This window comes from Paraliomyxa miuraensis (assembly GCF_026337845.1).
GTDB lineage: Bacteria > Myxococcota_A > Polyangia > Nannocystales > Nannocystaceae > Paraliomyxa > Paraliomyxa miuraensis.
In genome coordinates, this window is record NZ_JAOVZF010000162.1 from 1 (window position 1) to 115,019 (window position 115,019).

The 115,019-nt window shown below is 69.4% G+C and carries 96 protein-coding genes and 3 tRNA genes (1 of these 99 running past the window's edge); 50 read left to right on the forward strand and 49 right to left on the reverse strand.

Annotated features, from left to right (window positions below):
* The first annotated feature begins 62 nt into the window (after positions 1 to 62).
* A complete protein-coding gene (locus OEB96_RS37665) occupies positions 63 to 839 on the forward strand; it encodes an enoyl-CoA hydratase-related protein (protein WP_266221728.1) in 777 nt (258 codons plus the stop codon).
* Between the two features lie 25 nt (positions 840 to 864).
* Here the strand turns inward: OEB96_RS37665 and OEB96_RS37670 are convergent, their stop codons facing one another.
* Positions 865 to 1,878, reverse strand: a complete 1,014-nt coding sequence (locus OEB96_RS37670; RefSeq protein ID WP_266221729.1) for a tetratricopeptide repeat protein — start codon at positions 1,876 to 1,878, stop codon at positions 865 to 867.
* A gap of 168 nt (positions 1,879 to 2,046) precedes the next feature.
* Here OEB96_RS37670 and OEB96_RS37675 point away from each other — a divergent pair, with 168 nt between their 5' ends.
* On the forward strand, positions 2,047 to 2,478 hold the full coding sequence (locus OEB96_RS37675; RefSeq protein ID WP_266221730.1) for a ribonuclease III domain-containing protein: 432 nt from the start codon (positions 2,047 to 2,049) through the stop codon (positions 2,476 to 2,478).
* A gap of 15 nt (positions 2,479 to 2,493) precedes the next feature.
* Here the strand turns inward: OEB96_RS37675 and OEB96_RS37680 are convergent, their stop codons facing one another.
* A complete protein-coding gene (locus OEB96_RS37680; RefSeq protein WP_266221731.1) occupies positions 2,494 to 3,420 on the reverse strand; it encodes an acyl-CoA desaturase in 927 nt (308 codons plus the stop codon).
* 215 nt (positions 3,421 to 3,635) lie between these two features.
* Between OEB96_RS37680 and OEB96_RS37685 the strand changes: the two genes are divergently transcribed.
* Together OEB96_RS37685 and OEB96_RS37690 are read left to right on the forward strand one after the other, a co-directional pair.
* A complete protein-coding gene (locus OEB96_RS37685; protein WP_266221732.1) occupies positions 3,636 to 4,523 on the forward strand; it encodes an ion transporter in 888 nt (295 codons plus the stop codon).
* A gap of 29 nt (positions 4,524 to 4,552) precedes the next feature.
* Positions 4,553 to 5,317: a DUF1295 domain-containing protein gene (locus tag OEB96_RS37690; RefSeq protein WP_266221733.1), complete on the forward strand. Its 765-nt coding sequence runs from the start codon at positions 4,553 to 4,555 to the stop codon at positions 5,315 to 5,317.
* Between the two features lie 676 nt (positions 5,318 to 5,993).
* Here the strand turns inward: OEB96_RS37690 and OEB96_RS37695 are convergent.
* Positions 5,994 to 8,078: an MYXO-CTERM sorting domain-containing protein gene (locus tag OEB96_RS37695; RefSeq protein ID WP_266221734.1), complete on the reverse strand. Its 2,085-nt coding sequence runs from the start codon at positions 8,076 to 8,078 to the stop codon at positions 5,994 to 5,996.
* A 299-nt stretch (positions 8,079 to 8,377) separates the two neighbouring features.
* A complete protein-coding gene (locus OEB96_RS37700) occupies positions 8,378 to 8,902 on the reverse strand; it encodes an NUDIX hydrolase (protein WP_266221735.1) in 525 nt (174 codons plus the stop codon).
* 547 nt (positions 8,903 to 9,449) lie between these two features.
* Between OEB96_RS37700 and OEB96_RS37705 the strand changes: the two genes are divergently transcribed.
* A complete protein-coding gene (locus tag OEB96_RS37705; RefSeq protein ID WP_266221736.1) occupies positions 9,450 to 10,547 on the forward strand; it encodes an aspartate/ornithine carbamoyltransferase family protein in 1,098 nt (365 codons plus the stop codon).
* Positions 10,548 to 10,560: 13 nt separating this feature from the next.
* Here OEB96_RS37705 and OEB96_RS37710 read toward each other — a convergent pair whose 3' ends face one another.
* Positions 10,561 to 13,608: a serine/threonine-protein kinase gene (locus OEB96_RS37710; protein ID WP_266221737.1), complete on the reverse strand. Its 3,048-nt coding sequence runs from the start codon at positions 13,606 to 13,608 to the stop codon at positions 10,561 to 10,563.
* A gap of 101 nt (positions 13,609 to 13,709) precedes the next feature.
* Between OEB96_RS37710 and OEB96_RS37715 the strand changes: the two genes are divergently transcribed.
* From OEB96_RS37715 to OEB96_RS37725, 3 genes are read left to right on the forward strand one after another with little or no spacing between them, the layout of a single operon-like run.
* Complete coding sequence (locus tag OEB96_RS37715) at positions 13,710 to 14,558, forward strand: DMT family transporter (protein WP_266221738.1); 849 nt, start codon at positions 13,710 to 13,712, stop codon at positions 14,556 to 14,558.
* Positions 14,559 to 14,616: 58 nt separating this feature from the next.
* On the forward strand, positions 14,617 to 15,726 hold the full coding sequence (locus OEB96_RS37720) for a S1C family serine protease (RefSeq protein WP_266221739.1): 1,110 nt from the start codon (positions 14,617 to 14,619) through the stop codon (positions 15,724 to 15,726).
* Positions 15,727 to 15,744: 18 nt separating this feature from the next.
* Positions 15,745 to 16,209 carry a hypothetical protein gene (locus OEB96_RS37725; RefSeq protein ID WP_266221740.1) on the forward strand — a complete coding sequence of 155 codons (465 nt, stop codon included), beginning with the start codon at positions 15,745 to 15,747 and terminating at the stop codon, positions 16,207 to 16,209.
* A 57-nt stretch (positions 16,210 to 16,266) separates the two neighbouring features.
* Here the strand turns inward: OEB96_RS37725 and OEB96_RS37730 are convergent, their stop codons facing one another.
* The 8 genes from OEB96_RS37730 to OEB96_RS37765 form a co-directional block, all read right to left on the reverse strand.
* Positions 16,267 to 17,007: a hypothetical protein gene (locus tag OEB96_RS37730; RefSeq protein ID WP_266221741.1), complete on the reverse strand. Its 741-nt coding sequence runs from the start codon at positions 17,005 to 17,007 to the stop codon at positions 16,267 to 16,269.
* A 214-nt stretch (positions 17,008 to 17,221) separates the two neighbouring features.
* The gene (locus OEB96_RS37735; protein ID WP_266221742.1) at positions 17,222 to 18,238 is read right to left on the reverse strand and encodes a hypothetical protein; all 1,017 of its coding nucleotides are present in this window, start codon (positions 18,236 to 18,238) and stop codon (positions 17,222 to 17,224) included.
* A 37-nt stretch (positions 18,239 to 18,275) separates the two neighbouring features.
* Positions 18,276 to 19,859: a family 43 glycosylhydrolase gene (locus OEB96_RS37740; RefSeq protein WP_266221743.1), complete on the reverse strand. Its 1,584-nt coding sequence runs from the start codon at positions 19,857 to 19,859 to the stop codon at positions 18,276 to 18,278.
* Between the two features lie 46 nt (positions 19,860 to 19,905).
* Positions 19,906 to 22,191, reverse strand: coding sequence for a response regulator (locus tag OEB96_RS37745; protein WP_266221744.1), 2,286 nt, complete (start codon positions 22,189 to 22,191; stop codon positions 19,906 to 19,908).
* 222 nt (positions 22,192 to 22,413) lie between these two features.
* Entirely contained in the window at positions 22,414 to 22,884 is a 471-nt protein-coding gene (locus OEB96_RS37750) for a CBS domain-containing protein (protein WP_266221745.1), read from the reverse strand.
* A 133-nt stretch (positions 22,885 to 23,017) separates the two neighbouring features.
* Positions 23,018 to 24,475: a hypothetical protein gene (locus tag OEB96_RS37755; protein ID WP_266221746.1), complete on the reverse strand. Its 1,458-nt coding sequence runs from the start codon at positions 24,473 to 24,475 to the stop codon at positions 23,018 to 23,020.
* A gap of 90 nt (positions 24,476 to 24,565) precedes the next feature.
* Positions 24,566 to 25,420: a hypothetical protein gene (locus OEB96_RS37760; protein WP_266221747.1), complete on the reverse strand. Its 855-nt coding sequence runs from the start codon at positions 25,418 to 25,420 to the stop codon at positions 24,566 to 24,568.
* A gap of 53 nt (positions 25,421 to 25,473) precedes the next feature.
* Positions 25,474 to 28,062 carry a heavy metal translocating P-type ATPase gene (locus OEB96_RS37765; RefSeq protein WP_266221748.1) on the reverse strand — a complete coding sequence of 863 codons (2,589 nt, stop codon included), beginning with the start codon at positions 28,060 to 28,062 and terminating at the stop codon, positions 25,474 to 25,476.
* A 216-nt stretch (positions 28,063 to 28,278) separates the two neighbouring features.
* Between OEB96_RS37765 and OEB96_RS37770 the strand changes: the two genes are divergently transcribed.
* From OEB96_RS37770 to OEB96_RS37780, 3 genes are read left to right on the forward strand one after another with little or no spacing between them, the layout of a single operon-like run.
* Entirely contained in the window at positions 28,279 to 29,619 is a 1,341-nt protein-coding gene (locus OEB96_RS37770) for a multicopper oxidase family protein (RefSeq protein ID WP_266221749.1), read from the forward strand.
* Between the two features lie 5 nt (positions 29,620 to 29,624).
* Entirely contained in the window at positions 29,625 to 29,948 is a 324-nt protein-coding gene (locus tag OEB96_RS37775; protein WP_266221750.1) for a hypothetical protein, read from the forward strand.
* Positions 29,945 to 31,324, forward strand: a complete 1,380-nt coding sequence (locus OEB96_RS37780) for a TolC family protein (RefSeq protein ID WP_266221751.1) — start codon at positions 29,945 to 29,947, stop codon at positions 31,322 to 31,324. Before OEB96_RS37775 ends, OEB96_RS37780 begins: the two co-directional genes overlap by 4 nt.
* A 34-nt stretch (positions 31,325 to 31,358) precedes the next feature.
* On the opposite strand, the gene OEB96_RS37785 is transcribed toward OEB96_RS37780, so the two are convergent.
* The 6 genes from OEB96_RS37785 to OEB96_RS37810 form a co-directional block, all read right to left on the reverse strand.
* Positions 31,359 to 32,414 carry a potassium channel family protein gene (locus OEB96_RS37785; RefSeq protein ID WP_266221752.1) on the reverse strand — a complete coding sequence of 352 codons (1,056 nt, stop codon included), beginning with the start codon at positions 32,412 to 32,414 and terminating at the stop codon, positions 31,359 to 31,361.
* A complete protein-coding gene (locus OEB96_RS37790; RefSeq protein ID WP_266221753.1) occupies positions 32,411 to 33,031 on the reverse strand; it encodes a thermonuclease family protein in 621 nt (206 codons plus the stop codon). The genes OEB96_RS37785 and OEB96_RS37790 overlap by 4 nt, the downstream gene beginning before the upstream one ends.
* A 138-nt stretch (positions 33,032 to 33,169) precedes the next feature.
* Positions 33,170 to 34,609, reverse strand: coding sequence for a hypothetical protein (locus OEB96_RS37795; RefSeq protein ID WP_266221754.1), 1,440 nt, complete (start codon positions 34,607 to 34,609; stop codon positions 33,170 to 33,172).
* Positions 34,610 to 34,641: 32 nt separating this feature from the next.
* A complete protein-coding gene (locus tag OEB96_RS37800) occupies positions 34,642 to 35,682 on the reverse strand; it encodes an MlaD family protein (protein ID WP_266221755.1) in 1,041 nt (346 codons plus the stop codon).
* Between the two features lie 2 nt (positions 35,683 to 35,684).
* Entirely contained in the window at positions 35,685 to 36,467 is a 783-nt protein-coding gene (locus OEB96_RS37805) for an ABC transporter ATP-binding protein (RefSeq protein WP_266221756.1), read from the reverse strand.
* 21 nt (positions 36,468 to 36,488) lie between these two features.
* Complete coding sequence (locus OEB96_RS37810; protein WP_266221757.1) at positions 36,489 to 37,943, reverse strand: monooxygenase; 1,455 nt, start codon at positions 37,941 to 37,943, stop codon at positions 36,489 to 36,491.
* Positions 37,944 to 38,049: 106 nt separating this feature from the next.
* On the opposite strand from OEB96_RS37810, the gene OEB96_RS37815 reads away from it, so the two are divergent.
* Positions 38,050 to 38,250 carry a hypothetical protein gene (locus OEB96_RS37815; RefSeq protein ID WP_266221758.1) on the forward strand — a complete coding sequence of 67 codons (201 nt, stop codon included), beginning with the start codon at positions 38,050 to 38,052 and terminating at the stop codon, positions 38,248 to 38,250.
* Between the two features lie 448 nt (positions 38,251 to 38,698).
* Here the strand turns inward: OEB96_RS37815 and OEB96_RS37820 are convergent, their stop codons facing one another.
* The 4 genes from OEB96_RS37820 to OEB96_RS37835 form a co-directional block, all read right to left on the reverse strand.
* Entirely contained in the window at positions 38,699 to 39,328 is a 630-nt protein-coding gene (locus tag OEB96_RS37820; protein ID WP_266221759.1) for a DsbA family oxidoreductase, read from the reverse strand.
* A 95-nt stretch (positions 39,329 to 39,423) separates the two neighbouring features.
* Positions 39,424 to 41,520, reverse strand: coding sequence for a dipeptidyl-peptidase 3 family protein (locus OEB96_RS37825; RefSeq protein WP_266221760.1), 2,097 nt, complete (start codon positions 41,518 to 41,520; stop codon positions 39,424 to 39,426).
* A gap of 126 nt (positions 41,521 to 41,646) precedes the next feature.
* A complete protein-coding gene (locus tag OEB96_RS37830; RefSeq protein ID WP_266221761.1) occupies positions 41,647 to 43,152 on the reverse strand; it encodes a L,D-transpeptidase in 1,506 nt (501 codons plus the stop codon).
* Between the two features lie 440 nt (positions 43,153 to 43,592).
* Positions 43,593 to 44,615 (reverse strand): hypothetical protein, encoded by a 1,023-nt coding sequence (locus OEB96_RS37835; RefSeq protein ID WP_266221762.1) that lies wholly within the window; start codon positions 44,613 to 44,615, stop codon positions 43,593 to 43,595.
* 147 nt (positions 44,616 to 44,762) lie between these two features.
* Here OEB96_RS37835 and OEB96_RS37840 point away from each other — a divergent pair, with 147 nt between their 5' ends.
* The 4 genes from OEB96_RS37840 to OEB96_RS37855 all read left to right on the forward strand — a co-directional run bounded on the left by OEB96_RS37840 (position 44,763) and on the right by OEB96_RS37855 (position 49,703).
* Positions 44,763 to 46,256: an amidase gene (locus OEB96_RS37840; protein WP_266221763.1), complete on the forward strand. Its 1,494-nt coding sequence runs from the start codon at positions 44,763 to 44,765 to the stop codon at positions 46,254 to 46,256.
* Between the two features lie 3 nt (positions 46,257 to 46,259).
* On the forward strand, positions 46,260 to 46,655 hold the full coding sequence (locus tag OEB96_RS37845; RefSeq protein ID WP_266221764.1) for a TraR/DksA family transcriptional regulator: 396 nt from the start codon (positions 46,260 to 46,262) through the stop codon (positions 46,653 to 46,655).
* A 295-nt stretch (positions 46,656 to 46,950) separates the two neighbouring features.
* A complete protein-coding gene (locus tag OEB96_RS37850; protein WP_266221765.1) occupies positions 46,951 to 48,291 on the forward strand; it encodes an Ig-like domain-containing protein in 1,341 nt (446 codons plus the stop codon).
* A 71-nt stretch (positions 48,292 to 48,362) separates the two neighbouring features.
* Positions 48,363 to 49,703, forward strand: a complete 1,341-nt coding sequence (locus OEB96_RS37855) for a serpin family protein (protein ID WP_266221766.1) — start codon at positions 48,363 to 48,365, stop codon at positions 49,701 to 49,703.
* A gap of 42 nt (positions 49,704 to 49,745) precedes the next feature.
* On the opposite strand, the gene OEB96_RS37860 is transcribed toward OEB96_RS37855, so the two are convergent.
* The 6 genes from OEB96_RS37860 to OEB96_RS37885 form a co-directional block, all read right to left on the reverse strand.
* Positions 49,746 to 50,540, reverse strand: coding sequence for a crotonase/enoyl-CoA hydratase family protein (locus OEB96_RS37860; protein ID WP_266221767.1), 795 nt, complete (start codon positions 50,538 to 50,540; stop codon positions 49,746 to 49,748).
* A 76-nt stretch (positions 50,541 to 50,616) separates the two neighbouring features.
* Positions 50,617 to 51,822, reverse strand: a complete 1,206-nt coding sequence (locus OEB96_RS37865; protein WP_266221768.1) for a FecR domain-containing protein — start codon at positions 51,820 to 51,822, stop codon at positions 50,617 to 50,619.
* Positions 51,815 to 52,384, reverse strand: coding sequence for an RNA polymerase sigma factor (locus tag OEB96_RS37870; RefSeq protein WP_266221769.1), 570 nt, complete (start codon positions 52,382 to 52,384; stop codon positions 51,815 to 51,817). The genes OEB96_RS37865 and OEB96_RS37870 overlap by 8 nt, the downstream gene beginning before the upstream one ends.
* A complete protein-coding gene (locus OEB96_RS37875; RefSeq protein WP_266221770.1) occupies positions 52,381 to 53,631 on the reverse strand; it encodes a hypothetical protein in 1,251 nt (416 codons plus the stop codon). The genes OEB96_RS37870 and OEB96_RS37875 overlap by 4 nt, the downstream gene beginning before the upstream one ends.
* A gap of 181 nt (positions 53,632 to 53,812) precedes the next feature.
* Positions 53,813 to 55,054 carry an outer membrane beta-barrel protein gene (locus OEB96_RS37880; RefSeq protein WP_266221771.1) on the reverse strand — a complete coding sequence of 414 codons (1,242 nt, stop codon included), beginning with the start codon at positions 55,052 to 55,054 and terminating at the stop codon, positions 53,813 to 53,815.
* A 4-nt stretch (positions 55,055 to 55,058) separates the two neighbouring features.
* A complete protein-coding gene (locus tag OEB96_RS37885) occupies positions 55,059 to 56,939 on the reverse strand; it encodes a M1 family metallopeptidase (protein WP_266221772.1) in 1,881 nt (626 codons plus the stop codon).
* A gap of 423 nt (positions 56,940 to 57,362) precedes the next feature.
* Here OEB96_RS37885 and OEB96_RS37890 point away from each other — a divergent pair, with 423 nt between their 5' ends.
* The 8 genes from OEB96_RS37890 (at position 57,363) to OEB96_RS37925 (ending at position 65,847) form a co-directional block, all read left to right on the forward strand.
* Complete coding sequence (locus OEB96_RS37890) at positions 57,363 to 58,142, forward strand: hypothetical protein (protein WP_266221773.1); 780 nt, start codon at positions 57,363 to 57,365, stop codon at positions 58,140 to 58,142.
* A gap of 151 nt (positions 58,143 to 58,293) precedes the next feature.
* Positions 58,294 to 59,928 (forward strand): serine/threonine-protein kinase, encoded by a 1,635-nt coding sequence (locus OEB96_RS37895; RefSeq protein ID WP_266221774.1) that lies wholly within the window; start codon positions 58,294 to 58,296, stop codon positions 59,926 to 59,928.
* A gap of 18 nt (positions 59,929 to 59,946) precedes the next feature.
* Positions 59,947 to 62,511: a glycogen/starch/alpha-glucan phosphorylase gene (locus tag OEB96_RS37900; RefSeq protein ID WP_266221775.1), complete on the forward strand. Its 2,565-nt coding sequence runs from the start codon at positions 59,947 to 59,949 to the stop codon at positions 62,509 to 62,511.
* A gap of 53 nt (positions 62,512 to 62,564) precedes the next feature.
* Positions 62,565 to 62,999, forward strand: coding sequence for a hypothetical protein (locus tag OEB96_RS37905; protein WP_266221776.1), 435 nt, complete (start codon positions 62,565 to 62,567; stop codon positions 62,997 to 62,999).
* 55 nt (positions 63,000 to 63,054) lie between these two features.
* On the forward strand, positions 63,055 to 63,693 hold the full coding sequence (locus OEB96_RS37910) for an acyltransferase (RefSeq protein ID WP_266221777.1): 639 nt from the start codon (positions 63,055 to 63,057) through the stop codon (positions 63,691 to 63,693).
* A gap of 55 nt (positions 63,694 to 63,748) precedes the next feature.
* Positions 63,749 to 63,970, forward strand: a complete 222-nt coding sequence (locus OEB96_RS37915; protein WP_266221778.1) for an acyl carrier protein — start codon at positions 63,749 to 63,751, stop codon at positions 63,968 to 63,970.
* A gap of 25 nt (positions 63,971 to 63,995) precedes the next feature.
* The gene (locus OEB96_RS37920) at positions 63,996 to 65,048 is read left to right on the forward strand and encodes a ketoacyl-ACP synthase III (protein WP_266221779.1); all 1,053 of its coding nucleotides are present in this window, start codon (positions 63,996 to 63,998) and stop codon (positions 65,046 to 65,048) included.
* A 67-nt stretch (positions 65,049 to 65,115) separates the two neighbouring features.
* Positions 65,116 to 65,847 (forward strand): hypothetical protein, encoded by a 732-nt coding sequence (locus tag OEB96_RS37925; protein ID WP_266221780.1) that lies wholly within the window; start codon positions 65,116 to 65,118, stop codon positions 65,845 to 65,847.
* A gap of 37 nt (positions 65,848 to 65,884) precedes the next feature.
* Here OEB96_RS37925 and OEB96_RS37930 read toward each other — a convergent pair whose 3' ends face one another.
* Positions 65,885 to 67,441 carry a right-handed parallel beta-helix repeat-containing protein gene (locus OEB96_RS37930; RefSeq protein WP_266221781.1) on the reverse strand — a complete coding sequence of 519 codons (1,557 nt, stop codon included), beginning with the start codon at positions 67,439 to 67,441 and terminating at the stop codon, positions 65,885 to 65,887.
* A 118-nt stretch (positions 67,442 to 67,559) separates the two neighbouring features.
* Here OEB96_RS37930 and OEB96_RS37935 point away from each other — a divergent pair, with 118 nt between their 5' ends.
* The 4 genes from OEB96_RS37935 (at position 67,560) to OEB96_RS37950 (ending at position 71,266) form a co-directional block, all read left to right on the forward strand.
* Positions 67,560 to 68,369: a hypothetical protein gene (locus OEB96_RS37935; RefSeq protein WP_266221782.1), complete on the forward strand. Its 810-nt coding sequence runs from the start codon at positions 67,560 to 67,562 to the stop codon at positions 68,367 to 68,369.
* Positions 68,370 to 68,448: 79 nt separating this feature from the next.
* Positions 68,449 to 68,820 carry a response regulator gene (locus tag OEB96_RS37940; RefSeq protein ID WP_266221783.1) on the forward strand — a complete coding sequence of 124 codons (372 nt, stop codon included), beginning with the start codon at positions 68,449 to 68,451 and terminating at the stop codon, positions 68,818 to 68,820.
* The gene (locus tag OEB96_RS37945) at positions 68,817 to 69,110 is read left to right on the forward strand and encodes an Hpt domain-containing protein (RefSeq protein ID WP_266221784.1); all 294 of its coding nucleotides are present in this window, start codon (positions 68,817 to 68,819) and stop codon (positions 69,108 to 69,110) included. The genes OEB96_RS37940 and OEB96_RS37945 overlap by 4 nt, the downstream gene beginning before the upstream one ends.
* 11 nt (positions 69,111 to 69,121) lie before the next feature.
* Entirely contained in the window at positions 69,122 to 71,266 is a 2,145-nt protein-coding gene (locus OEB96_RS37950; RefSeq protein WP_266221785.1) for a hybrid sensor histidine kinase/response regulator, read from the forward strand.
* Positions 71,267 to 71,273: 7 nt separating this feature from the next.
* Here OEB96_RS37950 and lpdA read toward each other — a convergent pair whose 3' ends face one another.
* The 4 genes from lpdA to OEB96_RS37970 all read right to left on the reverse strand — a co-directional run bounded on the left by lpdA (position 71,274) and on the right by OEB96_RS37970 (position 76,086).
* The gene (gene lpdA, locus OEB96_RS37955; RefSeq protein ID WP_266221786.1) at positions 71,274 to 72,689 is read right to left on the reverse strand and encodes a dihydrolipoyl dehydrogenase; all 1,416 of its coding nucleotides are present in this window, start codon (positions 72,687 to 72,689) and stop codon (positions 71,274 to 71,276) included.
* A gap of 9 nt (positions 72,690 to 72,698) precedes the next feature.
* Complete coding sequence (locus tag OEB96_RS37960) at positions 72,699 to 74,057, reverse strand: dihydrolipoamide acetyltransferase family protein (protein WP_266221787.1); 1,359 nt, start codon at positions 74,055 to 74,057, stop codon at positions 72,699 to 72,701.
* A gap of 107 nt (positions 74,058 to 74,164) precedes the next feature.
* Entirely contained in the window at positions 74,165 to 75,139 is a 975-nt protein-coding gene (locus OEB96_RS37965) for a transketolase C-terminal domain-containing protein (protein WP_266221788.1), read from the reverse strand.
* Entirely contained in the window at positions 75,136 to 76,086 is a 951-nt protein-coding gene (locus OEB96_RS37970) for a thiamine pyrophosphate-dependent enzyme (RefSeq protein ID WP_266221789.1), read from the reverse strand. The genes OEB96_RS37965 and OEB96_RS37970 overlap by 4 nt, the downstream gene beginning before the upstream one ends.
* A gap of 342 nt (positions 76,087 to 76,428) precedes the next feature.
* Between OEB96_RS37970 and OEB96_RS37975 the strand changes: the two genes are divergently transcribed.
* Entirely contained in the window at positions 76,429 to 77,196 is a 768-nt protein-coding gene (locus OEB96_RS37975) for a DUF4178 domain-containing protein (protein ID WP_266221790.1), read from the forward strand.
* A gap of 77 nt (positions 77,197 to 77,273) precedes the next feature.
* Complete coding sequence (locus OEB96_RS37980; RefSeq protein WP_407674733.1) at positions 77,274 to 77,447, forward strand: ClpX C4-type zinc finger protein; 174 nt, start codon at positions 77,274 to 77,276, stop codon at positions 77,445 to 77,447.
* Positions 77,448 to 77,469: 22 nt separating this feature from the next.
* Here the strand turns inward: OEB96_RS37980 and OEB96_RS37985 are convergent.
* From OEB96_RS37985 to OEB96_RS38005, 5 genes are all read right to left on the reverse strand, one after another.
* Positions 77,470 to 77,548 (reverse strand) — tRNA-Ala (locus OEB96_RS37985).
* Positions 77,549 to 77,567: 19 nt separating this feature from the next.
* Positions 77,568 to 77,638 (reverse strand) — tRNA-Gly (locus tag OEB96_RS37990).
* Between the two features lie 48 nt (positions 77,639 to 77,686).
* Positions 77,687 to 77,760 (reverse strand) — tRNA-Gly (locus OEB96_RS37995).
* 483 nt (positions 77,761 to 78,243) lie between these two features.
* Positions 78,244 to 79,392, reverse strand: coding sequence for a hypothetical protein (locus tag OEB96_RS38000; protein WP_266221791.1), 1,149 nt, complete (start codon positions 79,390 to 79,392; stop codon positions 78,244 to 78,246).
* Positions 79,393 to 79,495: 103 nt separating this feature from the next.
* Entirely contained in the window at positions 79,496 to 80,560 is a 1,065-nt protein-coding gene (locus OEB96_RS38005; protein ID WP_266221792.1) for a hypothetical protein, read from the reverse strand.
* A gap of 177 nt (positions 80,561 to 80,737) precedes the next feature.
* Here OEB96_RS38005 and OEB96_RS38010 point away from each other — a divergent pair, with 177 nt between their 5' ends.
* Complete coding sequence (locus OEB96_RS38010) at positions 80,738 to 81,172, forward strand: VOC family protein (RefSeq protein ID WP_266221793.1); 435 nt, start codon at positions 80,738 to 80,740, stop codon at positions 81,170 to 81,172.
* Positions 81,173 to 81,303: 131 nt separating this feature from the next.
* Here OEB96_RS38010 and OEB96_RS38015 read toward each other — a convergent pair whose 3' ends face one another.
* Positions 81,304 to 81,903, reverse strand: a complete 600-nt coding sequence (locus OEB96_RS38015; RefSeq protein WP_266221794.1) for an RNA polymerase sigma factor — start codon at positions 81,901 to 81,903, stop codon at positions 81,304 to 81,306.
* A 338-nt stretch (positions 81,904 to 82,241) separates the two neighbouring features.
* On the opposite strand from OEB96_RS38015, the gene OEB96_RS38020 reads away from it, so the two are divergent.
* The 3 genes from OEB96_RS38020 to OEB96_RS38030 all read left to right on the forward strand — a co-directional run bounded on the left by OEB96_RS38020 (position 82,242) and on the right by OEB96_RS38030 (position 86,446).
* Positions 82,242 to 82,916, forward strand: a complete 675-nt coding sequence (locus OEB96_RS38020) for an RNA polymerase sigma factor (RefSeq protein ID WP_266221795.1) — start codon at positions 82,242 to 82,244, stop codon at positions 82,914 to 82,916.
* Positions 82,913 to 83,722: a hypothetical protein gene (locus tag OEB96_RS38025; RefSeq protein WP_266221796.1), complete on the forward strand. Its 810-nt coding sequence runs from the start codon at positions 82,913 to 82,915 to the stop codon at positions 83,720 to 83,722. The genes OEB96_RS38020 and OEB96_RS38025 overlap by 4 nt, the downstream gene beginning before the upstream one ends.
* Before the next feature lie 204 nt (positions 83,723 to 83,926).
* On the forward strand, positions 83,927 to 86,446 hold the full coding sequence (locus tag OEB96_RS38030; protein ID WP_266221797.1) for a serine/threonine-protein kinase: 2,520 nt from the start codon (positions 83,927 to 83,929) through the stop codon (positions 86,444 to 86,446).
* Here OEB96_RS38030 and OEB96_RS38035 read toward each other — a convergent pair.
* Together OEB96_RS38035 and OEB96_RS38040 are read right to left on the reverse strand one after the other, a co-directional pair.
* Complete coding sequence (locus OEB96_RS38035; RefSeq protein ID WP_266221798.1) at positions 86,420 to 87,247, reverse strand: hypothetical protein; 828 nt, start codon at positions 87,245 to 87,247, stop codon at positions 86,420 to 86,422. The two genes, OEB96_RS38030 and OEB96_RS38035, sit on opposite strands and share 27 nt — an antisense overlap.
* 88 nt (positions 87,248 to 87,335) lie before the next feature.
* The gene (locus tag OEB96_RS38040; protein ID WP_266221799.1) at positions 87,336 to 90,080 is read right to left on the reverse strand and encodes a CHAT domain-containing protein; all 2,745 of its coding nucleotides are present in this window, start codon (positions 90,078 to 90,080) and stop codon (positions 87,336 to 87,338) included.
* A gap of 145 nt (positions 90,081 to 90,225) precedes the next feature.
* On the opposite strand from OEB96_RS38040, the gene OEB96_RS38045 reads away from it, so the two are divergent.
* The 4 genes from OEB96_RS38045 to OEB96_RS38060 all read left to right on the forward strand — a co-directional run bounded on the left by OEB96_RS38045 (position 90,226) and on the right by OEB96_RS38060 (position 92,563).
* Positions 90,226 to 90,384, forward strand: coding sequence for a hypothetical protein (locus OEB96_RS38045; RefSeq protein ID WP_266221800.1), 159 nt, complete (start codon positions 90,226 to 90,228; stop codon positions 90,382 to 90,384).
* 147 nt (positions 90,385 to 90,531) lie between these two features.
* A complete protein-coding gene (locus tag OEB96_RS38050; protein WP_266221801.1) occupies positions 90,532 to 91,062 on the forward strand; it encodes a hypothetical protein in 531 nt (176 codons plus the stop codon).
* 75 nt (positions 91,063 to 91,137) lie between these two features.
* Positions 91,138 to 91,662, forward strand: a complete 525-nt coding sequence (locus OEB96_RS38055; RefSeq protein WP_266221802.1) for a hypothetical protein — start codon at positions 91,138 to 91,140, stop codon at positions 91,660 to 91,662.
* 346 nt (positions 91,663 to 92,008) lie between these two features.
* Positions 92,009 to 92,563 (forward strand): hypothetical protein, encoded by a 555-nt coding sequence (locus tag OEB96_RS38060; protein WP_266221803.1) that lies wholly within the window; start codon positions 92,009 to 92,011, stop codon positions 92,561 to 92,563.
* A 96-nt stretch (positions 92,564 to 92,659) separates the two neighbouring features.
* Here OEB96_RS38060 and OEB96_RS38065 read toward each other — a convergent pair whose 3' ends face one another.
* Complete coding sequence (locus OEB96_RS38065) at positions 92,660 to 92,920, reverse strand: hypothetical protein (protein ID WP_266221804.1); 261 nt, start codon at positions 92,918 to 92,920, stop codon at positions 92,660 to 92,662.
* A 534-nt stretch (positions 92,921 to 93,454) separates the two neighbouring features.
* Between OEB96_RS38065 and OEB96_RS38070 the strand changes: the two genes are divergently transcribed.
* Positions 93,455 to 96,073, forward strand: coding sequence for a CHAT domain-containing protein (locus OEB96_RS38070; protein ID WP_266221805.1), 2,619 nt, complete (start codon positions 93,455 to 93,457; stop codon positions 96,071 to 96,073).
* A gap of 32 nt (positions 96,074 to 96,105) precedes the next feature.
* Here OEB96_RS38070 and OEB96_RS38075 read toward each other — a convergent pair whose 3' ends face one another.
* From OEB96_RS38075 to OEB96_RS38085, 3 genes are all read right to left on the reverse strand, one after another.
* The gene (locus tag OEB96_RS38075; RefSeq protein ID WP_266221806.1) at positions 96,106 to 96,651 is read right to left on the reverse strand and encodes a universal stress protein; all 546 of its coding nucleotides are present in this window, start codon (positions 96,649 to 96,651) and stop codon (positions 96,106 to 96,108) included.
* A gap of 201 nt (positions 96,652 to 96,852) precedes the next feature.
* On the reverse strand, positions 96,853 to 97,698 hold the full coding sequence (locus OEB96_RS38080; protein WP_266221807.1) for a class I SAM-dependent methyltransferase: 846 nt from the start codon (positions 97,696 to 97,698) through the stop codon (positions 96,853 to 96,855).
* A gap of 36 nt (positions 97,699 to 97,734) precedes the next feature.
* The gene (locus OEB96_RS38085; protein ID WP_266221808.1) at positions 97,735 to 98,454 is read right to left on the reverse strand and encodes an MBL fold metallo-hydrolase; all 720 of its coding nucleotides are present in this window, start codon (positions 98,452 to 98,454) and stop codon (positions 97,735 to 97,737) included.
* Between the two features lie 475 nt (positions 98,455 to 98,929).
* Between OEB96_RS38085 and OEB96_RS38090 the strand changes: the two genes are divergently transcribed.
* Together OEB96_RS38090 and OEB96_RS38095 are read left to right on the forward strand one after the other, a co-directional pair.
* The gene (locus OEB96_RS38090; protein ID WP_266221809.1) at positions 98,930 to 99,217 is read left to right on the forward strand and encodes a hypothetical protein; all 288 of its coding nucleotides are present in this window, start codon (positions 98,930 to 98,932) and stop codon (positions 99,215 to 99,217) included.
* A gap of 76 nt (positions 99,218 to 99,293) precedes the next feature.
* Positions 99,294 to 99,698 carry a hypothetical protein gene (locus tag OEB96_RS38095; RefSeq protein WP_266221810.1) on the forward strand — a complete coding sequence of 135 codons (405 nt, stop codon included), beginning with the start codon at positions 99,294 to 99,296 and terminating at the stop codon, positions 99,696 to 99,698.
* A gap of 14 nt (positions 99,699 to 99,712) precedes the next feature.
* Here the strand turns inward: OEB96_RS38095 and OEB96_RS38100 are convergent, their stop codons facing one another.
* Positions 99,713 to 100,111 carry a hypothetical protein gene (locus OEB96_RS38100; protein ID WP_266221811.1) on the reverse strand — a complete coding sequence of 133 codons (399 nt, stop codon included), beginning with the start codon at positions 100,109 to 100,111 and terminating at the stop codon, positions 99,713 to 99,715.
* A gap of 170 nt (positions 100,112 to 100,281) precedes the next feature.
* Positions 100,282 to 101,334, reverse strand: a complete 1,053-nt coding sequence (locus tag OEB96_RS38105; RefSeq protein WP_266221812.1) for a hypothetical protein — start codon at positions 101,332 to 101,334, stop codon at positions 100,282 to 100,284.
* A 301-nt stretch (positions 101,335 to 101,635) separates the two neighbouring features.
* Here OEB96_RS38105 and OEB96_RS38110 point away from each other — a divergent pair, with 301 nt between their 5' ends.
* The 9 genes from OEB96_RS38110 to OEB96_RS38150 all read left to right on the forward strand — a co-directional run bounded on the left by OEB96_RS38110 (position 101,636) and on the right by OEB96_RS38150 (position 114,895).
* On the forward strand, positions 101,636 to 102,847 hold the full coding sequence (locus OEB96_RS38110; protein ID WP_266221813.1) for a serine/threonine-protein kinase: 1,212 nt from the start codon (positions 101,636 to 101,638) through the stop codon (positions 102,845 to 102,847).
* A 75-nt stretch (positions 102,848 to 102,922) separates the two neighbouring features.
* A complete protein-coding gene (locus OEB96_RS38115) occupies positions 102,923 to 103,360 on the forward strand; it encodes a type VI secretion system amidase effector protein Tae4 (protein ID WP_266221814.1) in 438 nt (145 codons plus the stop codon).
* A 79-nt stretch (positions 103,361 to 103,439) separates the two neighbouring features.
* Complete coding sequence (locus OEB96_RS38120; protein WP_266221815.1) at positions 103,440 to 104,897, forward strand: efflux RND transporter periplasmic adaptor subunit; 1,458 nt, start codon at positions 103,440 to 103,442, stop codon at positions 104,895 to 104,897.
* Positions 104,894 to 108,013 (forward strand): efflux RND transporter permease subunit, encoded by a 3,120-nt coding sequence (locus OEB96_RS38125; RefSeq protein WP_266221816.1) that lies wholly within the window; start codon positions 104,894 to 104,896, stop codon positions 108,011 to 108,013. The genes OEB96_RS38120 and OEB96_RS38125 overlap by 4 nt, the downstream gene beginning before the upstream one ends.
* A gap of 61 nt (positions 108,014 to 108,074) precedes the next feature.
* The gene (locus tag OEB96_RS38130) at positions 108,075 to 109,154 is read left to right on the forward strand and encodes a glycosyltransferase family protein (RefSeq protein ID WP_266221817.1); all 1,080 of its coding nucleotides are present in this window, start codon (positions 108,075 to 108,077) and stop codon (positions 109,152 to 109,154) included.
* 19 nt (positions 109,155 to 109,173) lie between these two features.
* Positions 109,174 to 111,135: a hypothetical protein gene (locus tag OEB96_RS38135; protein ID WP_266221818.1), complete on the forward strand. Its 1,962-nt coding sequence runs from the start codon at positions 109,174 to 109,176 to the stop codon at positions 111,133 to 111,135.
* Between the two features lie 155 nt (positions 111,136 to 111,290).
* The gene (locus OEB96_RS38140; RefSeq protein ID WP_266221819.1) at positions 111,291 to 113,243 is read left to right on the forward strand and encodes a hypothetical protein; all 1,953 of its coding nucleotides are present in this window, start codon (positions 111,291 to 111,293) and stop codon (positions 113,241 to 113,243) included.
* A 1-nt stretch (position 113,244) separates the two neighbouring features.
* Positions 113,245 to 114,090 carry a hypothetical protein gene (locus tag OEB96_RS38145; protein WP_266221820.1) on the forward strand — a complete coding sequence of 282 codons (846 nt, stop codon included), beginning with the start codon at positions 113,245 to 113,247 and terminating at the stop codon, positions 114,088 to 114,090.
* 139 nt (positions 114,091 to 114,229) lie between these two features.
* Complete coding sequence (locus OEB96_RS38150; RefSeq protein ID WP_266221821.1) at positions 114,230 to 114,895, forward strand: hypothetical protein; 666 nt, start codon at positions 114,230 to 114,232, stop codon at positions 114,893 to 114,895.
* Between the two features lie 8 nt (positions 114,896 to 114,903).
* Here the strand turns inward: OEB96_RS38150 and OEB96_RS38155 are convergent, their stop codons facing one another.
* Positions 114,904 to 115,019, reverse strand: the end of a protein-coding gene (locus OEB96_RS38155; protein WP_266221822.1) for an endonuclease/exonuclease/phosphatase family protein. The gene runs 1,126 nt beyond the window's last position; 116 of the gene's 1,242 nt are visible here — the last part of the coding sequence; its start codon lies beyond the right edge, outside the window; the stop codon is at positions 114,904 to 114,906.

Genomic DNA, 115,019 nt, shown 5'->3' on the forward strand with positions numbered 1-115,019 from the left:
GCGTGCTACATGATCCAGGTGTCTCGGGGTCCCTGGGCCATGATGGTGAACATGCCTGGGCCATGGTCGCGAACAACGACACCGTCGTGACCCTCGATCGCCCCGATGCCCGCAATGCCTACAGCGAGGCCATGGTCGAGAGCCTCGTGCGGGCGTTCGACGCGGCCGAGGCCGACGACGAGGTGCGCTGCATCGTGCTCACCGGGGCGGGGTCCTCGTTCCACGCCGGTGGTGATCTCAAGCGCATGCGCGACCAGAGCGGGATGTTCGAGGGCGGCCCCGTGGCGCTGCGCCGTCAGTACGTCGAGGGCATCCAGCGCGTGCCCCGACGGCTGGCCGCCTGCGACAAGCCGGTGATCGCGGCCATCAACGGCGCGGCGATCGGAGCCGGCCTCGACCTCGCCTGCATGTGTGATCTGCGGGTGGCCGCGCGGGGAGTCAAGCTCGGCTCGACCTTCGTCAAGGTCGGCCTGGTCCCCGGCGATGGCGGGGCCTACTTCCTCGCCCGCACCATCGGCTTTGCCCGCGCGCTCGAGCTGGTGCTCACCGGTCGCCTCGTCGACGCCGACGAGGCTCTCACCATCGGCCTGGTGCACGCCGTGGTCGAGCCCCCAGCGCTCATCGACGAGGCCAAGGCTCGCGCCCGTCTCGTCGCCGCCAACGCCCCGCTCGCCGTGCGCCTGACCAAGCGCGCCGCGTATCGCAGCTGGGACCTCGACATGGACACCGCGCTCGAGCTCGCGGCCAGCTTCCAGGGCATGGTGCAGAACACCGACGATCACCGCGAGGCCGTCGAGGCGATCCTGGGCAAGCGCTCCCCGAGCTTCCGGGGGCGCTGACCGTGGCGTTCGGCGGCCGTGCGGCTCACACCTCGCCGAGCTTCCTGAGCCACGCGCGAACCTCCGTGTAGAGCTCGCGCGTGGACGGCCCGCCGGCTGCGAAGGCATCGCGAGCCAGCCGGGCCAGGTCGAGCGTGCGCTCCTCGTCGCGACCGAGCTCGTGCAGGGTCTTGGCCATCACGAAGCGCACGCGCGCCAGCTCGGCCGAGGTTGCTCCGTGAGAGCGAAGCTTGGCGTGCGCCCGCTCCAGGATCTCCAGCGCATCGTCGGTCTCGCCCAGCGCCAGCAGACACTGCCCGAGGTGCGAGAGCACGTGCCCCATCTCCCGCGGCTGTCGGGCCTGGGCCTCGTAGATCGCCAGGGCCCGTCGGTGATGGCCGAGTGCCTCCTTGTGATCGTCGGCCTCCTGCAGGGCCTCTCCCAGCGAGTCGAGGATCGACGCCACCGCGGGGTGGTCCTTGCCGAACTTGAGCTCGCGGACCTGAAGGTTGCGCCGAAAGGTCGAGATCGCGGCGTCGTGGTCGCCGTGCTTGGAGTACACCTTGCCCAGGTCGTCGAGCGTGCTCGAGATGTCGTCGTGGCCAGCGCTCGGGCCCAGCGGTGAGGCATCCATGGGGATGGGCTTGGTGTCCGCGGGTCGAAGCGCCATGTCGTCCCGCGCCTTGGAATCGCGATAGTCGTAGCGGAAGTCGAGCGTGGCCGACTGACCAACGCGGATCCGGTCGCCCTCGCGGAGGCCCTCGGCGTGGATCCGTCGTCCGTTGATGTACGTGCCGTTGGTGGAGTCGAGATCGACCAGCTTGGCGCTGCCGTCGGGTTCACGAACGATCTTGGCGTGCCGACGCGACACCCCGTCGTCGGGCAGCCGAACCTGTGCGTTGTCGTGGCGTCCGATCAGGCTCATGCCCATCGGCACCTCGAACACGGTGCCCACCAGCTCGCCCGTGAGCACGGTGAGGAATGCGGGCCCCTTGCGGGGTCCTTCCGGACGCGCCTTGGTCCGCTGGATCGTCGTCTTTTCGTCGTAGCCGCCCTTCACCGTGTCCCCATGTCCGCGCCGACGCTGCGCCGCCGTGTCGTCTCCGCCTCGGCCGCGTGCCGCTGCTCGACCCAGCGGTCTTGGCAGGATACGGCACGGGGGGCACGATCGGGCAGCGGGGGACACCCTACACGCTCGCGCCTCGTGCGCAGGGTAGCATCGCCACGAATGACGGACCTGCGAGCACGCTCGATCCGAACCCTGGCATGGCTTGGCGACGTGGAATTCGAGCGAGAGGTCCGCTATCGGCTCGCTTCGCGGGGTGACTATCCCACCGATCGGCTCGACGCGATGAAGACGGGGGTGGTGAGGGCCGAGGCGCAGGCTCGACTGCTCGAGCAGGTCCTGCCGGCGTTGCACCCAGAGGAACTCGAGATCGTTCGACGCGGCCGCAACGCGGCACCGCCCGCGGCGGCTCGTGGAGGCCGGCGACGGACGCAGGAGTACCGAGCCGCCACCGCCTTCGAGGTGCTGGTGGCCACGTGGTGCTTGCACGGCGACTCGGGCCGCGCCCGCCTGCACGAGGTGCTCGATGGACCCCTCACCGTCGCGATCGACGACGCCGTGGAGGCGCACGCCCGGCGACCACGACGGGGATAGCTGCGGGTCCAGGGACTACGCCGCGCGCTGCTGCGACGGCAGGAGGTCGGCGTCGGGCTGCTTGGCGGGGCCTTGCTCGTACACGCGTGGCGACGGCTCCCGGATCTCCCAGACCAGCCCGACCGCGGCGAGGGCTCGCAGCGCGTAGTAGGCCAGGTCCACCTCCCACCAGAAGAACCCCTGCCGACACGACGACATGTGGTGGTGATGGTTGTTGTGCCAGCCCTCGCCCAGGGTGATGAGCGCGAGCAGCCAGTTGTTGCGGCTGTCGTCGGTGGTGGCGTAGCGACGCTTGCCCCACACATGGGCCAGCGAGTTGATGGTGAACGTGCCGTGCCACAAGACCACGGTGCTGAACAGGAACCCGATGAGCAGCCCCCACCAGCCCAGGGTGAAGAAGCACGCCGCCGCCATCACCATGGGCGGCAGCAGCCACAGCTTCTCCAGCACCACCAGCTCGGGGTAGCGCGCGAGGTCCTTGACCCGGCTCCAGTCGACCTCGTCGTTGCGGTCGTAGACCCAGCCCACGTGCGAGTGCCAAAAACCCCAGCGCACCGGCGAGTGCACGTCACGCTCGCCGTCGGAGTACTTGTGGTGGTCGCGGTGGTGCGCCGCCCACCACAGCACCCCCCGCTGCGCGCTGCTCATCGCCAGGAACGCCAGCAGGAACTGCATCACCCGGCCGGTCTTGAACGTGCGGTGCGAGAAGTAGCGGTGGTAGCCGCCGGTCACGCCGAACATGCGAACCACGTAGAGCACCAGCGCACAGATCCACGCCGAGGCGGGCGCCCCCATCACCAGGCCGGCCACGGCACCTGCGATTCCGAACACGTGGACCAGCAGGAACGGGGTGCAGCCCGCCCAGTCGTAGTCTCGCCAGGTCCGCGCGTGTCGACCGCTTCCGCGGACGGGAGGAGCGGGTGGAATCTCCAGCAGTCGCATGGCAGCCAGCATGGCTCGCAACGGCGTTCGGGAGGGTCACCGCTCGGTCGCCCTCCGTCATGGTTGTGTCACCAGGCTCCTCGCCTGGCCGTTCTTGGCGATCCTGGCGAGCGCAGCGGGTGCGTCGCCCGACGGCGCGGGGCGTGCAGCTGGATGCACGCCCGCTGGCCCGTGGGGTGGACGAGCGGGGCCTTTGTTATCCTGCGCCGCCGGCCATGGCGTCTCCGTCCGCGTCTCCACCGCCCGCAACGCCCGGTCTCGATGCCGGAGCGCTTCGCGATCGGATCTACATCGTCATCTTCGAGGCCGAGACCCCTGGCGGAAAGCTGTTCGACGTTGCACTCCTGTGGCTGATCGTCGCCAGCGTCGTCACGGTGGCGCTCGAGAGCGTGGAGTCGGTGGCCGTGCGCCACGGAACCACCCTGCGGGTGCTCGAGTGGTTCTACACCGCGCTGTTCAGCGTGGAGTACGGGCTGCGCATCTACTCGGCGCGTCGGCGGCTGCGCTACGTCGTGTCGTTCTTCGGGATCATCGACCTGCTGGCGCTGTTGCCCACCTACCTGAGCCTGTTCCTCCCCGGGATGCACACGTTGCTGGTGATCCGGGCGCTGCGGCTGCTGCGGGTGTTCCGGGTGCTCAAGGTCGTGCGCATGATGGGCGAGGCCCACAGCCTGCTGGCGGCCATTCGCATCAGCCTGCCCAAGATCTCCGTGTTCGTGGGCGCGGTGGTGATCATCGCGCTCGTCGTGGGTGCGGCCATGTACCTCATCGAGGGCATCGAGGCGGGCTTCACCAGCATCCCGCGCGGGATGTACTGGGCCATCGTCACCATGACCACGGTGGGCTACGGCGACATCGCGCCCAAGACCGACCTCGGGCAGTTCCTCGCCGCGTGCCTGATGGTGCTGGGCTACGGGATCCTCGCGGTGCCGACCGGAATCGTCTCGGCCGAGATCGTCAGCCACCACCCGGTGCCTCCGCCCGGGGCGAGCGAGGCGGTCCCCGAGGACGATGAAGATCGTGCGATGTGCCACGCCTGCGGGGCCATGGACCACCCCACGGGCGCGAACTTCTGCTACGTGTGCGGCTCGGCGGTGGACTGACGCCCTCCGCTCGCACCAAGGATCCCTCGATGTCCGAGCCCGAGATCTACCACGCCCTCCTGATGACCATGTTCGCCGTTGCGGGCGTGGTGTTTGCCGTGCTCGGCCTGGTGAGCGCACCCTACGGTCGCCACGCGCGTGGTGGGTGGGGCCCGGGTATTTCCGAGCGGCTGGGCTGGGTGCTGATGGAAGCTCCCGCGCCGCTGTTGTTCGCGTGGGTCTACCTGCAGGGCTCGCGCGCGCTCGAGCCGGTGCCCTTGCTCATGCTCGCGCTGTGGCAGGCGCACTACGTCCACCGCACGTTCGTGTACCCCCTGACGATGCGCAGCCGCCCGGATCGCCGCATGCCCGTGCTGGTGATGCTGATGGCGCTGTGCTTCAACGGCCTCAACGCCTACCTCAACGCGCGCTGGCTGACCGAGCTCGGTCCCGGCTACGGGCTGGCGTGGCTGCTGAGCTTTCGCTTCCTGTACGGCACGATGCTGTTCTGCACGGGCTTCGTCATCAACCGGTGGGCCGACGCGAAGCTCCGCTCGCTTCGCAAGCCGGGCGAGAGCGGCTACTCGATCCCCACCGGGGGCCTCTACGAGGAGATTTCGTGTCCCAACTACTTCGGCGAGCTGCTGCAGTGGGTGGGCTGGTCCATCCTCACCTGGTCGCCCGCCGGCCTCGCCTTTGCCGCGTTCACGGCCGCCAACCTCGTGCCGCGCGCCGTCTCGCACCACCGCTGGTACCAGCGCACGTTCCCGGACTACCCGCGCCGTCGCAAGGCGGTGCTCCCGTTCGTGCTGTAGGCGGCTCGGCCGGCCTCGCGACATCGATGTCAGGGGGTGACGTCGGTGCGGGGGGTGATCCGGACTTTCGCGTCATGCTCCAGGGCGCGATTGCGACCCATACGCCCGAGTGACGAAATTTCTCCAACGATTTCGGGCTGGGACATCGTGGCACGACGGCTGCAACCTAGGGAAACGTCCGGCAACGGACACCCTTCGACCCTAGCGTTCCCAAATCCCCTCTTGGCTTACGGCACTACGCTTGGCGACGTCTCGACTGTCACTTACTTCCTTCGACCGTCTCGGCGCCGCGTCCTTGGCTTGATACGACTGTCTTGGCTTGAACGATCGACTTGACTGACTGACTGACTGTCTTGGCTTGAAACGCTAGCTCGGCTCGTCCACCCGCTGAACCGTTCCTCGCATCCGTACCCTCGTCCCGCCGGCTTGCTCCCCCGTTGGTCGGCGAACATCGATGACCTCCCGCGGCTGGATCGCCTTGCTCGAAAATTCGTAGATCCTTGATCCTTGGCTTGACTCTTGTGCTTGGTGATTCTCGACCTCGTCGAGACTGGTGGGTGCTCTGAATCGTCCCGGAATCGGTGCCCGGGACGGCTCCTGGTCCGTAAACCTCTGAAAGCCCGGGCTCCTCGCGGAGCCCGGGCTTTCACTTTCTTGGGCGCTTCCCTCGTGATCATCAGGCTCGGCGACGGCGACGGCGCAGCGCGCCCAGGCCGAACAGAGCGAGCACCGACCACACGGCACCGCGGCCCGAGCCCTCGGAATCGGTCGTGCAGCTGCAGCCCTCCGGATCGACCGCCGAGCCGCCCGAGTCGGTGTCGGTATCGCCCTCGGTCCCGCCCGAGGAGTCGTTGGCCGTCGTGATCACGGGGCCGGTGACGTCCACGGAGGTGTCGATCCCCGTCCCCCCGCCGGAGGTATCGGCCCCGCCGGTGCTGTCGCCTCCGGTGCTGTCGCCTCCGGTGCTGTCGCCTCCGGTGCTGTCCGTGCCCGACTCGACGATGCAGTCCGCTGCACAGCCATCGCCATCGTCGGTGTTGCCGTCGTCGCACTCCTCGCCGGCCGTCTCATTGAGCAGCCCGTCGCCGCACTCGGCCGCGGTGCAGTCGTCGTCGCAGGCGGCCGACTCGCCCATGTCGTCGCAGTCCTCGCCAGCGGCGGCGTTGATCACCCCATCGCCACAGCCCGCCGTCGTGCAGTCGGCGTTGCAGGTGGCCGACTCGCCCATGTCGTCGCAGCCCTCGCCGGCGGTGGCGTTGGTCACCCCGTCGCCACACATGGCCGCGGTGCAATCGTCGTCGCAGGTGGCCGACTCGCCGGCGTCGTCGCACTCCTCACCGGCGGTCACGTTGGCCACTCCGTCGCCGCACATCGCGTTGGTGCAGTCGGCGTCGCAGGTGGCCGACTCGCCGGCGTCGTCGCACTGCTCGCCGGCGGTCACGTTGAGCACCCCGTCGCCGCAGCTGACCGCGGTGCAGTCGATGTTGCAGGTGGCCGAGCGGCCCCCATCGTCGCAGTTCTCACCCGCGGTCGCATTGGCCACGCCGTCGCCGCAGGTCGCCGGGGTGCAGTCGACGTCACAGGTGGCGGACTCGCCTCCGTCGTCGCACTGCTCGCCGGCAAGCGCGTTGAGGACCCCGTCGCCGCACGAGGGGAACGTACAGTCGACATCACAGGTGGCAGACGCTCCGGCGTCGTCGCACTGCTCGCCGGCGGCCGCATTGAGCACCCCGTCGCCGCACTGCGCCAGGGTGCAGTCGGCGTCGCAGGTCGCGGATGCACCGGCGTCGTCGCACTGCTCGCCGGCGGCCATGTTGGTCACCCCGTCGCCGCACGAGGGGAACGTGCAGTCGGCATCGCAGGTCGCGGTCTCGCCTCCGTCGTCGCAGGCCTCGCCGGCCGTCGCATTGACCAACGAGTCGCCGCACATGGCAAAGGTGCAGTCGGCGTCGCAGACGGCGGACTCACCCCCGTCGTCACACTGCTCGGAGCCGGCCGCCACGCCGTCGCCACACGTGTTGCACAGCGCCCCACACTCCGTCACGCTCTCGCCGGCGCAGATCCCATCCCACGCGGTGTTGCAGCAGAAGGGATCGATGGCGCATACCGCTGCCTCACACGCGGGATCATTGCAGCCCGGGGTGCCATCGGGGCTCGCGGCACAGCAATCGTTGCCGATGGTGGCGATCATGAGATCGTCGATCGAGAACGACCCGCCGGTCGTGGTGCCTCCGTTGCTCAGCCCGAAGTGGATCGACTCGATCCGCTCCGGCGCACTGACGCCCCAGTAGTTGCCCTGGATGGGCAGCGCGATGTTGTCCGTGGTGCCGTCACCGTAGGTGATGAAGGCGAAGTACGGGGTCGCCATGCTGTGGCTCTCGATGAACACCAGCACGCCGCCGACCCCGGTGGCGTCGCCGACGCTGGTGGTCTGGAACGACAGCAGGAACGAGCCGTTGCAGCCGGCGCAGTAGCGAGGATCGGCGGGGCCGTTGAAGACGAGGTTGTTGTTGATGTGGCCGGTGGTCGTGTAGTCGGTCTCGCCGAGCACCCCGCTCATCACGACATCGCTCTGGCTGAAGACATACCCGGGGTTGCTGTAGTCGTCCGTGACGGACGCCGTCGCGGCCGCCTGGAACGAGACCAGGTCGGCGTAGAACGTGGGCGTGGCCGCCCGTGCGTCGCTCGCTGCGAGCAAGGCGATCGCCCCGAAGGGCACCGTCAACGAAAGGGTGGTTGGGATCCTGATGGTACGTCTCATGCCGTGGTTCCTATGCGATGCACGCCATCATCGATGGGCGATGCTGGTGGGCCGTGCCCGATCGAATGCCGTCCGTGGCAGTTCTCGACCGAGCAACGAGTGAGGGGAAGGCACCAAAGCCGTGCCTTGCCCCTTTGGATTGGAGTAGGCAACCACTCTAGAGGTCGGGACCACTCGGGGTCCACCCCGAGGACCGCGTTCATACGGCCTTGTTCGGGCCGCGATCACGAGGGCTCGTCTTCGACCCTGCTCGCGTCACGACGAGGGTGCGTGGCGAGGACTCGCGTTCGCGAGCTCGCTCAGCTCTCGCGCTCGGCTTCGCGCTCGCGCAGGTACTCTTCGAGGTGCGGCACGATCGGACGCCGTCGGATCTGCTCGGGTGTTTCGAACCCGGCCCACACCACCTCGCGGTTGTCCACGTTGAAGCGCGGTGGCTGGTCGACCTCGACCTCCACGATGGTCACGCGGTCCTGCCGGTTCTCGAACGGGTGCGTGCGGTCGTAGGCCACGCGAAGGCGATCGAGCGGCACCCGCAGCCGCACCTCTTCGATCAGCTCGCGCTGGGCGGCGACCACCGCGGCCTCGGTGGGGCGCACGTAGCCGCCGGGCAGCGTGTAGTGACGGCGATACGAGTTCTTGACCAGCAGCAGCTTGCCGTCGTGCCACACCGCGACGAGCGCCCCGTGGGTACTGGGATTCCTTACGCCCCAGTACGCACGCAGCATGCGGTGCGCCACCTTGTAGGCGGTGCGAAAGCCGAGATCGACCACGGCACCCAGGGCGCTGCTGGGACTCGGCGCTGAGCTCGAGCTGGAATCGGTCATCGCGGCCGATCCATCAAGCCACATCGGGGCGCGATCCGCCAAGCAACTCACCCAAAACGCGCTGGAGCGGCGCCAGGGACCGCTTGCCCCCGCCATGGGCCACGCGGCATCAGCGGGCTGCGGGCCGTCGAGCCGCCGCCACCAGGGCCTGGCGATCGATCTCGTGTGGAAAATCAAGCTGTCCGCCGCGCCCCGGATGCGGAGTTTGGGTTGGAGGGAGGGCGCGGCGGACAGCTCGAAGCGCGTTTGGAAGGAAGACCCCGATGGGGAGCTCGGGGCCGCCGTGGTGACTGGTCTACAAGCGTCGTGCCAAGCGATCGACGACGTGGTCTTCGGGGTTTGGTCGACGTGGCAGTGGCTACGGCCGTAGCCGGTGGCGGCGACTGTGGCCACCGGGCGCGACCCGCGACGGCACGAGCACGTGACGGCACGCGCAGCGAATGCACGAGCCGACCCCGAGCGCGCGGTTCCGAATCATGTACATTCCGCCGGACGTGCACTTGCTCGCGTGCCCGGGCGGCGCAGGTCGACCAGCTGAGGTGCTCCGATGACCAAGGGGATGAGCTACGAAGAGTTCAAGTCGAGCCTGCGCGACTCGGCGGCCCGCAAGCAGGTGCTGCGTTCGAGGGGGCGACCGTTCCACGTGCTGCTGAGCCAGCAGTTCGGGCGGTCCGACATCGAGTCGCTGTGTGACACCGCAACCGCGATCCGCCGGCTCGATCGCCATCGCGAGGGGCGAGGCTTTTTGCGGGGCGTGCTGTCGGGCCAGCGGATCATGCACCTGTTCTCGCAGCCCAGCACCCGTACCGCGCAGTCGTTCCTGGCCGCCGCCGACAAGCTCGGCGCCAACAGCCGCACGGTCACCGACCTCAGCACGTCGTCGTTCGCCAAGGGCGAGTCGGTCGAGGACGCGGTTCGGACGCTGTCGAGCTTCTTCGACGCGATCGTGGTGCGCCACCACGAGGACGAGTTCGCCACCCGGGCGGCGTGGGCCCTGCTGCGCAGCCATCGGCCGATCCCGGTGATCTCGGCGGGCAGCGGGCGCAGCCAGCACGTGACGCAGTCGCTGCTCGACGTCTATACCCTGCGCTACTCGTTTGCCGAGCGCGGAGGCATCGACGGCAAGACGGTGCTCATCATCGGAGACATCTCGCGCAACCGTGCCGCGCGCTCGCTGGCCTACTTGATGACCAAGTTCGATCAGCCGCGGGTGTACTTCGTGTCGCCTCGCGAGTTCGTGCCCGAGCGCGATCTGGTGCAGTACATCGAGAAGCACGGCATCGAGGTGCGGATCCACGAGACGATCGAGTCCATGCTGCGCGAGCACGGGCGCCAGATCGACGCGATCTACGTGACGCGGCTGCAGCAGGAGTGGGACACGGGCGGGGCGCCGACCGAGCTGGGCAGCAGCGACCCCTACATCCTCAAGACGCAGTACCGCGAGCTCATTCGCCCCGATTGCGTGGTGATGCACCCCCTGCCGCGGGTCAACGAGCTGCCCGACCAGTGGGAGGAGCACCCGGGCTTCGTGGTGTGGCGGCAGGTTCGCAACGGGATGTGGATCCGCGCGGCGATCTTCGCCATGGTGCACGGCGCCGACGAGGAGATCCGGGCACGGGCCCGGCGGCTCGAGCTGATCCCGTGAGTCGAGCCGCAGGTCACGGCCGCCGGGCGAGCGCGTCGAGCCACGTGCCGATCTCGCGGCGTCGTGGATCGTCGTCGGGCAAGCCCAGGCGGGCGCTCTGGGCCAGCTCGGTGGCTCGTGCGTGGGCGTCGGGGCCTGCGGGCTCGTTGGCCACCAGCGCACGGGCGAGCGCGAAGCGGGCGCGGGCCAGGGCCTCGGGGGAGACCTGCGGGGTGATCAGCAGGGGCAGCGCGGCCTCCAGGGGCTCGCGGGCCGCGGCGGGCTCGCCCTTCGCGAGCAAGACCTCGCCGAGGTCGAGCAGCGTCTCGCCGCGGCGAGGATCGAGCGCGGCACCGCCCGAGCGATAGAGCTCGATTGCCTCCGACAGCAAGGACAGGGCCCGTGCGTGGTCACCCTCGCGGTGGAGCAGGCGAGCATGCGCCCGGGCGGCGTCGGCCGAGAGCAGCGCGGCTTCGGGAGGCAATGCGCGCCGAAGGGCGTCGGCTTGCTCGAGCACCTCGCGAGCCCTCGAGGTGTCGTCGGCCTCGAGCAGGGTCTCGCCCAGGCGAGTGAGCACGTCGACGTGGTCGGGGTGCTCGCGGCCGTGGGTCCGCTCGACCAGGTCGGCGGCGCGACGGAGAGCGGCGGCGGCAGCCATCGGATTGCCGCCGTGGCGCAGGGCCTGCGCCAGGTTGCCCAGCAACCCGACGAGCTCGTCGTTGGTGCCGCCCGTCGACTCGAGGATCCGAAGCGCTCGCTCGAAGTGCTCGCGTGCCTCGTCGGGTTCGCCCAGGTCGTCGCGCAGCGCCCCCAGGTTGCTCAGGGCCGAGGCCACGCGCGGGTGATCGGGGCCCATCGCACGCTCGTAGATCCGCAGCGCATCCTCGTAGTGGGGCAGTGCGCGGGCGAGCCGACCCGACGCATGGAAGGCTGCGCCCAGGCCACGGTGGGCCGAACCCACATCGGGATGATTGGGTCCCAGCCGCGCCTCGAGGATGGTCAGCTCCTTGGTGAAGTGCAGCTCGGCCTCGTCGGGCTCGCCCAGCATCATGAGGGCCAGGCCCAGGGTGCGGTGCGCATCGGCGAGGTCGCCCGTGTGCGGGTGGGTCTCCATGCGAGAGATGGCCTCGGTGAGCGTGGCGCGGGCTCGCTCGAGGTGACCTGCGTTGCGGTACGCGTTGCCCTCGGCCAGCAGCAGGGACGTGGCCAGGCGATCGTCGTCGTTTCGCCCTCGCAGCCAGGCCCTGCCCTGGGCCGCCCATAGCTCGGCCTCGGTGGTGCGGGCCAGCTCGGCTCCCACCACGAGGACCAGGTTGGTGCAGGCGCGGACGACCAGGGGAGCATCGCGGGCCTCCACTCCATCGGCCTGTGCCGCACCAAGCCAGCGCTCGGCGTCGGCGAGGTTGCGCTCCTGAATCGCGATCGAGCCCCGCAGCAGCAGGGCTTCACCGTGCACGGCCACCGCGTCCACCCCGGCGGCCGAGCGCTCGACTCGACCGATCGATTCCAACGCGTCGTCGATCCGACCGGCGCGGGACAGCGTGGTGGCGCGGGCCAGCTCTTCGCGCAGGCGCTCGAGCTCCGCGGCCCGGGTGGGGTCGACGGGGCGCTCGCGGGCGCGCAGCTGTTCCACGTCGGCACACGTCCTGGGATCGGACAGGTCGTCCACCATCGAGGCCGCGGCGCGCACCGTCGCCACGCTCACGTCGAGCGAGAGCACCTCGATGGTGGTCTCGAGCTCGGCCCGGTGGCGGCGCAGGCAGGCCATGCGTAGATCGAGGGCCTCGGTCGATTGCTCGCCGCGAACGTTGGTGGCCTCGCAAGCGTCGACGTAGCCCTCGGCCCAGGCGCGTGCCTCGTCGTCGAGCACGGTCGTGACTCGCTCGGCCGCATCGGCCGCGTAGCTCACCGACGTGGCCAGCATCGCGCTGCGCAGGCGGTCGTGCGCTTGCTTGCCCCATAGCTCGTCGATCAGCGCCTGCGCGCGTGGGCAGCGAGGGTCGGGAGCGGGGGCCGTGACCAGGCGCAGCCCGATGGCAGAGGCACCCACGACCGCGCCCACGCCCGCCCACGCCCAGCGTCTTCGCGCCTGACCCGGGTCGTGGCCGAGGGCCTGCAGCAGCTCGGCCATGGAGGGGAAGCGCTGGGCCGGATCGGGGTTCATGCCGCGCTCGACCACGCGAAACAGCCAGCTCGGTACGTTGGCGTCGGGGGCGGCCTCGATCGTCCCCAGCTCCTTGGCGTGGAGCAGCGCTCGGGGCTCGCGCGCCAGGAACGGACGGCGGCCGAACAGGCCCTCGTAGAGCGCCAGGCAGAACGCATATTGATCGGCCCGGGCGTCCACCGGCTCGCCGCGCAGCTGCTCGGGAGGCATGTAGGCCGGTGTTCCCACGAGCTCGCCGTCCTCGGTGAGCTCCACGCTGGTGTCGATGGGCCGAGCCGAGCCCGGCAGATCGTCGTCTCGATCGCAGGCCCGGGCGAGCCCGAAGTCGGTCACGAGCACGCGCCCCTTGTTGCCCATCATCACGTTGGCGGGCTTGAAGTCGCGGTGCACGATCCCCGCCCGGTGGGCGGCCTGCAGGCCCTCGCCGGCCTGGCGAAATACCTCGACCACCGCTTGCCACGTGTGAGCGTGGCGCTCGAGCCAGCGACCGAGGTGTTCGCCATCGACGTACTCCATCGCGATGTAGACCAGCTCGCCCACCTGCTCGACGTCGTACACCGGCAGCACGTTGGGGTGGCTGAGCTGGGCCATCGTGCGGGCCTCCCGAAGGATGCGCGTCGCGGCGCGATGCTGGCCCTCTTGTTGGTCGCCGGGTCGGGCCTCGGGTCGGGCCTCGGGCCGGCTCTCGTGACGGTCGAGCCGGATCATCTTGACCGCGACCTCGCGGCGCAGCCGGGGATCATAGGCGCGGTGAACGACTCCCATGCCGCCCGCCCCGACCTGCTCGAGCACCACGTAGCGCTTGACGTTGGTGTGTGGTGGCGACTGCACCGGCTCGGCCGGAGCCGTCGATGCATCCTCGCGCCCCCCGATGTCGTGGGTGGCGTCGTCGTCATCGTCGCCGAGGCCCGTGGTCACCCTCATCGATGATACGCCCGTGGGAGGGCGGCGGTGAGCCAGGCGCCCGGCAATCCGTCGCCGGAGGCGTACGCCTGGACTTCGCTGTTACCCTTCGCTCCTTGGGCTACGCCTATCTGCTCGGGGCCGCGTTCTTCTTCAGCTTGATGACGGTGTGCGTCAAGCTGGCGGGCTCGCGGCTGCCAGCCGAGGAGATCATCCTCGCGCGCTCGGTGCTGGGCCTGGTGCTCAGCATCTGGGTGGTGCGGCGGGCCGGCCTGCCCCTGCGGGGCAACGCGCGGGGGCTGCTGCTGCTGCGCGGCGTGCTGGGCTCGTGCGGCCTCTATTGCTTCTTCCACGCGGTGACCGTGCTGCCGCTCTCCGAGGTCACCACCATCCACTACGTCAATCCCATCCTCACCGCGCTCTTGGCCGCGGTGGTGCTGCAAGAGCGGGTGGGCTGGGGCCTGGCGGCAGCGCTCGCGGTGAGCCTGTCCGGCGTGGTGGTGGTGGCGCGGCCGCAGATGTTGTTTGGTGGCGCGCAGGTGCTCGACTCGGTCGCGGTGGGCATTGCGCTCGCGGGGGCGTGCTTCTCGGCCGGGGCCTACGTCACGGTGCGAAGGCTGCGGGCCACCGACGATCCGCTGGTGGTGGTGCTGTGGTTCCCGATCGTGGCCGCCCCGGTGTTCCTGCCGCTGGCGCTGCGCGTGTGGGTGTGGCCCCGGCCGCTCGAGTGGCTGGTGCTGCTCGGGGTGGGCGTGAGCACGCAGATCGCCCAGGTGTTCCTCACGCGGGGCCTGCACCTCTTGCCCGCGGGGCGCGGGACCACGGTGGGCTACGTGCAGATCGCGTTCGCGATGGTGTGGAGCGTGCTCTTGTTCGGCGAGCGGGTGGACGCGGTGGAGCTCGGCGGGGCGGCGCTGGTGGTGCTGGGGATCGTGGTCCTGGTGGTGACGCGACCGCGAGAGTAGGGCCGGCGCGCTGCCCATTTCGCTGGCGCTTCACGACGGGTGTGTCAGCTCGACTCGCATGAGCCCGCTCGCTTCGCGCTGGAGCACCCTGGGTACGGCGGCATGCTTGCTGCTCGGCTGTGCATGCCCCCTGGCCAGGGCGGCGCATCCGCCCGCGCTCGCCTCTGGGCCCGAACCCAGGGCCGCGCGGAGCGTCTCGGAGGTCTATCCCCGGGTCATCGACTCGGTCGCCCTCGTCGTGGTCTCCGATCGCGGCCGCGAGCCGCGGAGTGGACGACTGGCCGGCTCGTCCGCCGTGGGCTCCGGGGTGCTGATCTCCGCGGACGGAAGGGTCATGACGGCCGCCCACCTGGTGCACACCGCCGATGTCATCGAGGTCTACTTCTCCGGAGGCGAGCCGGTCACGGCCACGGTCATCAGCTCCGATCCGATGGCCGACGTGGCGCTGCTGCGCCTGGCGCGGGTTCCCGCCGAGGCTCGTCCGGCACGGCTGGCCGACTCGGACCAGGTCGCGGTGGGGGACGAGGTGTTCGTGGTGGGGGCCCCGCTGGGGATCAGCCATACCCTCACCGTGGGACACCTCGGCGCTCGACGGGCGCCGGAGGCGGTGAGCGGGCTCTCGACCGCCGAGCTGTTCCAGACCGATGCCGTGATCAACCCCGGCAACTCGGGCGGGCCCATGTTCGACATGCGGGGGGAGGTGATCGGCATCGTCTCTCACGTGCTCTCGCAGTCGGGCGGGTTCGAGGGCCTGGGCTTTGCCGTCACCGCCAACGCGGCTCGCGAGCTGCTGCTCGAGCGCGATCCGTTCTGGAGCGGCGTGGCGTCGGTCGTGCTCGAAGGGCGCATGGCCGAGATCTTCAACCTGCCGCAGGCTCAGGGGCTGCTGGTCCAGCGGGTGGCTCGGGGATCGCCGGTGGAGCGCCTGGGCCTGCGCGGCGGCGATCTGCGGGCCACCATTGGCCAGCGGGAATTGCTGGTGGGCGGGGACGTCATCTTGGCGGTGCAGGGCATCGAGGTGGAGCGTGGGTCGATGGCCCGGATCCGCGAGCGGCTCTCCCGCCTCGAGCCCGGTGAGCCGATCGTGCTGCGGATCCTTCGCCGCGGCGAGGTGCTGGAACTTCGGCAGCGGCAAGTCGACACCCAGGCCGGCGGTGGTAGCTCGTGATGGGAGTGATTCATGCGCATGGTTCGAACAGGTGTGCTTGCACTGGGCTTGCTCGGCGGGTGCCTCAGGGCGCAGGGCACGGCGGAGATGCCGGAGCCGCCCGAGCCGACGCCCACGCTGGAGGTGGGCCCTCGGGGCGAGGTGCAGCCCATCGTTCACGCCACCGGTCATGCGACCGGTGACGCGAGCGACGACGCTGCCGCCGAAGCGGACGACTTTGGGCCCGACAAGGAGACGATCACCGTCACCATCCGCAACGAGTGCCACCGCGTCGTACGGCTCTACCTCGGCCACGAGCCGCAGCCGGGGATCAGCACCTTCATCACCATGAACGGCGGCTCGCAGTCCAGCATGCCGATGATGCCGGGCGACGAGCTCTGGATCCTCGACGATGCGGAGGAGCCGGTGGCCAGGGCGAGGGTCGAGCGCGGCAGTCGAGAGTTCGCGGTCGATGCCTCGTGCGTGGAGCTGCAGGCCCGCTGATCGGGGCGGTGCGGGGCGGTGCGGGGCGGTGCGGGGCGGTGCGTCGGGTCCGGCGGCTCAGCGTCGCAGCCGCCGCCCGATCTCGCTCGCCGCGTAAGCGGGGGCGCGCATCCACTGCAACGTACCGCGAGGCCTCAGCCCCATGGCGGACGAGCCGGGGTCGAAGCGGAGCTCGTCGTCGATGTGCAAGCGCTCGCGGAGGTCGACGGCGACGATCGGGACCCACTGCTCCGTGCCGTCCGGCCGCAGCTCCAGCCGCAGCACCGCGTTGCCCTGGTCCACCGCGAGCTCCAGCCGCTGGCGGCGGTTGGTCCCGATGGGGGAGGCTTGCGCCGGCACCAGCCGCAGGTACACCTTGCCGATCCCCTTGAGGGTGTACGGCAGGATCGCGTAGTAGCGATCGCCCAGGAAGTCCTCGACGTTGGTGCGGAACGGGGCGACGAGCAATTCCGGCAGCGACGGGGCGGTGACGAACGTCAGGTCCTGATCGCCGGGCAGCATCTTCGGCGTGACGTCGTCCTGTGCACGGAACCGGACCGCCGCGCCCAGGATGTCGGGCGCATGCTGGCCCCGCGGCCACGACCAGAACGCTCCGGACAGGCGCACCAGCGCGGTCCCGGCGAGCCGCTGTGCGAGCTGCCCGAGGATGCCGTCCTGTGCGATCGCCTTCACATGGGCCGCGTAGATCATCCCGTCGGGATGGAAGAGCCGATTCCCGCGGATCAAGCTGCCGAGCAAGGTGAAGGGGGCGACGGCGGTGACCCCGATCGAACGTCCGATGAATTCCTGGATGTCCATGATTTCCGATTCCCTCCTTCGCCAAGGATGGGACGGCGCGGTTCTCCACGAGCGCGGCGTCGGCTGCGGGGCCGTCCATTCGGTTCCGTCGTCGCGTTCGTGGGCTCTCGCGTCGCGACGCTCGTGGCACCGGGTCGGCTGGCGCCTCATGGTGCCGGGTGCGAGCACGAGGCCGCAGTGCGGCCGCCGCGGGCGCCACGAGCTCGTCGAGCCCTCACCCCTCGGGCAGCGCACACACGTCGGCCGGGGTCAGCCAGTCGAAGATGTTGGTCCACAGCTGGGTGATCTCCGGCAGCGCCGACCACTCCGAGTCGTACTCGATCCACTCGTCGCCCCACACGAACACCTTGCCCGCGCCGCGCTCCTGCGCCTGGGCGGCGGGCACCATGCCCGGCAGGCGAGCCACCACGTCGCTCTGGCCCGGGATCGTGGCCACCACCTCGAACCCGCCGAGGAACGTGACGGAGGTGAGGCCCATCGTGGTGGGATGCGGCAGGAAGTCGGTGACCGGGCCGCTGAGCAGCGCGCCCTGGTACGCGAGGCCCATCGGGCCGAGGATCCCGTTGGGCCACTGCTGGGCGCTGACGGGGCTCGCGGTGTGGCCGGTCATCGCCATCAGGCCGCCACCCGCGTTCACCCAGGTGTCGAAGGCCGCGGCCTCGGCCGGCGTGTACTCGCGCGTGAGCTGGTCGAGGATCACCACGTCGTAGTCGTCGAGCATGCTGGCATCGACGATCGGGGGGTTGATCCGCACTGCGCTGGTCCCCCGATCGATGAGCCACTGCTCGAACTGAGAGGCCGCCAGCGAGCCCGGCGTGCCCACGAGCGCGATCGCGAGGCAGTCGCAGATCCCGTCGCCCCCCTCGTCGATGTCGTCGATGAAGCCGTTGCAGTCGTCGTCGATCCCGTCGCAGGTCTGCTCGGTCGGGGACACCGGAGTGCAGGGCTCGCCGGTGGTGTTGCCCATGCCCACGTCGAAGTAGGGCCCATCGTCGACCGTGCCGTCGACCGCCATCGTGGTGCCCGTGGCGGTGGTGCTCGAGGAGGAGGCGTTGGTGGTCCCGGGGCCCGTGCCCCCGCTGGTGGTCGAGCCGTCGCCGGTGTCGAGCGGCCCCAGCGTGGTGGGAGGCTGCACGTCGTCGTCGTTGCTCTCGGCCGGGGTGCACGCGCTGGCGAGCAGCAGCGCGAGCACGGGCGGCATGGCGATCGACGGAGCATGCGAGGTCGGCATGCTCCGATGATAAGCGATCCGCCCTCGGCGCGAGCACTCACGGCCCGGGCCAGGGCTGCCAGGTGCGGCTGGGGCTGCCGTCGTGGATCTGGGGCCAGCCGTCGACCCACTCGATGCGATCGACCAGACCGTTGCGTCCGGCCCCCTGCAGGTGGGTGCCGTTGCCGGCGTTGGTCCATGCGTGGAAGAAGAAGTAGTGCGCGCCGCCGAGCTCGAGCACGGTGCCGTGGCCCGGTCCCACCCAGCGCTCGTTGTTGCCGAGGATCGGCGCGCCGTGCTTCTCGTAGGGGCCGAGCAGCGCGGCCGAGCGTGCGACTCCGGTGCGATAGCGGTGGTCGTAGACGTTGCCGCTGTAGAACAGGTACCACCAGCCATCGTGGTGCAGGAACCACTGCGCCTCGATGACGCCCCCTTCCCAGGTCCCGGGGGCGTTGACCAACAGCTGGACCTCCGCGCTGCCGGGCGCGAACGACAGACCATCGGGCACGAGCTGTCGCGCCAGGAGCGGCGTGGGCTGACCGACCGAGTTGCCGTCGATCTTGTAGACGAGGAACGGCGTGCCGGCCTCGTCCTCCACGTAGGTGGCGTCGATCACCCCCTGGGGGTGCTGGACCAGCGGCCCCGGGCTCTCGACCCATGGCCCGAGCACGTCGTCGGCGGTGGCGGCCCCGATGCACAGCACGTTGCTCGCATTCACCGTGGTGAAGTACGCCACGAAGCGCCCGTCCACGCGGTGCAGCTCGGGGGCCCAGTTGCGAAAGCCGTTGGCCGCCCAGGTGGGCTTGCCCGCGGGCAGCACCGCGGCTCCCGAGTCCTGCCACAGCACCAGATCGCGAGACTGTCGGATGGGGAACGTACCCCCCGTGCAGACCATGGAGTAGACCGGGCCGTCGGGGCCGTCGACCGCGATCACGCCCGGGTCGGGGCAGTCGAACGGCACCACGGGGTTGAGGTAGGGCGGCTTGGGGCCGGGCAGGCCGGAGTCGATGGGCGGGGCCATGAGGTGCTCGGGGCCGATCACCTCCTCGGGCAAGCCCTCGCTCGACCACAGCAGGCGCAGCGAGGCCTCGATGTCGATCTCGAAGTACTCCACGAGGATCGGCACCTCGACGCCCGCGACCAGCTCGACCATGCCCTCGGTGCGGGTCACGTAGTGCGCGTTCCAGTCGTCGATCACCAGCGCTCCGTCGATCCACACGCGCACGCCGTCGTCGGACTCGGTGGCGATGGTGTAGGTGCCCGTGCTCGGGGCGGTGAGCGTGCCGCTGAAGCGGGCCGAGAAGCGATCGAGCCCGAGGTCGGGGTGGGGAGCCTCGAGCCCCCATACGTGGTCGAGGCCGGGCTCGTTCCGCGAGAGCACGAGGTCGTGGTAGCGGTCGAAGTACTCGCCCCAAAGGCCCGGCTCGGGTGGCGGAGGGGGATCCCCGGTGGTCTCGTCGGCGGCCTCGGTGGTGGTCGTGTCGGTTGCGCCGTCGCTCGTGGTGGAGGTGCCATCGACCATCGGACCCTCGGTGGTCGAGGTGGACCCCGGGCCATCGGTGGCCATTGGCCGCGGGTCGGGGTCGGAGGGGCAGCCCACGAGCACGCCGCACACGGGAAGGAGCATCGAGAGGGGACGCACGTCGAGCACCCTAGCAGGTTCGCGAGGGCGGCAGGACGTGCGCGGCCTACGAGGCCGGCACCATGCGAAGGGGCTCTCGGTCCTCGGGCTCGCCCGCGGGGTCCCAGCTCGGTAGCTGTCGCAGCACCCGCAGCAGCTCGCGTCGACGCACGGGCTTGCTGACGTAGTCGTCCATCCCCGCCTCGAGGCAGCGCGCGCGGTCGGTCTCCATCGCGTGCGCGGTCATGGCCACGATCGGCAGCCGCGTGTCCCCGTTGCCCTCGCGCTGCCGCAGCCGGGCCGTGGCCTCCAGCCCGTCCATCACCGGCATCTGCACGTCCATCAGCACCAGATCGTAGTGGCGAGACGTCTCGACCATGTCGAGCGCCTCCTTGCCGTTGCACGCAACGTCGACCCGGCATCCGAGCTGCTCGAGCATGCGCTGCGCGACCTTCTGGTTGACCTGGTTGTCCTCCACCACCAGCACCCGGGCCCGGCTCGACCCCTGCGGGCGTACCTGGGCATGGAATCGGGAGTAGCTCGTCGGCACGGCCTGGGTCGCGCCGCGGTTGGGCGCATCCCGGCGCGCCCACGCGCTGGCCAGCGTGTCCATGAGGTCCGACTGGTGCACGGGCTTGACCAGGTAGGCCGCACACTCGGCCTCGTCGACGACCTTGGTCCCCACGCGGTGGGTCACCGAGCTGAGCATCACCAGCACCGTCTGGCGCAGGGCCTGGTCGGTCTTGATGCGCCGCGCCAGCTCCAGGCCGTCCATCGCGGGCATGTGGTAGTCGAGGATCGCGAGCTGGTAGGGCCGACCCTCGAGGCTCGCTTCGCGCATGCAATCGAGGGCCTCGGGGCCCGAGGCGCAGGCGGTGGCCGACAGACCCCATCGCGCCAGCTGCTCGGTCAGGATCCGGCGGTTGATCGCGTGGTCGTCCACCACCAGCAGCCGCACCCCCGTCAGATCGCCGGGGACCGGGGCCCGGGCGGGCGCTGCTTCGTCGAGGGGCAGCGGGATCGAGAGCCAGAACGTCGAGCCATGCTGCGGCCGGCTCTCCACGCCGAGCTCGCCCTCCATCAAGGTCACCAGCTCCTTGACGATGGCCAGGCCCAGCCCGGTTCCGCCGTGGCTGCGCGTGGTCGAGGTGTCGACCTGCTGGAAGTGCTCGAAGATCGAGGTCTGCCGGTCCTCGGGGATTCCGATGCCGGTGTCCTGCACCTCGATGCGGAACGAGCTGCGGCCCTCCCGTTGCTCGTGCTCCACCGAGACCAGCACGTGGCCGCTGTCGGTGAACTTCACGGCGTTGCTCACGAGGTTGAGCAGGATCTGACGGATCCGCCCATGGTCGCCCTTCACGGCCGACGGCGTGTCGGGCAGGTACCGGGAGATCAGCGCCACGTCCTTGGCATCGGCGGCCACCGCCTGCTGATCCAGCACGTCTTCCACCATCGTGCGTAGATCGAACGGCACTTGCTCCAGGCCCATCTGGCCGGCCTCGATCTTGGAGAAGTCCAGGATGTCGTTGAGCAGGTCGAGCAGGGCCACCCCCGAGGTGTGGGCGATCTCGGCGTAGTCGCGCTGGGCATCCTCGAGCCTGGTGTCGAGCAGCAGTCCCAGCATCCCCAGCACCCCGTTCATCGGGGTGCGGATCTCGTGGCTCATGTTGGCCAGGAACCTGGCCTTGGCCTCGGCCGCGGCCTCGGCTTGCATGCGCGCCTCCTCGGCCCGCGCGAGCGCCTCGTTGGCACGCGCCAGCGCTCGGGTTCGGATCGCGTCGAACGCATGCGTGGCCGCGGTGAGGAGCACTGCGGTGACGATGATGGTGAGCGTGAACGCGTGGATGGCCTTGGGAGAGCCCTGGGACCACGGGATCAGCCCCAGCGCGCACGAAGAGATCACCCCGCACCAGATCCACCCGCTGCGTGCTCCCAGGGCCAGGGTGAGCAGCACCGGGATCAGGATCAGGGCCACGGTGCTCGGGCCCACCAAGGTGCCCTCGTAGACGATGCCGGCGACCATGAACACCGCGAACGAAGTCCCCAGCATGTGGGCGACGAGGAACGACGACACGCCGCGGCGGAGCATCGCGAGCATCAGGATCACCGCCGCCGTGAAGCAGAACGTGAGGAGGCCCGTGAGGTCTTCGAGCGCGAGCAGGATGGCCGACGAGCTCGTGGTGCACGCCATCAACAGCAGGGCGGCGGCGAACGTGCGTGTGCGCAGCAGCTCGGCCTCGTCGTGCTCGAGCTGGTCCGGGCGGACGACACGATCGATCAGCCGCACGTACCACGCGGGTAGCCACTCGAGCCCCTCGCCGCGCGAAGGCTGCGCTGCGCTAGCGTCATCCATCCTGGAACACCGAAGATGATCGCACCATTGGCCGAGGTCCACCACGGTCGCTCGCTCGATTCGTCGTGCGCTGCATCCGTGGGTGTGAACATGACAGGGGATCCCCGAGAACCGACCATTCGTTGTGCGAGGGCATCACCCATGAGCGTGTGGGCACGGTGGCCCGCTCCGCAAGGCCGCGACCGCGCGCAGGTGCACGCAATCCGTGCACCTTCCGCTCCGTCACTTGCGTCGTTCTCGCTCCATCCGCTGCTGTCGTATGACGAGCGCGGCCACCGAGGCGAGCTGACTGGCGAACAGCTCGAGGAGATCATCGAGCGCGAGCAGTCCCACGAGCAATCCGGCCTCGTCGACGACCGGGACTCGTCGCACGCCCTGCACGCGCATCACCTCCAGGGCGTCGTCGATCGTGTCGCACTCGCGCACGGTGACCAGGGGGCGCGTGACGAGGTCGGCGGCGACGAGGTCGGGCAGGCGGTCGGACGCCTGCGCCATCGCTTCGAGCACGAGGTCGCGGTCGGTGAGGATCCCGGTCGGCAGGCTCGCGCCGCTGGAGCGCTCGACGATCACCACGTCGCCCACGTGGTGGGTCCGCATCAGTCCTGCGATCTCGAGCACGGTGTCGTCGCCAGCCGCGATCACCACCTCCCGCGTACACACGGCACCCACGTTCATCTTCAGCATGCCTGGCATCGCGGCGCTCGCGTGCAGCTCGTGTGCCATCGAGCTGCATGCGAGCGGAGCCGAGGAGTGACCGCGGCCAGGCGACGCCGCGCTTGGGTACACGACCCCACCTGCGGGGGATCCCACCCTGCGTGTAAGCCCGCTATGGAGGGCAGGTGACGCCGATGATGCGGAGGTCGTCGACGTTCCACTGCGAGACGGTGTAGACGCCGGTGCTGCCGATGTTGAAGCCGATGCGGACCTGCATGTTCGCGTTGGCGTAGGCGGAGAGGTCGTACGTGACGTTGGTCCACGCCGCGTCCTGGATGCCCGGCGAGCCGCCCGTTTGCCACACGACCTGCCAGCCGACCCCGTTCCACACCTCGACCCGGTTCTGCATGTAGCGCGTGTAGTCGCTGTTGAGCCAGCGCCAGAAGTCGAGCTCCACGAACGTGAAGCCGGCCGTGTTGATGACCGGGCTGGTCAGGTAATAGAAGGGATGGGTCGCAGCCGTGGCGGCGTTGCCTCCGAGCACCACGCCCGCCACCCCGTTGTCCGCGGTGGGGCTGTGGTCGTTGGCGGGATCGGGGTTGCCGTAGCTGTGGCCCGCCGAGGCCGCGGTCGGCCCGATCGCCCACTCCGTGCCCAGCGTCCAGCCGGCGGAGTTGTCGGAGAAGTCGTCCTCGAACAGCACCCCGCCGCCCGGACAGAACGTGCAGTCGGACAGGCACTGCTGCCCGGTGAGGCCGTCGTCGCAGGTCTCGTCGCCGTCGACGATGTTGTTGCCGCACGTGCCACAGCCCGCGGTGTCGAACGCACACGCCATGTCGTTGCAGCCCAGCGTGCCGCTGTCGAAGCCGTAGGTGAGGCAGGTGTTGCCGGCCAGATCTCCGGTGTCGCACTCCTCGTCGCCGTCGATGATGCCGTTGCCACACGTGCCGCAGCCGGAGGTGTCGTAGGTGAGACAGTTGGGCGTGCAGGCGAGGGTGCCGCTGTCGAAGCCCTGGCTGATGCAGGTCTGGCCGAACAGCACGATGTCGTCGCAGACCTCGTCACCGTCGACGATCACGTTGCCGCAGGTCCCGCAGTCGTCGGTGTCGAGCATGCAGTTGTTGGAGCAGTGGAGCGAGCCGCTGTCGAAGCCCTCCGACTGGCAGGTCGACTTGCCGAAGTCGTTGCCGTCGCACTGCTCCTTGCCCTCTTGGGTGCCGTTGTTGCACTGGTAGAAGGTGCACTCGTCGGTGTCGAATCCGCCGCAGTCGGCCGTGCAGGTCAGCACGCCCCGGTCGAAGCCCTGCGACACGCAGTCCTCGTCGCCGAGATCGGTGCCATCACAGACCTCGTCGCCCTCGAGCAGGTCGTTGCCGCACTCCTGGACGGGGCCGGCGGAGCTCTCACTCCCGCTCGAGTCCACGCCTGCCGAGCTCCCGCTGCTGTCCGAGCCGGAGAGGCTGGTGGTATCGGGCTCCCCGGTGGTGGTGGTGAAGGTGGTGATCGAGCCGGTGGTCGAGTCTCCACCGGACGTCGTGGTCGTGGGGTCGAGCGGCGTGTCGTCGGGGCAGCCGGTGACGAGGAGACCAGATCCGATCAAGGAGCAGAACAAGGCACGCGAGTGCAGCATTGGAATGCAATAGCAGGACTCGACGATTTGAGGAACGGCAATCGCACCGCCGGCGAGCGTGGAGCACGCGAACCGAAGACGGTCGTCGCCTCAGCCCTCGTCGGGATCGACGTACCGATCGACGAGCATGGCGTGCAGACTCCCCGACAGATCGGCCGCTCCGACGAACGGCAGATCGACCTGGCCCGAGAGGCCCGCGGAGAAGCGGTCGTCGTAGAAGGCCCCGGCGTACTCGAGCGGCAGATCGAATGCGCCGAACGGCGTGTCCAGGGCCAACAACACCGTGCCCCGCACCAGGCCTGCGGGGTAGACGACGATCTCGATCGCATAGCTCGCCTCGAAGTTCTGGCCGAGCACCGAGATCGTGCAGCCGCCGTCCTCCACGGGGGCGTCGCGGCCGTCCAGGCCGACCGTGAAGTCCAGGGGACCCTCGCAGCGCAGCGCGAGCGGGCCTCCAGTCGGAAGCTGGGCTTCGACTATGATCGTCACGTCGCCCTTGTAGACGCCGGTCCACCACGCCTGCACCCGCACCCCACCGACGGTGGTCTGGAGCCGGTCGCCGTTGGGCAGCCGCACCACCGCGCTGAGTTCATGGAGCCCCGCCGGGAGCTCGACGTCCCCCTCGAGCCGGTCGAGCAGGGGGTCGCCCTCGCTGGTGACCCATCCGACGTCGTCCACCGGGAGCGCCGTGCCGTCGGGGCCCCACACCTGCGCCAGCAGGTGGACGGGCTCTCCCAGGGGATGGATCGAGGGGGACGAGGGCTCGTGGACCTCGAGCACGGCGACGTCCCAGACGGGATGGGCGTCATCCGCACCATCGTCGGGGGAGTCGTCCTCGACGATGATGTAGGGATCACACGGCGAACAGCCTCCGCTCCCGCTCGCCATCCCGAGGAGGACCAGCACGGCGGGGACGAGGGGGCGGCGACGAAGTCGTCGGGACATCGTTGGAGGCTATCACGCGGCCGCGGTGGCGGTACGGGCCGCGGCGGGAGTCCCTAGCCGCCCGATGCTTCGTACCCGGCGTCCTGCACCGCGGCGACCATCTGTGTCACGGAGACCGCACCCGCTTCGTGCTGCACGCGGGCCTGGCCCGACGCGAGATCCACCTGCACCTGCGACACTCCGGACAGCCCCTGCAGCGCCCGCGAGACGTGCTTGACGCAGTTGTTGCAGGTCATGCCTCGAACCTCCAAAGTGGTCTCTTCGGTGCTCATGATCGGTACCTCGGGTTCCTCGGGTGGAGCGGGCTCGCTCGGGGCGGAGGACGGGGCCTGCGTGGCCTTCGTGGGCATGGGCGGCTCGAATCGTCGCAGCCGCAGCGCGTTGCCCACGACGAACAGGCTCGACATGGCCATCGCTCCCGCGGCCAGCTGGGGGGACAGTAGCACCCCCCATGCCGGCCACAGCACCCCGGCCGCGATGGGGATCAGGCTCGCGTTGTAGGCGAACGCCCAAAACAGGTTCTGTCGGATGTTGCGCAGGGTGGCCCGGGACAGGGCGATCGCGTTGGGTACGGCCCGCAGGTCGCCCGACATCGCGACCACGTCGGCGCTCTCGATCGCGATGTCGGTGCCCGTGCCCACCGCGATGCCCACGTCGGCCTCGGCCAGGGCAGGGGCATCGTTGATCCCGTCGCCCACGAAGGCCACCGTGCGCCCCCCGGTGCGCAGGCGTCGGACTGCGTCCGTCTTGCCCTCGGGCAGCACCTCCGCGATCACCTCGTCGATGCCGAGGCGGTCGGCCACCGCCAGGGCGGTGGAGCGGGTGTCGCCCGTCACCATGGCCACGCGGATCCCCGCCTCGTGCAGGGCCTTCACCACCGGGGCTGCGGACTCCTCGATCGGGTCGGCCACCGCCAGCACGGCGACCGCTTGGCCATCGATCGCCAGCATCAAGGGCGTCTTGGCGGCCTCGGCCCACGCGCGGGCGCTGGGCCCGAGCGCCGTGGCATCGATGCCCAGCCGCTTCATGAAGCGCTCCGCGCCGATCGCCACGCGCTGGCCGTCGACCATCGCCTCGACCCCATGGCCCGGGGTGGCGCGCAGCTCGGTCGCGCGCGGGATGGGCAAGCCTCGCACCGTCGCGGCCCGCACGACGGCCCGCCCCAGCGGGTGCTCCGTGTCGGCCTCGACCGCCGCCGCGATCGCCAGCACGCGATCCTCGGCCAGGTCGGTCACCACCTGCAGGTCGGTCAGCTCGGGGCGCCCCTGGGTGAGGGTGCCGGTCTTGTCGAACGCCACCAGACCCACGCCATGGAGGGTCTGCAGTGCGTCGCCTCGGCGGAACAGCAGGCCCAGCTCGGCGGCGCGCCCGGTGCCCGTCATGATCGAGGTGGGCGTGGCCAGACCCATGGCGCAGGGGCAGGCGATGATGAGCACCGCGACCGCCTCGACCAGCGCGAACGTCAGACGCGGCTGCGGACCCCACACCCACCATGCGCCGAACGTGAGCGCGGACAGGAGCATCACCACCGGCACGAACCACGCGGTCACCCGGTCCACCAGGCCCTGGATCGGCAGCTTGCTGCCCTGGGCGGCCTGGACCAGCTCGATGATGCGGGCCAGTACGGTGCGCGCCCCCACCTCGGTCGCGCGCAGCGTGAACCCACCGGTCTGGTTGATGGTGCCGCCGACCACCCTGGCGCCGGGCTCCTTGTGCACGGGGACGGGCTCACCGGTGATCATCGACTCGTCCACGTACGACGAGCCCTCCACCACCTCGCCGTCGACGGGGAGGCGCTCGCCGGGGCGTACGATCACCAGGTCGCCCGGCTCGACCTCGTCGTGAGGGATCTCGACGATTGCACCGTCTCGGCGGACCCGCGCCGTCTTGGGCTGAAGGCCCATCAGGCGGCGGATGGCCTCGGACGTGCGGCCCTTGGCGCGCGCCTCGAGCCAGCGCCCGAGCAGCACGAGGGTGATGATGGTGGCCGAGGCCTCGTAGTACACGTGCACCGCGTCGGGAGGCAGCAGCCCCGGCGCGAACGTGGCGATGAGCGAGTAGCCGTAGGCCGCCCAGGTGCCCACGGCCACCAGCGCGTTCATGTCGGGGGCCAGGCGCAGCAGCGACGCGAAGCCCTTGCGATGGAAGCGGAGCCCCGGGCCAAGCTGCACCACGGTGGCGAGCGCGAAGTAGAGGTAGAAGAGGCTGCTGCGATCGAGCACCCGGGCGATCGCGTGGTGCAGCGGAGGAAGCAGGTGGCTGCCCATCTCGAGCACGAACAGCGGCAGGGTGAGGGCGGCCGACAACAGCAGCGAGCGGCGCAAGCCAGCGAGCTCCCTGGCGTGGCGGGCTTGCTCCGCGTCCTCGGCCGCCGCGGTCGGTTGCACACGGTGCGCCGCATACCCGACGCGCTCGACCGCGGCGGCGAGCTGCTCGAGCGTGGCCTCGGCATCGTGATGCACGCGCGCTCGCGCGGTGGCGAGGTTGACGTTGGCCTCGCGCACCCCGGGGACCGCCGCGAGCGCCTTCTCGGTCCTCGAGACGCACGACGCACACGTCATGCCCTCGATGGCCAACTCGGTGGTGGTCTCGGTGGTGGGTTCGGTGGTGGGTTCGATGGTGGTCTCGGGGATGCCTGGCATGAGTGACCTGCTGTGGGCGGGCTGACTCGCAGACGTCGGGCTCATTACGGGCAGCGGCTATGGGGGTGTAATCGGCGGTCTCCTGGTGCGTCGGCCATCGAGCGCGGGGTCAAGCTACCTTCCCGCCCCGTTCGGCGCCGCTGCGCAATTTGCGCAGCGCTCCCGAATCCACTCGCCTTGGGGTATCACCCGCCCCTCGACCTGAAGGACCGACGCATGAGCAGCTCATCCCTCACCCGACGCAGCGCCTTGCTCGCCGGGGCCGGCCTGGCCGGCGCCGCGATGCTCCAAAGCCGCGAGGCCACGGCCGCCCCCTCGGGACGCGGCTGGGATCGCAGCTACAGCGGTGGCCCCGATCGGGCTGCCTCTCCGCCCGCCGAGCCCGATCGCGACTACCGACCCACCATGACTCCCGGTGGCGCCACGGCGCCCTGGAAGGTCGTCGATGGCGTGAAGGTCTACCACCTCGTCGCCGAGGAGGTGGAGCACGAGTTCGCTCCGGACATGAAGGCGCGGTGCTGGGGCTACAACGGTCGCGTGCACGGGCCGACGATCGAGGCCGTCGAGGGCGACCGCGTGCGCGTGTACGTGACCAACCGGCTCTCGGCTCCCACCACCGTGCACTGGCACGGCATCTTCTTGCCCAACGGCATGGACGGCGTGGGCGGGCTCAACCAGCGGGCGATCGCCCCGGGCGAGACGTTCCGTTACGAGTGGACCTTCCGCCAGTCGGGCACCTTCATGTACCACTCGCACCACGACGAGATGACCCAGATGGCGATGGGCCTGATGGGGATGATCGTGGTCCACCCCCGCAAGGAGCCCGCCGACGAGCAGGTCGATCGCGACTTCGTGATCATGCTCGGCGAGTGGAAGGTGGTGCCGGGCGCGAGCAAGCCCGATCCCAACGAGATGACCGACTTCAACCTGCTCACCATGAACGCCAAGGCGTTTCCGGGCACCGTGCCCCTGGTGTGCAAGACCGGTGATCGCGTGCGCATTCGGCTGGGCAACCTCAGCGCCATGGATCATCACCCGATCCACCTGCACGGCTACTACTTCAAGGTGGTGGCCACCGACGGCGGCCGGCTGCCTCGCTCGGCGCAGTGGCCCGAGACCACCGTGCTGGTCCCCACCGGGAGCACGCGAACGGTGGAGTTCGTGGCCGATGCCCCGGGCGACTGGGCCATGCACTGCCACATGACGCACCACGTGATGAATCAGATGGGACACGAGATCCCCAACATGATCGGGGTGGACATGGGCCAGACCGAGAAGAAGGCCCGCCACGTGGTGCCCGGCTACATGGCCATGGGCAAGGACGGCATGGGCGACATGGCGCAGATGGGCATGGCCATTCCCGACAACAGCATCCCCATGGTCGGGGCTCGCGGGCCGTTCGACTACATCACCATGGGCGGCATGTTCACGATCGTGAAGGTCCGCGACGAGCTGCCCGCCGACGGCAGCGATCCGGGCTGGTACGTCAACCCGCCGGGCACGGTGGCCGACACCGCCACCACGGACGAGCTGCGTCGGGACGGGATCGTGGTGTGACCGACATGAGGACGAAGATGACGGCGAAGATCTCGATCATCGTTGGATTGCTCGCGCTGAGCGGCTGTCGCAACCCCGGGTTGCCTCCCGAGGCCCCCGAGCACGACGCGACCAATCCCGAGGCGGGGGTCGTGAAGGCCAAGTCTCCGGCCGATCCGTTCGCGTCCGCCTTCGAGGGCGTGAAGCTCGACGGCGGAGGTCACCACCACCACCACGGGCACGGCAAGGCCGAGGCCGAGCCCGAGCCCGCCAAGACGGAGCCGGCCGAGGCCGAGCCCGCCAACGAGTCCAGTGCCTCCGTGGGTCGGGGGCAAGGAGGTCGATCGTGAGCACCACCAAGACCAAGGCGATCGCGCGCTCGTCGATGGCGCTGGCGCTGGGGCTGCTGACGGCGTGTGCCACCACCAGCCCCGCCGGTCCCCGTGGCGAGGCGAGCGAGCTGCTGGCCCAGCGTGCGGGTGTGGAGGACGCGATCAGCCCCGAGCAGGACGAACAGAGCCGCACGCGCGTGCGACAGCGCGTCCGGGCGTTGCTCGCCGAGCCGCTCTCCGCCGAGCGTGCCGTGCAGGTGGCGATGCTCAACAACCGCGAGCTGCAGGCCACGCTCGAGGAGCTGGGCGTGGCCCAGGCCGAGCTGGTCGAGGCGGGCTTGCTCGAGAACCCGGTGATCGCGGGCGACCTGGTGTTCTCCACCCGCGGCAACGGCCTGGGCGGCGGGCTGTCGCTGTCGCAGAGCCTGCTGAGCGTGTTCCTCATCCCCGCCAAGCGCCGCGTCGCCAAGGCGCGCCTGCAGCATGCGATCGTCACCGTGGCCCACGAGGCACTGGTGCTCGTGCGTGACGTGAAGGTGGCCCACGCCGAGGTCTGGGCTGCCGCGGCGACCGTGCAGCTCCATCGCACTCGGGTACAGGCGGCCGAGGTTGCCGACGAGCTCGCGGCCAAGCAGCTCGAGGCCGGCAACCTGCCGCCGCTCGATCGAGCGTTCCACGGCGCGGCGCTCGACGAGGCGCGGCTCGAGCTGGCGGAGGCCGAGGTCGAGCTCGTGGCTGCTCGCGAGGCGCTGTCGCGGCTGTTGGGCCTGTGGGGCAGCGACGTCGCGTGGACCGTGGCCGATGCGCCCGTCGAGCTGCCGCCCGCCGAGCCCGAGCCGTCCGCGCTCGAGGCCCGAGCGGTGAGCGAGCGGCTCGATCTCTCGGCGGCTCGCTTCGAGGTGGAAGCGATGGAGCGGGCGGTGCAGCTGCGGCGGCGCGGGGTGATCCCACAGCTCGAGGCCGGGGTGGAGTCCCGCAACGAGGTCGGCGACGACGAGGGCCACGAGTGGGTGCTGGGGCCGTCGCTGGCCGTCGAGCTGCCGATCTTCGACCCCGGCCACGCCGATCTCGCTCGCCTGCGGGCCGAGCTGCGGCGGGCGCAGCACCTGCTGCAGCACCGGGCCATCGTGGTGCGCTCGGAGGTGCGCGAGCATCGGGCGGCGCTGGCCATGGCGCGGCGATCGGTGAGCTACATGCACGAGCAGGCGCTGCCGCGGCAGGCCCAAATCGGCGATCTCGCGCTCCAGCAGTACAACGCGATGCTCATCGGGACCTATGAGCTGCTGCAGTTGCGGGCCGAGGCCCTCGCGGTGCAAGAAGATGCAGTGGAGGCACTGCGTGACTATTGGGTCACACGGGCCCAGCTCGAGCTGGCGCTGGGCGGTGAGCTCTGAGCCCTGTGAGCCCCACGATGTGAGTGAGCCGGGCTCACAACCGCAGCGCTTGCGGCCGGTTGGGGGCGATGCACACGATCCGATCCCCGTCGCCCAGGGGGGTGTCAGCGTCGGGGTTGAGCACCACCTTGCCGCCCTTGTGCTCCACGCCCAGCGGGGCGCAGCGGCGCTCCTCGAGCACGTTGCGGGCGTCGCCGTAGGTGGCCTCCTTGGACAGCGTCACGTCGACGAAGTAGATGTTCTGGCCCGACAGCACATTGGTGGCCTCACCGATGACCTTCTGCAGCCCGGGGTCGAGCAGCTCGTGGACCACCAGGTTGGTGGCCAGGGCGGTCAGGCACACCACCGCATCACAGCCCGCCTTGTAGAGCAGCTCGATGCGCTCGGGATCGATGCACTCGGCCACGGTGAAGATCGACGGGTGCAGGTGCTCGAGCGTCAGCGCGGCCGCCAAGTTCGAGTTGTCGCTCCCCGGGTCGTTGGGATCCTGCGACAGGATGATCGCGAAGCGGGCCTCGCGAAAGCTGGCGCGCTCGAGCGTGCTCTCCTTCGACACATCGCCTCGCACGAAGCGCACGCCGAGCTCCGAGAAGCGCTCGGGCAGCTCCTCGAGGAACGCGTCGATCACCACCACCGCCGAGTCCTTGGTCTTCGGATCGTGTCGCAGCTCGGTCAGCACCGCGTCCACGCGAGCCGCGCTCGGGTAGTGGATGATGAGGATGTGATCGCTAAGCACGGTCTCGCTCATGCCCTTGAGCTCCTTGGAGCGTTCCTCGATGAGGAAGGTGGCCAGGGTCGACAGCAGGTAGCCCAGGATGCTGATCCCGAACATCATGGTCGGGAAGCCGATGACGTAGCGGCCTCCGATGGTGGTGGGGAAGAAGTCACCGTAGCCCACCGTGGTCATGGTCACGATCGACCACCACAGCGCGTCGCCCCAGCCGAGGTCGGGCTTCTCGGCGAGCTCGAAGTACATGAAGCCCGAGGTCGAGAACGCCACCAGCAGCACGGTGAGCAGCGCGACCTTGAGGAACTGGTTGCGCTTGGTGACCACCAGGCGGCGGACCAGCGTCATCAGCAGGCGGATCATGGCTCTTCCGCCTCCGCGTCACGGGCGGTCTTCCACGTGTCCTGCCAGCCCTGCACGCGGGCCACCGCCTTGTAGTTGCCCCACAGCCCCGCCTTCTTGGTGCGGGCCTCGGCCTCGGCTCCGAGGTAGGCGCCCTCGCGCGAGAATGGATAGCGGGTGTACGTGACCAGGTGGCCGCGCTGCACCAGCAGCTGCCCGAGGTCTTGCCCGTCGGCCTCGATGTAGGTGAGCAGCCGCCCCGAGCGATCGAACGCCAGCTCGTCGAACACGACGCGCAGCTCCTTGTCGGCGATCGTGCGCTCGATGGTGGCCACGGCCGCCTGACCCAGGCCTGCCACTCCGGGCTCGTTGATGGTGGTCGAGAAGCCCTTGACGCCGAGCAGGCGCACCACGAACGTCCCGCTTCCGTCGGCCCGGATCGAGATCTCGTCGGCATCGATCACCCGCACCAGCTCGACCCGGGTGCCGCTGTCGATCTGGACGCTGTGATCCTGCTGGAGCTGCCCGCGGCGCTGCTGCACGTTGGTCACGAAGAAGTACGTGCAGGCGGCCAGGGCCAGCACCACCGACCAATAGACGTGGTTGGAGGAGATCTCGAGTGTACGGCGTCGGGGCAACGGCTGAGCTCTTCGTGCGGTGGGGGTAGGCTGACAAACACCAGCGGTGCGCTGCAACCCCGCCCGGTGCGACGTTGGCCTCACTTCCCGCCAGGAGGCGCCCAGGCGCACCTCGGGACGCGAATTCCAGCGCCGCGATCACCCTCCCGCCGCCCACAGCTGCGCGAATTCTCCGGAATCCACCCCCACCCGCACGTCATCTCCGATCCCAGCCTGCTCGATCACCTCGATCCTCGCCGCCTGCCCAACCTCGCCCCGCAGCAGTTCCACGACCCGCGCGGCTCGCTTGGTCGAGAGCTCCACCTGGGGATCGACCACCACCTTCACCACCATCGCCCCGCTGCGCACGGGCCCTTCCAGCTCTGGCGAACCCACGATCCAGCGGATCGCATTGTTGGAATCCTGCGGAAGCGGATCCCCCGACGTGAAGTACACCGTGGCCCGCCGCAGGTACTCCGCGCGCCCCTCGTACCGCATGCCCTCGATCTCCTTGGGCAGTCGCCCCACCACCCCGCGGTGCTCCACCTCGGGCATCGGCGCATCGGGCCTGGTGAGGTCGACGTGGGGAATGCCCCCGCCGGGCGCCCGAAAGGCCGACGCGAGCACGGCCACGTAGAGCTGCTCCCCGTCGATCGCGAGCCCGATCCCATTGGCGAGCCCACCCGTGCTGGTGACCTGCGGCGCCAGCATGGCCGCTCTGCCATCTCGCGTGTCGACGCGATACACCGTCGTGTCGATCTCCACGACGTAGAGCCACGGCCCGTCGAGGATCAGACTCGACCCGAGCCCCCAGCGCTCGGTGACCAGCTCGAGCGGACCTCCGGTCTTGGGCCAGCGCAGCACCGCTCTTGCGATGTCGTCCCCCCAGTAGAGGTGCGAGTCGCTCAGCGCCAGCTCGGCGCCGAAGTGCCCGGTGCGCGCAATGGGCTCGACGTCGCCACCCTGCTTGGGCTGCCGCCAGATCCTCTCGCCACCGTGGGCATAGACGTGGGTCTGGTCGATGACCAGCTCGGCGTCGTCTCCCGCCACGAAGCCTTCCGGAGCGCTCGCGTCCCCGGCGGCGTCCTTGGCCAGCGAGTGGACCCCACCGTCGAACCAGTACACACGAGCATCGTCGACCGCGAGCGAGCGCGGGTTGCCGCTGCGACCGATCCGCTCTGCCGAACCCCCGTCCTTGCGCATGCGAAACAGCCCACCCCCCAGCGCGCCGAAGTAGAGCAGCTCGCCATCGACGACGATCGATGGAATCCCGAGCGCCTCGACCTCGACCAACACCTCCGGGCTGCCGCCCTGCTTGGCGGCCCGCATCAGCTTGGGCCCATCGCCGAAGTACACGTAGGCGTCGTCGACGGTGATGCCCGTGGGCAGGTCGACGCCGGTCGCGATGATCGTGGCCTCGACCGTTGGCGAGGGCGGGGGGATCGACTCGACCCGCGCCGACGGCTGGCCGTCGCTGCGATTGCTGGCCGCCTCGCACGCCAGTCCCACCACGAGGACGACGAGGCCGTTGCGCAGCAGGTCCTTGCCCAGGGGGCGACGAGGCCCGTCGACCGTGCCGTTCTCCACCACTACGGGCATCCCTGCGAGTCGTTGCGGGAGGCCCCCGCGGCCTACTCGACCCCTCCGAGCACCTTGTCGGCCTCGCGCTTGCTGCCGAAGTAGACCTTCATGCCTTCCTTCTGCAAGAACTGCCGAATCGTCGCCCCGTCGAGCGCCATCGCCCGCCGCGCCAGCTTGGCCAGGTCGGCCACCAGCGGCTCCACCGACTTGCTCAGCCCCTCGAGATCCTTCGACAGCGTCTTGAGGCTGGCCATCGCCACGGTCGCATCGTCGATGATCCTGCCGATTTTCTTGGCCCGATCGTCATCGACGATCTTGGCGACCTCCTCGAGCTTGGCCAGCGCCGACTCGGTGCGGTCGAGCAGCTGCGGCAGGCGCTCGTCGAGGGTGGCGCTCATGTCGTCGGCCCGCGCCAGCAGCCGGTCCACTCGCGGATCGTCGGTGAGCTCGCGGGTGTTCTTCACGATCGCCCGAATGTCCTCCTCGTTCTCGGTGGCGATCCGCCGCACCGTGGCCGAGGTGGTCTTCACGTCGTCGATGATCTGGTCGATCTCCGCCCGCGTGATGATCGGCGGCTTGCCGTCCTTGCCGTCGATGCTGTCCATCATGTCGCCCAGGCGCTCGGCCAGCGGCCCCAGCACCCCCGCGATCGAGTCCTCGCCGCCGAGCAGCGGCTGCAGGGCATTGAGCACCTGGTCGACCTCGAAGTGGGTCTCCACGTTCGAGATCACCCCGTCCGCCTCGAGCACGGGGCTCTCGCGCTCCCCCGGGGCCAGCTGCAGGTACTTCTCGCCCAGCAGGCTCTTGGCGCGCACGATCGCGACGGCATCGGTGTGCAGCACCACGTCGGGGTCGACCCGCAGCGAGAGCACCGCGATGTCGTGGTCGACGCCGATCTTCTCGATGCGCCCGACCTCGACCCCGGCGATCTTGACCGCGTTGTTGGCCACCAGCCCCGCCGCGTGCTCGAGCCGCACCTCGTAGCGCACGCCGCTTGCACCCCCCAGGGCCCCGATGCTCTGCGCCAGCCAGATGAGCAGAGCGAGCGTGCCCAGCACGAAGATCCCCAGCCCGATGTGGGTTCGATTCATCGTCAGACGACCTGGATCGGACCTTCGGTGGCCCGGTCGAAGAATTGACGCAAGGCGGGATGAGCGTTGCGCTCGAGCTCCGCCTTGGGACCGTAGGCCACGAGCTTGCCCCCCGCCAGCATCCCGATGATGTCGGCGATGGTCCGCGCCTCCGCCGTGTCGTGGGAGATGACGATGAAGGAGATGCCCAGGGTGCGGTGCATCTCCATGATGAGCTCGTCGAGCGTGGCCGACATCACCGGGTCGAGGCCCGAGCTCGGCTCGTCGCACAGCACGATCTCGGGCTCGAGCGCGATGGCCCGGGCGAACGCCACCCGCTTGCGCATGCCCCCGCTGAGCTCCGAAGGGAACTTGTGCTCCACTCGGGGCAGGCCCACCCGCGCCAGCTTGTCGGCCACCTTGGCGCGGATCTCCTCCTCGCGCATCTTGGTGTGCATGCGCATGGGGAACGCCACGTTGTCGCCGACGTTCATGTCGTCGAACAGCGCGCCGTCCTGGAACAGCATGCCGAACCTGCGCCGCACCTCGAACAGGCGCTTGCGATCGCGGCTGCGCCGCTCGTCGAGCGCCGCGATGTCGTGCTCGCCCACGAACACCCGCCCCGAGTCGGGGCGCAGCAGGCCCACGAGGATGCGCAGGAGCACCGACTTGCCCGTGCCCGAGGGGCCGAGCAAGACGGTGATGGTGCCCTTCTTGACGGTGAGGCTGACGTCGTCGAGGACCTTGTGCGCGCCAAACGCCTTGCAGACGTGCTCGAGCACGATCGCGTCGTCGGGACCTGGCACCGTCTACGACGATACCGCAGCCTACGGCACCAGGTACAACCCCATCAGGCACATCTCGTTGTGGGTGCCCCAGCCGGGCAGCACGGGCTCGTCGGCGCCGACGGTGTCGAAGTCGCAGGTCACCCGCAGCACCTCGTCGGGCTGCAGCGCACGCGGTTGCTGGAAGAAGTACTGCAGCTGCCAGTGGAAGTCCCAGTTGCGTACCTCGGCCGCGCACTCCGAGCCGGAAGGGCCGTCGATGTGCATGTCGATGGAGCGACCGTACTCGTGCATGTGGGGGAACACGCCGTAGAGGTCGACCCCGGGCAGCCCAAACCATCCGAGCATCTCCCCCACCGGCATCTCCCACGTGAACTCCACCGAGGGCTCGCCGGGCGGCAGCTCGATCGGGTCGCCCTCGAAGATCGATCCGAGGAAGGGATCGGGCAGGATCATGAAGCCCTCGCGCTCGACCTCCTCCTCGAGGCGCAGCGCGACCGTGCTCTGGTCGGACATGCCGATGGTGGTGGGGTTGGCCAGGTTGTAGTGCATCTGGATCACCAGCTGCTCGCCCTGCCGCACGCGCAAGCCGGTGCCCTCGGGGAACCTCACGATGCCCTGACCGGGCGCCCACACCACCGGGATCCCGCTGACCTCCACGCCGTCGCCGGCCTCGCCGAAGCACGGCCAGCCGTCGCGGGTGGGCGACTCGTCGTCGAGCGCCTGCATCACGTCGGCGTTGGTCATGCCGCCGCCCACGGGCAGGTCGGGATCGACGGGCATCACCAGCACGTGGTGCACGATCGCCTCGTTGCCGGGCAGCACGTCGTAGCCGGTGAGGAAGCGATCACCCTCGAGCATGGGGTCGACCAGGAAGCAGCGGTACTCGTCGAACTCGGCCAGATCGCCACCCTGGATCTCCGGGACGAAGTTGGGAGTGCCGATCTCGGTGACGCCCGTCAGCTGCTCGGGCTCGGGGAGCGAGAGATCGTCGCGCGGCTGCCCCTCGGGGGTGCCCGCGGCGAGCCAGGCGGCGATCCGATCGATCTCGTCCGGGGGCATCCACTTGGAGTGCTGGAACTCGCCGCAGCTGCCGTCGTCGGTCACCAGCCACGGGGGCATGGTGCGGTCCTGCATCGCGTTCACCGAGACCGGGGCCCACGCGCTGGCGCTCTCGTAGTCGTCGAGCCGCATGGGGCCGATGCCACCCTCGCGGTGGCAGCCCACGCAGCGCTCGTAGAGGATCGGCGCCACGTCGTCCCAGAAGGTCGGCGTGGCCTCGGTGCCGGTCTCGTCGAGCACCGCGTCGGTCTCGGTGCCCGTGGAGTCGACTCCGCCAGTCGCACTGGCTTCGGTGGTCCCCGAGTCGGCACCATCGTCGGTGGCGGGCTGGTCCTCGCGACAGGCCTGGGCGGCCAGGGACGAGAGGACGCACAGGGTCCAGGTGCTCAGTCGAAGGTGCTTGGTGCTCGTGCGGAGAAGCTTGGTGCGTCGCATGGTCATTGGGGGCCGCAAGCGCGCGGCAGCCGTTGGAACACCGTCACGGTCCGCGAGTGTCACCGCCCGACTGCGGTCCAGCCTTCGCCGTGATGGTTGCCACCCGATGTCTCGGAAGCGCTCGGCCCCGTTGAGCTCGCGCACGAGCGCGCCGAGCCTCGAAAAAAATCGAAAATCGTCGCTTGACGATCGCGACTGGGCCGTCTATCCCTCCTTGGTACGCTTCAAGGGAGAAGCACGCGCCATGACCCTCGACATCATGCAAGACAAGCTCGGCGGGCAGTACTTCGCTCGCACCGCATGTTGATGGTCGACCCGCGCGTGCACCCGTAGCGTTCACACCAATCGGGCCCAAATCAGGCCCAATCATGATTGGCACGCTGGCGAGCCTCCAGGGGCAATCCTGGGCTCCCGTGCACCCGCCGGGGCGACCTGACCCCGTGAGCGGCTGAATTCGACGAATCCAGCCACTCACGAGGTCCGCGGACGCCGACCGGACCTTGGTCCGGCGCGAGCGTTCCGACCTGCGGTCCTGCGGACGTCGTCGTCCCGACCCCTTCGCTCGACGTGCCCGCTGCCCTGGCGCAGCGGTCGCGCGTCGCGTTCGTGGGTCGCTGGCGGCGGCGCGGCTTCACCATTGCCGTCGCGGGGTGTCTGGGAGCGATACGGGTCCCTCGTTCGCATCATGGCCCAGCATCCGGGATGTCCTGCGACGACAGGGGTGAAGCCGCGCCGCCGCCTCGAGGGCGGCTTGCTCAGTGGCGTTGCCGCACGTCGGCCACGTCGCACGCGTCATCGGAGCTCGAGCTGAACAGCCCCGAGCCCAGGAACAGATCGAGGCGGCGCGGCGGCAGCAGCCCCAGCATCTTGGTCCCGGTGGCGGAGATCATCACCGGGATCCGCTCGAACCTCGCCTGTCGCCACTCGTGGGTCCAGCGGGCCGCGGTGGCGGTGGCCTCGGTGGTGCCACGCAGCGGGGGAAGCCCGGCGTGCTCGACCTGCTCGGCCACCACGCTGGGATCGGCGATGTTCTTGCCCTCGCGCCACAGCGCGCGAAACAGCAGCAAGCGCAGCGTTCGGGCCCCGCGCGGATCGATCGTGGTCGCCTCGGCCACCGCCTTGATCGCCAGCGCGCTGTTGGGTCGAAACTCCGGGCGGCCGATCACCACGTCGGGAGCTCGCCGGGCAATGGTCTCGAGCTCCTGTGCCAGCTCGTCGAGCTGCGCCTTCGTGGCCCGCTCCGGCTCGAGCGGCAGATCCGGGGCATGCTCCACCAGCCGCCACTCGACGTGCCGAACGAGGTTGCGCATGAACAGCCGATCTTCGAGCGCATAGCAGAACGGGCAGCTCAGGTCCCCGTAGACGATCATCGGCTGGGCCTTCATTGCGGATGATGATAGCCCGATTCGCGAGCGGGAGCGGCGCCAGCGCGCCGCCTCCGGTTCAGGAATCGATCGCGCGCCGATCTACGCGCCCGATCTCAGTTCACGACCGGCAGCCGCCGGTAGACTTCGCCGTACTCCAGCATCTGCATCACGAAGTTGTCGGGATACTCGACCCGCACGTCCACGAGCTCCTCGCCCTCCATCACCGGCACCAGCCTCGGATTGATGAAGCCGGCGTAGGGCGCGATCTTCAGCGCCTCGTAGCGCCGCAGCACCTGCTCGTGCAGGGCGCGGTCGACCTTCACCCCGTAGCCCTCCACCAGGGCCTTGCCCGCCGCGTAGTCGCCCTCGGACTTGATGCGCTGGACCTCGCGCAGCAGCTGGCCGAACAGCTCGCGCAGCTTGGCGTAGTCGCGCACCACGAAGTAGGTCTTGCCGTCGCGGTCGACCTGCTCGATCACCTTGTCGGCCTTGCCCTTCTCGTAGACCCACTTGGCCACCATCTGCCGGTTGCGCATGTGGGCCTCCTCGAGATCCTCGCCGAGCTCGAGGCGGGCGAGCTGGACCATCAGGCCGCTGCGGATGTAGTCGTCGTAGGCGGCCATCCCCACCTCGAGGCTCGGCATCACGCCGATCTCGATGAGCTTGGGGTCGAGCAGGTAGTAGAGCGCCACCAGATCGGCGCGGCCCTCCTCGAGGGTGGAGGCGTAGTTCTTGAGCGTCTCCTTGGGGGTGCCCACGCCGGGCTTGATCGCGCCCGAGGCATGGCCGATGACCTCGTGCATGTCGGTGTGCAGGGCGTCGGCGAGCTCGCCGTGCGCGCGGGCGCGGCCGATCTCCTCGGGCGAGCCCGCGAACTCCTCGAGCACGCCGGTCTGCTTGCTCGACTCGTCGTAGGCGGCCACGATGTTGCCCAGGTTGACCGACTTGCTGCCGTGCTCGGCCCGGATCCAGTTGGCGTTGGGCAGGTTGATCCCGATTGGGGTGCTGGGCGAGGCATCGCCGGACTCCACCACCACCGTGATCACCTTGGCCGAGATGCCCTTGACGTCCTTCTTCTTGTAGGGCTGGGGGATCGTGCTCTGGTCCTCGAACCACTGCGCCTGCTTGCTGATGGCGTCGATGCGCTTGCTGGCCTCCATGTCGCGGATCGACACCACCGACTCGAACGCGCCGCGGTAGCCCAGGGGGTCGCCGTAGACCTCGATGAAGCCGTTGACCACGTCGACGGTGGAGTCGGTGTCGGCCACCCAGGCGATCGAGTACTCGTCGAACGTGCGCAGGTCGCCGGTCTCGTAGAAGGCCACGAGCTTCTCGAGCGCAGCCCGCTGCTCCGGGCCCTCGGCCACCTCGATCGCGCGGCGCAGCCAGGTCACGATCTCGGCGATGGCCGGGCCGTACATGCCATCGACCTTCCACACGCGCTCGACCAGCTTGCCGGTCTTGGGGTCCTTGGCGAGCTGCGAGTTCAGGCCGTGGGAGATCGGGTGGGGGTCCTTCTTGTCGGTGCGCTTGGCGTAGAAGCCCTCGACCTGCTTCTGGGTCACGCCCGGGCCGTAGTAGTTGGTGGCCGAGGCGGCGACGAGGTCCTTGCTGGGATCGAGATCCACGCGCTTGGCGTCGAGCTTGGGGTCGAAGAGGATCGGCTCGAGGCCCGTCACCAGCTGATCGACCGTCTGTCCCGTGGTCAGGGGCAGCTCGTCCGCGTCGGAGCCGCGCACGAGCGTGCCGAGGTACTCCCGGGGGAACTCCGGGAGGATCTTCTTCATCGAGTAGTGGTGGTGGATCCCGTTCGAGAACCACACGCGCTTGGCGTAGACGAGGAACGCGTCCCAGTCGGCCCCGCTGCGCTCACCCCCGTAGGTGCGGACGATCCCCTCGAGGGTGTGCCGCACCAGCAGGTTGTGGCGGTAGTTCTGGTCCCAGATGATGTCTCGACCGCTGAGCGCGGCCTCGTAGAGGTAGTAGGCGAGCTTCTTCTTCTCGAGGGGCAGGTCCTCGAAGCCGGGGATGCGGTAGCGGAGCACCCGCAGGTCGGCGAACTGATCGACCTGCACCTGGAACTCCCCGCGGGACGCCTGGGTGACGGGATTGGACTCGTCCTCCGGGGTCGTGGTCGGCGTGGTCACCGGGGCTTGCGCCGGCGCGGTGTCGGGGCGGGGGCACGCGGCGGTCCCGAGAGCGGCGAGCACGACGAGGAGACGGGGAAGCCTTCGCATGGCGCGAACCATGACGCAGGCCCTGCGCGGATCACAACCATCGCGTGAGTGCGGATGCCCGCGTGAGGTCGCGCGGGCATCCGGCGGTCGCGCAGCCGATCAGCCCTCCACGTAGACCACCGGGCCGCGCCGGTCGGCGACCACCTCGCGCCCCTCGTGGACGCGCACGCGGGTGCCGAGGTCGCCCTCGTCCTCGAACACCTCCATCCAGCCCTTGCTGGCGTGGGGTCCGGTGAGCGAGTAGACGTGGGCGGCGTCGCGGGGGCTGAGGTTGACGCAGCCGTGGCTGATCTTGAAGCCGAAGCGGTCGTGCCAGTAGGCCGAGTGCAGGGCGATGCCCTCGTGGAAGTACTGCACGTAGGGGACGGCCTCGACCGCGTAGGCCTCGGAGGCGCCAGGCGAGCTGGTCATGCTGCCGAACGCCTCCTTCTTGTTGATGCGGAACACCCCGCGGGGAGTGGGGCCCTTGAGGCCGCTGGAGATCAGGGTGGTGAAGATCGGCGTCTGGCCGCGGACCACGGTGAGCACCTGCTGGTCGAGGTCGACGTCGATCCACAGCTCGTCGGCGGTGACCTCGTCGTCGGCGAGCGGCTCCACGGGTTGCAGGCGGCGGATGTCGCGGGCGCGGACGAACCCGCCCCCGGTGAGCTCGAACCAGGTGCCCGACGCGGTTCGAAGCGGCTCGGGGCGCACGAAGATCTCGAGGTGGTAGTCGAGGGTGGCGATGCTCTTGGCCTCGGGGTCGGCAGCAGCGTGGATCGCCGTCCTTGGCCAGTCGACGGTCCAGGCCAGCTGCTCGCCCTCGGGTACGGGCTCGGCCACCAGGTCGCGGCCCTCGAAGCGGCTGGGACGCATGCGGTCGAGGTCGCGCTCGAGCATGATCCGCCCGCGCTTGTCGGTCAGCACGATCTGCCCGCCCTCGCGGCGGCGGCTGGTGAACGCATAGTCGCGCCCCAGCTCGTAGACCATGGTGGGCTGGTCGCCGCGCAGGTAGCTGCGCATCGACTTCCAGCGCCGCGCCGGCTGATCCAGGCGGTTGCGCGCGAAGTAGAACGGCAGCACGCCCTGACGAGCGACCGGCATCATGCGGGGGGCCTGGGTGGCCGGGCGGGTCCGAGACAGGCACACGAAGCCGCCGTTGCCCACGTCGGCCCAGCCACCGACGCTGCAGCCGCGACCTTGCACCCGCTCGAACACCTCGAACGCTTCTCCGCTGGCGATGCGAGCCCGGATGGGCGCGCGGTGGTCGGGCGCGATGCGAACGGTGAGGTGCTGCTTGGCGGTGCGCAGCTCGAGCGGCTCGCGGTCGGACGGCAGGGGCTCGTCTTCCGGCTCCAGCTCGGGCTCGAACTCGACGTCGATGTCCAGCGCGGGCTGGGAGGGCGCGACGGTGGCGGGAGGGTCGAGGCGGGAGGTGGCGACGGCGGGGGCCGATGCGTCGCTCACGACCAGGCGCATGGCGGAGACACGCTCGGCATCGACTCGCTCGTCTTGGGTGACGTCGAGCAGCGCGGGCGCGGGCTCGGACTCGGTCGTCGTGGGCGGTGCGCTGGCGTGATCGCAGGCCGGCATCAGCAGGGCCAGCAGCCCGACGGCGGGAAGCACCCCGGAGATCCAAGGCGAACGGATGCGACGACCCTGCACTGAGATGGCAGCGCTCATGACCCTCGATGATTCCTTTGCTCGCGCGATGGCGATGGGCCGCGTCGTCACGTCCTCCTCTCTCCATCGGGAGGACGTTGGCCCGCGCGGCGCCTCTTCGACGTAGCTTGGGTCGAACGATTCGTTTTTCAAGTTGACTACGCGACGAAGATGTCGTTGACGGTCGCGGACCACGTGGGTCGGTGGGGGGCAACGATCGTTGCCAGCATACGACGGGTCGGCATTCGGGCGAAGGAAGCGGCAGATCGGCCGTTGGCGCGTACGGCCGTTCGGTAGTGGCGTGGGTCGTGGCCACCCTCGCCGTGACCTTCCCAAGGTCGCGTGCTCGCTTCCGATGGTCGGGTTGCGACCGCGTGGAAGACCTCCGCGGATCGCGTGGATCTTCAGCTCGGGTCTTCGACCGGATCGGCCACATCCGATGGTGGTGCATCGCCGACCGACGGCCCGACCGAAGGCCCGACCGAAGGCGTGGTCTCGCTGCTCGGCGGTGGGGCATCCTGGGGCGGCAGCGCGGGGCCGATTGCCTCACCGGAGCTCGGCGGGACGTCGGCGGGCGGGGCGTCGCTCGGCGGCGAGGTCTCTCCGGTTGGCGCGGCTTCGATCGGCGGCGGCTCGGTGGACTCGGGCGTGGCCTCGACGGGTGGCGCATCGGTGGGCTCGGGCCCAACCACCTCGTCGAGCGGATTGCTCGCGGGCTCGGCCGGCGCTGGCTCGCGCCGCTCGTGCGCTCGGCGGTCGCGTGCGCGCCCTCCACCGCCGAAGGCCACGGTGAAGCCGACCTGCGGGCCCCAGCGGAACGAGCACAGATCGAGCCGCACCGGGTTCACCATCGGATCCGCCGGCTGATAGGTGAGCGCGTCGCTGCAGCGATCGGTGGGGAACAGCCCCGAGAAGCCCACGCCCACGCTCACGAACAATGGACCCACCACGTTGAAGTAGGCGCCGGGTCCGGCCACCCACTGCCCGTAGGTCCCGGCCCCGTGGTTGAAGATGGCCGGCCCCACGCCGCCGTAGACGAAGGGGGAGAACCGCCGGTTGCGGAAGAACACGTACTGCAGCGTGGGTGTGATCTCGACCATGTTGGTCGGCCACTGGGTCTCGATGCCGGGGTAGCGGGCCTTGAACGCCTCGCGGTAGATGAAGATGGTGTCGGACACGCTCACGCCCACCGACAGCCCGTTGACGATGAAGTAGTTGAAGCCCAGGCCGAAGCTCAGGCTGGCCACGTCTTCGTTGAACAGCCCCCAGGGGGACAGGCCAAAGGTCGGGCGCGACACCCCTCGGCCCCAGGGGCGACCGTCCCGTGGCTCGGCGCTCTTCGCCTCGGCCGGCCACCCCAGCCCCACCGCGGACGCGAGCGCCACGCCGAGGGTCGCGGCGATGCGCAGGTGAGCGGGACCGTTCATCCGAGCCATCGTCGGCCGGTCACCGCCGAGAATCAACTCGGGCGGGTGATCTTTGTGACGCATGCCTCGTTGGGTGAGGTCGTGGCCGCCTGCGGCCACGCCGGGGCGGTGCGGGCGCCTGCGCTCGGGTCCATGTAGGATCCCGGCATGGACGATCTGCTCGACCGATCGGCGATGGCCCTGGCGGGGATGATCCGTCGTCGTGAAGTCTCGCCCGTGGAGCTGCTCGAGGCCCACATCGCGCAGATCGAAGCGGTCAACCCGGCCCTCAACGCGGTGATCGCCACCCGCTACGAGGCTGCCCGGGCCGAGGCTCGTGTGGCCGAGCAACGGGTGATGGCCGCCGCGGAGCCGCAGGCGCTGCCGTCCCTGCTCGGCCTGCCGTACACGACCAAGGAGTACATCATGGCGGAGGGCATGCCGCTGACGGCCGGGGTGTGGTCGCGTCGCCACGTTCGGGCCGATCGCGATGCGACCACCGTTCGACGGCTGCGCGAGGCGGGGGCCATCCTCGTGGGCATCACCAACGTTCCCGAGGGTGGGCTGTGGCTCGAGACCTACAACGACGTGTACGGGCGCACGGTCAACCCCTGGTCGCTCGAGCACACGTCGGGGGGCAGCAGCGGCGGCGAGGGGGCGATCGTGGCGACGGCGGGGGTGGCGTTCGGCCTGGGTGCCGACGTGGGCGGCTCGATCCGGATCCCCGCGGCGTTCTGCGGCACGGTGGGGCACAAGCCCACGGGGCGACTGGTGCCCAACACGGGCTTCTGGCCGCCGGCTGGCGACGGCAACCTCTCGGGCTATCTGGTGTGCGGTCCGCTGACGCGCAAGGTGGAGGACGTGATGCCGATCCTTCGCGCGCTCGCGGGACCCGATGGGCACGATGTGGTGGTGGAGCCGTGGTCGCTCGGCGATCCGGCCGAGGTCGAGCTTCGCGACGTGACCGTGTATCCGGTGCAGAGCAGCGGCTTGGTACGAGTCAGCGAGGAGAACCGTCGAGCCGTGCACGACGCCGCGGCGGCGCTGCGAGCCCGTGGCGCCCGCGTGGAGCTGCTCGACGCTCCGCGCATGAAGAAGGCGTTCCCGATCTGGGCTGCGATGATGGCGACCGGGGGAGGGCCCCACTACGCCGACGTGCTGGGTGATGGCGCGCCGATCTCACCCGCGCGCGAGCTGGTGCGACTGGCGTTGGGGCGATCGCATCACACCTTGCCTGCGCTGGTGATCGCAGGGCTCGAGGAGCTGATGGCCCGCGTCCCCAGCCGGGTGGATGCGGCGGTGGCCGAGGGGCACGCGCTGCGGGCCGAGCTCGAGGAGGTGCTGGGTCCGCGCGGGGTGCTGCTGCACCCGCCGTACTCCCGGCCCGCGCCGCGGCACTACCGACCGATGCTCACGCCGTTCGACTTCGTGTGCACGGGGCTGTTCAACGTGCTCGAGCTGCCGTCGACGGTGGTGCCCACCGGGTTCTCGCGCGAGGGGCTGCCGCTGGCGGTGCAGGTGATCGGGCGTCGCGGGCACGATCACCTGACGGTCGCAGTGGCCGCGGCGCTCGAGGAGGACTTCGGCGGCTGGCGCCGCGCCCGACCGTGCTGGCGCGTGCCCGAGCGCTTCGTGGGGCCCGATTCGCTGATATCCTCGTGACCGATGGACGCGCGCACGAACGAGCGGTACCGCAAGCGGCTCCTCGAGCTGCGGGAGGAGCTGCGGCGCGAAGGGGCCGTGGAGATCGAGCCCTTGCGCGAGGGTCTCGAGCCCACCGAGAAGATCGACGAGGATGCCGCGCCGCTCACCGAGATGAATCAGGTGATCGCCTCCAACCGCAATCGGCTGCGGACCCGACGGCTGCAGCAGATCGCCGAGGCGCTCGAGCGGCTCGACGAGGAACCCGACGAGTTCGGCCTGTGCGAGTCGTGCGACGAGCCGATCCCCCCGCGACGCATGGAGCTGCAGCCATGGGTGCACCTGTGCATCACGTGTCAGTCGGAGCAGGAGGAGCAGGATGCTCCGGGCTCGCGCAAGCACTTGACCGACTATCGCTAGCCCGCCGGGTCGAGCCCGACGGCTGGAGCCCGACGGGAAGAGCCCCACACCAGCGCGCGCGAGCGCGAGCGAGCCGTGCTCGAGCTCGGGGATCTCGGTTCGAGTGAGAGATCACTCGCATGCGCGAGCGAGCATCGAGCCCTTCGTGTTCGTCAGCCCACGCTCGTGACGCGCCATGGAGTGGTCCAAGACCCCCAAGGCGCTGCATTCCTCGGCATGATGCGAGAAATCGCTGGCCCTGACTGGCCGAACCGTTGGAGGATGTCGCGGGGCGATGTTGGAGAGCATGGAACGCATGACGTCGAGCAGGACCTGGTGGATCGCGGCCTTTGCGCTGGGGGTGACGACGACCTCGACCGCCCGCGCGGAAGAGCCCGAGGTGACCGATCATCCACGCGGGACCTACGTCTGGGTCGACCAGGCCGATGGCCTGGTCGACGACGTGGATCCCCAGGAAGGCGGGGCGCCGCACATCCTGTTCCTGCAGCGCTGCGCGGGTGGGCTGACGATCTCACCGGGCAACGGGGGCTCGATCGCCAACCAGTCGCAGATCGTGGGCGGCACGATCAACTTCCCGCCCTTCCCCTACGGCGACACGGCGTGGAACGACGTCGTCACTCGCACGCGCAACATCTTCGCGCCCTTCAACATCACGGTCACCGACGTCGATCCGGGCAACGTCTCCCACGACGAGGCGGTGGTGTGCGGCGACGGAGCGATGGCCGGCTTCGCGGGGGCGGGCGGCGTGGCGCCGTTCACCTGCGGGGTGATCAACAACCCGATCACCTTCACGTTTGCCGACACCCTGGGCAACAACCCGCAGCTCATCGCGGAGGTCATCGGCCAGGAAGCGGCGCACGCCTGGGGCCTCGATCACGAGTACCTGTGCCAGGACCCGATGACGTACCTGTCGGGGTGCGGGGCCAAGACGTTCCAGGACGTGGATGCTCCGTGCGGGGAGTTCAGCCAGCGCGCCTGCCAGTGCGGGGGCAACACGCAGAACTCCTACGAGATCATCATGAGCATCTTCGGCGCGTCGGTGCCCGACACCCAGTCGCCGACGGCCGCGATCATCTATCCCAACGACGGCGACGTGTTCCCGCCGGGCTCCGACTTCGACATCACGGTCAGCGTCAACGACGACGTGCAGGTCACCGATGTCACGCTCTTCGTGGATGGTGCGGCACAGGGCATGGATGCGAGCGATCCGTTCGGTCCGTGGCCGGTCTCCAACATCCCCGAGAACACCTACGAGTTCTACATCGAGGCGAGGGACGCGGCGGGCAACGTCACGGTGAGCCCGGTGGTGACCATCTACGTGACCAACGGCGAGCCTCCGCCCTCCGGCACGACCACCAGTGCGGGTGGCTCGGATGGCGGTGGCTCGGACGGTGGCGGTGGCTCGGACGGCGGGCTCGAGGGTGGCTCGGGGGATGCGGGCGATGCGAGTGCCGATGGCGGTGACCCCGGCGCGGGTGCGCTGCCGCCCGGATACGGCACCGGCTTCGGGCCGCTCGAGAACGGCGGCTGCGAGTGCCGGTCGGCCCCTGGCGGCAGCGGTGGCATGGGCGCGGGCCTGATGCTGCTGGGCCTGCTGGGCCTGCGCCGGCTCGGCCGACGTCGCCGTGCCCGGTGACGAGGCGAGACGGGCGATGGCAAAACGATGACAGATCGTGGGGGTTCGTCGGCCCGTTTCCGGCGACCACCATGTCGCCGTCCTCGCTTCGCCTGCTACCGCTGCTGCTGGCCGCCTGTACCGGCGGCTCGAGCCCTTCCGAGTCCCCCGCGGGGTCCACCCCCATCGCTCCGGCCAAGGGCGAGCCCACGGTGCCCGTGCCGACCACGACCCCAGCCGAGCCGTCGCCGCTGGTGATGACGCCGGCCTCCGAAGCGCTGGTGGCCGAGGTCGCCACCGGCTTCAACGCGTTCGGGCTCGAGCTCTACCGCGAGGCCGCGGCCGGGGCCGGCAACCAGATCCTCTCGCCCGCGAGCGTGGCCGTGGCCCTGGCCATGACCCAGGCCGGCGCTCAGGGCACCACGTCGACCGAGCTCGAGCAGGCGCTGCACTACGACCGCCCCGCCAGCGAGGTCCAGCGCGCGTTGGCGACGATGCAGCAGGGCTGGAGTGCCGCGCACGAGAGCACCGAGCTCCGCGTCGCCAACCGCCTGTTCGGCGAGGCCTCGTTCTCGTTCGAGCCCGCGTTCGTCGAGCTCACCCGTCGGGTCTTCGGAGCGCCGCTCGAGGCGGTCGACTTCAAGGGGGGAGCACCGGCCGCCCGTGCGCGGATCAACGACTGGGTCGAGGAGCGAACCCACGATCGGATCCAGGAGCTGTTGCCCGCGGGCTCGGTCGACGAGACCACGCGCCTGGTGCTGACCAATGCGCTCTACTTCAAGGCGCAGTGGCTGCACCCGTTCGAGGCGCACGCCACCGCGCCCGCGCCGTTCTCGACCCCGAGCGGCCAGGTCCGGGCGCCCACGATGGTCCTCACCGAGCACCTGCGTCACGCCTCGGTACCCGCCGACGGCGTGGAGCTGGTCGAGCTGCCCTACGCGGACGGGCGCTTCGCGATGACGGTGGTGCTGCCCACCGCCACCGACGGACTGGCCGCGGTCGAAGGCAGGCTCGATGCCGCGCGATTGCAGGCCTGGCACGCGGCGCTCGGCCAGGGCGATGGTGGGCGGCTCGTGCAGGTGTCGCTGCCCAAGCTCGAGCTGCGCCCGTCCGAGTCGCTGGCCCTGAAGGATGCGCTCGGCAAGCTGGGCATCACCGAGGCGTTCACGCCCCGGGCCGACTTCTCCGGCATCACCCGCTCCGAGCCCGGCTCGATGATCTCCGAGGTCTACCACAAGGGCTTCATCGCGGTGGACGAGAACGGCACCGAGGCGGCGGCCGCCACCGCGGTGGTGATGGCCGAGGGAGCCGCCGCGCCGGGTGGCTTGCCCCACGCGTTCGTGGTCGATCACCCGTTCATGTTCTTCGTGCGCGACACCCGGTCGGGCATGGTGATGTTCATGGGGCGCGTGGTCGACCCGACCGCGAGCTGATGGCACGCCCACCTCGTGGCAACCGTGGCAACAGTGGCTTCATCACTCGGGATCGCGGAAGAGCGGCGCGCGCTTCTGCATCCCTGCCATGACCGCCTCGAGCTGGTTGGGCTTGCCCAGCACCGTGCGCTGGACCGCCTCCTCGAGGCTCAGGCCCTCCTCGGTGGTCGTGACGCGGGTGACCTCGAGCAGGCGCTTGGCGGCACGGATCGCGTCGGGCGAGCGGGTGGCGATCTCGCGGGCGGTGTATCGTGCCGCCGCGAGCGGGTCGGCCTCGACCCGGGTGGCCAGGCCCAGGGCCACCGCTTCGTGGCCCGAGACCTTGCGCCCGGTGAAGGTGAGCTCCTTGGCCACGTCGAGCCGCACCAGGTGCCGCAAGGTCTGGGTTCCGGTCATGTCGGGAATCAGGCCCCACTGGATCTCCCGGACCGAGAGGCTGGCGTCGGGGGTCACGTAGCGAAGATCGGCGGCCAGGGCCAGCTGCAGGCCTCCGCCGTACACGTGACCGTGCAGCGCGGCCACCACGGGCACGGGCAGCTCGTGCCACACCCAGGCGGCTTGCTGGGCGAAGTTGGCGGGCGAGCCCTCCTCGCGCCGGAGCATCGACTCGAAGTCGCTGCCCTCGCGCATGAACGACGCGAAGTCGAGGCCCGCACAGAACGAGGGCCCCTCGCCGTGCAGCACCACCGCGCGTAGCGAGCGATCGTCGGCGAGCCTGCGGCCCGCGTCGATCAATGCCTCGAACATGCGCCGATCGAGGCCGTTGTGCTTCTCGGCCCGGACCATGCAGACCTCGGCCACCCCTCCGGAGAGCTCCACGCGAACGCGATCGTCCATGCTCGAGTGGTTAGCACGGCGAGCGCCCGCGTGGCAGGCAGGGCAGTCGGTCGATGGGGGCTCGTGCGGGTCGTTTCTACTGGTCGTTCTGCTGGTTTGGGCACGCCAGACGCTCTTGGGCCGCCTTCACGGCCCGTGCATAGCGGCCCTGCGGCCAGCGCTCGGCGTGTCGCGCCCAGTGCTCGCAGGCGGCCTGGCGATCGCCGAGGTGGCGCTCGATGATCTCGCCGAGCTCGTAGCTCAGCACCTGGGCGGTGCGTGCATCCCAGTGTCGGGTACGCTCGGCTCGGCGCAGCACCTCGGCCGCGTCGCCATAGCGGCCCTGGGCACGGAGGCGGCCGACCTCGTCGATGAGCGCGGTGGCGTCGTCGGCCGTGGCGACTGCGTCGTCATCGTCTTCGGCTGCGCGAGGCTCGGCGCGGGCGGAGCGTCGTCGCGGCGGGTGGACGTCGCGGTCGGGCTCGCCAGCGTGGTCCGCCTCGCTCGCGGCGTCTCGTTCGGTCGTGACCACGGTCGCGGTCGCGGTCGCAGCGACCGCGGGTGTCCGCGACCCGCCTGGCGCGAGGCTCTCGGCGTCCTCGTTTGGCGCGGGCGAGAGCATGGCCACCGCGTCTCCCCATGCATGGCGCTGACCCGGAGCGATCTCGGTGACGACACCCTCGAGGTCGATGAAGCGGATCCTTCCCTCGAACAGATCGACGTGTCCTCCGAGCGGACCCTGCTCGATGGTGAAGCGGGTGCCGAGCACCTCGATGACGCCGTGGGAGACGGGAATGCGGGTCGGGGGCGCTCCCTCCACCACCCGGGTCACGTCGAACATCGCGGTGCCCTCGACCAGGCGCACGTCGCCGGGGCTCTCGTGGTCGGCTCGATCGTGTCGGAGTCGCACGCGATCCCAGGTGTGCACCGCGAGGTGAGGCGCCGACAGCAGGCACGTGCCGCGGAGCTCGACCTCCGGGCCCCGGTCGACGTGGCGGCAGCTCTCGCCCTGCACCGAGAACGATCCGCCGAACACGGTGGGCGTCGAGCTCGCCGTCTGCGAGGAGATCGGCGGGGGTTGACGCAGTCGCACGCCCACCACCATCAGCACCAGGGCCGCTCCCGCTGCGAAGGTGAGGGCGGGGAGCCAACGAAAGCGGAATCCCGAGGTGGCCTCGCGTCGAAGCGCCTCGCGACGCAGGCGAGCGCCGACGCGATCGCGGGCGTGGCGGGGCATGCCGCGCTCGGCCAGCACCTCGTCGAGCTCGCGGAGGCTCGGGGCGAGCCGTGGTCGCTCAGACATGGTCGACCTCCCAGCCGGCCTCGCGGATGCGGGCCTCCGCGCGCTTGACCAGCTTGCACACGTAGCCCTTGGTGTGGCCGAGGATCTCGCCGATCTCCACCAGCGTCTTGCCGTCGACGTGGACCATGCAGAACGCCAGGCGCTCCTTGGGGGGCAGCTCGTCGAGCACGGCCCACGCCTGGCCCAGACCCTCGCGCGCGGCCGTGAGGCGCTCGGGATCGATGGGGGGCCGCGCCTTCTCGCCCAGCAGCCAGCGCACGGGGGCGGAGGCCCGCAGCCGCTCGCGACGCAGGCGATTGAGGCAGCGGTTGCTGGTCACGCGATAGAACCAACCCTCGAGGCCGTCGCCCTCCTCGAGCCGCTCGACCACGTCGAACAGCCGCAGGAACACCTCCTGCGTGACGTCCTCGGCCCACGCCGAGTCGCCTCGGCCGTAGCGCAGCGCCAGGCGATACACCAGGCCCTGGTAGCGGCGGTAGAGCTCGTCGACGCGCAGCGCCTCGGCGGAGGCCGGGAGCTCGCCGAGGTCCTCGAGCGCGATGACTCCGCTGTCGCGGTTCACTCGATCCTCCATCCGTGGGTGATGCCCACGCCGATGCCGATCCTCCACAGCGGGCGGCTCCACCGGATCGTGCGCGTGCGATAGGGCCCGCCCTCGTGGGTCCATGCCTGCGAGGAGACCCCCGGGATCACGCCCAGCTGCACCCGCGTGCGACCGCGACGCACGGCCACTCCGCAGGACAGCGGCAGCTCGGCCGCCAGCGCCACGTCGCCTGCGGTGCGCCGATCGGTCTGGTACGTGTGGAGATCGGAGCCCACGAGCGCGGCCACCTCGAACGAGCCGCGTCGTCCGATGGGAACCTGCCAGTCGGGTCCGACCACGAGGCGGGAGTCGAGCACCTGGATGCCCGTCCCGCGCGAGGGGATCATCGAGACCGAGAGCCTCCCTCCGATGCCGCGGAGCTTGCCCATGCGCCAGCCCGCCTGCACCAGCGGATCGAGCTGCCGGCCACGGCTGGCCACCCCGGCGCTGGCCATCAGGCGCAGCTCGGCGCGCGGAGGGCCGTGCATGGCCACGGGGTCGCCCGGGTCCTCGGCGGTGGCGAGCAGGGGCGGAGGCGCCGGCTCGCCGGGGGGAGGGCCGCCGAGGTCGTTCACATCGAGCTCGGTTCCATCGGCCGGCGGAGGTCGCATGGCTTCCAACAGCGCACGCGCGGCGCGACGCGAGGCCTCGGGCGAGCCGTCGCCGAGCTCGAGCACCAGCACGGGCGGCCCGCAGTCGGCCTCGGCCGGGCCCACGCTCACCTCGGCCAGGTGGCCTCGTGGATCCACGCAGGCCAGGGTGTCGCCCGGGATCGGATGGGCGGTGAGGGTCACGCCCGCCGCTTCGGTGACCACGGCCACTGCTTCGAGCAGCGCATCACCTTGCGCGCCGGCACCCACTCGTACCGCCAGGCCCAGCCGCGAGCCGGGGAGGACGTCGTTGGCTTCGTACGTTTGCTCGACCCCGAGCACCGCGTGGTGCAGCACCTCGAGGCGCTGCACGGCATCGGGGCCGGTCTCGATCGCATAGCTGCGCCGCGCATCGGGTCGGCCCTGGGCCTGGGCCTCGACCACGAACCCCTCGCCCGCAGCGCGCACCCGAACCACGCCGTGGGCCTGCGCTGGATCGGCCGCGACGTCATAGCCCTCCTCGAGCAGCCGGCGGACCAGCCAGCCGCGCAGGGCGGTCATGCGGGCGTGCGGATCGGTCTCCACGAACGGATCGGGATGGACCTCCACCGCGATGGTGGGTCGTGCAGCGAGCATGAGAGTGAGCGCGAGCGCGGACACGACGACACGGCAGCGGCGCGAAGGGAGCCCTCGTGCGGGCGGGTTCCGCTGGGACTGTCACCCGCGAGGGGGACGAAGGTTTCCGGCCTCCATCGTTCCCACGAGATTACGGCAGATCGGGCATGCGCAGACTCCGCATTCCCGGCGCCACGGCGACCTAGAATGGTCGCTCGAACTTGGCCAGCAGGTTCAGCATCAGGTTGTGCTGTTCGTTGGCCAGGGCCAGCGCGTCGCCGCGAAAGAAGAACCCATCCGAGGCCAACGAGCGGTCGTAGCGGTACTCGAGACGAAGCTGTAGCAGGTCGCGGAAGTAGAGCGACGGCCCCGCCGTGGCCGATGCCAGCAGCTGCGGCACGCCGAAGCTCCGACCGTCGCGATCCCACCAGACCTCGGGGTGCCCCACCAGCACCAGCGAGGCCTGGCGTCCCTCCCAGGCAAACCCGCGCACCCACACGCCGCCGCCCATCCACAGCGAGTCCGCCGCGAGGTCCCCAAAGCCCTCGCGACCCACGTCGAACACCGCGGCCACGCCCACCGGGCGGCCGTCCCAGATCACCTGGGTGTCTCCGTGCACCATCCAGGTGTCGGGCGCCAGCTCCTCCTGCTCGGGCCCAAAGAACACCTGCCCGACGGCAGACACGTCACCCCGCGACCAGTAGAGCCCCACCAAGCCCGACGGCGAGCGGTTGACGTCGCCGATCGTCTGCCAGCCGTTGACCACCCACGCCTCCACCGAGAACCCGGCCGCGAGCGGCTGGGCCAGCCGTGCGCCCATCAGGTAGTAGGGCACCGCGTTGGAGGACCAGGCCGGACTGAACGTCCAGTTGTCCTTGGACCAAAAGGCGCCCACCCCGATGGGGGCGGACATCAGGCCCGCGTCGAGCTCGGTGCCGCTGGCGAAGCGATACCCGCCGTTGGCGAGCGCGATGTGCTTCCATACCTCGGGCCCCGCGTAGGCGCTCGCGGGCCGGCCGGGGGTCGGCTCCCCGGCATAGAGCGCGTCGACGGCCGCGCCCGCGTGCAGGGCCAGCTCGAAGCGCCATGGCTCCTGCTCGCTGGCTTCGTGACGCACGTATGCCGCCACCACGGGCAGCGTGATCTCCCCGGTTCGCGGGTGGGTCACCGCGCCCGCGTAGATGTGGTTGCCGGGGAAGTTGGAGTTGAACAGATACGCCACGTCGACGAACGCGCCCGCGACCCACGTGGGCGTGCGTGGCACCTGGCCCTCGCGCGTCGCCTCGCGAGGATCGGGCGCGGGCACGGGCTCGGCGGCGGGGCTGGGATCGGAGAATCCCCCAAAGCCCTCGGCGGGCGCAGGCTCGGTCGAGGCGGTCGCGGTCGGGGCGGTCGCGGTCGCGGTCGCGGCGGCCATGGTCAGCGCAATGAGATCGATCGGCATGAGCTCAACCTCGCAGCAGCGTGTCCAGGCTGTGCTGAGTGATCGGATGATACCCAGCCCGTGACCGCTCGTAGATCCGCAGCGCGTCGCCTCGGCGCCCCGCGGCCAGCAGCGCCTCGTAGAGCGGCACCAGGAACTTGCGGCGGCCGACCGTCGTCAGGAATTGCTCGAGCCGCTCGTCCACCGCCGCGTGACCCCGCAGGATCGAGAGCTCGAGCCACTGCGCCAGGATCTCGTAGTTGGTGGAGGCCGTCAGCGCGAACGTGGCATCGAGCTCGGTCAGGGTCCGAGCCGGCAGCTCCGCGGGCAGCCCCCGCAAGAAGTGCAGCCACTGGTGCGGCGTCCAGTCCCGGGTGGGCAGCGAGCGCACCGAGGTCTTGCCGCTCGCGAGCGCGTCGATCACCGCATCGACGCGCTCGAACGCGTCCGAGCGGGGCTGCGGCGCCCCCTCGGGCACCCCGGGCTCGTGGATCCACACCTGGGGTCGCGCCACCTGCCGTGATGGGAGGGGGACGGCCACCTTCACCAACTCGCGGTCGAGGAACGCCTCGAGCTCCTGGCTGCTCACGCTCGTGAACGCGTGCGAGTCGAACCACTTGCGCACGAACGGATCGAAGGCCTCGCGCCCGTAGCTCTCCTCGAGCTCGCGCAGGAACAGCGCGCCCTTCTCGTAGGCTACGTCCGACAGCGCCTCGTCGGGATCGCGCCCGCGCAGCGCCACGTGCAGCCGCGAGTCACCGGGCTCGTCGAGCCCTTCGATCTCGTCCTGCAGATCCTGGCGTCCGAGCAGCGCCTCCATCTCCGAGCGCCCGCGTCCGTACAGCGCCTCCACGATGCGCCGCTCGATGTATACGGTGAAGCCCTCGTTGAGCCAGGTGTCCTCCCACGTGGCGTTGGTCACCAGGTTGCCCGACCACGAGTGCGCCAGCTCGTGGGCCACCAGCGACACCAGCGAGCGATCGCCGGCCAGGATGGTGGGCGTGGCGAACGTCAGCCGCGGGTTCTCCATGCCGCCGAACGGAAACGCCGGCGGCAGCACCAGCACGTCGTAGCGCTCCCAGCGATAGGGGCCGAACAGCGACTCGGCCACCTCCATCATCCGCTCGACGTCGGCGAATTCGCGAGCCGCCCGCGGGAGCACCGAGGGCTCGGCCCACACGCCGCTGCGCTCGCCCAGCGATTGCTGCTCCACGCGGCCCACCGCCAACGCCACCAGATAGGCGGGGATCGGCTGCGGCATCTCGAAGCGATGCTCGCCGGGCCCGAGCTGCGGGGACTCCACGCGTCGTGCCGACATCAGGGCCACGCGATCCTCGGCCTGCGCGGTGACGGGCAACAACACCGTGGCGTCGTAGGTCACCCGCACGCCGGGCGAGTCCTGGCACGGGATCCACGAGCGCGCGTGGATCGCTTGCGACTGACTATAGAGGAAGGGGTCGGTGCCATCGGCCGTCTGCCGCGGCTCGAGCCACTGTAGACCCGAGGCCTGCGGCGACGTGCGGTATGCGATGCGCACCAGCTCGGCCTGGGGCGGCAGCTCGATCCGCAGCGGCTGTCCGAGGATCGGGTCGCGCTCCCCTCGTGCCCATGCGGCCTCCGTCCATGCAGCGCCTTCGATGCGCGCGAGCGCGGGCGAGGACTCCTCGAGGTTCGCCGGTCGGGGAGCGGTCTGCACCGCCTCGATGTCCAGATCCCGGGTGTCGAGCCACAGCGGAGCGGAGGGGTCCCTGCGCTCCACCCACAGGGTGGCATGTCCCACCAGACGTCGGTCCTCGAACGACACCGTCCACTGAAGGCCCATGTGCCGGACCACGACCTCATCTGGGCGCGCGTAGGAGTGGGGATCGGATCCTGGCTCGACGTGGGAGAGATCTCCACCGTTCATGGCAGTGAGGGGTGGTATGGAGGAATGTGGGGTGGTGGTCGGTCCCACTGGGTGCGAGTGACAGGACAGCAGCAACCCTGGGAGGAGCACCGTGGACCAACGGAAAACAGCCACGATTCGGTCCCCTACCGGACTTGTCGGGCGTTGGTCAACGGTGCGCGGAAAGATGTGAGACCAACTGGGGTTTTCTTACCCCATTCGATCTCCCACGATCTTGGTTTAGTTTTGTGAGTTCGATGTGGCCCACGCCGGATCGAAGAGATCCCCACACCGGCCAGGAAGAGCCCAATTGAGCGCGTTTGCCGATTTTCTTGCGTACTTTCGCGCAACGGGCCCCACGAATTTCTTCAGTCGGGATTCGCTTTTTACTTGATCGAAAAAACGTAATCCGGCTTAATGGCAAATGTCGAAGCGAGGTCGCCCATGTCCTTCACCGCCCGAACCCTTGCCGCTGCCGCTCTGACCTTCACCACCGCCTTCGGTTCGGGCTGCGACCTCATCGAGGCGTTCCAGAACGAGGCCAACGGCGGCACCACGCTGGTGCAACTGATGGTCACCCATCACGCCACGCCGCGGGATGGGGTGTTCCCCGAGCTGCTCCTCGGCGAGGCGACCACCTTCGACACCGATGAGGGCTGGACGGTCAGTCTGCGGGCGGCCTACGTCACCACCGCCGGCGCGGTCCTTCACGAGTGCGGCGGCGAGAGCTACGCCTTCGATCCCTTCTGGGGTCCGCTGCCCGAGGACATCAACGAGGAGGATCTCGACCTGCTCTCCTTCGCTTCGGTCGAGGTCGAGGCCGGCTCGTTCTGCGGCATGAGCATCGAGTACGGCCCCTACGTGGGCGACGCCGAGACCACCGCCCGCTACGCGATGGGCGAGGACGCGGCCAAGGTTCGCAACGCGACCTTCTACTTCGAGGGCGTGGCGCGCAAGGGCGACATCGCCATCGACTTCGAGCTCACCGGCCACGACACCATCTCGGTCGACCTCGACCTCGGCACGGTCATGAACGGCGGCCCGCTTCGCGTCACCGCGGACGAGGCGTTCCCCATCGACCTCACCCTGTCCAAGACCTACGACCGCCTCTTCGACGGCATCGACTTCGAGTCGGTCGAGAGCGCCGACCTCACCGCCAACATCGAGGCCGTGCTCGAGCTCGAGACCCGCATCGCCTTCGGCACCCGCGTCGAGGCTCGCTAGGCTCGTTTCGGCCCCCCGCAGCCGCTGCGGGCAAACGGTGCAGCGAGGTGGCCCCCCAAGGGGGGCCGTTTTCAATTGGTTCGCGCGACTGCGTTCTCGTGGGCCGGTGGAGCTTTCGACCGGCCCGGGGGATGCGAGTAAGATGGGGCCGGTGCCGAATTGCGCCCACTGTGGAGCCTTCGTCTCCTCGGGCTCCCGGCAGTGCTCGGGCTGCGGTGTGACCCTCAGCGGCCGCGAGCATGCCACCTTGCCGGGTCCGGGCTACTCCACGGCTCCCCCGGCTCAGGACGCGATGATCGGGCGCTCGATCATCGATCAGTTCGTGGTCACGGCCAAGCTGGGCGAAGGGGGCATGGGGGGCGTGTACCTGGCCGATCAGCCCACGGTGGGTCGTACCGCGGTCATCAAGGTGATCCATCCATGGCTCTCGAAGGATCCCATGATCGCGACCCGCTTCGAAACCGAAGCCAAGGCCGCCGCGCGCCTGCAAAATCCCCACATCGTCGCGATCTACAACTACGGCAAGCTCCCCGACGGCACCCTGTTCCTGGCCATGGAGCACATCCGTGGCTCCACCATCGCCCAGACCCTGCAGAGCCAGGGGCGCTTGGAGGCCTCGCGTGCGGTGAACATCGCGACGCAGTGCTGCGAGGCCCTCGCGGAGGCGCATCGGCACGGGGTCGTGCACCGCGACGTCAAGCCATCGAACATCATGCTGCAAGAGCGGCACCAGGGGCCGGGCCTGGTGAAGATGCTCGACTTCGGCGTGGCCACCATCGACGATCGCGAGGTTGCGACCGGACGCATGCCCCCGGGGACCCCGTGCTACATGTCACCCGAGCAGCTGGCCGGCGAGGCCGTCGACGGACGCAGCGACATCTACTCGCTCGCGGTGGTGATCTACGAGATGGTGGTGGGGCAACCGCCGTTCTTGGCGGCAAACCCCGAGGAGTACGCGCGCTTGCATCGCGAGGTGCCACCACCGGCTCCCAGCGCCCTCGCGCCCGACTATGGGATCCCTCCGGCGCTCGAGGCCTGTCTCATGCGGGCGCTGGCCAAGCAGCCACACGCTCGTCCACAGACCGCGGAGCGCTTCGGCGACGAGCTGTGGAGCGCCGTCATGTCCGCGGCCACCGCCGAGAGCGCAGCGCAGGCGTTCAGCTTGCCCCCGCGGCGCCGCAGGGGCCGGGTGGTGCGGCGGCTGGCGGCGGCGCTCGTGGTCGGGGTGGCCCTGGCCGGGATGACCCTGGCGGTGGATCGCTGGCGAAGTGGTGACCCTGCTCCCGTCGCGGCTGCGAGCAGACCCGCGTCGAGTGCCCCCGCGGCCAGCGAGCCCGATCCGGTCGAGGTGGCGCTCATGCGGATGAGCGTGGGTGAGCTCGAGTCGGAGCTCGAGCGGATCGCGGTGCTTCGCGGGCGCAGCCCTCAGGCGGTCAACGTGGCGATGACCACGTACCACGAGCGCCTTCGCGGCACCCCACCGGGCCGCAATCGCAACGAGCAGCGCCGGTCCGTGCTCACCGAGCTCATCCTGGGCTGGGCGCGCGCGCCGGCTGCCGCCGAGCCCGTGACCACCAGCATCGCCGCGCTCGAGGCCGTGTTCCTGCGCATGGACAGTCCGCTCGACGTGCAGGAGCGCCGTCGCATGCTGCACCAGCTGAAGAACGGGGAGGGCATCGGTACCGATGTCACCCGCGCCCAGCTGCTCACGTGGATCGAGCAGCACGGGTTCGACTATCAGACCGGGGAGCCCGGGGCCGAGCTGGTCCTCGAGGACGAACCCTAGACCACCACGAAGACCACGATGAACGACGCCGATTCCAACCCGAGTACCGAGCAGTCCTCCACCCAGGCCAGTGAGGGCCACGCGCGCACGAAGATCGTCGTCGAGGACGATCGCACCGGCATGCACCCGGACACGGTGCGGCGGGCCGTGCTCGACCACCTGCTCTACACCTGCATGAAGGCCCCTGGCTCCGCCACCATGCTCGACGTGTACCAGGCGGTCGCCCACGCCGTGCGCGATCGCCTGGTGCAGCGCTGGATCCGTACCCAGCGCCAGTACACCGACAACGACGTCAAGCGGGTCTACTACCTCTCGGCCGAGTTCCTCATGGGGCGCTTCCTCGGCCACAACCTCCTCAGCCTCGACCTGTTCGACATGGCCCAGCGGCTGCTGCAGAGCTACGGGGTCGACCTGAACGCCGTGCTCGAGCAGGAGCACGATCCGGGCCTGGGCAACGGCGGCCTCGGCCGCCTCGCGGCGTGCTTCCTCGACTCCATGGCCACCATGGGGCTGCCCGGCTATGGCTACGGCATCCGCTACGAGTACGGGATCTTCATGCAGGAGGTGAGCGACGGCTATCAGGTCGAGCGCGGCGACGCGTGGCTCTCGCAGGGGACCCCGTGGGAGATGCCCCGCCACGAGTACACGGTCACCGTGCCCATGTACGGCCGCGTGGAGGAGCGGATGGACGAGGACGGCGTGCTGCGGGTCAAGTGGGTCGACACCGAGAGGGTGCTGGGCGTGCCCTACGACACCCCCGTGGCCGGCTACGGCAACAACACCGTCAACACCCTGCGGCTGTGGGCGGCGCGCGCCACCAAGGAGTTCAACTTCTCGGTGTTCAACGACGGTGACTACCGCCGCGCCGTCGAGGACAAGTCGATCAGCGAGACGATCTCCAAGGTGCTCTACCCCAACGACGACTCGCTCGAGGGGCGCGAGCTGCGGCTCAAGCAGCAGTACTTCTTCGTGTGCTGCTCGATCCAGGACATCATGCGGCGCTATCGCAAGGCCCACGACACCTTCGATGCGTTCCCCGACAAGGTCGCCATCCAGCTCAACGACACCCACCCCGCGATCACGGTGGCGGAGCTGATGCGCGTGCTCCTCGACGTGGAGGGGCTGAGCTGGGACCGGGCGTGGGCGATCACCCACAAGACGGTGGCCTACACCAACCACACGCTGCTGCCCGAGGCGCTCGAGACCTGGCCGGTGTCGATGTTCGAGCGGCTGCTGCCGCGGCACCTGGGCATCATCTACGAGATCAACCGCCGCTTCCTGCGACAGGTGCAGATCCACTCGCCCGGCGACGACGGTCGGCTCGAGCGCATGTCGATCGTGGCCGGTGGAGACGACCACAAGAAGCTCCGCATGGCCCACCTCGCGGTGGTGGGCTCGCACAGCGTCAACGGCGTGGCCCAGCTCCACAGCGAGCTGGTGCGCAAGCAGCTCTTGCCCGACTTCGCCGAGATGTGGCCGGAGAAGTTCAACAACAAGACCAATGGGGTGACGCCGCGGCGCTGGATCATGCAGGCGAACCCCCGGCTCACCGAGGTGATCACGCGGCGCCTGGGGCCCGGCTGGATCACGGACCTCGATCAGCTCGAGGCGCTCGCCTCGCTCCGCGACGACCCCGACTTCCTGCACGTGGTGCAGAAGATCAAGCGCCAGAACAAGCAGGACCTCTCCCGGCTGGTGCTCGATCGCACCGGGGTGGAGGTCGATGCCGACTCGTTGTTCGACGTGCACGTCAAGCGTCTGCACGAGTACAAGCGGCAGCTGCTCAACTGTCTGCACATCGTGGCGCTCTACCAGTCGCTCAAGGCCGACCCGAGCCAGTCGCGGGTGCCCCGGACCTTCATCTTCGGGGGCAAGGCGGCGCCGGGCTACGCGATGGCCAAGCTGCACATCAAGCTCATCAACGACGTGGCCGACACGATCAACGCCGACCCGGCCATGCGAGGGCGGCTGCGCGTGGTGTTCCTGCCCAACTACGGGGTCTCGATGGCGCAGACCATCATCCCCGGCACCGACGTGAGCGAGCAGATCTCGATGGCCGGCAAGGAGGCCTCGGGCACCGGCAACATGAAGTTCGCCATGAACGGGGCGCTCACCGTGGGCACCCTCGACGGCGCCAACATCGAGATCCGCGATGCGGTGGGCGAGGACAACTTCTTCTTGTTCGGCCTCGATGCGCCGCAGGTGGCCGAGGTCAAGCGGCAGGGCTACTACCCCGCGCACTACATCGAGCGAAGCGACCGGCTGCGCGGAGCGCTCGAGATGGTGTCCTCGGGCTTCTTCAGCCCCGACGACAAGGCGCGCTTCGAAACGGTGATCCACTCGCTGTGGAACGACGACCCCTACCTCGTGTGCGCGGACTTCGAGAGCTACTGGGAATGCCACGAGCGGGTCGACGCGGCCTACCAGGACGAGGATGCCTGGACCCAGAAGGTGGTCAGCAACCTGGCTCACATGGGGCGGTTCTCGAGCGACCGAACCATCGGGGAGTACGCTCGCGAGATCTGGGGCATCGAGCCGCTGCGGATCTCGATGGAAGGTCGCAACCCGATCGAGATCGACTGACCGCGTCGATCCACGGCCGAACGGAAGGGACGAAGGCGATCGTGTCGGAAATCGTGCTCACCTCCACCCTCGGCGCCGAGCACAAGGACGAGCTCGAGCGCCTGTTGTTCTTCAACCGCAACCAGGCGCGCCTGTCCCGGGCCGTCGCGCTCATTGCCCAGCGCTACGGTCCTCCGCGCGTGACCGAGGTCGGCGGGCACCTGCGGGTCGAGCTCGAGTCCTTCGTTCCCCAGGCGCTGTTCGCCGTGCACCAGACTCCGGCGGGTGTCGTTCCGGTGGGGACGGTGATCTACACCCGCGAGGAGGACGCGTTCGTGGTGCTGTTCGTGGCCGTCCACGAGGACTTCACGGCCAAGGGGCCCATGGCGGGCCACCGCTTGATGATCCGCATGACCGACGAGCTGCGCGCGGTGGGTCGGCGGGTCAAGGGGGTGCGCGCGCTCGTGATGTTCCTCGGGCGGACCACGCCCTTGCGGCTGGCGATCTGAGTTCCCCGAGGAGGGTCCCGTCCGGCGCGATGAATGGGTAGACTCGGATCCCGTGGTGAAGGACAGCGCTCGCAAGCTCATCAACTACGCGCGATCCCGCCTGTGGGATCAGACCCAGTGGCCGGACCCCGACGTCATCTTCGAGCGCAACGGCTACCTGGGCGTGGCGGCGTTCATCCGCCAGACCTGGGATCCGCGGCTCACCAAGGAGCTGCTGGCGCGCTACGGCGCCAAGATCCACCCCGACTGCTGGCCGATCGGACCCAACATCACGCTGCACGAGTGCCCCAACGGGTTCGACAACCTCACGGTGGGCTCGCACGCGTACATCGGCCGGGAGGTCTTCTTCGACCTCACCGACCAGATCATCATCGAGGACAGCGTCTCGATCGCGATGCGGGTGATCTTGCTGTCCCACATGAACATGGGCCACGACTACCCCAACAAGCCGCTGGCGCGGCTCTACCCGGTGAGGAACAAGCCCACGATCCTGCGACGGGGCTGCTCGATCGGGGCAGGATCGGTGATCGCGTGCGGGGTGGAGGTGGGGGAGGACTCCGTGATCAATGCCGGGGTCATGGTCGACCGCGACGTGCCTCCCCGCACGGTGGTCAATTGCACGCGCCCGCGCCCCAACGTGCGGATCCCGGACAGCCTGTTCCGCCCCAAGCCGCCGGTCGAGCCCCAGGAGTAGGCGAGCTCGCCATCCGTGCTTGTGTCCGTCGTGGCCCCGCGGTAAGCATCATCTCGTGACCAAGGAAGAGTTCGTCAAGGAAATGGCCGAGGCGATCATGGTATCGCCCGAGGAGCTTGGCCCGAAGGTCGAGCTGTCGAAGTTCGAGGCCTGGGATTCCACCTCGGTGCTGCAGCTCATCGCGGTGCTCGAAGACGCGGGCATCGTGATCGATCCCAACAAGATCCCGGACTGCAAGACGGTGCAGGACGTGCTCGATCTCGCCGGCCTGAAGTAGCGACCTCGCGCCAGGAGCCGGATCGATGAGACTCGCTGGGATCTCGGCGTGCGTGCCGAAGAACAAGGTGGAGACCTCCGCCGCCTACGACAACTTCAAGCAGTTCGACGTCGATCGCATCATCGGCAACACGGGCGTGAAGGAGAAGCGCGAGGCGGAGCCGGGGGTGACCACCACCGATCTGTGCATCGCGGCGGCGGGTCCCTTGCTCGACCAGCTCGGCTGGGAGCGCGAGTCGGTCGACGCGGTGGTGCTCGTGACCTCGTCGCCCGACTACGTCATGCCGGCCAGCGCCCACGTGGCGCATCGCGAGCTGGGGCTGTCGGAGCGCTGCCTGGTGTTCGACGTGAACCTGGGGTGCTCGGGCTTCACCCACGGCATGATGATCGTGGAGAGCTTCATCGCCTCGGGCCTGGTGAAGCGGGGGCTCTTGCTGTGCGGCGACATGACCTCGGGCACCATTCGGCCGCGGCTGCGCGAGTGCGACCAGCGCCCGGACCTCGCCAACGCGATCCTCTTTGGCGACGCGGGCACGGCCACCGCGCTGTCGGCCGAGGGCGACGACGTGCGGGCCAGGAGCTTTGCGGCCGACGGCAGCGGGATCAAGCACATCATCGTGCCGGGAGGGGCCGCGCGCGAGCCCTGGGCCCCCGCGCTGTTCGAGCGCCGCATGAACGAGTACGACGAGGAGCGGCGGCCGATCGATCTGGTGCTGCGCGGGCCCGAGATCCTCACCTTCACCATGAAGAAGGTGCCGCCGCTCTTGCGCGAGTTGCTCGAAGGGGCCGGCTGGGCGGTGGACGACGTGGACTCGTTCGTGCTGCACCAGGCCAACCGGTTCATGCTCGACTTCTTGGCCAAGCGCATGAAGCTGCCCAAGGACAGGGTGCCGATGTCGATCGCCGAGTACGGCAACACCTCGAGCGCCTCGATCCCGCTGACGATGGTGGCCTGCTCCCAGGGGCTCATGCAGCCCCGCACCAAGTGGGTGATGATGGGCTTCGGCGTGGGCCTGTCGTGGTCGGGGCTGGCCATGGAGACCGAGGGCGTGGTGAGCTTGCCGCTCATCGAGGTCTAGGCTTGCCTGGCTGGGGGGTCGCTCGGCGCCCGTCAGAGCGGGGGCTCGTGCGTGGTACTCCATGGCCATGCGCAGGGCGATCGTGGCCGTGGTGGTGCTGGTGGTGGTGGCGCTCCTGGCCGGGGCGATGTTCCTGCTCGATCGTGGGGCCCCGCCGAAGGGGGCGGAGGGAGAGCCGCAGTCCCGGGGAGTGTCACCACCGGGCGCGGCGAGGGAGGGCGTGTCTGCGGAGGAAGGACCGCCGAGCGTGGCCACGCGGAGTCGTTCGGAGGCGCGGGCCGAGCGTGACGCAATGCGTCATCGCATCCTCGAGGCGATGCATGCTCGCGAGCGCGCAGCGGCCGAGCGCGAGGGGGGCTCCTCGGAGGGTGAGGATGCGTCCGCCGGGTCGGCTGCGTCGGCCGGAGGCGGGCGGGGCGGGAGCCCGGGCCCCGACGACGAGGCCCCCACGCCCGGCAACCTCACCGATCGTACCGGCAACCACGGCTACCTCATGAAGGTGATGAACGAGGAGCTGATGCCGCTGGCCGACGAGTGCTACGAGCTCGCACGGCAGACCGAGCCCTCGCTCGCGGGCATGCTGGTGCTCGACTTCGAGATCCTCGGCGACGAGGAGATCGGCGGCGTCGTCGAGTCGGTGGCGATCGGGCAGGGCAACGAGCTGGTGCATCCCGAGCTGGTCGAGTGCATGCAGGAGTCGATCCTCTCCACCACGCTGCCGCCCCCGCCGGCCGAGCACGGGGGCAAGGATGCGATCTCGCTGTCGCTGCGGCTCTCGCCCGACGACGGGTCGGGATGACGGTGAAGGTCACCCGACCTCGCGGTGGCCGCGTGGCTCAGCGTCGACGACGTGCGAGGAATCCCAGCAGCATCATCAGCATGGCGCCGCCGAGCGGTGCGCGGTCCGTGGAGCGGCAGCCACACCCACCACCCTCGCCATCGCCCCCGCCGGCCGAGCCACCCGTACCGCCCGTGCCCTCCGTGGCTCCGCCGGTTCCGTCCCCCGCCTCGCTGCCCGCACCACCCGTGCCGGTGTCCCCGAGGCTGCCGTTGCCGCCCGTCTCATCGACCCCGCCCGTCCCGTCGCTGCCGGTGTCCCCGGTGCCACCATCGGTGTCGCTGCCACCACCGTCGGGAAAGTCCTTGAACTCGGGCGCGAGCGGCCAGCCGGGGTTGCCCTCCGGGTCGAACAGGTAGGCGCCCACATCGGCCACACCGCCGCGCGGCGTGGTGTTGAAGTCGTCGGCGGTCACGTAGGCCGGGTCGCCCGCGCCGATCAAGGCCCCGCCCGGCGCCGGGAACACGTCGATCGGAGGCGCCCCCCCGAAGTGCCCGTCGACCAGATCGAGCGTGGGATCGCCATCCACGTAGCCCCCGCCCGGGCCCCCCGAGACCCCGCCGATGCCCACGTTGCCGGCCAGGATCACGCCCGAGGTGTCGCCCGCCCCGAAGAAGATCGCGCTGCCCGACTGCGCATAGACGGCATTGTTGGCGATGAGCACGTCGCCCACGGCGTTGCGCAGCGAGATCGCATCGTTGGTCGACTTGACGATCGTGTTGTGCACGACCTCGAGGTTGTCGGGCGACCCCGACTGGTGCATCTGCATCGCGATCCCGTCCACGTTGGCCGACAGGATGATGTTGTTGCGGATCGTCGCGTCCGCGGCCGACTGGATCCCGTGGTCGCCACAGTTCCACAGCACGTTGCGCTCGATCACGTTGGGCGGCCCGTTGCCCGCCGTGCTGTAGGTGAGGATGCACGGGTACTTGGTGTCGTGGATCACGTTGTCGCGGATGACGTTGCCGTAGCTGCCCTCCTTGATCTCGATCCCGTCGCCCTGCACGACCATGGGCCCGTTGGTGTGGTGCACCCAGTTGCGCTCGATCACGCTGTTGGCCAGGCGGCAGCCGTCGTTGTTGCAGCCCAGGTACATGCCCTCGCCCGTGTCGTCGGTGTCGTGGATGTGGTTGTGCACGATGTGCAGCGACTCGTAGGTCACGCCGCCGTCGTTGGCGCGCAGGGCCACGTCAGCGGTGTCGTGGATCTCGCAGTCCTCGATCGTGAGGTGGTCCGCGGCGCTGATGCGGATGCCGGCCGAGCCGCCCGAGAATTCGATCCCCCGGATCTCCACCCACGTCGCGCCGTCGATGTCGACGATGTTCTGCGCCGCGTCGGGGCGGTGCAGGTGGGGCTGCTCGCCGTCGGCGGCCCGGATGATGATCGGCTGCCCCTCGGTGCCCGCGATGTCGAAGCTGAAGCGCTCGGTCAAGGTGTACATGCCGCCGGCCAGCACGATCTCGTCGCCGGGCTGGGCCGCGTTGATCGCCCCCTCCACGTCGTCGCCGGGGCCCACGTTCACCACCGCGGCCCACGCTGGGCTCGCCCCCGTCATGGCTCCAATCGTCGACAATCCCGCCAAGATCCACGCATAGCTCCGCATCGTCATGGCCACAGGGTACCCGGCTCGGGAGGCGGTGACACCTGCGGGGTGGCGCGGTGTTGCACGGGTCATGGCACGTACTCTTCGTATCCTCGACTTGCTCTCGTTCCTTCCTCATCGGCGGCTCTCGGGCTCCTGGCCTGGCCTGGGCGTCGGCCTGGGGCTCACCCTGGGGCTGGGCTCGGGCTGCGTCTACACCGAGTGGCACGGCGACCACGACGAGGAGGCCTGCCTCGACGACTTCTTCGACTGCCTCGACGACGCCGACGGGCCCGAGGAGATCGAGGCCTGCGAGGCGGCCAAGGAGGTCTGCCTCGACACCTGCGACCACGGGGACGACGAGCCGCAGCCCGGGGCGGGCTCGGATGGCGGAGACGGACCCGGTGACGGGGGCGACGACGGGGGCGACGACGGTGACGGTGGCGATGCGGGCGATTCCGCCGGCGCGGGCGATTCCGCCGGCGCGGGCGATTCCGGAGGAGCACCCGATGCCGCGTGCTTCGAGATCCACGCCGCCTGCGTCGCGCAGGCCACGACCCTCAGCGACGTGGAGGCGTGCGAGACCTTGTTCGACCACTGTCTCGAAGCAGAGGACTGCGATCACACGTGTGAGCCGGTCTGTCCCGACCCGGGGGTGAGCGCATGCCTCGACGTCTACGAGGCGTGCGCTGCCGTGGCCGACGACGAAGGCGCGGTGCAGGCCTGCGCGGCGGGATTCGATGCATGCGTCGGCGACCTGGACGACAGCGCTTGCGTCCCGCAGGACCCGGCGGTCGTCGATGCCTGCCTCGAGCAGCATGCCCTGTGTACCCAGTGCATCGATGGGGCCGAGGATCTTTGGCTGTGCAAGGAGGTCTTCGACGCCTGTGTGGCGGGATAGCGCCGTTCCTTGCCATGCGCGGCTCGTGGTCGGGTCGAGTTTTGGCCACGAGCCCGCGCCATCCTGATATGCTCGCGGGGTGAAGCGAATCGCGCTCGTCGAGGACAACGACGACAATCGAGCGCTCATCTCCGCCTTGCTCGACGACGCCTACGAGCTGTACGAGTATGCTGACGGACCCTCGGCGCTCGAGGGGATGATGACGCAGCGGCCGGATCTCGTCCTGCTCGACATCTCGCTGCCCGGCATGGACGGCACCGAGGTGCTCACGCGGCTCCGGGCGCATGACGACCTGCGCGCGCTCCCGGTGGTGGTGCTCACCGCCCACGCCATGCGTGGCGATCGCGAGCGGTTCCTCGCCCTGGGCTTCGATGCCTACGTCAGCAAGCCGATCATCGACGAGGACGAGCTGCTGCAGACCATCGAGCGCCTGCTCGGAGCGAGTCCATGAGCCTCGGCCCCGAGGCTCGTGCTCGCCTGCATGCCCGCTACCTCGCGGGTCTGTCCGAGCGTCTCGACGTGATGGTCACCCTGCGGGCTCGCCTCGACGCTGCGGACCCGCAGGCGTCCGAGGAGGCGCGCAGCCTCGGCCACCAGTTCGCGGGCACGGGGGCGAGCTTCGGGCTTCCCGAGCTGTCCGAGCGCGGGCAAGACCTCGAGCAGTGCGACGACGACCAGCGTGCGCAGGCCCTCGATCGGCTCATCGCGGCCGTACGGGCCGCGGTGCAGCGCCAAGGATGAGGTCATCGAGAATGAAGGAACCGGAGATCCCCGACGACGAGGCGCAACGGCTCGAGGCGCTGGCTGCCTACCACGTCCTCGACACCGAGCCCGAGCAGGCCTACGACGACCTGGTCAAGGTCGTCTCGCACCTGCTGCACATGCCGATCGCATTGGTCTCGTTGGTCGATGCGCAGCGACAGTGGTTCAAGGCGCGCGTGGGGCTCGAGCCCCAGCAGACCTCGCGCGCGGTCTCCTTCTGCGCGCATGCGGTGGCCCAGCGCCGCTCGCTGGTGATCGAGAACGCCCTCGAGGACCAGCGCTTTCGTGACAACCCCCTGGTGACCGGGCCGCCGCACATTCGGTTCTATGCCGGAGCGCCACTGCAGAGCCCCGAGGGCCACGTGCTGGGCACCCTGTGCGCCATCGATCGTGAGCCGCGAACCATGAGTCCCGAGCAGCTCGAGCTGCTCGAGGCCCTGGCCCGGCAGGCGGTCAGCTTGCTCGAGCTGCGTCGCCGTGCCGCCGAGGCCGAGCGGACGGAGGCCAAGCTCCGCGAGGTGACCAAGATCCAGCGGCGGTTCTGGGAGCTGTCGCTCGACATGCTCGCGGTGTCCAACTACGAAGGCAACTTCACCCGCCTCAACCCCGCGTGGACCAAGGTGCTCGGCTGGTCGGTCGAGGAACTCACCACCCAACCGTTCCTCGACTTCCTCCACCCCGATGACGTCGAGCGCACCCTCGCCGAGGCGTCGAGGCTCTACACCGGCACCTACGAGACGGTGACCTTCGAGAACCGCTACCGCTGCAAGGACGGATCCTACCGCTGGCTCTTGTGGTCCTCCACGCCCGACCCCGAGACCCGAATGCTGATGGGGGTGGCGCGCGACATCACCTTCAAGAAGGAGCTCGAGCAGACCCTCCGCGAGGCCCGTCAGGCGGCCGAGGACGCCAACCAGGCCAAGAGCGACTTCCTGGCCAACATGAGCCACGAGCTGCGCACGCCGCTGAACTCCGTGATCGGGTTCACCAACATCCTGCTCAAGAACAAGCACGGAGCGCTCGGCGCTCGCGAGCTCGACTACCTCCGGCGCATCAACACCAACGGCCATCACCTCTTGCGGCTCATCAACGACGTGCTCGATCTGTCGAAGATCGAGGCGGGCCGGATCGATGTGCGAGCCGAGGAGGCGGACCTCGGCAAGCTCGCCCAGGACGTCGTGGACCAGCTCCAGGGGCAGGCGCAGCCCGCCCGGACCCGCTTGCGCGTGACCGTGCCCCAGGGCCTTCGGGCGCTGCGAGGCGATCGCGATCGCCTCGAGCAGGTCCTCATCAACCTCGTGGGCAACGCCATCAAGTTCACCGCGGGCGGCACGGTGGAGGTGAGGATCCACGCCGATGCCGAGGGACGGCCGCTGCGCCTGGACGTGATCGACGATGGCCTGGGGATCCCGGCCGACAAGCACGCGGTGATCTTCGAGTCGTTTCGCCAGGCCGACGAGAGCACGCGGCGCCGCTTCGGCGGCACCGGCCTGGGCCTGGCGATCTCGCGCTCGCTGTGCGAGATGATGGGTCTTCGGCTCGAGCTGGCCAGCGAGGAGGGGCGAGGCTCGTCGTTCGCGATCTCCTTCGTCGACCACGAGCTCCCGCTGGTCTACGAGCCGCCGAGCTCCTCGAGCGCGGGGGAGATGGACTTCGGTCCCGAGGAGCCGGGGCCCAGCGTGGGTGACTCCAGGCCTGGCCCGAGTCCTCGGGAGCCCGCGACGGTCCTCGTCATCGACGACGACGCCGATGCTCGTGCCGTGCTCGAGAGCTTCCTTCAGGACTATGGCTGCCAGATCGTCGCGGCCGACTCGGGCGAGCGCGGGATCGAGCTGGCTCGCAAGCTTCGTCCGGATCTCATCACTCTCGATCTCATGATGCCGCGCATGGACGGCTGGTCCGTGCTGGCCGCGATGCACGAGGATCCCGAGCTGCGGGACATCCCGGTGGTCGTGTGCAGCATCGTGGGCGGCGAGAGCCGGGGCAGCCTGGTGGGCGCGAGCGCGGTGATGGACAAGCCCATCGATCGCGAGGAGCTCTACGAGGTGCTGCGCGCACACCTCGACGACCCGAGCCGCAGCGCGGACATCGAGGATCTGTTCGAGCGAGTGCTCGGCAGCCGCCGCACCAGGTAGCCGCGGCTCAGCGCTTGCGCGGATTCTGGATGTGGATCGCCTCGCCGACCGCGTGCTTGGCCGCTTCCATCATCGCCTCGCCGAGGGTCGGGTGCGGGTGGATCGTGAGCCCGATGTCGGGCGCGTAGGCGCCCATCTCGATGGCCAGCGAGGCCTCCGAGATCAGGTCGCTGGCCTCGGGCCCCACGATGCTCACTCCGAGCACCCGCTCGTCATCCGCGTCGATGACGATCTTGACGAAGCCCTTGGTCTCGTCGATCGCCATGGCTCGACCGAGCACCGAGAACGGGAACTTGCCCACGCCGACCTTGTGACCCTTGGCCTCGGCCTCGTCCTTGGACAGGCCCGCGGTGGCGATCTCCGGCTCGGTGAACACCACGGCCGGGATCACCCGGGCATCGTTGACGGACTTGCGGCCCGCGATCACCTCGGCCACCACCTCGGCCTCGTGCGTGGCCTTGTGGGCGAGCATGGGCTGCCCCACCACGTCGCCGGTGGCGTAGATTCCCGGCACGTTGGTCTGCAGGCGCTGGTCGACCACGATGAAGCCCTTGTCGAGCTTCACGCCGGTCTTCTCGAGCCCGAGCCCCTGGGTGACGGGGCGGCGGCCCACCGCGACCAGCACCACCTCGGCCGACAGCTCGCGGAGCTCTCCGCCCACCTCGACCTGGACCACCGCCATGCCGTCGCGCTCGGTCCAGCCCTTGGCGCGGGCGCCGGTGACGATCTCGCCGCCGTCGTCCTTGATCTGCTTGGTGACCACCTGCGCGAGGTCCTTGTCCATCGCGGGCAGCAGGCGATCGAGGCCCTCCACCACCGTGAGCTTGGTGCCCACGCGCTGGAACGTCTGACCCAGCTCGAGGCCGATGTAGCCGCCGCCGATCACGATCATCGACTCGGGCACGTGGTCGAGGGCGAGCGCGCCCGTGCTGTCGAGGATGCGCTTGCCGTCGTAGGCGAAGCCGGGGATCTCGATGGGGACCGAGCCGGTGGCGATCACGATGTGCTCGGCCTCGACCACGTCGGAGGGGCTGCCGTCGGCGTAGGTCAGCTGCACCTGCTTGGGGCCGAGGAAGGTGGCCGTGGCCTGGCGGTACTCGGTGCCGTTGCCCTTGACCAGCCCCTTGACCCCCGAGGTCAGCTTGCGCACGATGCCGGACTTCCACTCCTGCATCTTGACCATGTCGACCTGCGGCGGTCCGAAGCGCAGGCCCATCGTCTCGGCGTGCGACGCCTTGTGGGCGAGCTTGGTGGCCGAGATCAGCGCCTTGGACGGGATGCACCCCACGTTCAGGCACACGCCGCCGGGCTCGCCCTTCTCCACGAGCATGGCATCGACGCCCAGCTGGCCGAGGCGAATGGCACAGGGGTAGCCGCCGGTACCGGCGCCAATGACGAGAGCGGTCTTCTTGATGGTGGCCATGACGAGGTCCTAAATCCCTGCCAGGAGCAAGAGGGTGGGGTCTTCGAGGTAGCGCTTGACCTCCTGCAGGAAGCTGGCGCCCTCGAAGCCGTCGACCACGCGGTGGTCGAGGGAGACGGAGAGGTTCATCAGGTGGCCCACGACGATCTGGTCGTTGTCGTCGACCACCGGGGTCTTGCGGATCGCGTGCACGCCCAGGATGCCGACCTCGGGGTAGTTGAGGATCGGGGTGGCGAGCACGCCGCCGATGGTGCCCAGGCTCGTGATGGTGAAGGTCGAGCCGGTCAGCTCCTCGCGGGAGGCCTTGAAGCTACGCGCCGCCTCGCTGACCCGGGCGATCTCGCGACCGATGTCGAGCAAGCTGAGGCGATCGGCATCGTGCACCACCGGCACCATCAACCCCTGATCGGTCGCGGTGGCGATGCCGATGCCGTAGCGCTTCTTGACGATGATGTTGCCGCCCTCCTCGTCGAGCACCGCGTTGACGATGGGGTACTTCTTGAGCCCCAGGATCACCGCCTTGACGATGAACGGCAGGTAGCTGAGCTTGACGCCCTCTTGCTCGGCCGCCTTGCGGGCCTGCTCGCGGACCTTGACCAGCGCGCTCACGTCGACCTGCTCGACGTAGGTGTAGTGCACCGCGGTGAAGAACGACTTGGACATGCCCTCGGCGATCCGTCGCCGCATGCCGCGGAACGGGATCAGCTCGTCGGGCGGGGTCTCGCCGAGCGAGCGTCGCAGGGCCGGGGCCGGGGCCGGTGCCGGGACAGGTGCAGCGGCCGTGGCCGGGGCAGCGGGCGCGGCCACGATGCTCGCAGGCGCGATCACCATCGTCGGCGTTTGACTCGGCGCCGCAGGCGACGCCTCCAAGGGGTCGCCGCCGCTGAACAACCCCATCACCTCCGACTTGGTGATGCGACCATCGCGGCCGGGCACCATGTCGAGGTCGATGCCGTGCTCGCGGGCGAGCGCGCGTGCGGCCGGGGTGGCCAGCACCTTGCCCGTGGTCGCGTCGCGCGGGGCGGTGCCGGGTGCGGCGGGAGCCATCGGGACGGGAGCGGCGGCCGCGGGAGGCGGAGCGGTCGTCGCGGGCGGCAAGGTGGCGGCGGCCGGAGTCGGCGCGGGGTCGGCCGGGGCCTCGCCGAAGATCGCGATCACCTGGCCCACCTCGGCCACGGCGCCCTCCTCGATCAGGATGCGCTCGATCACCGCGTCCACCGGCGACGGGATCTCCATCGTCGCCTTGTCGGTCATCACCTCGACGATGCCCTCGTTGGCGGCCACGCGATCGCCGGGCTTCTTGAGCCAGCGGACGATCTCGACTTCGACGACCCCTTCACCGATGGCGGGGAGCTTGAGCTCTGGCATGGTGGGACGACCTTCTTGCGGTACGGTACGGTGGTTTGGCGGAAGGGGGCGGGAGGTTCGGGTCGGGCGCCGGGTGCTCCCTGCCGGGTGGCCCCTGGTGGCGGCGATCAGTAGCTCGCGATGCGCTCGATCGCCTTGGCCACGCGCTCCACCGAGGGAACGGCGTCGCCCTCGTCGGCGGGTCGCAGCGGGGAATCGGCCCCGGCCACGCGCACGACCGGAGCGTCGAGGTGGAGGATGGCCGCGTCGGCGAAGGAGGCGGCCAGCTCGGCTCCGATCCCGCCCGTGCGCGGACCCGCGTGCACGATCACGATGCGGCCGGTGGCCTTGGCCTCGGCCTCGAGCGCGGCCCGGGGCAGCGGCGACAGGCAGCCCACGTCGATCACGGTCGCATCCACGCCGGTGGCCTCGACGGCAGCCGTGGCGATCGACAGGGCGGCGCCCCAGCTCAGCACCGTCACCGTCTCGCCCTCGCGTACGCGGTGAGGCGACGTGGGGTCGCGCCCAAGGCTCTGTGCGGGCGGGCCCGACACCGCACCCAGCAGCACCCGACGTGGCAGCAGCAACACCGTGGGCCCGTGGGTCACGGCATGCTCGGCGGCCGCACGCAGCCACGCGCCCGCCTCTTCGGCCCGCCCTGCGCACAGCACGGTGAGCCCGGCGATGGATGCCAGCATCGTGGCCGCGGCCTCGCTCGCATCGCCACCCAGGCCAAAGCCCGGCCCGCAGGGTGCCACCACGCACAGCGGCACGGCGATCGGGGTTCCGACGGAATCACGGTTCCTCCACGACCAGGCGGCGGCCTCGCGCAGGCCCGTCAGCCCCTCGAGCGCGGCCCCGACCCCGGGTAGCAGCACCAGCGGGTGGCGTCCCGCCCCGGCGAGCCCGGCCGCGTGGGCGAACGAGGTGATGGGCAGGAGCGGCGTGGACAGCACGCGGGGCCGGAGCGCCGGGTTCTTCACCGCGTCGCGCGAGAGGCCCAGCATGCCGCCGTCGGCCACGTCCTCGCCCAGGAGCACGCGGCGTTCGTCGTCGCGCAGCAGCCCGGCGACCACTTCCGCCAGGTGTCCCAGGATCGTCATGGTCGGCCTCCCGGGCGCTGGCTCGCCAGCGCGTCGTGCTCGTCGAGCACCTCGAACGCATGGTCGAGCTGCGTGCGGAGCTCCGCCTCGCACACGTCCTGGAAGGTCGACGACCACTCGCCGCGCCCATCGAGGAACCGCCGCAGGCGCTCGACCGGGTCGCGGTGGGCGGGTGGGTCGTGGACCAGCTGCGTCACCACCACGTCGACCACCCCCGGACCACGCCCGCTGCGAGCGCGCTCGGCCGCCGAGGCGATCGTATTGTGCACCGCCACCGGTTCTGCTCCGTCCACGCGCCGGGTCCACAGCCCGCAGGCTCGCACCCGGTCGGCCACGCTGTCCCCCAGCACGCCGGCCTCGGCCGGCGCTCCGTTGGGCCATAGCTGGCTGCGCACCACCAGTACCAGCGGTAGGTCACAGGCGGCCATCAGGGCCAGCGTCTCGGTGAATGCCCCCGAGGTGCTGGTGCCCTCGCCGCACAGCGCGAACGTGGCGCGTCCAGCCCCCGCCAGCTTCTCGGCGTGAGCGTGGCCCGCGGCGAGCGACAGGTGCATGCCCAGTGCGTCGGTGCCCGCGGCCAGTCGGCGCGCAGAGCTCGACACGCGCCCCGGCTGCGCATTGCCCTCGCGGCCCATCACCCGCTGCACCAGCTCGGGCAGCGGCATGCCGCGCGTCAGCGCAATCGCCACGTCGCGACCGCCCCCGAAGATCCACTCCTCGTCGTCGGCCACGCGGGCCGTGGCCACCAGCGGCGCCTCCTCGCCGGCCGCCGATGCCCACATGGGCACGCCGGCCCGCGACAGCCGGAGGTCGAGGCTGCGGGCCGCCACCAGCTGCTTGTAGTAGGCCTTGGCGTCGAGGCCGCCCAGCGTGGCTCCACCTGCGAGCTTGCCCTCTGCATCGAGCAGGGCAGCGGCTCCTTCGGGGTCCCAGGGCGTGCTCTCCATGTCGGCTCGCAGTCACGGGGGAGGGCGCACCGCCCATTCGCACGGGCGCTGAGCCGCCGAGACGGCCCGACGCGTGGCCTTGGCCGTCGTCTTGGGCGGACCCCCTCGGGAGCATCGCCCGGCGGTGCCACGGGGCCTTGCCGGCACCCTGCGGGTGCCCATGGCTTTTATCCGCGCGTCCCCGGCAGCGTCAAGCCAAGCCCGACCCTGGCGCCGGGGTGCCTTCGTGGGTTTCCTCGGAGGCACGGTCTCGACCCCTGGCTCTCTGCGACCCAGCTCACGAAAGCGCGGGATCCCACCGTGGCCGCGTGCTACACGAGGTGGACAGCCGATGGGATTTCGATGCTGACGGTCGCCTCGCTCCTTGCCGCCATGACCATTGCCGGGGCCTTTTGGGTTGGCGTGCTCGCAGCCCGTCGCCTCCGCGACTGGGGGGAGGGTCGACGGGCGCTCGAGGAAGGCGAGCACGTGCCGCTGGCCATCGCCGCCGCCTCGGGTGCGCCGGTCGACGACGCTGGTACCCGGAAGGTGCGGGCGCTCGTGGCCAAGCGGATCAAGGATCATCGCTGGGAGGCCGGGCGCGCAGCTGGTCGCGGCTCGGGCTCGGGCGCCGAGGCTGCGGTCGAGGAAGGCGCGCCCGTGGACCTGAGCCTGTCGACCCTTCGGGTGGGCGACGTGGTCGTGCTCGACGGGGGGCACCCCGAGCTCGGCAGCGACTTCATCACCGATGGCGTGATCAGCCTGCGCGAGGGCGGGACCACCACCATCGTGGCCAACCTGAGCGATGGCGATCGTCGGCGCTGGCTGGTGGGTGCCGAGGACCAGGACCGCTGGTTGCTCGTGGCCCCCGTGCACGACCATGGCCTGTCTGGCGAGCCACCGCGGAACATCCGGCGCGAGCGGGGGCTGTACACGCTCGAGCGGCGCGGCCAGGCGAGCGCCGCCGCGGTGGGCAAGCACGAGCGGCCTTCGCAGTCGCGCGCGGCCACCTATGTGTATCGAGCCACCGGTCGCGACGTGCTGTGGGTCGAGCGCTGGGGGAGCGAGGTGCTCGTGGGCGAGGGCGAGAGCGTGGACGCGGGCTCGATCTCGTTGTTGCCGGGGTCGTAGTCCCAGTCCCAGTCCCGGTCGTAGTCCCAGTCGCGCCGGTTCGTCACGCGAGGCAGCCGCTGTGAGATGATGCTCGGGTGACGTCCGAAACGAACGAGATGCGGTGCTCCTTTTGCGGCAAGTCGTCCGCCGAGGTCAGGAAGCTGATCGCTGGACCCGTGGCCTGCATCTGCGACGAGTGCGTGGCGATGTGCCAGGAGATCTTGGCAGAGGGGTCCGCGCCGTCCGAGGACGACCAAGACGCGGACTAGCAGGACCTCGTGCAATCGAACATGGTGGAGCATCTCGGACTCGAACCGAGCTGTCGTTCTGGGTGCAAACCAGATGGCCACCCCCGGCAGCCCCATGCCCCATGCCGTATCGATGATCGGAGCAGACGGCGAGAATCGAACTCGCATCCCCTGGGTGGAAACCAGGTACTCTGCCGTTGAGCCACGCCTGCCTGAAGTTGGTCGTCCGTCGACGAAGAGCACCCTGGGCCGGCGGTCGGAGCGGGCGAAGGGGTTCGAACCCTCGACCTTCACGTTGGCAACGTGGCGCTCTGGCCAGCTGAGCTACGCCCGCGCGTGGGCCCCATGCTCGGTGGCTTCGTCGACGGATCGTCGCGTCCGTCGTTCGGCCCAGTGGTGCGTCGATGTGTGGGGCGGCGAGGCTTCTACGCGCTCGTGGTGCCACATGCGAACCAAACGAGGTTCACGTGCGGACCACGCTCGAGTACGTGGAACTCGCTAGCCCACCGCGGCGGCGCCACTGGGCGAGGTACCCGGCCATCCCGACCACGCCCATCCCGACCACGTCCATCCCGACGGGTCGGCTCCGAAGCAACCGGCACCTGCCGCGGCGCCCGCGATGGCGGCGGCGGAGGTGGTGGCTCGACGGATGCTGGTGGAGAGGGCGAACATTGGACCGTACCTCGTTGCTTGGGTCTACGGCACCGCCCCTGGCGTGTCAAGCAACGAGTCGAATGAAATTGGCGAGGACTGATCTCGCGCATCGTCCTGCTCTGGTCGTTCGGGATCTGGTCGTCCGGGACCTGGTCGTTCGGGATCAAGTCGAGGCGCACGCTTCGTCGAACAAGCGCGCCTGGAACTGATAGTTGCGTGGTACTGCGATCTCGATGGTGTCCCAGGCCCGCGTGCAGAATCGCCGGATGGCCGGGCTCTCGAACACCGCCCGTCGCAGCTGGTGGGCCACGAGCTCCGAGGTGGGGTGCGTGGCGAGCAAGGCGAGCAGGCGCAGCTCGTCCAGGGCCTCGTTGGCGCACGCGTGCTCGAGGTCGTCCCAGGCCATCTCGGTGAGCCGCAGGTGGGTCTTCTTGGTGCCCATGGCGATCACCTGGAGCAGCTCATGGGCATCGAGCGCGAGCAGGTCGTCGGGGTAGGCGATCGGATCTCCGGGGTCGTCGCTGCTCCACTCGCCGAACACGGCCTTGGCCTGGCCGATCAGGAATTCGAAGCCGTTGCGGGTGAGCTCGTCGAGGGAGGACACGTCGGTGCAAGCGACCGCTCGCTCGATCTCCTGGCGCTCGTACGAGCCGAGCGAGCCATCGAACAGGCTGATGAGCAGACCGGCCAGCGGTCCCCGGCACACGAGCTCATCGACGGCATCGCCGAGGGCCTCGCCTGCGAAATGGGGCTGCAGGCGGTCTGCGAGGGCCTTGGGCCGGGCGGCCAGCGGCAGCGAGATCTCCTCGCCGAGGATCGTGCGGAGGTGGGTTTGTGCCTGTCGGGCCTCCTGTCGACTGAAGTCGCCCATGGCGAAGGCCGCATGGGGAAGCCGGTGCTCGATGAGCATGGCGACGGCGAGCACGAGCAGGTGGAATGGCTTGCCCTGGGTCTTGCGGTGGAGCAGCCACTCCAGCGCTTCGCCGTCGCCCGGGGGTCTCCAGCTCTCGAGCACGCGCAGCAACAGCTCGCCCGGGGGCTCGCGTGGTTGGTCGACCCCCAGCTCGCGCGGCAGCTCGATGGACTCGGCGAACAGGCGGCTGTTGGCATCACCGCAGACGTGCCAGGCGTCGGGCTCGGCGACCGCGCGGGAGTAGGCGACCAGCTCGACGCCCGCGACCTCGCGGTAGGCAGGCCGAAGCGGCGGGTCGGGCCACTGGCCCAGCAAGGTGAGGGTCTCTTCGTATACCTGGGACCACGCGGTCCGGGAGATGCACGAGGGGTCGACGACGACGGAGATGGTGATGCCCATGCGCGGCAAGATGGGGGATGGGCATGGAGACGCAACTGGGCGAATTGGACCACTCCCCATGTGGACGGGTCGTTGGGGGACAGGTGGTCAACGGTGCCCGTTCCTACCAGCCGGGCGGGAGTTCTGGATCGGCCGGGAGCGGCTCGAGGAAGGCGCTGCGGGACAGGTCGACGAGCGAGCGGTCGGGCAGCTCGAAGTAGTCGTCGCGGCCGAGATCCAGCACGAGCCCGCCCGGCGCGTACACGCCCCATGGAGGATCCTTCATCCCCGGGCGCGGCGCATACATGAGGTCGCGCTCGGGATTGGGCTCGCCGTCGTCGAATGCGTGGCCCGAGGAGTGCTCGTGGGGCGCCAGCAGGTCCACCATGCCGAGCGAGTGCACCAGCTCGTGCAGCATCGCGTACTCGAGGTAGCGCGGGACGAGATCGGCCTGGCCCCACGGCGCCTCGCCGCAGGGGCTCGAGCCCGGGATCTCGCCCCCGAGGTAGAGCGCGCCCACCTGTCCGATGAGGACCGGCGGGTAGGCTCCGCCGCCGCAGGCGTACTGGCTGGTGCCGCCGTAGTAGACCGCATAGAGCTTGTGGGGGACCAACAGGCCCATCTGCACGAGCTCGCGCTCGATGCGATCGCGGACGTAGGCGAAGCCCGTGTCCACGTCGAACGCCTCGGAGGTGCCGTGCATGACCGCGTTGGGGAGGTCGAGGCGCACGAAGCCGATGTCGAGGGTACCGGCGGAGGTGTCGAGGCGGAGCGTGCGGCCCTCCGTCTGCGAGGAGAGCCACTGCGACCAGGCGAGCACCGAGTTGCAGATCGTGTCGTTGGTGTCGAGCTGCTCGTCGGCGCCGTCGGAGGGGAGCACGTAGAGGACGCGGACCTGCGGCTCGGGGGCGTCGTCGGGGAGGTCGAGCTCGGTGCGATCGAACGGGCAGGGGGGCGGGGGCTCGAAGGGGCCGGTGCTCGAGTCGGCGGTGGTGGGGTCGGTGGTCGAGCTGGTGGTGGTCGAGCTCGGCGCGGTGGTGTCCAGCGAAGAAGGCGAGCTGGTTGGTGCCGTGGTGGCGGAGGTGGTGGCGCTCGCGCTCGTCGGTGGTGATTCGCCTGGATCGGGCGTGCATGCTCCGAGCGCGAGGGCAGCGAGGAGCCGAGCGCGACGCGGGGCCTGCTCGGGCATGATCGTCGTCTAGCACGGGCGCAGGGGGCGTTTCAACGCCGAGGGGCGCTGGCCGTCGCCCGCGAGAACGACGCTCGCCGCACGGTGGACCAGGCCGTTGGGGACTGGAGGGCTGGCCATTGTCGGGACCGTCTTCGCCGGCTAACGTCGCCCGCCCCTTCCGAGGAGATCGAGCTGATGAAGATCCATCCCTACCTCAACTTCGCCGGCAACACCGAGGAGGCCATGCGCTTCTACGAGCGTGCGCTCGGCGGTCGTCTCACCGAGATCCATCGCTTCGGGTCGATGCCGGCCGAGGGCTTCGAGCTGACGGAGGAGCAGAAGAACCGGGTCATGCACGTGGGGCTCGAGCTCCCCAACGGGCAGATGATCATGGCCAGCGACACCATGGAGGGCATGGGCCCGCCGTTCACCGTTGGCAACAACTACTCGATCTCCATCCACCCCGCGAACAGGGACGAGGCGGATCGGTTCTTCAACGCGCTTGCCGAGGGGGGCACGGTGACCATGCCGCTCGCCGATCAGTTCTGGGGGGACTACTACGGGAGTGTCACGGATCGCTTTGGCGTGCAGTGGATGGTGAACTACTCGGCTGCGGCCGGCGCGAAGTGAGCACGTCGCACAGGGCCACGATGCTCTGCGAGATGCCTCGCGCCATGCCCTCTTCCCGCGCTCGGGCTTCGATGGTCATGAGCGCGGGGTTGTGTCTTGGGGGAGGGCGAGCTGCGGAAGCGACTCGAGCATCAGCCGCCGCCGTCCACCTGCGCCTTCTGGTGCATCGATCGCAACCAGGTCTCCAGCCCCCCGAGCGTGTTCTGTCGCACCGGTGAGTCGCGAAACGTCCGGAGCCGCGCCTCCAGGCGCTTCTTGGCCGCGTGGACCCGCCTATAGATCCCCTTGGGCGGCAACCCGAGCAACTCGGCGATCTCGGTGCGGGTCCGCTCGCCGACGAACTCGTAGTAGAACACGAGCTGATCGTCGATCGGCAGCGAGCGCAGGGCCTTGATCATCAGCTTCTCCTCTTCCTTCTGCGCAAGTGCCGTCGACGCTCCTCGCGCTGGTGCCGCGGCAGCCTCCTCGTTTCGCAGTGGCTTGTGCCGGCGGCGCTTGGTCTGGGTCAGGACGCTGAAGTAGACGACTCTGCCGAGATACTGGCGGAAGTCCTCCTCGATCACCTCCTGCTTCTGTACCAGAATGGCCATCGCGTGTTGCGTGGCCTCGACGGCGTCATCACCGTTCGCGAGCCTACGTCGGGCCAAGCCGAGGGCGTAGGCGTAGTGTCTTCGGATCAGGACGTCGCCGGCTTGGCGATCGCCTGCGCGCCACTGGCGGAGGAGGCTCATGTCGTCATCGTGTGCCATGTGCTGGATTCTCTAGTAGTGGTTCCATCAGCACGATGAGTCTTCCGCACCGTGAACAAGATTTCCGGCGGTGCGGTCGGCCCGGCGCCTCGGGCGGTCAGGTGCAAACGGCTCCGGGGGCTCAAGGGAGGGTGAAGAGTCGGTGACCCGGCCAGGCCGGCCCCGAGCGAACAGGGAGAACATCGTTGCTCGACATCATCACAACGGACGTGTTTCGGTCGTCAAGCTGGAGGGGGGCGGGTGCTTCATGGTGGACGTATGTCCCGCGACACTCGCGAGAGCCCCATCGAGCGCTTTGGGCGGCACCATGGAGGTGTTCGATGAGTAACCTCGAGCCACCCGATCTCCCACCGAGCGTCGTCGCGCGCGCGCTCGACGGAGAGGAAACCGCGTTCGCGCTGTTCTACCGGCGCTACGATCCCACGGTGCGGTGGGCGGTGGGCCTCCGCGTCTACCGCTGGCCGCGTTTGGTCCCGCTGTTCGACGACATCGTGCAGGAAGTCTGGTGCGAGCTCACCCGGCGGGGCTGCAAGCGCCTACGCTACCACGACGCCGAGCGCAGGCTGCCGCTATGGCGCTACGTGGCGCTCGTCAGCGGGCGCTTGGGGTGGAGGATCGCCAAGCGGCACCTGGGCCACCAGGAGGTGGAACTGGTGGAGGCGCTCGAGGAGGACGACGACTGGGGCGTCGTCATGAGGATCATGCACGCCGACCTCCTCGACCGCCTCGCCCAGGCAGTGCACGGCGAGCTCGATGAAACCGATCGGGAGCTGTTCGAGGAATACTTCGTTCGCGGTGAGATGCTCAAGGACGTGGGAGCACGGTTGGGGTTGAAGGAGAACGCCACCTACAAGCGCAAGGAGCGGCTGCAGAGGAAGCTCCAGACGCTGGCCGAGAGGCTGCTGGGGAAGCCCCCGCGGACGGAGCATCCAGACCTGGTGGCCCTGGCCTTGGTCTTGGTGGCGACCCTGGTTGAGCATGGAGGTGGAGCATGAGCAAGGATCAAGTCATCCAGGTGCTCGGCGCCCACGTGGTCATGGCGGAGCCGACGGCGGAGCTGTGGCACCGAGTGGCGCTTGGCGAACTGCAGGCCAACGAGGCGGCGGCCCGACTGCTCGGGGCACGGCAGGAGCTGTCCGAAGATGAGCAGTCGGTGCTCGATCGTGCGAAGATGGTGTTCGTTCCGCCGTCGGAGGAGCTACGTCGGGCGCAGCTCGCGGCGCTGCTGAGCCGGCGCGCGGCGGAGGGCGAGGACCACGCCGAAGATCGGGCGGTGGTGCTACCGATGCGATCACCGCGGATCCGGCGTTGGATGGTGGGACTGCTGGGGGCGGCGGCTTCGGTCGCGCTGACGGTGTGGCTCCTGCCGGCGCGGCCGGAGGGGCACCCGCGGGTGTTCTCGGGGGCATACACGATAGAACTCGAAAAGGCGGCCGATACGGTGCGAGGGGCGGAGCCTCGGCCCGAGGTGCCCATGTACCCGGTCGACGGCAAGATCGGGATTCGTCTCGTGCCCGAGGAAGAAGTGGATGGACCGCTCGGTGTGGTGGCGTTCGTGTGGGATCAGTCGGGGTCGGCGCGGCGAGTGGAGCTCGAGGCCACGATCCACGAACACGGCGTGGTAGAGATCGATACGACGGTGCAGGCATTGGGGCTCACCGTGGGGGAGTGGGAGCTGGTCCTCGCCGTGGGGTGGGTACGAGCGCTGCCGGACACGTGGGAGGAGCTCGTGACCGAAGAGGCGGACTCGACGGACTTCGACGTGGTGCGCGCGCGTGTGCGGGTGGTGTCGCGCTCGTAGGGTTGCGGAGTCGGTGTGCGGTGGACGTCGATGGTCAACCGAGGCGATGCAGAGCAGGGGCCCGGATCCGAGGGTGACGGCGAGGCGAAATCCGACGCCGGAGATGCGAAGTCCCTGACGTGGGAGGATGGTCCTCCGCTGCCCGGCTTGGCGGAACTGCTCGGTGCCAACCGGCGGGGCGAACTGCACGAGGTCGGGCCTGGGATGATCATAGACGGCAAGTGGGAGCTGCGGGAGCGACTGGGAAAGGGGACGTTCGGGGAGGTCTACGAGGCGTGGCACCTCAAGCTCGATCATCCGGCTGCGATCAAGATCCTGAGGGGTGAATACAAGGACGCCAAGCAGCGCTTCCTGGAGGAGGCGCAGATCATGGCTCCGATGACGAGCGAGCACTTGGTGCGGGCGTTGGACTACGGCGAGCTGCCCGATGGGTCTCCGTACTTCGTGATGGACATGGTCAGGGGCAAGTCGCTGCGGCACTGGCTGAGCCGGGAGCGCCTGCCGATGTGGCGGGCGGTGGCGATCGGCGCGGAGATGGTCGAGGGACTGGTCGAGGCGCACAAGCGTGGGGTGGTGCACGGGGACATCAAGCCCGAGAACGTGGTGATCGGCGAGGACGACGATAAGGCACGCTTGCTCGACTTCGGGCTCGCGCAGACCACCGCCACCGAGGGCGAGGACATCGGGGGCACGCCGCACTACATGGCGCCCGAGATGCTGTTCGACGAAGCGCCGACCAGCGTGCGGACCGACGTGTACGCAGTGGGGGTCGTGCTCTATGAGATGCTCACGGGAAGGCTGCCGCGTGGGCACCTCGACATGAAGGGGTTTGCGAAGATCAAGGCCGCGTGGGAGAGCAAGCCCAACGCCAATCCAGTGCTGATGTACTGCAAGGACGTGCCGGAGGCACAGCGGGAGGCGCTGGAGATGCTCGACGCGCTGGTGATGGAGGCGCTGGCGTACGAGCCCACGCAGCGGCCGAAGTCGGCGGTGCCGATGCTCGAGGAACTGCGAAAGTTACGGGAGCGACTGTCGCCGTATGCGCTGTCGTCTATGCTCACGGCCGAGAATGGGGCTGTGAAGGTCTCCATGGAGGTGAAGACGACGGCCCCGTTCAAGACGGTTGAGCAGCCGAGAGCGGCGCCGTGGCGGCGAGTAATCGGTGCGATGGGCGTGGTGGTGGTTTCCGGGTTGTTGGGGCTGGGGCCCTTGCCGTGGCTGGGTGAGAATGCCAGGGTCACGAAGGAGCCGAAATTCGAGGAGCCACGGGGGCTGACGATCGTAGCGAAGGAGATCGAAGACCCCTTCGGGGTGGAGGAGATCCAGGCGGCGCGTGGGGGGATCTTGGTCACGGTGCCCGAGAATGCGAATGACGCCGTGATGAAAGGATATGGCGCGCTGTGCAATGTGCTCGATGGGGATCGACCGAGGACCGAGGGGATGCTGCCCGTGCACTGTTGCAGAGTGCCGTCAATGGGGGCGGATGCCTTGATGGCGCTGGCCGAGAAGGCCCAGGTACGGGTAGTGGTGTTGGTGGGGGATGGAGATGCGGAGGCGCTCGAGATGCGGTCGACGAAGCACCATCGAGGCAACGCGCTGCTGGCCCGGCTCGATGGGCTGCCGCTGCCGAAGGATCCCAAGGCGATGGCGCTCGTGGGTCCGGTGCTCGAGGCAGTCGTGGGGGCGAACACGCCATCGGGTGCGACGGGGGCAGCCGAGGCCGAGATTCCGGCTTTCGAGTGGAAGGACGTGGGGGCGCGCTGGGGCACGCTGGCAGAGTGGCTGCGGGTGCAGCAGGGGCATCGTTCGCCCGAGGATCTGAACCGCCGCGAGGAGCTCGCGCGCGTGCTCGATCGCATGCTGACCGAGGATCGCGAGCGGGGCGAGGATCGCGGGGTGGCGGCGTATCACGAGCTCGCGATGCTCGTGTGGGCGAATTCACGGACCTGTGACGACGCGGAGCCGTTGCTGCGCAAGTTGTCGTCCGCGGAGCATCGGCTCGAAATCCGTCTGGCCGTGCTGCTCGATCGTGCGGCCTGCCTGCTGAAGGGCAGCGACCCGGTTGCGCGGGTGGACGAGGCCGAGGCGCTGCTCGCCGAGGCATTCGAGGCGAGCGGCGACGACCCCTGTGTGCGGGTGGCGGCGATCGGGACGATTTCGTGGATCGATCGGTGGAAGGGCGGCGCCGCGCGCTGGGAGGAACACGCCGAGCGGCTGCCGCCCCCGAGCCGGTGCGAGCCCGCGATGTGGTCGAGGGAGTATTCAGTGAGAGGCGATGCGCTCGTCGACGATGGACGGCCCTGCGAAGCGGCGCAGGCCTACGCGCTGGCGTACGGGGCCCTGCGCACGAATGTGATCGCCCTGGTCGCCTGGTCCGAGTACGCGTGGCGGTGCGAACCCGGGCTCGAGGTGCCGCGACAACCGGCGAACGACGCCCTGCGCGAGGCGCTGGAGTCGCAGGTCTTCGAGCGGCCGGAGCAGCGGGTGTCGATCGCGTACATGCGGTGGTGGCTCACTCGCGAGCCTGCCGATGCGCTGCGGGTGCTCGACGAGCACGCGAAGGTGAGGGACGGAGAGCCGGCGATGCTGGAGGGCACGGCGAGCGATCTCGAGGCGGAGATCTGCGCGGAGGTGAAGGGCGAAGCGTGCTCGCTACGGATCCTCGCGCGACCCAAGCGGGCGGGGGATGCCGAGCGGCTACGGAGCGACCTTGGGCTGCGCTGATGCCTCGGGCTCGGAGGTTGCGGTGGGGGTGCAGGCGTCAGGTGTGAGTACGTCGAGCTTGATGCCGGCCGCATCGGCGTAGCGCACGTCGCGGACGCCCTTGCCCAGCGTCACCGGTAGCTCTTCGTGATGGTCGAACAGCCTCGGCTCGCGTACGAGGATGTTGCGACCGTCGGCGGATACGAGGTGGAGGCAGTTGCGAACGCCCTCGACGCAGCGACCGCTGTCCCAGCGCTGCAGGGTGCTACGACGATCGCGAAAACCGTGGAGATCGACCGGCTGGATCCCGGTGACGCGGTAGTCGTGGAGGATGAGCAGGAAGAGCTTGCGATCGTGGCTCTGCAGGCTCACGAGCAGCTCGAGGTGCGTCGGGGTTGTGGTGGCGGTCGAGAACGCGACCAGCTTGCCGATGGAGGGCAAGGGTTTTGTGGAAGGCACGGTGGACCAACCGGAGCTCGTATGGCGCAGGAGGTGGCCCGCCTTGTCGATGGCGAAGCGCGTGCCCGAGCGCGTGGGGGTCGAGATGATCTGGACGAGGTCCGACGCGCAGGTCTCCGGGTGGAAGGTGAGCGTGGGTTGGGCGCTGGCCTGGGAGAGGTCGTAGGTGGCGATGCCCACGTCCCCGCGGTGGCGGGTCTTGGGGCCGCGCACCTGCCCGCCGAGCAGCCATTCGATGACCTCGGGGGTGGTGGTGGGCATGGCGCTGGAGGGGGCGGCGGGGGCGGTGGGCCGGGCGTGACGGCACGCGAGGGTGAGGGTGGCCACGAGCCAGAGCGCGCGGGTGAGGCGGTGAGCGGACATGGCGGGTACCTCCAGGGGATACACCGCGAATCGGCGTTTGCGAGCTTGTGAGGGTTTGGCAGCCGGGGATCGAGGTGTGGGTGGTGCGTCAGCTCGATGCAGGGTTCGTGCGGGTGGGTCTTCGTCGCCGCCTTCCGACGCCGGCGAGCCCCAGCAGTCCGACGGGCATCGACCCCACGGGTGCGTTGCGGCGCAAGGGCTTGCTGGCACACCCACCGCTGGTCTCGAGCTCGGGTGGCTCCGGCGCGGATAGTCGTGGTTCCTGGCCGGGCGGGAACGTCAGCGGGGTGTCATCGCCCGAGGCGATGAATGCTGCCCAGTCCCTGGGGTGGCGGTGCTCTTCGGTGTGCAACAACTCCAGCTGGATCGCCTGCATGGCTTCGCCGCGGCCCAAGCCCTCGGCCAGCTTGCGGTAGTAGGCCGCCATGAGCTTTTGGGTGGTTGCGCCCGAGATTCCCCACAGGCTCGTGACCGTGGTCCTCGCTCCAGCGACGGCGAAGGCGCGGCGTAGGCCGAAGAGGCCTTCGCTCGTCACGGGCTTGCCCTCGCTCTCGATCACATCGCCCATGCCGGTCTCGCAGGCCGAGAGCACCACGAGCTGGGTGCCTCGCAGGTCCATTCCGCTGACCTCGTAGGCGGTGAGCTGGCCGTCGTCGCGTTCGCGGTCGACGTCGACCTGCTCGATGTCGGCGAGGTAGAGGCCCGAGCGGAACATCGGGTTGTCGCGCTCGTTGCGGGCGACGCCAAAGAAGCCGTGAGTGGCCATGTGGAGGATGAGCGGACGCTCGATGGTGCGGACGTTGGTCTCGGTGGCTTGGTCCTTCAGCAGGACGCGGGTCCTGGGGAAGAAGCTCCTGAGGAAATCGGCCTCGAGCTCGGCATCGGGAAGGTCGGCGCCGGTCGGGTTGGCGACGATGGTCACCGGGGTGGTGGTGACGGGTGGCGAGGCGGGAGGGTCGAGGAGGTCGCGACCGGTGGTGACGTAGCGCAGGTCGTACTGCTCGACGAGGTAGCGCTCGCCGTCGTGGAGCGCGCCGAAGGGAATCAGGCTCAGGTTGCCTGCGGGGGCGATGATCAGGTGTCGAGTGGATCCTAGCTTGTCGACGATGGGACGCATGACCGTGTCGTAGAGAGCGGTCGGGTTGGCTTGCTTGGTCTGCAGGGCGTGGCGAAAGGCCCTGACGTGCTCGTCGACGGGTGCGGCGGGGCCGAGGTCGACCCAGTCGAAGCGGTCGGGGAAGACGAGGTAGGCGGCGTAGCGGGGAGGAAGCTTGGTCTCACTCCTTCGCACGCGAGCACCAGAGTCGTCGTGGTAGGGAACGTACTGCGCGATCTCGATGAGGACGCGGCCAGCAGAAAGTGCCCGTTGGACGTCCTCGATGGTGACAGGATGATCGGGTGCCTCGACGAGGGAGCTGTGCTCGGCGAGTTCGTTCCACAGTTGGTCGCGCTGTCGTCGGATTTCGTCGAGTCGCTGCGCATGCGCCTCGGTCGTGATGTTGCTGGGTCCGTGGCCGGACACCACGGCGATTCGAGAGCCGACGTCCGCGATCTCGTCGAGGAGGTGCTGGTCCTCCTCGGGAAGGGAGCGGCGAAGCGCGGCGTTGGACTGGCTGACGAGGTCCTGGACGCGATTCTTGCGCCGTAGCAGGGTCGTGAGGGCGAGCTCGGCAATCCCGTCGTGCCGGGGAACGACTTGGAGGTGGAGGGACAAGGTGTAGTGAAGCGAGCTGGACAGCTTGGCGGCGTAGGCCAGCCTCCGCGTCTCGTCGGCCACGGTCAGGTTGCGCACGAGGTTGATCTCTTCGATGTCGAGGGTTCGTTGGTGTGGCTTCAATGCAAGGTCGTGCTGGCCTTGGTCGTGGTACAGCATCGCCAGGTTGTTGAGGCTCGTGGCGACATTGGGATGATCGGGGCGCAGCGTGTCGGCGAAGATGGCGAGTGCTCGTAAGTGGAGCGCCTCCGCCTCTTCGTATGCTCCTCGCTCTTCGTATACCAAGGCCAAGTTGCGGAGGCTCGTGGCAACGGTGGGGTGTTGAGGGCCCAATGCCTTCTCCTGAATGGCGAGCGCTCGCAAGTGGAGCGTCTCGGCCTCTTCGTACATTCCCTTGTCACGGTAGAGCGTTGCCAGGTTGTCGAGGGTCATGGCGAGCTCGGGGTGTTGGGGGTGGAGCGCTTTCTTCTGAATGGCGAGCGCTCGCAAGTGAAGCGCTTCCGCATCCTCGTATGATCCTTGGGCACGATACAGTGCTGCGAGGTTGTCGAGATCGATGGCAACGAGGGGATCGTACGGGCCGAGTGCCTCTTCATGGATGGCCAGCGCTCGCTCCAACAGCGGCTCAGCCCTTCCGTAGGCACCGAGGGTGTAGTAGTGCACTGCCAGATCACTGAGGACCGTGGCGACGAGGGGATGATGTGGACCTAGCTCCTTCTCCCCCATGGCCAACGCTCGTTCGAGGTGCGACTCAGCTCTTGTATACGCTCCTTGCAGATCGTGAAGAACGCCCAGCGCGGCGAGACAGCTCGCGAGCTCAGACGATGCCTTCCCGTGCTCCTCTTCCAGAGTCGAGCATGCTCGCTCGGCCAGCACGACCGCCTCGTCGTACTTTCCCTCCCCTTCGAGTCGCTCGTAGTCCGCTGTCAGCGCCTCTGCTTCCCGTCGCTTGGTGGCATCCGGCGTGTCCTTCCCCGACGACGCCCACCCCGAGGCAGGATCGAGCCATCCAAGGACCATCACTGTGACCGCGAGCCAGCGCGGAGTCAGTACACCATCCATGTTCGCTGGAACGCCACCTTCACTCGACGCTCTAGCAACATCACCACGCGCTACCACTTCGTATTCTTCGTCTGGTCATGCTGCTTGGGTGGCGGACGCCGCGTTCATGCGAGTGGAAAACAGTTCGACGCGCTCGTCAGGGCGTAGTGCCCGCCGCCCTCATGTGCAGGTGTGAGCAACCAACGACCGGGATGGCATGCACGTGAAGACCCTCCTCGAAGCGGTTCCTGCCATCACCAGCGGCTTCGAGATCATCGCGGTCATGGCGTTGGGTTCGGTGATCGTGGGCGCCCGGGACCCCGTAGGCGTCGCGCCCGAGGGCGCGGATCTCCCGATCGTCGAGATCGGTTCGCAGTTGTAGTTCGATGATTACGACACATGATCGGATTGTGGTAGCGGTGAGGAGTCGAATATGAAACGAACAAGAAATGTTTCGCTCTTTGCGCTCGCGAGCCTCGCTGGCGTGTTGATCGGTGGGCTCATGAGTGACTCGTCGACGCAGCTCTTCATGCATGATCGTAGTGACGCGGAGTCGGAGGCCCGTCGGGTTCTCGGCGGGTTCGCCCAGGAGGCGGATCGCTCACGGGCGATGACCGAGCAAGGCAGTGGTCCGGCCGACGGCCCTGCCGAGCACGAGGATGAGCTCGACCATGAGGAACTCGTTGCCCATGGCCGAGAAGTCATGGAGCGCCGGATTGCGACGATCACCGACGCAGTGAATCGCGAGGCAGTGGACTCGGGCTGGGCACCGGCCATGGAGCGCCAGCTCTCCGAGGGACTGGTCGCCCGCGGGCCGCACGGCGCGAGATTGATCTCCGCAGTCTGCAAGACCACGCTCTGCATCGCCGACGTGGAGCACCCGCCGGGTGACGATGGCATGGGATATGTGAACTGGCTGACGGTGTTTGGCATGTCGCGCGGGTACTTCGTGCGCCACTCGCCCACGTCGAGCACGGGTGCTCGAACGATGGCCTACCTCGCACGCGATGGACATTCACTTCCGCCCGTCGAACCGCGTTCGCCAGCACGAACACGATAGAGGCGGGACCGATAGGGACTGGCTTGAGATGAGGACCAAACGGATACGAAGGAAAGGACGAAGACAGGTGTAGTCATGTGGAACAGAAAGCAAAACAATAGTCATGCTCGGGTCATCGCTGCACTTGCGGCAACTTCTGTGATGGCCCTGGGTGGCATCGCAGTCAGCGATGTCGCGATCCAGACCGCGGCGGCCGACAACAAGGTCATGCCCGGCACGGCGTGTGATGAGGGAGACGAAGCCTTCCTCACGAATCGAACCAATCCCAGGTTCCTTCAGAGCGACGCCGATGCCCAGGTGTACATGTGTCCGGTGCTTCGCGACGACACGACGGACGATCTCGACCGCTTGATCGTCAGTGTGGACAATCAGGTCGGGGGTACCGGGAGTCCCGGGGATGCTCTGCGGTGCACCATCCACTCCATCTCGCCCGACGGCACCCAGATCGAGTCCGCGCAGGCGGAGGCGATCAGTCTGGGGCTCGCCACCCTCCAGTTCGTTCTCACGGACTTCCTGGAGTTCGACAAGGGGCACTACGTGCTCCAGTGCGATCTGCATCAGAATGACCGCATCTTGCAGTATCGCTGGCGCGAGGACTGATGTGCGGCTTTGCGCTCGCGGATCGGCTCGATCCGCGAGCTTCTGCGGGGGGCGAGCGGACTGCACGCTCGTCCCCCCGCAGAGTCGATCATTGATTGGAAGGAACTTCGCGCTCGTGGATCCGTCGACTCGGGGTCGATGGGCCGCCACGACGAAAATGCCAAGCTTCGTGATTCAGAAGGAGGATACGACGATGAAACGAATGATTTCGATCTCGCTGGTAGTGCTGGGAAGCCTCGGCGCATGGGTTGGAGTGGTCTTGCACGACTCCTCGGAGCAGAGCTCCGTGGCTACGCGAGAGCCTGGAGCATCGAAGGAGCGTGGGGCGAACAAGGGGCTGCCGAAGGTGGTACCGCGTCGGCGAGCGCCGATCCAACGCTCAGCCAAGTGGCTCGAGGATCACAGGGCCCTCGGGGTCGACGAGTGGTACGAGAGGAAGCCGGACATCGCGCATGCCGCGAGCCTCGAGGTGGAGGAGGACGGGTGGCTCGAGGACGACGGCGCTGATGACGAGGTCGACTTCGAGGACCCCGAGGCGAGCAATGCTCGCAATCGCGAGCTCGCCGAGCGTCGGATTGCGGCGATCACCGCCGCGGCGGACCAGGAGGCCGTGGACTCGAACTGGGCCCCGGCCATGGAGCGTGCGATCGTCGATGGGATCGGTGCCCACGCGCCGCCCGGTACGAAGGTGATCTCCACGAGTTGCAAGACCACGGTGTGCGTTGCTCGGGTGGAGCTGCCGGCAGGCGAGATGGCCAACAGCGGGCGCTTGCTGGCAGCGTTCGGCCTTTCGAGCGGCTTCTTCGTGCAGGAAGCGGGCGAGTCGGGCGCTCGAACCGTGGCCTACCTCGCGCGCGACGGCTACTCGCTGCCGAACGCCGCCGGGGAGGGCGATGAGTAGGGCTCGAGCTCGGTGCTCCCACGGCCCCTTCGACCGAGGGCCCGCTCCGGCGTTCACCGGACCGGGCCCTCGGTCGATCGCTCCTGGTCAGCCGGGTCAGGCGGTGGTCACGAACGCCAGCCGCACCATCTCGGCTTGGTCCCAGCTCCACGCATTGGGCGCATCGAGCACCCACGCGGCGTCTTCTCCCTCGGTGAGCCATACGTTCTCGATGACGAGGGCGTGCTCGGTGTCGTCGACGAGCACCACGGTCAGCTCGATCGTGCCCACGAACTCGCCATCGTCGTCGTCGTGGTAGGTCAGCTCCAGCACGCCCTGGGTTCCCCCGGTGACGGTGGTCTGTGTCTCGAGCATCATGTGCCTGCACTTGGAGCAGGTGGGAAGGACGTAACCCGCGGCGTCTGGCGGGGCGACCAGCACGATAGGGACGTATTGAGCCTCGCACACCCCGTTCTGGCCGTTCGCGGACGCCAGGCTGGGGCCGATGCTCAACGTGCAGAGCCCGGCCAGGGCAGTGGACAAGTGGCGGCGGAAGTGTTTCACGGGTCATCTCCTCGGTCATGCGCGTGGATACGAGAGGCCGGCCGCCCGCTGCGCGTACGGACGCCGCAAGTCGCACGCCGCGGTCGCTTCCATCGCGCGACCGCGGTCGCATTCGGCGGTTGGCTTGGAGATCGCCGTGCGGCTCGAAGAGTGGTTCCCCCAGAGCGTTGCATCTTCCCGCTAACCGCAGAAGTCCGTCGACCTCGCCCAGCCCCCGGAACGTGGATTCATCGCAGCTTCTCCACCGATTTCGTTCGCGACGCGCCGAGCACCCTGCGCCGCGGCTCACCCGTCGTAGACCGGGTAGACCGACGCATCGTGGCGCATCGGTCCACATCGGACTAAACCATGGCGGTGCGGGGAGCGACGCATGGGCTGCGAGCCCGCACGATCATCACGGTGGCGCTCGTGATCGCGTGCCATCGCGACGCCGAGCCCACTGGTACCGCAGTGCCAGCGGTACCGGCAGGGCCGACAGACCTCGTCGCCTACGGCGGCTGCACCGAGGTCTGGCTCGAGCCGCGTCCCCGCTGCCTCTTCGTGCCCACCACACCGCTCCGCCTGTGGCTCGCCCAGTCCGATGCCTCGGCGGTCACCTTGCGAGTCGACGGCAAGCCGTGGCCCGCCGAGCACCGCCTCGTGGATGGCACTGCGGGCTTCGGATTGGACGTCCTGCTGCCACCCGGTGCGAGCGAACTGGTGGCCGAATTCACCGAGCCCCATGCCACGTGGTCGCTGCCTCTGCGCACGTGGTCGAAGGGCATGACTCCCCTGCCGGGCACTCCGACCAACTCCACCGTCGACGCCGCGCTCGGCCGTGCCTTCACGGCGAGCTGGGAGGGCAGGCACATCGAGGCGTTGAGGCTGCTCGCCGAGATCGAGCCTCTCGCCAAGCGTTATCCCAAGGGCCAAGCCGATCTCGCCACCTACCGCGGCCTCACGTACTGGCGGCAGGGGCGCTTTTTCGATGCGGCCACGTCGCTCGCCGATGGCGTGGTCTTCGGCGTGCGCATGCACGATCCCGAGCTCATTCGCGATGCGGTCCCGGTCTATGCCGCCACGGTGGCCGAGCTGGGTTACTGGGATGCGGCGGGTGACTGGGCCGATCAGGTGCTGCGCCTCGTTCGTACCGAGCCCGAGCTGTTCCCTTGCCTCGAACGGGCCAGGATCACGAGCACGCTCGGCTATATCCACCTGCGCCTGGCGCGGTGGCAAGGGACGCCCTCGACGCGAGCCCGCTTCCTGCTGGAGCAAGCGCTCGCGGCGGTGGGACCAGCAGGCGAGTGCCCCGAACCCTCCGCGGTTCCGGCCGTGGTGCTGAGCCTGGCCGACGAGGCGCTCGATCGCGGCGAGGCGTCCCGGGCTCTCGCGTTTCTGGCCACCATCGACATCGAGGCGGCACCCACCGCCGACCAGCGGCTGCGACTGCGCGACGTCGAGCTGCGCGCCTTGCAGGCCGCGGGGCGTTCGCCCACGGAGCTCGAGCCATCCCTGGCCCTGCTCGAGCGCGAGGTACTCGACGCCGAGCTCCCCGAGGGGCGCTGGCGACTGGCGCTTTGGCGCGGCGACCTGTTTGCGCAGGAGCACCGCTTCGACGAGGCCATCGCAGCCTACCGCGACGCCGAGCGCGAGTCGCATAGGATCGCCGAACTGGCCGCAGTGGGCATGGGCCGTGAGACGGCAGCCGCGCTTCACGGGGAGAGTACCGAGCGCTTGGTCGGGCTCCTCGCGGAGCAGGGGCGGCCCGATCAGGCGCTGTGCGCCGCACGAGAGGCCCAGGCGCGTCGCATCCAGGGCGTGGCGCGTACTGCCATGACCGCGGATCAACGCGACGCGCTCGATCAGGCGATCGAGCGCTACCAGTCCGCGCGGCGCCAGCTCGACGAGACCAGGGCGAAGGAGCGCCTGCTACCCCGAAAGGAGCGCGATGCGCTGCGGCTGCAGGTCGCAGCGCAAGAGCAAGTGCTCGCCAAGCTCGCCAACGACATCCTCCGCGAGCGGCCCACGTGGAACCCCTCATGCAAGGACTTGATACCAGTTCGTGACGGCGAGCTGCTCTTGGGCCTCTACCCTGGCCGCCGCCGATGGTTCGTGTTCGTGCAGGACGAGGCAGGCACGCTCGTGCACCAGCTCGACGGTGGCCCCACCCATACGCTCGACGATCCGGTGCTCGGCTCCGAGCTGCTCGATCCCGTCGGTGAGCGCATCGCCACCGCCAAGCGCATCCGGGTGCTTGCCTCGGGCCGCGCGCAGGGCATCGACGTGCACCTGCTGTCATGGAACGGCGCCACACTCGTCGAGCATGCCCCCGTGGCCTATGGTGCCGAGCTCCCGCGGCCGTCCACCGCGACGTCTCCCCCGGCCAAGCCCATCGCGCTCCTGCTCGCGGATCCCACCGAGACCCTGCCGATGGCCTCCAAGGAAGTGCGAAAGGCCATCGAGTGGACCAGAACCAGGACCTGGATCCCGGAAGTACCGACCCCTGACCAGGCCGACCGCTCCCATGTCCTGCGGGCGCTCGCCCGCGCGTCCTTCTTCTACTTCGCCGGCCACGGCGAGCACGAGGAGCGAGAGGCCCGCGCCCGAGCCCTCCCGCCCTACGCAGGGGGCACCCGAGACTGGCCCGCGCACTTGCTGCTCAAGCCTCCCTCCAAGCTCGAGATCCCGGACATCCTCATGCTCCCGTCTGCTCCGCGGCACGTGGCCTTGCTCGGCTGTGAGACCGGAGTCCCTGGAGGCAGCGGTAGCGGCATGAGTCTCGCGCTGGCGTTCCTCGTGGCGGGGGCCGAGCAGGTCGTCGCGACCCCGGAGAAGACCACGGAGAGCACCGCGGCCGCCACCGGCCAGGGCTTGCTCGAGGGCATGTCCGACGCCGACATCGATCTCGCCGTTGGCCTCCGCTCGGCCCAAGTCGCCATGCTCCACCGCGGCCAGGACCTCGGACGCTACCGGGTCTGGGTGCGCTGAACGAGCGCCGCGATCCCGCGGCCGCCTGTCCGCTACCGCACGTCCGCTGGCACCACCATCACCGGGCACGGCGCCTGCCGGATCACCCGATCCGCCGTGCTCCCCACGAAGAACCGCGCCACGCGGCTGCGTCCGCTCGCGGCCATCACGATGAGATCCGGCCCAAACCGCTCGGCCTCCTCGAGCACCACGGCCAGGGGCTGCCCGGGCCGCACCGCATACTCGAGGGTGATCCCCTCGGCGAAGCCGGGCACGAGCTTCTCGAGGGCCTCGGTGGAGGTCGCCTTGGCGCGGTCGTGGATCTCCTGGATGAGCTGGCTGGGCAGCGCGACCGGGCCCGAGTACACGGTGCTGGTCTGCAGCGGCGGGGTGCTGTGCACCAGCCGCACCGTGCTGCCATGAGTCCGCCCGATCGCGGTGGCCAGGGTCACGGCGCGCAGCGTGGGCGCGGTGAACACGATGCGGTGGTCGTTGACGACGACGGCCTGCGAGCCCTCGTCGAGCTCTTCGTCGCCGGCGTCGACGAAGTCCACGGGCACGAGGATGCGCTTGAACGAGGGGCTCGAGGGATCGGTCATGAGCGCGCGAACCGTAGCACTACCGGTGCCCAACGGTGACGGCAAGGTTTGCCGCGCGCCCACGGCGGGTTTGGACCGTCGCCATGGCCTGGCCCGGCGGCGGCTGGCCACGGCGACGGTCCACCGCTGCGGCCGACGCCGAGCGTCCCCGTGCACGAGCGGCCCTCGGGACGCGCTCTTCTTCGCGGCCCGCGCGAGTCCTCAGCCGCCACGCTCCACGCTCCACACCAGCGCACCCGGCAGGCCGTCGTATGCGGCGATCGTCGCCTCCGGGGCGTGGCGAAATGCCCGTCGCTTCGCGCGGAGCTGCTCGACGCCGAGCCGTGGCTCCACGCAGTCGCGTACCCGCAGGCCCGCCCGGCGAAACGCGTCGAGGTAGGCGGCATGGTCGTGGGCGTGCTCCCGTACGAACCGTCGCCGACCGTGCTCGTCCTCGAACGGCGCATGCCAACCAAGGTGGGCGAGGAATGGATGCAGCACCGAGAGGATCGCGATCCCACCCGGCCGCACCACGCGGGCCAGCTCCGCCATGGCACCGTGCAGATCGGCGACGTGCGCGAGGGCGAGGCCACAGACCACGAGGTCGAGCTCGCCGCCCGGCAGCGGGATGGCCCGCAGGTCACCCTCGAGAAAGCTCGCCTGGGGCACGTTGAGCTGGGCCTTGCGCAGCATCTGCGGGGTGAGGTCGACGCCCACCACCCGGTGCCCGAGCTCGACCAGCCGCCCCGCGTGACGCCCCGTGCCGCAGGCGAGGTCGAGCGCATACCCGGGCTCGATGGACTCGAGCAGGCGCCACACCACCGGCTGCTCGATCGCGATGAGCGGGTTGCCGGGCTCGTCGTAGCTCGACGACCAGCGCTCGTAGCCGGCGCGTGCGTCGGCCTCCCCCGTCGCCTCGCCCCTCGCGAACGCCTCGTCGTCGAGGATCCGCCGCACCTCGCCGATCCTCTGCTCGGCCTCGTCGTCGGTGCCGTCGTAGAGCCGCCGCAGCAGCGCCAGACCTTCGACCCCGATGAGCAACTCGCGCAGACGTACGTGCCGGGTCATCGGCGCCGACTATACCCGGTCGGCCGGCCGCAACCGTCAGCCCACGGCCTCGGTCGGTGTGGCCTCGCCGGGGCCCGCTGGCCGCCGCACGGGCGTGCCGAACCGCAGCTCGCCCACGTAGAACGTCGGCTTGATGCCCGGTGAGAGCACGTGCGGCGTCAGCTCCGAGCTCGGCGCCACATTGAAGAAGTCCGCGTCGCGCTCGGAGCACCCGGCGATCTCCTTCTCCTGCACCATCGACAGATACTGGTCGACCGAGCCCTCGAGCGTGTTGCCGTTCAGCACCACCTCGGCGCCGGTGACGGCGGCGTAGCGGCGCAGCCCGGGGATGTCGCTCTTGTCGGGCGAGTACGAGTCGGCGCTCACGCCATTCTCGCTGGTGACGAACAGGCCCTCGGGCGTGTGCACCACGATGGAGAGGTTGCCTTCGGTGTGTCCGGGCGTGTGGATCAGGGCAACGCTGTCGCCCAGCATCACGTCGCCGTCGAGCAGGATCACCCGCTGCTCCGGGATGCCGTCGGTCCCATGCGGGCAGTACCACTCGGCTTGCAAGGGCAGCAGCCCCTGGGCCGACATCCACTCCTGGCGCATCACCAGGAGCTTGGCGTGGGGGAAGAACGCCTCCTGAGCGTCGGTGCCGAGCCAGCGTCGCAGGTCCTGGGTGTGAAGGTGGTCGTAGGTGATGTAGTCGACGTCTTCGGGGCCGAGGCCGAGCTGGGCGAGACACCCCGCGACGTCGTTGCGATCGGGCCACACCTGCTGCGACAGCCACCCCTGCGCGCCACCGTCCTCGCGTTGCCCTCGCGATCGAGCGGCTCCGCGAGCAGGGTCTTGATCCCCTGCGGCGTGTCGAACTGGATCACGAACAGGCGATTGAGGATGTGGACGTACGGGGTCGGCACCGAGCACGCGTCCCGCAGCGCGTAGCGGGTGGGGTAGGGCACCTGCATCAGGTCGAAGGAGCGCGCCAGCCGAGCCACGGGGCGATCGAGCAGCTGCTCGCGAAACACGCGCGCCTGGCGGCGGATGGCGACGAGGCGATCGCCAGGGGTCGGGTGCTGGCGCGTCCCCGCGAACGTGTCGATGGGGCGCAGGACGGGATCGGCGTAGGGGGCAGCCACGGTCGTCGGCCAACCTACGGCGGGCCCCGGAGCGCGGTCAAGCGAGGGGCACCCGAACGACGGCGCGCGGCATGGACCGTGCCCCGGCCCCGTGCGACGATGGCCGCGCCATGAAGAAGTGGGTCGGCTGGGTGCTCCTCGCGGTGTCGCTGTGGGTCACCTACCAGGGCTGGCAGAACTCCCAGGCCGAGCCGAGGACCGAGGACATGTCCAAGCCGGTGGCGTGCCAGGGACGCGAAGGGTGCACGGTGGACGCCGATCGCCCGCAGGAGCTCCGCACCGATTTCCTGGGTCGCAGCTACACGTGGAAGACCTCGGGCGGTCCCGTGAAGGTCGCGTGCGCCCGCGCGTACGTGTTCGCCGGCGAGTGGACGTGCACGGCCGCGCCCGCTTCGTGAGCCTTCGACGTCATGGGGACCTTGCCCGGCGCCGAGCGCCGCGTTTGACTGTCCGAGCCATGGGTGGGGTCCGATCTTGAGCGCGATCGTCCTGGGCGTGGTCGCGGCGCTGGGGACCGTGGCGGGTCTGTTCCTCGGCATGCCGGCCGCGGGCTTCGTGCTGTGGCCGATCACCCGCGCGGTGTGTCGGTGGGCCGGCGTGGTGATCGATCCCCATGACGAAGGGGATCCCGTGATGCAGCTCGAGGGATCGCTGGCGGCCGGCCTGGGCATGGCGCTCGGCGTCGGCGTCACCGTGCTGTTGGTGGGCTCCGCGACGCTGGTGCCACGACCGTGGCTCGCGGGCCTGGGATCGGGGACCGTGGCCGGCGTGACGTTCGGGTGGTTGTGGCGCTATGGCTACGAGCGTGAGTCGGTGGTGCCGCACCTCGTGCTCACTGCGGCACTGGCCGGCGTGACGGCGGCCCTGCTCTGCGAATGAGCCGGGGGTCACGGTCAGGCGCCGCGCGTACGCCAAGCGAGCCACCGGGTCACGAACGTCCGCAGCTCCTCCTCGCTCATGCCGCGCGAGGGGCCGAGGTCACCCTCGGTGGTGCGCTCTCCACTTTGCTGGGGATCGACGCGCCGCCACATCAGCCAGGCGCCGTCCTCCCGATCCACCGCGAACAACCGCAGCTCGTGACCCGACCGCACGCGAAGCCACACGCCTTCGCTCGGCCACACCTCGACCGAGAGCCCTGCGGCCCTCCCCTCGGCCGTCGTCGCGACGTCGAAGGCCACCTCGGCGAGCATCCGCCGGGCGCGGGCCAGCGGAGGCGTTGCCTCGAAGCGACCACCGCGGCCGTTCCCGTTGCCATTGCTCGCCTGACCCATCACCGCCACCGGGTGGATCATGCTGAACAAACAAGCAGTGCCGATCAAGCACAGAACGACGGGGAGGCCGGCCGTACGCACGATTCCGGGTGGTCCCCGGGTCGCTTCCGCGCGGAGGGGCGCGAAACCGAAAGTGCGGAGCGGAACCGACCGGCGCGCGACCGCGCGTGCACGACGGCCGGGCGGAATCGTCAGTGCAAGGGCTCGTCGGGTGGTGCGCCGGCCTCGGCCTCGTCGGCGGTGCCATCGGTCGATGCGTCCTCGGCCTCGGCCTCGGCATCGAGGCGGATGCGAACCTCGTCGAGCAAGCGGTTCGCCGCCGGGCGCAGCGTGACCACCATGAAGTCGTACACGTCGAGCAGGTCCTTGGGCGCACGACCGGCGCCGATGAGCGCATCGCGAACCGTGATCGCCATCGTGAGGATGCGAGCGTAGACCTTGCCTTCGGGCTTGGACGAGTAGCGCAGCCTCGGCGACGCCCACTGCGATTGCTTGGCGAGCACCGTGGGGCGCACGGCAACGTGGGCGTGCGGCCGCACGAGCGCCGGGATCACGGTCGCGATCGGCCACGAGAGCTGCTTGCGCCCGGCCTCGAGCAGGAGCCGGCAGTACTCGTCGAACCTCGGCTCGTAGTCTCCCGATCCATGGAGGACGTCACGCAGGCCCGCCGACAGCTCGGGGCTCGGCGCCGCCGATGCAACGGGCTCGGCCTGAGCGCGGGTGACCAGATCGGTGCCGTGCACGATCTCGGTCATGCGCCGCACCACCTCGCCGTGGTCGCCGGCCGCGATGAGCTCGTCGAGGGCCTCCGCCGACAACAGCTCCTGCGCCTCCGTGGCCGCCGCGTCGCGGTGACGCTTGAGCCGGCGCGGCGCCCCCTCGCCGCGGTGCTCGTCCTTCCACGTGGCGTCGCCGAACGCCGCCGGATACTCCACGAGGAACACCTCGAGCTGCTCGCGAAACGTCAGCTGGCGCTCCTCGGCCTTGGCATCGCCGCCCTTGGTGCCGCTGCGTCGGCCGAGCTTGGCCAGCAGCTTCGCCTCTTGCTCGGGGGGACAGCTGGCCTCCTGGAGGAACTTGTAGAAGCCCTCGGCGAACACCCGGAGCTCGCCGTCCTCGAACTGATAGGCACGCTTGCCGTCTCGCTCCCAGGCGAGCACGGCAAATCCCCACTGCTTGCGCTTGCTGTGCTGGTACAGGCGGTCGCCGGGTCGGGGGGCGGATTGCTCGTCGGTGCTGCTCATGCGCGGCTTCTCGCAGTTCGTGCCGACCGCATCCGCGGCCAGAGCAGGTCGGCAATAGGGTGAGCGCCGTCGTCGACCGCTCCACCCGGGGGTTGCACGATCGGATGGACGATCGCGATGCCGTTGAACCTCGGAGGCTATCATGGCGGGCATAGCGGCCGCAAACGGCGCATGGACGGCCGCGTCGTGACGCCCGGCACCCGTGCTCCAGGGCCGCTTTCGAGCGTCCCGCGCACTGCCCTCTTGCGTTGCGCGCTGCGGAGTTTGGCGTGCTGCTGAGTTTGGCGCGATGCTTGCCGTGATGTCGCTTCGCCTGCGCCCCGGCGATCGCTATGGCACCTACGAGATCCTGGACGTGTTGGGCCAGGGCGGCTTCGCATGGGTGTATCGCGTGCGAGCGAACGACCTGCCGCAGCCGGCCGCCCTCAAGGTGTCGCTCGAGCCGGTGCGCGACCACGCGACCGCCCAGCGCTCGCTGCGGGAGATCTCGGTGCTGCGCAGCCTCACCAACTCGCACGTGGTGAGGGTGCACGACGCGGGCACCGACGACGACGGGCACGTGTTCATCCTGATGGACGAGCTCGATGGAGCGCAGCTCGACCAGTGGCACGACTTCGACGACCCGATGCCACCGGGGCAGGCGCTGTGGGTGGTGCACCAGGCGTGCCTCGGCCTGGCCGAGGCCCACGCCCGCGGCATCGTGCATCGCGATCTCAAGCCCGAGAACCTGTGGGTCGAGGCCGATCAGAACGTCAAGGTGATCGACTTCGGCCTGGCGCGGGCGTGGGACTCGGCGAGCACGCTGGGTCGGGGCGTGACGATGTCCGGCATCCTGGTGGGCACGCCACGCTACATGCAGCCCGAGCAGGTACACGGGGCACGACTGACTCCGGCCAGCGACGTCTACAGCCTCACCACGATCCTCTACGAGCTGCTGACGGGGCACACGGTGTACTTCGCCGATCGACCGTTCAGCGACGTTCGCGAGGCCCTGCGCGACGAGCCGGTGGAGTGGATCGCCGCCCACGTGCGCGCGTCGGTGGTGCCGCTGTCGCACTATCCCGTGGGCGCGGCGCTGCCCGAGTCGGTGCACGCGCTCATCGCCCGCGGCCTGGCCAAGGATCCGGGCGATCGCTACCCCGATGCGCGGGCGCTGGGCAACGCGCTGGGGCAGGTGCTGCACTACGATCTGGGGGCGGTGCTCGGCGCCACGCTGCGGGTCACCCATCCGTGGGGCGGGCACGAGGATCAGCTGCTGCTGCCGGGCAGCCACCGCATTGGCACGGGAGCGCACTGCGAGGTGGTCCTGCGCGGCGACGAGCTCGAGGAGGAGGAGGCGGTGCTCGAGTGGGCGGGACCGCCCGATCTTCCCGAGGTGCACGCGCTGCACGACGGCGGGCGAGTGACCGTGGGTGGTGGTCCCGTCGCCAAGGCGATGCGGCGGCAGTGGGGACGGGACGAGTCGGTGGAGGTGGCCGGATACTCGCTGCGCCTCATCCATCCCGAGGTCTGAGGGCCGCGCGGGTCACCACCCGCGGTCGCACGTTCGTGGGTGTCGGCCAACACCTCGCGTGGTACCGTGCGGGTGATGCCGATTCCCAGCTTCTCGTTGATGTGGGCCCACTTTCCAGCCGGCTCCGCTGCCGCGGTCAAGGCGAAGATCGGCGGCAACGTGAACATGGGATGGGTCACCAACACCTGCGTGATCCGGGTGTCCTACTGCTTCAACAAGGCGGGCGACCCGATCCCCGGCACCTACCCCGGTCTGACCACCGCGCGCGGCGGCGATGGCATGCGCTACGCCTTCCGGGTCTCGGAGTTCAAGCCGTTCCTCGAGCACAAGTACAAGGCCCCCGACGTGTCCGGCACCAACCGCGGGGCGGTCGACGGGCGCCGCGGCATCATCATGTTCGATGTCCAGGGGTGGTCGGATGCCACGGGTCACTTCGACCTGTGGGATGGGTCGTTCTGCGCCGGCTCGGAGTACTTCGACAAGGCGTCCCACGTGTACCTGTGGGAGTGCTAGGCGGGGGCGGGCGCCTTTACGCGTCGTTTACGGGGCGGGACCCCGTGTCGTCGCGGGGTAGGAGTATGCTCCGACTCCCTTGAGCGCCGTCGTCGTCGTCAAGCGCATTGCCACGTTCGTCGGCCTCGTGGGGCTCGGCGTGGGTCTCTACTCCTGGCTCGTCCGTGATGCCGACGAGTCACGGGGCCGACGCAGACGCGAGGGCGGTCAGCCCGTGCGGGTGCTCGAGGTGAAGGCGCACTCGGCCGTCCCGCGCCTGACCGGCTACGGCGTGGTCGCGGCCCAGCGGAGCTGGCAGGGGGTCGCCCAGGTCGGGGGGCGCGTGGTCGAGGTCGACGAGCGAGTCGTGGTGGGACGCATCGTTCGCGAGGGCACGGTGCTGTTCAAGATCGATCCCGAGGATCTCGAGCTCGAGAAGAGCAAGTCCAAGTCCAACGTCAAGGCGGCGCGGGCCCAGCTCTCCGAGCTGCAGGCGCGAGAGCAGAGCGCCAAGGCCAGCCTCGAGGTCGAGAAGAAGATGCTCGCGATGGCACGCGAGGAGCTCGAGCGCACCCAGGGCCTCTACGAGGCCGGGACGGTGCCGCTCTCCGACGTCGAGACGGCGCGGCGCGAGGTGCTGGCCGCGGAGAAGACCGTGGTCTCGGTCCAGAACACGCTCGCGGAGCTGCCGGCCAGCCGACGCGTGCTCCAGGCCCAGCTCGAGCAGCTCGAGGCCGGGGTGGTGGGTGCCGATCTCCAGCTGTCGCGTACCGAGGTCGTCGCGCCGTTCACCATGCGGGTGCGAGAGGTGAGCGCGACGGTCGGGCAGGCGGTCTCGTCGGGAGCGATCTTGGTGGTGGGCGATGGGGTGCAGGCGGTGGAGGTCACCGCCAAGCTGCCCGTGGGCGCGATCGATCCGCTGCTTCCACCGCGGGATCCATCGCCCACGCCGGCCGATCCGTCGGCTTCGGAGGCCGCACCCGAGCCCTCCGGCGAAGGGGCCCCGCCCGAGCCCCCGACCGACGCGGGGGCCACGGCTGCGGCCCCCCGTGGAGGGGGACGGCTCGCCCGCATCGCGGAGGCGCTCGACGTGACGGTGTCGTTGGAGACGCCGACCCTGCGCGCGAGCTGGCCCGGCCGCTTCAGCCACTTTGCGGGGATCGACGCGACCAGCCGCACGCTCGGCGTGGTGGTGGCCGTCGACGAGACGCGGCTGCGCGACGGCGAGCAGCAGGTCAGGCTGTCGCCGGGCATGCACGTGGACGTGGAGTTCCACGGCCGTCCTCAGGACGGCTGTCTGGCCCTCCCCACCGAGGCCCTGCACGGCGCCACCGTCTACGTGGCCAATGCCGACGAGCGGCTCGAGCGTCGCGCCGTCGAGCTGTCGTGGGCTCAAGAAGACTACGCGTGCGTCGAGAGCGGCATAGCCCCGGGCGATCGGGTGGTCACCACGCCGCTCAACCCCGCGGTGGATGGCATGCTGCTCGATCCCACCGTCGATGACTTCGAAGCCCGCCGCCTCACGGGTCTGGTCGGTGGCGAGAGGCCGGCCTCGTGATCGCCTGGTTCACGCGGCATCCCACGGCCGCCAACCTCTTGATGCTGGTGCTCCTGCTGCTCGGGGCCCTCGGCCTGCCGGAGCTCCAGCGCGAGACCTACCCCGAGTTCGAGGCGAACTCGCTCTCGGTCAGTGCGTCGCTGCCCGGGGCCGACGCCGAGGTCATGGATCAGGACGTCGTCGCGCGCATCGAGGACGTGCTCGGCGGCATGGAGGGGATCGCGTCGGTCTCGTCGTCGTCGCGCGAGGGCGGGGCTTCGGTCTCGGTCGAGGTCGAGGACGGCTTCGACATCGCGGCGCTGCTGGCCGACGTGCGCTCGGCCGTCGAGTCGATCAAGGACTTCCCCGACGCGATGGAGGAGCCCTCCGTCACCCTGCGCTCGCGCACGCGCTCGGTGCTGACGATCGCGGTCACGGGGCCGATGTCGGGCCAGGATCTGCTGCTCTACCTCGAGCGGCTCAAGCGACGCCTGCTCACCTTCGACGACGTCAGCCAGGTCACGATCGCCGGGTTCTCGACCCACCAGCTCCGCATTCGTCTCGATGCCTCCGAGCTGGCCAGCTACGGGCTCGACGTGCAGACGGTGGCCGCCGCCCTCGCGGCCCAGAGCCTCGACTCGCCGCTGGGCAGCCTCGAGACCCGCGCGGGGAACCTGCTGGTGCGCTACTCCGATCGCCGCACCACGCCCGAGGCGCTCGAGTCGCTCGTGGTCGCCACGGCCGCCGACGGCGGAGAGATCCGGCTGGGTGACGTGGCCGACGTCGAGGATGCGTTCGCGGTCGAGGAGGAACAGACCTACTTCAACGGCCAGCGCGCGGGAATGCTGGTGGTCGGCAAGGCCAGCACCGAGGACAGCCTCGACGTGCGCGCGGCGGTGCAGGAGTTCCTCGACGAGCAGGAGCGGCTCAAGCCCGACGGGGTCGAGCTGACCATCACCAACGATTCCACCGCCGTGATCGAGGACCGGCTGACCCTGCTGCTGCTCAACGGCCTGCAGGGCCTGCTGCTGGTGTTCGTCACCCTGTGGATCTTCTTCGAGCTTCGGCTGGCGTTCTGGGTGGCGGCCGGCCTGCCGGTGTCGTTCTTGAGCGCGCTGTGGCTGATGCAGCAGACCGGACAGACGCTCAACATGATGACCATGATGGGCCTGCTGGTCGCGCTGGGCCTGCTGATGGACGACGCCATCGTGCTGGCCGAGAACGTGGCCTCGCACCTGTCCCGCGGCGCTCGCCCGCTGCAGGCCGCGATCTCCGGGGTGAGCGAGGTCGCCGGCGGCGTGCTCTCGTCGTTCGTCACCACGATCTGCGTGTTCGTGCCGCTGTCGGCGATCGACGGTCGCATCGGTCGCACGCTGCAGGTGATCCCCGCCGTGCTGATCGCCGTGCTCGCGGTGAGCCTGCTGGAGGCGTTCTTCATCCTGCCCAACCACCTCGGTCACTCCCTGCGGGCCGATCGCCGACCCGGGCGGGTGCGGCAGCGCTTCGATTCCGCGTTCGAGCGCCTGCGCGAGCGCGGGCTGGGCCGGGTGGTCGACTTTGCGGTGCGCCATCGGTACGGGGTGGTGGCGTTCACCATTGCCGCGTTCCTGGGCTGCATCGGCGCGGTGCAGGGCGGCCAGCTGCGCTACCAGGCGTTCCCGGATGCCGAGGGCAACCTCGTCGAGTTCCGCCTGGCGATGCCGGTGGGAACGTCGCTCGATCGGACCAAGCTCGAGGTCGAGCGCGTGGTGGAGGCGGCCGAGCGCGCCGGTGCGGCACTCGATCCAGAGCAGCCCGATGGGGCACGGCTGGTCCGCAACACCTCGGTCCGCTTCAACTACAACCCCGACGCGGACGGCACCGGGCCGAACGTGGCGACGGTGAGCGTGGATCTGCTCGCGGTCGAGCATCGCAACACCACCCTGGCCGAGTTCACCGAGCGCTGGCGCAAGGAGCTGGGCACGATTCCCGATGCGGTGTCGGCCAAGTTCGGCTCGGGGGGCCGCGGGGGGCCGGGGGGCAACCCGATCGAGGTGCGCATGCTCGGCGACGATCTCGATCGGCTCGAGGAGGTCGCCGAGCGCACCAAGCAATGGCTCGCGCGGGAGCCGGCCGTCTCCGATCTCGGCGACGACCTCGAGCCCGGGCTGCTGCAGGTTCGCATTCGCCTGCGTCCGGGGGCCGGAGCGACCGGGCAGACCGGCGCCACGTTGGCGGCCTACATCCGCAGCGCGCTCAACGGGATCGCGGTGGAGACGCTCTACCACGAGGGCGAGCAGTTCGAGGTGTTCGTGGAGCTCGAGGCCCGGGCGCGCGACTCGCTTCGCGATCTCGAGCGGTTTCCGATTCCGGTCGGCGAGGGGGTGACGGTCCCGCTGGGGTCCATTGCCCACGTGGAGACCACCCATGGCTATGCCGGCATTCGGCGCCGCGATGGTGCGCGCACGGTGACGGTGACGGGCTCCATCGATCGCGAGCAGGCCAACCTGGTGCAGCTGATGACGCGCTTTCGCGAGGAGGCGGTCCCGGAGCTCGAGGCCGAGTTCCCCGACGTGAGGATCGAGCTCGGGGGTGAGATGGAGGACTCGGCCCAGACCCTGGGCTCGATGGGCCATGGTCTCGCGCTCGGCTGCTTTGCCATCTTCGCGCTCTTGAGCCTGCAGTTCCGCAGCTACCTCGAGCCGGTGGTGGTGATGCTGGCGATCCCGTTCGCGTTCGTGGGCGTGGTGCTCGGCAGCCTGGCGCTCTCGATGCCGCTCAGCTCGCAGTCGGTGCTGGGGTTCGTGTCCCTGGCGGGCGTGGTGGTCAACGACTCGATCCTGCTGATGGTCTTCATCAAGAACGCCCGAGCCGACGGGGCCAGTCCGGCCCAGGCAGCGGTTCGAGCAAGCCGCGATCGATTCCGGGCCGTGTTGCTGACGTCGGCCACCACGATCGCCGGGCTGGTGCCGCTGATGTTCGAGACCAGCCGTCAGGCCCAGATGCTGATCCCGGTGGCGAGCAGCATCGTGTTCGGGATCACGGCCTCCACGGTGCTGGTGCTGGTGGTGCTGCCCGCGGCCTACGCAATCCTCGGGGACCTGGGGCTCGCTGCGTCGCCCGCGGGCGATGAGCACGGGCCCGCGTCCGACCATTGATGCACGACCATTGATGCACGGCCGGCTCGGTGCGCGGCTCGTCGCGGTATGCTCCGGGTCGATGCGCATCCTCTATGGAGTCGTGGGCGAGGGCATGGGGCACGCAATCCGCTCGCGGGTGGTGCTCGATCACCTCCTGGCCGAGGGGCACGAGATCCACATCGTGGCCTCGCAGCGCGCGGTGGACTTCTTGCAGCGGCACTTCGGTGAGCGCGCGGTGCAGCGGATCCACGGGCTGCACATCGTGACCGAGGAGAACCGAGTGCGGCGCGGCAAGACCCTGTGGCAGAACGTACGCGACGGGGCCGAGGCGCTGCCGGGCCAGATCAAGGCCTACTTCGATCTCATCGAGCGCTTCGAGCCGCAGGCGGTGGTGAGCGACTTCGAGTCGTGGACGTATCTGTTCGGCAAGCTCCATCGGCTGCCGGTGTTCTCGATCGACAACATGCAGATCATCAACCGCTGCGAGATTCCCGAGCCGGTCGTCGGGCCCTACCGCAGCGAGTTCGAGGTGACGCGTGCGTTCATCAAGGGCAAGCTGCCGCGAGCCGAGCACTACTTCATCGCCACGTTCTTTCGGCCGCAGCTGCGCAAGGAGAAGACCACGCTCGTTCCACCGATCCTGCGTCCGGAGATCCTCCAGACCGAGCCCACCAGGGGAGAGCACCTGCTGGTGTATCAAACGGCCGAGGGCAACGAGGCCCTGGTGCAGGCGCTGCGTGACACGGGTCTCGAGTGCCGGATCTACGGGATGCGACGCAGCATCACCGAGGAGCAGCGCGAGGGCGAGCTGCGCTACCGGCCGTTCTCCGAGTCGGTGTTCATCGACGACCTGGCTGCGGCCCGCGCCGTGATCACGGGCGGCGGGTTCACCTTGATGAGCGAGTGCGTGTACCTGCACAAGCCCACGCTCTCGGTGCCGATCCACGGGCACTTCGAGCAGATCCTCAACGGGCGCTACCTCGAGCACGAGGGCTTTGGCCGGTTCGCGACGGTGCTGAACGCCGACGCGGTGCACGAGTTCCTGGCCGCGGTGCCGCAGTGCGAGGCTGCGCTGGCCCGGGTGTCGCAAGATGGCAACCGGGAGCTGTTCGGGGTGCTCGACGAGCACCTCGATCGGGCGGCGGCGGGGCTCTGCTGAGCGAGGACGGGAGCCGACCATGAGCGGGGTTCGCTTTCGTCTGGGTCTGGACGAGGTGGTGTTGGTCCCGCGACGCAGTGTCGTGGACCTCGACCTGCGGCGGGCCCTGGCGCTGGTGAGCGCGCTCGACGAGCGCGAGCGCGACGAGCTCCAGCGGAGGCTGGGTGGGGACGAGCTCGTGTCCGATGACGACCTCGCCCGCGCCCTGGTCGAGTCCGGGGCCGTGCTCGTGACCACGGAGGAGCCCGCGCGGCTCATGAGCGAGCCTTCCGTCGAGCCGTTGCAGCCACTGGAGCCGAGCGGGCCGGTGGAGACGACGACCTCGGTCGCGCTCGAGGTCCTGCACGAGACGGGAGGGACGTTCGGGGGGGCACGGCTGGTCGCAGAGCTGCCCAGCGGTGAGCTCGTCGATGGTCGGCTCGACGAGCGCTCGCGCTGGGCTCGCGATGGGCTGGTGGGCTCGGGGCCCTGTAGGATTCGCTTCCTCGCGCCGCTTCGCCTCACCGAGGAGCAGCAGCGTCGCCCGTCCACGCCGCCGTGCGCAGCGGGCCCCGAGGATCTCGTGGTGCGCGTGGGAACGACTCCCGAGCTGAGCGTGCGCGTCGGTCGTGCGCAGCGGGTGGTCGCTCGGCTGCCGCCACCGATTCCGGTCGTGACCCTGGGGCCCGGCTGCTTCGTCTCCGGCCAGGTGTTTCCCACGCCGGCCGTGGTGGCGGCGATCGATGCGGTCTCCGAGGCGGTTCGGGGCCAGCCGGGTCTGCGTGCATCGGCGCTGGCCCACGCCGACGTCGCCGGTGATCCGGCCAAGGACAAGGCGCTCTCGGATCGCAGGGCGGAAGTGCTCCGGGCGGTGCTGCTCGATGATCTCGAGACGTTCGAGCGGGTTGCCGATGCCGATGGATGGTCGCTGCACCACGACCAAGCGATGCTTCGCCTGCTCGGGTGCAATCCGGCCGCGATCGACGGCATCGACGGGCCGTTCACGCAGCGGGCCGCGCGGTGGTTCCAGGCCGAGTACTCGCGGGGGATCCATCATCCCGATGGGCTGGACGAGCCGCTGCCGGAGACCGGGGTGATCGATGCGGCCACCCGCAAGGCGCTGCGGCGTGCCTACTTGCTGGCGCTCAGTCCCCAGCTCGGGCCGGAGCAGCTCGTGGGGCCCGGCATGCACGGCTGCGGTGGGTTCAATCCGTCGGCGTCCGGGGACGGGGCGTCCGATCGAGGGGGGATTGCACTGTGGCCCAAGGAAGCGGCGCGCATGGTCGAGCTGCCGTGTCGGGTGGGGGACGCCGATGCGTGTCTCGTCGATGATCGAGGCGTGCGCCGCTGTCGGTTCCATCGCGAGACCTTCGACCTGCGGGAGCGCTCGGACGCGCCCGTGTTCTTCGACTTCGAGTGGGTGGCCCTGCGAGAGGGGAGGATCAGCCTGAGCGCGGTGACGTCGCTGCCGCACGGCACGGTGGTGCGGTTTCACGTGTTTCGCGACGTGCGGGACTACGGCGGTCGCGTGCATCACCACCATGGTCCCGAGCCCATGCCCATGCGGGGGGCGCCGGTTGGTACGCCGGTCGAAGGCGACGTGCGCCAAGGGGTGTGCGTGGGGATCTGGACGCGTCCGGACGGCTGGGATCCCTTCGACTGGCACGAGTGGCTCACCGAGGTCGAGGGGCGAGCGGAGGACCAAGGCGAGGGGAACGAGGCCGATGCGGGCCCGTGGTTCCATCCGCCGCTGTTCGCGATCGAGTACTCGGGAGGCTGGGTGTACTCGCGGCCGCCGGGGGAGCGCATCGATCGGTTCGTGCTGCGCAACGTCACGCGTGCGGGGCTGGCGATGGCCAACGATGGATCGTTCGTCTCGTTTCGGACCGACGACGACGTGATCGTCACCTCGCGCGAGCGGCGGGCGGACGAGCACGTGCAGATCGTGGGCTGGTGCGCGCAGGAGCGGAGCCTGCGCGAGGAGGGAGGGCAGCGATCGTGACGCGACCGACGGCCGAGCTCATCGCCGGGATGGAGGCGGGGTTTCGCCTTCGCGGGCAGGTCTACGTGCGCATCGTACTCGAGCGCCGATATTCCGGGCGCCGGGTGTCGGTGCGGGAGCTCGGTGCGGAGCTCGTGGTTCAGCCGCAGCGCCTGGTGGAGGCGTTGCTGTCCGATCACCGCGAGCTGCAGGCGGCGAATTCGGAGGCTTTCGAGGCGCTGTTCCTCGAGTATGGGATCGTCGATGGGGTGGGCTACGGGGCGCTGGCGCCCGAGCATCGGCCTCGGCTCGGCCGGCGCGACAAGCAGGAGATATTGCGGGACCTCGCGTTTGGCAGCCGGGCGTTCGAGCAGCTCCCCAGCGGCAAGCTGCGCGAGCGCGAGCCCTCGTACTACGACTGGCTCTTGCCCGAGTCGGGGACCATTGCCGTGCCGCTGTCGGCCGGGATGACCGATGTGCTCGAGCGCGGCCGCCGGTGGGAGGCGATCGAGGAGGACGTGCAGGACTTCGAGGATGCGCTCGGCGAGCTGGCCGACCACGTGATCGCGCTGCGCAAGGCGCTGTGCGAGCTGGCCGAGGCGGGACAGCAGGGGCTGCACGAGGTGGCGATGTTGGTGTCGCTGTCGCAGTACTGCGACCTGTTGCTCGACCAGGAAGGCAACCCCGAGCCGGGGGAGAGTCCGCTGGCCGATCTGCAGGAGTTCATGCAGCGAAGCGCGATTCCGGTGTTCATGGACAAGCTCGTGCGCGAGCCCGTCGACCTCGCGCCCGGGGCGGCGAAGCGGCGGGATGCGGAGGCGCGGAGGATCATCAAGAGACTGGCCGATCCTGCGTTCGTGGCGGGGGTCGGCACGGTGGTGTGCAACCACGATGTGGTGCCGCACCCGCTGCTGGACTCGCTCTACTACTACCTGACGGCGGCGGCAGACCTGCTGAGCATGACGCCGCTGGCGGAGGAATTCGCCGAGCGCCATGCACTGCCGCTCTACGAGGCGCTGGCCGGGCTGCCCGATGATGGGGTGGAGCTACCGCTCGCGAAGCTCCGCAACGACGTGCTGCGCGAGGCGATCGAGGGTGGCTGGCGCAGCCTGCTCGAGGACCGCGAGAGCGTCTACAAGCTGGCGATGGGGATCGGGACCGGGGTGATCGGCTCGGTCAGCAACCTGGCGGGACCACGGTCGGTGGGGGTGGCGGTGCTGATGCAGTACCAGATCTACCTGTTTCGACGCGGGGCGAAGGAATACGCCAGTAGCGTCGTGGTGATGAATCGTGCTGTGCAGTCGTTCATGCGCTATTTCACGACGTACAATGCCCATAGTCTCGCTTGGTTCCGTGGCGGGATTGCAGAGGTTGCCTTCGGTGAAGGCAAGCTCACCCTCACACAACACGCGAAGAAGTGTGGCTTCGACATGACCCGCGGGCCCTTCAGTGGACGGGTCGCCCGGAGCACGATGGCACTGATGGCCGTGAGCGTGCTTGGTCTTGCTTTGGCCGCCAGGGCTGGGGACGAAGAAGTGCCCGTTTCGTCTACGCTAGCGTTGGTCGCGACCGGCGGAACGGCCGGAGTTGCACTGATCGATTGGCCGCCCGTAGCCCGAGCGCTCGAGGGCTCGAGATGGAGCGTCATGCTCAAGCATTCGGGAGGTCTTGCTGCGCTCACCGGGGCGTTCGGAGTGGCGTCGAGCTTGATGGCGTTGGTGGATGCCGGCAAGGACGGCGACGCGCTAGGCATCGCCGAAGGGGCGCTGAGTTTCCTCGGTTCTAGCAGTTCCCTCATCGGTTGGTACGGGTGCACCCAGATGGGCGCCTTGGCCTTCGCCCCATCATTGTTGATGACGGTAGGATCCATTCTCGTGCTTGCAGGGCTCGGTGTTGGACTGTGGCGGGTCTTGAAGCCCATGAAACCCATTGACGTGGTCAATGTGACCCTCGAGTACTTTCGCAGTCCAGAGTCACGCGCGTCGCTCGCCGATCTCGGGCCTACGCTCGACACCCTCGATGATCTAGTGGAACTGACGGACTTCCTACCACTGACCATTCGTTATGAGCCAGCCCTTCGTGGACTGGGGTATGATGATGAGATCATCTCGATCCTTCTGAGAGGCTGACATGAGCGACGATCAAGCCTTCGAGGTCTTTGCCGCGCTCGTGTTGCTGGCGGATACCATCATTGCGTTGGCAGCGCTTGCTAGGGGGCTCATTGCCCTCGAGATGTGTCGCAGCAGAAGCAACTCGGCGACGGTGGCAAGTCGTGACATCGATTCCATCCTCGAGATGATGGGGCTCTCGGCAGGTGCCAAGAGCAAGACCCTCCGCGGTGCAGGGACGCCGGCCGAGTCGGCCCAGGCCCTTCGCGCCCCGCTATCGGGGCGCCCTTGTTTGGGATTTCTCGTGGAACTCGGGCATGGGGGCGAACCCGACAGTGCCCTCATCCACACGACGTGCGAAGCATCGGAGTCGATTCCTTTTCAGCTAGATGGCAAGCAGACCGTTACGTTTACCACGGGAGGCTTCCGTATGGTTCTGGCGAGTGAGCAACGTTCGACGTTTCGTCTCGATGAAGTTCCCGCGGCGGCGCCCGACTCGTGGCTCTTCATCTGCCTGGAGTTCGTGGCGAAGCGGGGCAAGAAGGCGTGGAACGTCGCCCGGCTTCACGAGTGGATCATCCCGGTGGGTGAGGCGATCGAGGTGATTCCAGATCCGCGCCAAGTCGACCGGGTCGGTGTCGTTGCGGATGGATATCGTGCTCATGACGTCGATCTCATGCTGCCCTGGATCTACGTCGGGGCACGCAATGATGCAGCGCTCGTCGATCGTCTCCGTCGTCTACGCATCGTCGCGGTGAATGAATTCCGCCACTGGCGTCGCCGCTATTGGTCCATCATCCCGGCTTTGCTGGTCGTGGAAGCCCTGGCGGCCTGGCTCTTCGTTTTCGTGATCGGATCGTTGCGATAGCGGTAGGCAGCCAGGGTCGACGAGTTGCCAATCGGTCCTGCGCCCGAAGCTCTCCCGTGACATTCCGTCGGTCATCACCGTCACCGAGGGGCGATCTCTGGCCGTCGTCCGCGGCACGCACCTTGCACGGCAACCAACCATGCTCCCAATCTCCACCGCCGCTCTCACCTTGGTCCTGGCCGGTGTTCCCTCGCCTGCAGCGCCCGATCCACCGTCCCCCGATCGGCTCCGCTGGCGTCTGCACGCCGAGATCACTCCGGTCGAGCTGTTCTCGCGCTCCGCGGAGGGCTTCAACACGCGCACCTGGTCGTTCTCGTTCCCCGGGACCACCTCGATCGGGTTCGGTCGCGCCCTGGGTCCCTACATCCTGGTGGGTACGCGCATCGCTGGCGAGCTGCGTCGCAATGCCACGGAATCGGTGCTGGGACTCGAGCCGCAGGAGAACCGCTTGGTCTACGGTGGGGGCTCGCTGATGCCCTACGTGGAGGTGCGGCCGCTGCCGGATGCGCGGGTGCAGCCCTTCGGGCTCGTCGAGGGCGGAGTGGGGATCTACGGAACGCGGCGGCGAACGATCCTCGGCCTGGAATCCCATCCAAACTGGACGCTCGAGGTGGTCCCGGCCCTGGGCGGACGCTTCGGGCTACACGCGTTCGTGCTGCCGCGCCTGTCGATCGACGCCGACGTCGGCCTCCAGCGCGGCTGGCTCGTTCAGCGCCGCTCCCCGCCGCTTCCCGCCGCGGCCGATGCGTCGCAGTTCTTGCGCCTGACGCTCGTGGGCACGCTGGGCCTCTCGGGTTGGTGGTAGCCGCCGGCCTACCGCACGTCGATCCACACCAGCCGGTGATCCGAGCACGCCACCAGCTCCACGCCCGGCTCCCCCGCGGCGGGCCAGAACACGCCCGCGCCGAGCACCTCGAGCGACTTCGACG

Coding starts and splice junctions, on each gene's coding strand:
- OEB96_RS37815 (WP_266221758.1), top strand. CDS start 38,050: ATGTCTCGGAAGCGCTCGGCCCCGTTGAGCTCGCGCACGAGCGCGCCG.
- OEB96_RS37750 (WP_266221745.1), bottom strand. CDS start 22,884: ATGCCAGGCATGCTGAAGATGAACGTGGGTGCCGTGTGTACGCGGGAG.
- OEB96_RS37720 (WP_266221739.1), top strand. CDS start 14,617: ATGAGCCCGCTCGCTTCGCGCTGGAGCACCCTGGGTACGGCGGCATGC.
- OEB96_RS37930 (WP_266221781.1), bottom strand. CDS start 67,441: ATGACGGGGGCGAGCCCAGCGTGGGCCGCGGTGGTGAACGTGGGCCCC.
- OEB96_RS37970 (WP_266221789.1), bottom strand. CDS start 76,086: ATGGAGAGCACGCCCTGGGACCCCGAAGGAGCCGCTGCCCTGCTCGAT.
- OEB96_RS38015 (WP_266221794.1), bottom strand. CDS start 81,903: ATGAGCCTCCTCCGCCAGTGGCGCGCAGGCGATCGCCAAGCCGGCGAC.
- OEB96_RS37925 (WP_266221780.1), top strand. CDS start 65,116: ATGCGCAGGGCGATCGTGGCCGTGGTGGTGCTGGTGGTGGTGGCGCTC.
- OEB96_RS37945 (WP_266221784.1), top strand. CDS start 68,817: ATGAGCCTCGGCCCCGAGGCTCGTGCTCGCCTGCATGCCCGCTACCTC.
- OEB96_RS37890 (WP_266221773.1), top strand. CDS start 57,363: ATGTCCTTCACCGCCCGAACCCTTGCCGCTGCCGCTCTGACCTTCACC.
- OEB96_RS38075 (WP_266221806.1), bottom strand. CDS start 96,651: ATGACCGATCCCTCGAGCCCCTCGTTCAAGCGCATCCTCGTGCCCGTG.
- OEB96_RS38000 (WP_266221791.1), bottom strand. CDS start 79,392: ATGGGCATCACCATCTCCGTCGTCGTCGACCCCTCGTGCATCTCCCGG.
- OEB96_RS37685 (WP_266221732.1), top strand. CDS start 3,636: ATGGCGTCTCCGTCCGCGTCTCCACCGCCCGCAACGCCCGGTCTCGAT.
- OEB96_RS37950 (WP_266221785.1), top strand. CDS start 69,122: ATGAAGGAACCGGAGATCCCCGACGACGAGGCGCAACGGCTCGAGGCG.
- OEB96_RS38100 (WP_266221811.1), bottom strand. CDS start 100,111: ATGATCCACCCGGTGGCGGTGATGGGTCAGGCGAGCAATGGCAACGGG.
- OEB96_RS37680 (WP_266221731.1), bottom strand. CDS start 3,420: ATGCGACTGCTGGAGATTCCACCCGCTCCTCCCGTCCGCGGAAGCGGT.
- OEB96_RS37855 (WP_266221766.1), top strand. CDS start 48,363: ATGTCGCCGTCCTCGCTTCGCCTGCTACCGCTGCTGCTGGCCGCCTGT.
- OEB96_RS37800 (WP_266221755.1), bottom strand. CDS start 35,682: ATGAATCGAACCCACATCGGGCTGGGGATCTTCGTGCTGGGCACGCTC.
- OEB96_RS38050 (WP_266221801.1), top strand. CDS start 90,532: ATGCATGATCGTAGTGACGCGGAGTCGGAGGCCCGTCGGGTTCTCGGC.
- OEB96_RS37840 (WP_266221763.1), top strand. CDS start 44,763: ATGGACGATCTGCTCGACCGATCGGCGATGGCCCTGGCGGGGATGATC.
- OEB96_RS38130 (WP_266221817.1), top strand. CDS start 108,075: ATGCGCATCCTCTATGGAGTCGTGGGCGAGGGCATGGGGCACGCAATC.
- OEB96_RS37675 (WP_266221730.1), top strand. CDS start 2,047: ATGACGGACCTGCGAGCACGCTCGATCCGAACCCTGGCATGGCTTGGC.
- OEB96_RS38135 (WP_266221818.1), top strand. CDS start 109,174: ATGAGCGGGGTTCGCTTTCGTCTGGGTCTGGACGAGGTGGTGTTGGTC.
- OEB96_RS38030 (WP_266221797.1), top strand. CDS start 83,927: ATGATCATAGACGGCAAGTGGGAGCTGCGGGAGCGACTGGGAAAGGGG.
- OEB96_RS37755 (WP_266221746.1), bottom strand. CDS start 24,475: ATGCTGCACTCGCGTGCCTTGTTCTGCTCCTTGATCGGATCTGGTCTC.
- OEB96_RS37835 (WP_266221762.1), bottom strand. CDS start 44,615: ATGAACGGTCCCGCTCACCTGCGCATCGCCGCGACCCTCGGCGTGGCG.
- OEB96_RS37820 (WP_266221759.1), bottom strand. CDS start 39,328: ATGAAGGCCCAGCCGATGATCGTCTACGGGGACCTGAGCTGCCCGTTC.
- OEB96_RS37880 (WP_266221771.1), bottom strand. CDS start 55,054: ATGCCGATCGATCTCATTGCGCTGACCATGGCCGCCGCGACCGCGACC.
- OEB96_RS37700 (WP_266221735.1), bottom strand. CDS start 8,902: ATGACCGATTCCAGCTCGAGCTCAGCGCCGAGTCCCAGCAGCGCCCTG.
- OEB96_RS37865 (WP_266221768.1), bottom strand. CDS start 51,822: ATGTCTGAGCGACCACGGCTCGCCCCGAGCCTCCGCGAGCTCGACGAG.
- OEB96_RS37785 (WP_266221752.1), bottom strand. CDS start 32,414: ATGATCCGCCTGCTGATGACGCTGGTCCGCCGCCTGGTGGTCACCAAG.
- OEB96_RS37845 (WP_266221764.1), top strand. CDS start 46,260: ATGGACGCGCGCACGAACGAGCGGTACCGCAAGCGGCTCCTCGAGCTG.
- OEB96_RS37725 (WP_266221740.1), top strand. CDS start 15,745: ATGGTTCGAACAGGTGTGCTTGCACTGGGCTTGCTCGGCGGGTGCCTC.
- OEB96_RS37665 (WP_266221728.1), top strand. CDS start 63: ATGGTCGCGAACAACGACACCGTCGTGACCCTCGATCGCCCCGATGCC.
- OEB96_RS37965 (WP_266221788.1), bottom strand. CDS start 75,139: ATGACGATCCTGGGACACCTGGCGGAAGTGGTCGCCGGGCTGCTGCGC.
- OEB96_RS37765 (WP_266221748.1), bottom strand. CDS start 28,062: ATGCCAGGCATCCCCGAGACCACCATCGAACCCACCACCGAACCCACC.
- OEB96_RS37960 (WP_266221787.1), bottom strand. CDS start 74,057: ATGCCAGAGCTCAAGCTCCCCGCCATCGGTGAAGGGGTCGTCGAAGTC.
- OEB96_RS38110 (WP_266221813.1), top strand. CDS start 101,636: ATGTCGCTTCGCCTGCGCCCCGGCGATCGCTATGGCACCTACGAGATC.
- OEB96_RS37935 (WP_266221782.1), top strand. CDS start 67,560: ATGGCACGTACTCTTCGTATCCTCGACTTGCTCTCGTTCCTTCCTCAT.
- OEB96_RS37860 (WP_266221767.1), bottom strand. CDS start 50,540: ATGGACGATCGCGTTCGCGTGGAGCTCTCCGGAGGGGTGGCCGAGGTC.
- OEB96_RS37885 (WP_266221772.1), bottom strand. CDS start 56,939: ATGAACGGTGGAGATCTCTCCCACGTCGAGCCAGGATCCGATCCCCAC.
- OEB96_RS37730 (WP_266221741.1), bottom strand. CDS start 17,007: ATGGACATCCAGGAATTCATCGGACGTTCGATCGGGGTCACCGCCGTC.
- OEB96_RS37810 (WP_266221757.1), bottom strand. CDS start 37,943: ATGCGACGCACCAAGCTTCTCCGCACGAGCACCAAGCACCTTCGACTG.
- OEB96_RS38115 (WP_266221814.1), top strand. CDS start 102,923: ATGCCGATTCCCAGCTTCTCGTTGATGTGGGCCCACTTTCCAGCCGGC.
- OEB96_RS37705 (WP_266221736.1), top strand. CDS start 9,450: ATGACCAAGGGGATGAGCTACGAAGAGTTCAAGTCGAGCCTGCGCGAC.
- OEB96_RS38070 (WP_266221805.1), top strand. CDS start 93,455: ATGGCGGTGCGGGGAGCGACGCATGGGCTGCGAGCCCGCACGATCATC.
- OEB96_RS37735 (WP_266221742.1), bottom strand. CDS start 18,238: ATGCCGACCTCGCATGCTCCGTCGATCGCCATGCCGCCCGTGCTCGCG.
- OEB96_RS38145 (WP_266221820.1), top strand. CDS start 113,245: ATGAGCGACGATCAAGCCTTCGAGGTCTTTGCCGCGCTCGTGTTGCTG.
- OEB96_RS37745 (WP_266221744.1), bottom strand. CDS start 22,191: ATGGATGACGCTAGCGCAGCGCAGCCTTCGCGCGGCGAGGGGCTCGAG.
- OEB96_RS37795 (WP_266221754.1), bottom strand. CDS start 34,609: ATGCCCGTAGTGGTGGAGAACGGCACGGTCGACGGGCCTCGTCGCCCC.
- OEB96_RS38055 (WP_266221802.1), top strand. CDS start 91,138: ATGTGGAACAGAAAGCAAAACAATAGTCATGCTCGGGTCATCGCTGCA.
- OEB96_RS38090 (WP_266221809.1), top strand. CDS start 98,930: ATGAAGAAGTGGGTCGGCTGGGTGCTCCTCGCGGTGTCGCTGTGGGTC.
- OEB96_RS38005 (WP_266221792.1), bottom strand. CDS start 80,560: ATGCCCGAGCAGGCCCCGCGTCGCGCTCGGCTCCTCGCTGCCCTCGCG.
- OEB96_RS38025 (WP_266221796.1), top strand. CDS start 82,913: ATGAGCAAGGATCAAGTCATCCAGGTGCTCGGCGCCCACGTGGTCATG.
- OEB96_RS37690 (WP_266221733.1), top strand. CDS start 4,553: ATGTCCGAGCCCGAGATCTACCACGCCCTCCTGATGACCATGTTCGCC.
- OEB96_RS37975 (WP_266221790.1), top strand. CDS start 76,429: ATGCTGACGGTCGCCTCGCTCCTTGCCGCCATGACCATTGCCGGGGCC.
- OEB96_RS38105 (WP_266221812.1), bottom strand. CDS start 101,334: ATGAGCAGCACCGACGAGCAATCCGCCCCCCGACCCGGCGACCGCCTG.
- OEB96_RS38150 (WP_266221821.1), top strand. CDS start 114,230: ATGCTCCCAATCTCCACCGCCGCTCTCACCTTGGTCCTGGCCGGTGTT.
- OEB96_RS37900 (WP_266221775.1), top strand. CDS start 59,947: ATGAACGACGCCGATTCCAACCCGAGTACCGAGCAGTCCTCCACCCAG.
- OEB96_RS38010 (WP_266221793.1), top strand. CDS start 80,738: ATGAAGATCCATCCCTACCTCAACTTCGCCGGCAACACCGAGGAGGCC.
- OEB96_RS37775 (WP_266221750.1), top strand. CDS start 29,625: ATGAGGACGAAGATGACGGCGAAGATCTCGATCATCGTTGGATTGCTC.
- OEB96_RS38035 (WP_266221798.1), bottom strand. CDS start 87,247: ATGTCCGCTCACCGCCTCACCCGCGCGCTCTGGCTCGTGGCCACCCTC.
- OEB96_RS37760 (WP_266221747.1), bottom strand. CDS start 25,420: ATGTCCCGACGACTTCGTCGCCGCCCCCTCGTCCCCGCCGTGCTGGTC.
- OEB96_RS38020 (WP_266221795.1), top strand. CDS start 82,242: ATGAGTAACCTCGAGCCACCCGATCTCCCACCGAGCGTCGTCGCGCGC.
- OEB96_RS37850 (WP_266221765.1), top strand. CDS start 46,951: ATGACGTCGAGCAGGACCTGGTGGATCGCGGCCTTTGCGCTGGGGGTG.
- OEB96_RS37770 (WP_266221749.1), top strand. CDS start 28,279: ATGAGCAGCTCATCCCTCACCCGACGCAGCGCCTTGCTCGCCGGGGCC.
- lpdA (WP_266221786.1), bottom strand. CDS start 72,689: ATGGCCACCATCAAGAAGACCGCTCTCGTCATTGGCGCCGGTACCGGC.
- OEB96_RS37695 (WP_266221734.1), bottom strand. CDS start 8,078: ATGAGACGTACCATCAGGATCCCAACCACCCTTTCGTTGACGGTGCCC.
- OEB96_RS38065 (WP_266221804.1), bottom strand. CDS start 92,920: ATGATGCTCGAGACACAGACCACCGTCACCGGGGGAACCCAGGGCGTG.
- OEB96_RS37920 (WP_266221779.1), top strand. CDS start 63,996: ATGAGACTCGCTGGGATCTCGGCGTGCGTGCCGAAGAACAAGGTGGAG.
- OEB96_RS37875 (WP_266221770.1), bottom strand. CDS start 53,631: ATGCTCGCTGCACGACCCACCATCGCGGTGGAGGTCCATCCCGATCCG.
- OEB96_RS38080 (WP_266221807.1), bottom strand. CDS start 97,698: ATGACCCGGCACGTACGTCTGCGCGAGTTGCTCATCGGGGTCGAAGGT.